A 114,703-nucleotide genomic window follows, 5' to 3' on the forward strand; every position below is an offset into this window, starting at 1 on the left:
ATCGCCCAGAGGCCCGAGCGCGGGTTCGGCTACAAGAACCAGTCGATCATGGCCCTGGCCAACCGCCTGCTCCGGCCGGTCCCGGCCGACGGCGAGGCCAAGGACGGCTGGAAGGTGAACGTCGCCGACCTGGACTTCGCCACCATCAACCGGATCATCCTCATGGCGGCAGCGACTTTGGGCGGCCTCTACGTCGCCGTCATGCCCTGGAAACGCAGGGAATCCGGCCCGACGGCGTCGATCGAGTGGGCGATGCTGATCCTCCTGATCCTGCTGTTCTCGCCCCTGTCGTTCAATTACTTCTACGTCTGGTTGCTGTATCCGCTGACGATGGCCCTCCACCTCGGCCTGGACGCCCCGCGGCGGTCCAGGGAGCGGGCCGTCATGGTGGGGTCCGTGGCGCTGTCTTTGAGCGTGCTGGCCCTGTCGATCCCGTTCCGGCGCGAGGCGGCGGCCTACGGCAACTCGCTCGCCTCGGCCCTGATCCTGCTGCTGGCCCTGGCCTGGCGGATGGCCATCGAGCCGGGCACCGACGCGCCGATCCGGGCGATCCCGCGATGGATCGCCGGCCGCCTGCGCGGGCCGGCCCCGGCGCCCGCCCCGGTCGCGCTGGCCGGCCCGAAGCGGAAGCGGCCGTCGCTCACTCGTCGGGGTCTTCGGGGTCGACCGGGTCGGGGGTGAAGGTGGCCGCGTGTTCGAGGAAGCGCGGAAGGAAGCGGGCGACGAAGACCGCCGCGGCGATCTGGGTGGAGGGATTGTCCATCCCCCAGATGCTGACCCGGGGCTCGTCGAGGTCCGGGTCCATCTGGATGCAATACTGCTCGTCCACGGCCAGCGAGAACGGGACCTCCTCGAACCATCGGTGGGCCAGGGCGTTCACGCCCGGGCCGCCGACCGAGATCGTGGGCCAGACCTGGAGCGGCTTGTCGTTGAGCCAGCGGAAGTCGGCCACGACCAGCACCCGGAACTCGGCGCCGATCTTGTCCGCGGCGTGCTCGACCTGCTGCTTGAGATAGTAGGCCAGGGGCCGGTCCCGCTCCTCGGCCCGCAGCGTGCTGCCGGCGACGATCAAGAGCAGGCGGGACGGCGAATCGTCGGCCATGCGCGAACCTTTCCGGGGTGTCTCGTCTCGGTGGGATGTCGAAGGGTCGCGGCGCGACGGGGCCAGACGCCCAATCGTAGCGAGCGGGACAAGGCATCGCCAGGCCATCTGGCCGGCCCGTGCGCCGGCCCCGGCCTCACTTCGCCTCGGTGGCCCGCCACAGGGCGATCCGGCGGAGGGCGGCCTCGGCGGCCTGGTACTCGTCGTCCCCCTCGGCCTCGAACTGGTGCCCCACGGCGCGGAGGCCGTCGACCGGGATCACGCACGAGAATTTGGCCTGGCCCTCGACCTCGGACGTGATCTCGTAGCGGGCGATCCCGGCGGCCCGGAACCTCCGCCGCAACTCGGCCCAGTCGCGGGCCGGGCCGGTCGCGGGTGCCGATCCCGGTGCCGATGCGGCCGGGGCGTCATCGGACTGGGTCGAGGCCAGGCGGGCCACCGGGTCGGACTTGGGCGGCGCCGGGTCGGGGAGCGGGGCGGGGGCCGATTCCGGGGCCGGCCCGGTCTCGAACGCCGGGGGCGTGGCGAGCGTGGGCGGCACGGCCGCCGCGACGAGCGGGGCGGCGGCCGGCGGGGCCGCAGGCCGCGCGGGTGGCGGGGCCGGGGACTCGGCCAGCGAGTCGGGACCGTCGGACGCGGGGGCCGGGGGCAGGCCCAGGTCCAGGAGCGGAGCCTGGGCCGTGGGGAACGGGTTGGTCCGCTCCGCCGGGGCCGGCGGCGCCTGGGTCGGGCCTCGCGCCGGGCCGCCGTCGACCACGATCCGCGGCCCGCCCGAGGCCAGGGCCTTGAACCAGGCCAGGCCGGTCCCGTTCACGACGGCCCCGCCGGCGAACGCCGCCCCGATCAGGACGATGGCGAACACCCCGTGACGCAACATGCCGGCCTCCTTGCCCTGGTCCCGATCCGCGCGAGATTCGCGGACGCCCTCCAAGATGAGGCCGCCCGCGACGAATGCCCTTCCCGGGGCATCGGCCATTTGACCCGGCGTGGCCGCCCCTGGCAAGGGCAATCCCCGGGCGGACTGCCCCGAGATCCGCGACCGAAGTCCCGAGATCGGAGGGGATTCGGTCTCCCTTCCCGGTTCCCTCCCGGGCCCGTTTCGTGATAGGCTCGACCCCATGTTCTGCGTGATCTGGACCATCGTGACGCTGCCGATCCGCCTCCTGGCCTGGGCCGGCGACCTCGTCGGCCGGCTGGTCGGCCTGGCGATCGGGTTCGCGCTGATGGTCCTGGGCGTCTTCCTCGGCGCCGGGCCGTCGCTCGTCCTCGGGATCCCCGTGTTCGTCGTCGGCCTGATCCTGACGCTGCGAAGCCTGGGCTGAACGGGCCGCGGGCCGGCCGATCGCCCGTGTCGAGGCGAGACCTTGCGCAACGATTGCGCGAATTTGCAAGAATCTTGAAAAATCATCCAGGGGAGACGCCGGGCCGCCCGACGTCGAGCCGACGAACATCGCCGCCTGTCGGCGTCTTCGAGGCGTCCGATTCGCGGATCTGAGCGGGTCCCGATGACGTAACCCCAACGATCGCGACCCCGAGCGGCCCGCGCGGGATTAAATTAAATCCAATGGCATACCAGATGCGTTGCGAGCGGTCCGCTGATAGAATGCCACACGTCGCCAGATCGCGGGCGACCCATCTCGTTCCCATCTCTCCCGATCCGACGCGAAAGGACGAGTTCATGCTCCCCAACGTCGCGATTTCCGCCCGTCTGCCGGGCCAGCCCTCGCCGTACACCCGCTCCCAGATGGACTCCCTGAACGTCGCGCTGGGCGCGAGCGAACAGGAGGCCGAGCAACGCCGGGCCAGCCTCGCGGCGGAAGCCCGCCGGCTCGCCCGCCGACGCTCGGTCGCCGAGGCGGTCGCCGCCCGGAGCCGTCAGAACGACCGCAACCTGCCGGGGGATGCCCCGACCCACCTGTTCCAGAGGGCCAAGAGCAAGTCGACCCGCCTCAGCCTGGTCTTCCACCGCGCCATCGAATCCCTGTGGGAGGCCGGCGGCTTCGACGAGGCCCTCGCCATCTTCCGCGAGTCCAAGGGGGACGCCGGGGCCCGGTCCCGCACCATCCCCATCGGCCCGATGAGATCGAACTGACGGCCGGGCCGGCCGCCTCGAACGGCGGGGATCGCCTCTCCCGATCCCCTTCCCCCGTCATGCGAACCGATCAGCGGGCCAGCGACCGCTTCGTCCGGACCTTGGCCGTCGTGGCCCCCACGCGCGGCTCGTCGGCCCCCTCCAGCGGCTGGCCGGGCTCGGCGGCGTCGAGCCGGGCCTGCACCCGCGTGGCGTAATCGCCCGAAAGCTCGAACCCGACGTGGCGGCGGCCCAGCTTCTTCGCCACCGCCAGCGTGGTCCCGCTGCCGGCGAACGGGTCGAGCACGAGGTCGCCGGGATTCGACGACGCCCGGATGATCCGCCCGAGCAGTTGTTCGGGCATCTGGCACCCGTGCCACCCGGCGCGTTCCTTGAACGTCCCGCAGACGCGGGGGACGTACCAGGTATCGTCCTCCGGCGAGAATCCTCCCGGGACGTCCTGCGGACGCAGGATCCAGGTATCATCCGGCAGGCGTCCGGCCGGATTCGCCCGGGCGTCGGCGTAAATCAGCTGGCGGGCCGAGGGGACCCGGATCTCATCGACGTTGAACGTGAATTGCTCGGGATCCTTGACGAAATAGAGCAGGTGGGCGTGGCTCCGGCTGAACTTCCTCTTGCAGTTCACCCCGAACGTGTAATACCAGATCACCCAGCTCCGGGGGCTCATCCCCAGCTCGCGGTGGACCATGACCTTCAGCTCGGCAACGAACTCGTCGCCGATCGCCAGCCAGAACGACCCGGACGGCTTCAGCACCCGGTGGACCTCGCGGGTCCAGGCCCGGGTCCAGTCCAGGTACTTGTCGGCCTCCAGCCGGTCCTCGTAGACGTCGTAGCGATAGCCGATGTTGAAGGGCGGATCGGCGAACGCCAGGTCGACCGAACCATCCGGCAGGCCCCGCAGGCCCTCGACGCAATCCCCGATGTGCAGGCCTTCGAGGCCCGCCCCGCCCTGTTGTTTCATCGTCGGACTTCCATGGTGCAGGCGCAAGGGGACGGCCGGCAAGCCGGCCGCGATGCCCAACTATACACCGCGCGGCCACCTCGCGCCATTTTCCGATCCGGTTCTTGACGCCTCCTACAACGCGTCGTAGTATGACTCCGACATGTTGTAGGAGGCAATCGCATGGATTCTCAAGATGCCTCGATGCCGCCCCTGGGCGACGTCGAGCTGGACGCGCTGAAGGCGCTGTGGGACGCGGGGCCGAGCACGGTCCGGCAGGTGGCCGAGGCCCTGCGGGTGCGGGGCCGGACCATGAAGTACACCACGGCGCAGACGCACCTGAACCGCCTGAAGGCCAAGGGTTACGCCGAGGTCGTCCCCGGCGGCGACGGCCCGGCTCTGCTGTACCGGGCGGCGTCCAGCCGCGACGACCTCCTGCGGGGCCGGCTCCGCGACCTCGCCGACCAGTTGTGCGAGGGGACCCCCGCCCCCCTGGTCCTGTCCCTGGTCGAGGGGCACCGCTTCACCCCGGACGAGATCGCCCGGTTCCGGGCCCTGCTCGACCGCCACCGCCCGGACGCCGGGCCGTCCGCGTCGGATTGATTTCGCTTCCCCCCGTCCGCCGATCGATCGAGGAGGGCCCGGCCCATGCTCTGGTGGTTCGCCCAAACGACGATGGTCGCCGCCGCCCTGGCGGCCGTGGCCCTGCTGGCCGGCCGCTGGCGGCGGGTCGGCCCCGAGGCCCGCCACGCCCTCTGGCTGCTCGTCCTGATCAAGCTCATGATGCCCCCCTTCGTGGGCTGGTCATGGACTGTGCCGAAGTTCCCCGAAAGACCGCCCATCCTGGTCGCCGCCTCCCGGGAAGTGCGGCCCGCCCCCGAGGTTCTGCGATGGGATGACGCCGAGGTTCTGCGATGGGATGACGCCGAGGAGATCCCCATTGCGGATGATCCAGCCATCCCCGAGGAGCCGAGACCGCAGGCCAGGGACTTGCTGGCCGATCCTGCTCCGACCCCTGCCCCCGTTCTGGTGCCCGCCATCCACGAGACACCCCAGTCGCCGGTTTCGCTCAATAATCGCGGGCCGACGCCGATCCCTTGGGATTGGATCGCCCTCCGGGCGTGGTGGATCGGGACGCTGGTCGTGGTGGCGTGGGAACTGTCGCGGATCGCCCGGTTCGGTTGGAGGTTGCGGCGGGGCGTGCCGGCGCCCGCGTGGCTGGAGGCGGAGGTCGATGCCGTGGCCGGCCGATTCGGCGTCCGGCCGCCGCCGACGCGGGTCGTGGATGGGGTATCGACGCCGGTGCTCTGGTGCCCGGGCCGGCCCCGGCTGTACCTGCCCTCGGGGCTGGTGGCGAGCCTGACCGCCGACCGCTGGCGCGGGGTGCTGGGGCACGAGATGGCCCACCTGGCCCGCCGGGATCACTGGGTCTCCCGGCTCGAACTGGCGGCCGTGGCCCTGTGGTGGTGGAACCCCCTGTTCTGGCTGGCCCGCCGCCGGCTCCGCGACGAGGCCGAGCGCGCCTGCGACGCCCGGGTCGTCCGCGCCTGGCCGGACCACCGCCTGACGTATGCCGAGTCCCTGGTGGATGTGTGCGAACGGCTGTCCCGGCCCGCGATGCCCTCGCCCGCGTTGGGCGTGGGCGGCGGGTCGGGGGCCGCCCGATCCCTGGAAAGGAGGCTGTCGATGATCCTCCGCGACCCCATCGCCCCCCCCGCCCCGTTCCGGACCGCCCTGGCCGTCGGCCTGCTCGCCGCCCTGGCGCTGCCCGCCTGGACCTTCGGCCAGCAGCCGGATCCGCCGACCGAGGCGATCACGAAGCATCCTGCCGCCACGCCCTTGGCTGAAGCTCCGAAAGAGGCCGCCGCGTCTCCGACCGCGGCCCGGCAGGTCGACCCCGCGGGCCGACCGATCGGGATCAAGCCGGACGGATCGCAGGCTCCGGCCGCGGCCGAGCCGCCCGGCCCCGCCGAGGCCGCGAAACCGCCCGCCGTGGCGGCCGACCTCACCATCCCAGCGATCGCCGAGGCGGTGGCCCACGCACACAGCCGACGTCCCTCCCTGTCGTTCCGCTATGTCGTCAGCCAGTGGTCCAGCCAGGGAGGCACCTCGAGGAACGGCGTGCAGGTGGCCGATGTCCTCCTGGATGGGGCCTCGGACGATCACCTCCGGATCGATGCGATCGGACGGCCCCTCAGCGGCTCAGAGGGGGCGGGGGGCATCCGCCCCGCCCGGGCGCCGGGTTGGTACTTTCGGCGGTTCCTGGCCCGGAGCCCGATGGGCGAGATGACCCTGGCGCTGTCCTCGGACCAGGCTGGGCCCGTGCTCATGGACTGGAAGGCGATCCACGCGGGATTGGGTGGGATGCGGACCCTCGGTAGTTCCCCGCTTGCGATCGATCAGCACCCGGGTTCGCCGCTCGACCCGGGCCCCGAGTCCGTCCTGAATTATGATGGGCGGGTCGGGAAATTGCTCGGTGGCATCGCCCAGGCGGAGATCGCCGGGACCGAGGTCATCGATGGCGAGGAGGCGGTGCGGATCGCCTGGATCGCCAACCGGTTGCCCGGCTATCGGGGCCTGCTCTGGCTCGCCCCCCGCAAGGGTTTCGCCCTGCTCCGGTCCGAGGAGATCTATCGCATCGTCCCGACGGCCACGGCGGGGATGGGCTCGATCCAACACCATCAGGTCCGCCGCAAGCAGGCCGGCGACTTCGTGGCCGTGGGCGATGGCTGGATGCCCCGCACCGTCACCCTCATGGACGCTGGGTACGAGCCCCAGAGCGACCCATCGGCCCCGCCCCAACTCCGGTTCCGGCGCGAACTGAAGATTCAGGTCGAGGACTACCGGGGCGTGACGACCACGCCCGAGGACTTCCGACCCAAGCTGGCGATCCGCTCGATCGACGAGAAGACCGGCCAGTTCCTGGTCGACCCGCCCCCCCTGCCCGACGGCCTGCTCGCCCGCCTGGAGCGCGCCGCCCGCGAGGCGTCCGCCCTCCCGATCGATCCGCTGCCGGCGCCGGGTGACGCCGCGCCTGCGGCCGCGAGGCCGGCCCCCGGGTCGACCTCCGGATCCCGCCTCAAAACGTTGTCCCCCCGGGAGAACTTCCTCGCGGAAGGCCGGAAAGCCTCGATGCGCCTGGACGCATTGATGGCGAAGAAGGACCGGACCCCCGAGGAGGAGGCCGAGCTTCCCCTGTTGCAGGCCACGGTCAAATTCTTCGACGAAGCGGGCAAGGTGCAGCCCGCCGGGAGCACGAACCGCGATCGGACCGAGGACGCCGAGGCCCCGGCCCGCACCTCGCTGGCCGACCTGCGCGACTCCGTCGAATTGGCGGAATTGCAGGTCGCCAATCTGAGGAAGGAGTCCGACCGCATCCAACACGGTTTGAGTCGGGCGCGTGACCGCCGGGCAAACTTGACCGCGGATCGTCCCGTCGGGAGCGAGGCGAGGACGAATGCAGACCGGCTGGACGCCGAGATCGATGATCTCCGGGACCGGGCCGCACGGCTGGAATCCGAGCTGCCCGAGGCCGAACTCCGGCTCAAGCAGGCGAGGCGGAGGGTGGAGGCCGAGGAGGCCCGGATCAGGCGGGAGATCGAGCGGGCGAAGTCCCGGCTCGATTGGGCCGAGAAGATGTTCTCCAACAAGGTCATGTCGGAGGCCAACTTCAACGAGATCCGCGACCGGTACGACGACCTGATGATCCAGATCGATCCCGATCACAAGCCGACGCCGACGCCCAAAAAGCCCTGACCGGCGGGCCCGCCGATCCGCGTCACAGGAGGGCGCGGATCGGCTCGCCGTCGGCCAGGACGTGCGGGCGGCCCTGGGCGTCGCGGATCGGGGTGCGGGGGTCGACGCCGAGGAGGTGGTAGAGGGTGGCGAACACGTCGCCGGGGGAGACGGGATCGGAAGCGGGATAGGCCGCGATCCGGTCCGACGAGCCGTGGACCCGGCCCCCCTGGATCCCGCCGCCGGCCATGACCACGCTGAAGCAGTAGGGCCAGTGGTCGCGGCCGGCCGCGTCGTTGAACCGGGGGGTGCGGCCGAACTCGCCCATCATCACCACCAGGGTTTCATCGAGCAGGCCGCGGGCGTCCAGGTCCTCGATCAGGGACGAGAAGGCGGCGTCGGTGGGCGGGAGGAGGTTGTTCCTGGTGAGCGAAAGGTGGTCGCCGTGGGTGTCGTAGCCCGACCCGCCCTTGCCGTTGTCGTGGCGGACCCAGTTGACGTGGACCAGCCGGACGCCGGCCTCGACCATCCGCCGGGCCAGCAGGGTCGACTGGCCGAAGGCGTGGCGGCCGTAGCGGTCGCGGTCGGCCGGGGACTCCTTGGCGATGTCGAAGGCGTCGCGGGCGGCGGCGGAGCCCAGGAGATCGAAGGCGCGGGCCTGGAACGGGTCGAGGTCGTCGCCGAAGGCGGCATCGTCGTCGGGGCCGTCCAGGCCGTCCAGCAGGGCGCGACGGCGTCGGAGCCGGGCCGGCGAGAGTTCGGGCGGCGGGGCGACGACGCCGGGGGAGTAGTCGGGCAGGTTGGGGTCGCTGTTGATCCGGTAGGGATCGAACCCCGGGCCCAGGAACCCGGCGTGCTGCCCGGCGCGCTCGGGGCCGTTGGGGGCCATCGCCTCGGGCAGCATCACGAACGGGGGCATCGCCTGCGCGGCCGGGCCGATCATCCGGGCCAGGGCCGACCCGGCGTGCGGGCGGTCGAGCCGGCTCATGAACGAGGCGTCGGGGGCGGGCCGCTCGATCGGGGCGCCCGCCATCATCCAGTAGGCCGCCGCCGGGTGGCCCGACTCCCGGTGGTGCACGGCGCGGAGGATCGCGTACTTGTCGGCGATCCGGGCCATCCGGGGCAGGTGCTCGCAGATCTGGATGCCGGGCACGTTGGTATCGATCGGCCGGAACGTGCCCCGGATCGCCTCCGGGGCGTCGGGCTTCATGTCCCACGTGTCCTGGTGGGCCGGCCCGCCCGATAGGAACAGGACGATCACCGACTTGGCCTTCGGGGCGATCGCCGCGACGGAGGCCCCGGCGCGGAGCCGGAACAGGTCGGGCAGCGCCAGCCCCCCGCCCAGCCCGACGGCCCCGACCCGGAGCCAGTCGCGCCGGGTCAGCCGAGCCGCCATGCCGCCGCTCATACGCCTGGCCATAACGGGGTGCCCCCTCATCGGATGGCCGGAAGGATGGGAATCCGACCGATCCCCCGATGCTACGCGATCATCGGCCGCGACGCATCGGGGAATTCGCGGGGAATCGGCCAAGCGGGCGGGGCCCCGCTCACTTCGCGTCGCGGGTTTGCTCCAGGAGGAAGACGCCCTTCTTGTTGGCGGTGACGATGTCCAGCAGGCCGTCGCCGTTGAAGTCGACGATGGTGAACTGGGTGCCGATGCCGCTGGCGTCGTCGATGCTGTGGGGGGTGAAGGTGGTCATGCCGTCGGCGGCGCGGTTGGCTTCGAGCCAGTAGATGTGGGCCGGCTTGTCCGAGCCCGGCTCGGCGCGGCCGTGGGACCAGAACCGCTTGCCGGTGACCAGGTCCTTGAAGCCGTCGCCGTCGATGTCGGCGGCGATCAGGGCGTGGGTCTCGGAGACGAGGTCGGGGAACAGGTCGTGCTTGATGAAGGCCGGGTGGCCGTCCTTCGGCTCGCCCTGCTCGAACCACCAGATCCCCAGCTTGTGGGCCGAGCTGGCGACCACGTCCATGGCGCCGTTGCCGCTGACGTCGTAGGCGATCATGTCGGCCACGGCCTCGCCGAGCCTGGCGGGGTGGAAGGCCCACGGGGCCTTGGCCCGGGATTCGTCGGCGGGTTGTTCCCACCAGCCGGCGGTGCAGATCACGTCGTCGCGGCCGTCGCGGTTGAGGTCGCCCGTGCCGAGCCCGTGCGAGAACCGCTGGGTGCCGGGGGCCTTCGGCTCGCTGATGGCGTGCATCTCCCAGGGCTGGGCGGGGTCGGAGCCGGGGGCGAACCAGGCCATGGTCCCCTCGTCGTCCTTGCCCGGGGGCTGGGCGCCCATGACCAGCACGCGGCGGCCCTCGCCGAAGAGGTCGACGTAGAGCGGGGTCTCGTTGCAGGCGCTGGGGGCGATCTCGTGGGCCGGCCAGTAGCCCGGCTTGTCGCCCGGGTTCTCGTACCAGATGGCGGCCTTGCCCGGGAAGCCGACGACGACCTGGTCGATCCAGCCATCTTTATTGATGTCGTCGGCCCAGCAGGCCATGCAGTCGCTGTAGCTGCGGAGGCCGTCGCCGTAGTCGCCGGGCTTGCGGATGTCGTGCTTGGCCCAGGTCGGGGCCTCGTACCACGAGTCGCCGATCAGGATGTCGAGCTTGCCGTCCTTGTTGACGTCGGCCGCGGCCACGCCCTCGGAGCGGAACCGGCCCTCGATCACGGTCTTCTTCCACTTCACCGGGGTGGCCGGCTCATCGCCGAGGGCCGGGGCCGTCGCCAGGACGACGGCCGCCAGGCCGAGCACGGATTCGGACCAACGACGCAGGTTCATGGGTGGGGTTCCTCGGGGGATCGCGTTGCCTGGGGGCCGATGCCCCGACTCTACTCGGATGGTCCGGCCGGCACCACCGCCGGGCCGCCCGGCCCGGGCAGGGACTCGATCCATTCGCGGATCACGGCCAGGGCCTTCGCGTCCGGGACGTTCCGGGCCAGGGGCGGCATCTGGAGGCTGGGGTCGCGGCTCTCCATCCGGCGATGGAGGACGGAGCGGGCCGGGTCCCGGGCCATGACCACCCGGACGTCGCCGAGCCCGAAGGCGTGGGCGATCTCGCCGTCGACCAGACCCTGCTCGGCCATCGCGGTGTCGAACCGGGCGTCGAACCGGGCCCGCACGCCGTTGGGCCGGTGGCAGTGGGCGCAGTTGGCGTCCAGGTACGACCGGACGCGGTCCTCCAGCGGGGCGTCGGCACGCCCGATGGGGACCAGCCGGGGGAGCCGGGGGATGTCGGCCTCGGCGAGTTCCGGGTGGAACAGGCCGACCCGGTTCCAGGCCCGGATCTGGTTGTCCTCGCGGCCGGTCCCGGCGTAGGCCATCGGCCCGTTGAGCTGGCGGGTCTTCACGCCCAGGACGTAGCCGGCCTGGGGGTTGTGGCAGGTCATGCAGTCGCGGGGGTTGGGATAGTACCAGGACTGCTCCCGCGGGCCCTCGGCGGTCCGGATGGTGAACGTCTCGGTCCGGTCGTCGTCGAGCCGCTCGGCGTCGTCCTGGGCGTCGTTCCAGCGGTAGGTCGCGCCGTAGGCCATGCCCCCTTCGGCCAGGACCATCAGCCGGGTTTCCAGCCGGCGGGGCGGGCCGTCGGCGGTCTCGTCGGTGTCCAGCTCGAAGTGCTTGACGAACACGGTGCCGACCGGGAACGTCCACTCGCCGGACGCGGAGAAGCCGATCCGCTCCCCTTCGCCGTAGGGGGCCCCGGCGTTGGGCACGGCGATCCAGCGCTTCTTGGCGGCCCCGTCGGACCAGAGCGGGGCGTTGACGTCGTAGGGGATCAGACCCGGGGCCGGGTCCAGGGTGCGGAGGTCGCGGAAGGCGCCGGTGGCGGACAGCATCGCGGGCAGGGCCATGCCGGCCGGGTCGGCGCGGGCCAGCTTGAAGATCTGCCCGTGGTCGCCCATCTGGCAGAGCAGAAGCTCGCCGTCGGCGTCCTCGCCGAACGAGGACAGCCCGGTGCCGTAGGAGTTCGAGGGGATCGTGGGCAGGGTGCAGAGCAGGACCACCGACGGCCGGGCCCCCGGCTTCTCGGTCAGGGCCCAGACGCAGCCGTTGACGTCGCCGAAGATGTACTTGCCCCGGAGCGACCTGGAGTGCTCGCGGCCCCGGTAGGCATAGCCGCCGATCACGGCGTTGCCGTCGGCGTGGGAGTATTCGTGGATCGGCGGGATCTCCCGGCCGATGACCTCGGCGGGGCGGGCCGGGCGGCCGTCGACGGTCCCTTCCTTGAACCGCCACTGGTAGTTGCCGCCCCGTTCGATGAGGTTGATCTCCTCGCGGGCCCCCTCGCCGACGTCGCCCAGCCAGATCCGGCGGCCGACGGGGTCGTAGGTCATCCGGTGCGGGCTGCGGAGGCCGATGCACCAGAACTCCTCCAGCGCGTCGGGCACGCCGACCCACGGGTTGTCGTCGGGGATGAAGTAATGGGCCGTGGTGCCGGTCCGGGGCTGCTTCGGCGGGGGGTGGCTGATCCCTTCGCCCCGGCAATCGACGTCGATCCGGATCACGCCGGAGAACAGGTCGCGGTCGATCTTCTGGGTGTTGCCGGTGTCGTGCCCCTCGTCGCCGATGCTCAGGTAGAGGAAGCCGTCCTCGGGGTGGAAGAACAGGCCGCCGCCGTTGTGCCAGAGGGTGTCGTTGCGCTGGTCGATCAGGACCAACTCCGAATCCGGGTCGGCCGCCTCGGCGCCGTCGGGCACGGTGAACCGCGACAGCCGGTTGCAGGTGGGCGTCTCGGTGTCGGGCCGGTCGGGCCCCGGCGTCGGCCGGTCGGTGTAGTTGTAGGCGACGTAGAAATAGCCGCGATTCGGCGAGTCGGGCCGGCCGAATTCGGGGTGGAAGGCCAGCCCCAGCAGCCCGCTGTCGTCCCACCCCTGGCACCGCCCGCGGATGTCCAGGAAGGTCGCCTTGGTGGAGACCGTGGGCATATTCTCGAACGATTCGATGATCCCCTGGCGTCCGCAGACGTAGAGCCGGAACCCGCCCGGAGCCTGGGTGACGAACACCGGGTCCTGGAATGTCAGGTTCGGGAACGCAGGGACGGCCTCCCAGCCCCCGGCCGAGGCGGGCGGGGTCGTCGGCAGCCTCCGGTCGAGGTAGGCGCCGATCGCCTCTCGCCGCTCCAGGCCATAGGCCGGTTTGGTCGGGATGGCCGGTTCCGGCGGCGGTTCGGCGGTGCCGCAGAGCGCGGCGGCGACCAGGGCGATCGAGGCGGGCTTGATCCCGCGGGCGATCCGGGGGGATGGATTGGACGGGAGCGGCATCCGTGGCTCCGAAGGGGCGATGATCCCGGGTGCGGTCGCGAAGTGTGCGAGCCGATGCGGCGCGGGGTCGATCCGAGGGGGCCGGGATCCGTCCGGCAAGATCGCCCGCTTCCCCGGGCCGATCGGACCGGGGCCACCATTAGAATCCGGAGGGCCGTCCCCGATCCAGAGCGCTTGCCCCGCGATGCCCGAGATCATCGCCCGAAGCCATGTGGCAGCCGGATGAATGACACGGGATGAGGTGTTGAGACTGAGTCCGCGTCCGCATTTGGTGTTGACTCGACGAGTTTTCGAGGACTAACCTGGAACCTGATGGAATTTGGTCCTTCCGTCCCGTCGCCCCCCGCGGTTTGCATCACATCCCTTCGCACTGGTTGGTTTTTCCATCATGAAACGGGTCACCTCTGCCCGTCGCGGCTTCACGCTGATCGAGCTTTTGGTCGTCATCGCCATCATCGCCGTCCTGATCGCCCTGCTGTTGCCCGCCGTGCAGGCGGCGCGCGAGGCGGCCCGGCGGATGCAGTGCAGCAACAATCTCAAGCAGCTCTCGCTGGGGATCCACAACTTCCACACCGCCAACGATGCCCTGCCGACCTCGGAGTCGAAGCCGGCGACGCGGTACTGGGAGGCGCAGATCCTGCCGTATCTGGAGCAGCAGTCCCTGTTCAACGCCTACAACTCGTCGATCAATCATTCGGCGATCGGCAACAGCACGGCGGTGCAGACCTACATGAACGCGATGCTCTGCCCGAGCACGCCGGCCGGCCCCCGGCTGACCCCCCTGTTCCCGTCTTCGCCCGCCGGGGCCTGGGGCGCGGCGGTCGCCGACTACGCGGCCAGCACGGGTTTCTACTCGATGATGTGGACCAATGGCTTGATGCAAAGTGCCCAGCCGGCCGACGTCACCGGGGTCTTCTCGGGGTCGACGACGGGCGGGTCCTCGGCCGGCCTGCTGAACCTCCGCGACGTGACCGACGGGACCTCGAACACGATCATGCTGGTCGAGTGCGCCGGGCGTCCCCAGATCTGGCGGACCGGGCGGACCATGATCGCCGGCTCGGGCACCTCGTCCGCCAACGGCGTCTCGATTTCGGCCTGGGCCGAGAGCAACGTGCTCGCGCTCCGCGGGTTCGACCCGGGCAAGGAGTGGATCGGCGTGACCAAGAACATGGGCCGATGCGCGGTCAACTGCTCCAACTACCTCGGCGTCTACGGCTTCCACCCGGGCGGTGCGAACGTGGCGATGGCCGACGGATCCGTCCGGTTCCTCAAGGAATCGGTGACCGTGGAGATCCTCGCGGCGCTCAGCACCCGCCAGGGGGCCGAGATCGTCTCCTCCGACAGCTTCTAATTCAGCGAAAGCTTTTTAAATAGGATGGGTTGGGATTCGCATGATGTTTCGTGGGTATGAACGCTTGATGGCCGTGGCGCTCGCAGGCGGCCTGATCCTCACGTCGTCGGGGGCCGCGCCGGCCGACGACTTCTTCCCGGTCGGCCACCGGGCCGAAGGGCTGCCCGATCCCGCCCGGCCGGCCCGCGCCTACGCGGCCGACCCGGCCAGCCCCCTCAACGAACTGTTCGGGCTCCTGTTCGTCGCCGAGCGCGAGCCCAAGGAAGTCGGGGCCGCGCTGCCGGGCGAGCGCCAGGCGGCCGGCGAGGACGACGCGGCCTTCTACGTCAAGGGCTGGTACTTCCGCAAGCGTCCCGGCACCGAGTCCGACCGAGCCACCTTCGGCGGCGACGTGCGGATCTCGCCGGTCGAGTCCTGGACCGCCGAGCAATCCGCGCGGATGGTCGCCCTGCTGGCCCTCCTGGACGAGCCGGCCAAGGTCGACGCCTTCCCCGAGCTGCGCCCGCCGGTGGCGCGTCTCATGCTCCAGTGGGACCTCCTGAATGCCTGGGCGCGATTCGAGGCCTCCGGGAAAGCGGGACCGGATGTCCTCCGGGCCCTGGCGCGATCGGTGGCGGCGTGCGGCCAGCCGGCCGACGTCCTGAGGAACCTGCCCGACGGGCTGGCCGAACTCCACGCCCAGTTCCCCGCCGGCTCCAGGGCCGATCGCCGGGCCCCCTACCTGCCGGCGTCGCTGCTCGCCAACGACCCGGCGTCGCCCTGGGTCGAGGTCGATCGCCGATCCTCCACCCTGTTCCACGGCGCCACGACGTTCCGGACGGCGCGGGTGTTCCTCAACGCCGGGTCGGCCGAGGCCGGCCGTGCCCTGGTCGAGGCCGCGGCGAAGGCGGGCAAGGACTCCCCCCGGCCCGAAATCGAGGTCGGCACGGAGGCGGCGCTGGCCCTGACCCTGGTCGGCCTGACCCCCGACCTGACCCCGGTCGCCACGCCGGTCGTGGATGAGGTGCGGGTCCGGGCGCTGGCCGCCGAGCCGGGCCTCGACCCGGGCAAGGACACCAGCTCGGTCGACGGCATCAACCACTGGATCTACCTGCGTCGGCGCCCGGCGGCCGGCCCCGACCCGGCGGCCGCGGCATTCCGGTTCGTCCCCGACACGGCCCAGTCGCTCTTCCTCGAATACGGGACCGCCAAGCGGACCACCTACGCCGCCCAGTGCGTCCTGTGCCACCGCACGACCTTCGACGGCGGCCAGGCCCCCTCCGGCCTCCGCTCGCTCAGCTCCTACGCCCGGCCCCACGTCCCCGATCAGCCCGACGCGCGGGCCCGCCAGGCCGAGGCCGAGATCGTCCCGGCGATCGCCAAGCTCAAGGCCCGGCTGGCCCCGGACGCGCAATAACCCCCGTGCCGGCGAGCCGGGCGCGGGCCCGGCTCGCCCTCCGGTGGACCGATCACCGGAGGAACAGGCGGTAGACCGGGTTCTCGGTCTCGTCGACGCAGGGGTAGGCCAGGGTCCGGATGAAGTCCTGGAAGGCGGCGGACTCCCCCTCGGGGACCTGGATGCCGACCAGGATCCGCCCGTAGTCGGCCCCCTGGTTGCGATAGTGGAACAGGCTGATATTCCAGTCCGCGTGCATGCTGGAGAGGAACCGCATCAGAGCCCCGGGGCGCTCGGGGAACTGGAAGCGATAAAGTCTCTCGTCCTGGGCGAGCCGGGACCGGCCGCCGACCATGTAGCGGATGTGCTCCTTGGATAGATCATCGTCGACGAGGTCGATGGCGGCGAAGCCGTGGCCGGCGAAGGCGTCGAGGATCGCCGCGGATTCGCGGCGGTTGCTGGTGGCCAGGCCGACGAAGAGGTGGGCCTCGCTGGCGTCGGAGATCCGGTAGCTGAACTCGGTCACGTCGCGATGGCCGATGATCTCGCAGAGGTGCTTGAAGCTGCCGCGTTCCTCCGGGATCGTCACGGCGAATAACGCCTCTCGCTCTTCGCCCACCTCGGCGCGTTCGGCGACGAAGCGGAGCCGGCCGAAGTTCATGTTCGCCCCGCAGGTGATGGCCACCAGCGTCTGGTCGGACAGGCCATGGCTCGCGGCGTACTGCTTGATCGCGGCCACGCCCATCGCCCCGGCCGGCTCCAGGATACTCCGGGTGTCCTCGAACACGTCCTTGATGGCGGCGCAGACGGCGTCGGTGTCGACCACGACGAAGTCGTCGACCAGCGCCCGGGTGAGGCGGAAGGTCTCCTCGCCGACCATCTTGACGGCGGTGCCGTCGGAGAACAGGCCGACGTCCGCAAGCGGCACCCGCTCGCCGGCCCGGACCGAGCGGATCATGGCGTCGGAGTCGGCCATCTGGACCCCGATGACCTTGATCTCCGGCCGCACCGCCTTGATGTACGCGGCGACGCCCGAGATCAGCCCGCCGCCGCCGATGGCCACGAACACGGCGTGGATCGGGTGCTGGTGCTGGCGGAGGATCTCCATGCCGATGGTGCCCTGGCCGGCGATCACGTCCGGGTCGTCGAACGGGTGGACGAAAGTGAACCCCCCCTGCCCTTGCAGCTCGCGGGCGTGGAGGTAGGCGTCGGAGTAGCTGTCGCCGTGGAGGATGACCTCCCCGCCCAGGGCCCTCACGGCGTCGGATTTGAGCTTCGGGGTGGTCAGGGGCATGACCACCACGGCGCGGCAACCGAGGCGGCTGGCGCTCAGGGCGACCCCCTGGGCGTGGTTGCCCGCCGACGCGCAGATGACCCCGCGTTCCCGCTGCTCGGGCGAGAGCCGGGCCATCTTGTTGTAGGCCCCGCGCAGCTTGAAGCTGAAGACCGGCTGCGTGTCCTCGCGCTTGAGCCAGACCCGGTTGCCGGTCCGCTCGGAGAGCTTGCCGGCCAGCTCCAGGGGGGATTCGACCGCCACGTCGTAGACCCGCGCGGTCAAGATCCTCTGCAGGTACTCCATCAATCGCTGATCCATCCCCGGCCCTTCGCTTCGCGTGATCCGCCCGCCGGTCGCCGCCGGGCGCGAACCCAGAGCGTACCATCCTCGGGGCGGTCGCGCCCGCCCCCCATCACCCCAGGGCGAGGAACAGGGCGGCCACCACCAGGACGTTGACGGTCGGCAGCAGCCCCACCAGGATCGCGGCGCGGTCCGCGTGCCTCCGGTGGAAGATCCACGACGCGGGGATCGAGGCCAGGATCACCAGGGGGAACGTCAGGAAGGCCGAGGCGAACGCCACCCCGGGCAGGCTGATGCCCTGGTCGAAGGCCATCAGCGAGAACGGGGCGACCAGCCCGGCCGGGATCAGCACCAGGCCGAAGACCAGGCTCGTCAGGATCAGGACGACCCGGGCCAGGCGGCTCCATCTCTTGTCGGACATGGGCTCCTCGATTGCGCTATCCATCGGGGGAACTCGGTTTCTCCCTTTGAGTTTAGGTCGCGATCGCGGCGAATGGCCCGGGTCGGCCCGAACAAAACGGGGCCGGATCTCGTATGGGGAAGCTTGCGGTACGGTGCGGTGCCGGGCGGGCCCGGGTCGAAGTTCGGTCGGTGGGGGATGCCGGATGGTTCGTGCGATCATTGCCTGGAGCCTCCACAATCGCCTGATCGTGATCCTGGGGGCCCTGGCCCTCGTCGGCGGCGGATCTTACGCGGCCATGAACCTGAACGTGGAGGCCTACCCGGACCCCACGCCGCCGCTGGTCGAGGTGATCACCCAGAGCCCCGGCGCCAGCCCCGAGGAGATGGAGCGGCTGATCGGGGTGCCCATCGAGACCGCCCTGAACGGGATGCCGGGGCTGCAATACCTCCGTAGCACCTCGATCTCCGGCCTGAACGACGTGAAGTGCCAGTTCGCCTACGGCACCGACTACTGGGCGGCCCGCCAGGAGGTGCTGAACCGGCTGGCCAGCATCGACCTGCCCGAAGGGATCCGCCCCGGCCTCTCGCCCTGGAGCCCGACCGGCGAGATCATCCGCTATGTCCTGGAAGGCCCGGGCTACACCACCAACCAGCTCAAGGCGGTGCAGGACTGGGTCGTCACCCGGACCCTGAAGCAGGTGCCCGGCGTCATCGACGTGGCCGGGTTCGGCGGCACGGTGAAACAGTACCAGGTCCTCCTGGATACCCGCCTGATCAAGCAATTCGGCCTGACCATGAGGGACGTGGAGGAGGCCATCGCCGCGTCCAACGCCAACGTCGGCGGCGACATCATCACGCTGGGCACCCAGTCGCACAACGTCCGGGCCATCGGCCTGCTGGGGGGCGGGCAGGACCCGCTCGACCCGGCCAACATCGACCGGGCCGACGCGATCGAGGCCCGCAAGCTCGACGACATCCGCGACGTGGTGCTCACCTCGGCCCCCGACGGCACGCCGATCTACGTCCGCCAGGTCGCCCAGGTCGTCGTCGGCCATCAGCCGCGATTGGGGCTGGTCGGCCGGGGCGACGAGGACGACGTGGTCGAGGGGATCGTGATGATGCGCAAGGGGGAGAAATCCCTCCCCACCGCCGAGGCGGTGGAAGCGAAGATGCACGAGATGGAGCGCGAGAAGCTCCTTCCCAGGGGCATGAAGCTCACGGTCTTCAACCAGAGGACCGACCTCGTCCACGTCACGACCCACAACGTGATCCACAACCTGATGGTCGGCGTCGGGCTGGTGGTGGCCGTCCTGTTCATCTTCCTGGGCGACCTGGCCAGCGCGGCGATCGTGGCCATCGTGATCCCGATGGCGCTGATGTTCGCCATCTCGATCCTGTTCGCCCAGGGGAAGTCGGCCAACCTCCTGTCGATCGGGGCGGTCGACTTCGGGATCATCGTCGATAGCTCGGTGATCATCGTGGAGACGATCTACCGCCACATCACCGAGCCCGGCGCGGACCGGACCCGGCCGATCGTCGAACGGATCGCCGAGGCGTCGCACGAGGTCGAGCGGCCCCTGTTCTTCTCGACCATGATCATCGTCTGCGCCTTCTTCCCGCTGTTCGCCATGAGCGGGCCGGCCGGGGCCCTGTTCGGGCCGATGGCGTCGACCTATGCGTTCTCGATCCTCGGGGCCCTGCTGATCTCGGTGACGCTGGCCCCGGTCCTCTGCTCGTTCCTGTTCCGCAACAAGCACGAGGAGAAGGAGACGATCGTCGACCGGGTGCTGAAGGCCCTCTACTCCTTCGTGCTCCGCCTGGCCTTGGCGAATCGGGCCCTGTTCCTCATGGGCACGGCCGGGCTGCTGGCCCTCACGATCTGGCTGCTGCCCAGCCTCGGCGCCGAGTTCATGCCCGAGCTGGAGGAGGGGAACCTCTGGATCCGCGCCCTGATGCCCCGGACCGTCTCCCGCGAGGAGGCGGCGCGGATGGCGCCCCGGATCCGCGAGGTGATCGCCACGATCCCGGAGGTCCGGGGCGTGATGTCCCAGGTGGGCCGCCCCGACGACGGCACAGACATCACCAGCTACTTCAACCTCGAATTCAACGTCCCCCTGAGGCCCATGGAGGAGTGGCGCGAGGGGCTGACCCGCCAGGATATCGAGGCCGAGCTGACCAAGAAGTTCGAGGACTTCCCCGGCCTGAGCTTCAGCTTCTCCCAGCTGATCCGCGACAACATCGACGAGGCGCTCTCGGGCATCAAGGGGGCGAACTCGGTCAAGCTGTTCGGCGGCGACCTGGAGACGCTGGAGGAGGTCGGCCAGCGGGTGGTCAACGTGCTCCGGACCATCCCGGGCATCGAGAACGTGGGGCTGTTTCACATCCTGGGCCAGCCCAACCTGGAGATCCGCATCGACCGCCGGGCCTGCGCCCGCTACGGCGTGAACATCGAAGATGTTGAGCACGTGATCCAGGTGGCCATCGGCGGCCGAGCCTTCAGCGAGATGGTCGAGGGGGAGAAGCGGTACGAGATCGTCCTGAGGCTGCCCCAGGACCTCCGCGACGACCCCGAGGACATCGCCCGGATCCCGGTCGACGTGCCCGGCCGCGACGGCAAGCCCGCGGCGCGGATCCCGCTGTCGCACCTGGCCGAGATCGAGCCCCACAAGTCGGGGGCGTCGTACATCTACCGCGAGAACAACCGCCGCTACATCCCGATCCGGTTCAGCGTCCAGGGCCGCGACCTGGCCTCCACCATCGAGGAGGCCCGGCAGAAGGTCGAGGCGGCGGGCGGCGAGGCGGCCCTGCCCGAGGGCTACCGCGTCGAGTGGTCGGGCGAGTTCGCCCAGATGCAGGCGGCCAACCGGGGGCTCATGGTCACCGTCCCTCTGTCGATGGCGCTGGTCATGGTCCTGCTCTACAGCCTGTTCAACTCGTTCAAGGATGCCCTGCTCGTCATGGCCGGGGTCGTGCCGGCGGCGATGGGGGGGATCTGGGCCCTGATGCTGACGGGGACCACGTTCAGCATCTCGGCGGCCGTGGGGTTCATCTCGATCTTCGGCGTGGCGGTCCAGAACGGCGTGCTGCTGGTCTCCTACTTCAACGAGCTGAGGGCCGGCGGCGCCAGCCCCGTGGAGGCGGTCACGCGCGGGGGGATCCTCCGGGTCCGCCCGGTGGCCATGACCTCGCTGACGGCGATCCTCGGGCTCCTGCCCGCCGCCTTCGCCACCTCGATCGGCTCGCAGGCCCAGAAGCCATTGGCCATCGTCGTGGTGGGCGGGATGCTGGTGGCGATGCTGATGTCGCAGTTCCTGATCCCGGTCCTGTATACCTTCTTCCCGGCCCGCGGCGGGCGACCCGCCGGCGAACACTGAGGCCCCCATGACCGCAACCGCATCGGCCCCGGTCGACCGCCGGGCGAAACGCCCCGCGCGATGGCTCAAGCCCGCCCTGCTGCTCGCCGCGATCGCCGCGGTCGGGATCGCCCGCTGGCGCTATCCGGAGGAAACCGAGAAGCTCTGGCACGCGGTCGCCGGCGCCGCGAAGAAGCCGGCCCCCGCCCCCGCGCCCCCCGAGCCGAAGACGCCCTTTGATGGCACGATCCGGCTCACCGAGAAGGCGCGGGCCGCGATGGGCATCCGGTCCGCCGCGGCGAAGCCCCAGGAGCATCCGCTCCGCCTGGAATTGCTGGGGACTACCGAGTACATCTCCGACACCCTGACCAAGGTCCGGCCGATGTTCAAGGGCCGGGTCGACAAGGTCCATGTCACCGTCGGCCAGTCGGTGAAGCGGGGCGAGCCGCTGGTCGAGCTGTACAGCACCGAGCTGGCCGAGGCCAAGCGCGCCTGCGAGATCGAGCGGATCCAGTGGCAGTACGACAAGAACCTGCTGGCCATCCGCGAGGCCCTGCTCGCCTCCAAGACGATCTCCCAGCAGCTCTACGACGAGACCAAGAACAATGAGATGAAGAACCGCCACGAGTACGAGGTGGCCCGCGACAAGCTCCTGGTCTACGGCCTGACCGAGGAGGAGGTCGAGCGGGTGGAGCACGAACCGGGCGCCGAGAAGGCCCGGCTCACCCTCCGATCGCCGGCCGACGGCCTGGTCATCGCCCGGGACGTGGCGGTGGGCAACCTCTACGACGAGAACGACACCCTCCTGGTGATCGCCCCGCTGGACCGACTCTGGGTCTGGGGCAACGTGTTCGAGAGCGACCTGGACCTCGTCCAGCTCGGCCAGGACTGGGAGATCGGCTTCCCGTTCCTCAACCACAAGCTCCGGGGCAAGGTCGAATACATCTCCAACCGGGTCGACCCCGCGACCCACGCCGTCCGGGTGCGGACCTCGATCCCCAACGACGGCGGCCGGCTCAAGTCCGACATGCTGGTCCGGGGGGTGCTGGAGATCCCCCCGGTCGACGGCCGGGTCGTGATCCCCAGGCCCGCCCTGATCGTGGGCGACGGGCACTCGATGGCGTTCGTCGAATCCGCGTCCGAGCCCGGCCGCTACGAAAGGCGCCCGGTGGCGGTGGTCCAGGAGACCGACGACCGCGTCGTGATCAGCGAGGGGGTCCGGCCCGGCGAGAAGGTGGTGACCGTCGGGGGCCTGCTCCTGGCCCAGATGTTCGAGGACGCGCAGACCGTCGCCAGCGGGGAGGCGGCCACCGCGACCCCCGAGGTCCATTGAATCGGGCCGGCGGCCCGGTTTACTGAACGTCGCGGCCGCGGCGGCCCGATATTGCTGACATCGACCGGCGAGGCAAGACGCCCGCCCGCGCCCCCGCCGGGGCATTCGCCCGGCAACGGCGACACGAGAGGATCTCGGGGCATGAAACGTTCAGTCACGACGATGGGCGCCCGGCTCGCGGCCGCGGTCGCCCTGGCGGTGGGAGGCCCTTGCTTCGCGCAGGGGCCGGCCGAGGTCCAGGGGCCGCCGGGGCTGCCCGACGCCCCGGGGCGGCTTGGCGCCCCGATCGGCGCGTCCGGGACCACGTCGTTCGACGCGTCCCCGGGCTCCCAGGATCGCCCGATCGGCGGGCGCCCCGGCCCGTCGGTGAGCCGCGCCCCGGTCGGGGCCCTGACCCCCCGGGCGACGACGATCGACCGCGAGCCGGACGCCCGGTTCCGGCCCGAGGAACTGACCCCGGCCGACGTCCCCCGCTACGGCGAGCTGGACCTGCCCGCCGGGCCCGAGGACCCGGGGCCGGACGGCGGGCTGACCCTGGACGGGGCCATCGAGCACCTGATCCGGCAGAACCTGAACCTGCTGGCCCTCCGCCACGAGATCGACCAGGCCTCGGCCGACATCCTCACGGCGAGCCTGCGGGCGAACCCCGCCCTCTACATGGACACCCAGTTCGTCCCCTATGGCAAGTTCGGCCGGGACAATCCGGGCGGCCCGACCCAGTATGACGTCAACATCACCTATCCCGTCGACGTGAGCCGCAAGCGCCAGGCCCGCACCGACGCCGCCCGCAAGGCGAAGCGCGTGACCGAGGCCCAGTTCCAGGACGCCGTCCGGCTCCAGATCGACAACCTCTATACCGTCTATGTCGACGTGGTGTCGGCCCAGGAGACGCTCCGGTTCAGCCGGGCCTACGTGGACGGCATCGAGAAGCTGCTGAACCTGAACCTCGAATTGCTGAAGAAGGGCCAGATCACGGAGTCGACGACCGACGCCCTCCGAGCCCAGTACGAGCAGTCCCAGTTCCAGGTCCGCGAGGCGACCCAGGCCCAGGGGCGGACGACCCGGGCCCTGGCCGTCGTCCTGAACATCCCCCGCGCCGAGGCCGACTCGCTCCGGCTCCGCGCGACGTTGCGGGACGTTTCGGAGCTGCCGATGCCCCCGGACGCGCTGATCCAGTGCGCCCTGCAATCGCGGCCGGACCTGAACGCCTACCGGCTCGGCGTCGCCCGGGCCGACGCCGACGTCCGGGTGGCCCACGCCGAGCGGTTCTCCGACATCTACGTCCTGGCCCAGCCCTATACGTTCCAGGACAATCGCCCGTTCGGCGTCAAGAGCCCGACCTCGTGGGCCCTGGGTGTGACCGTCCCCCTGCCGATCCACAACCGGAACCAGGGGAACATCGCCCGGTCGAAATCCAACGCCTCGCAGACCCGCGTGGAACTCGCGGCCATCGAGCGGCAGGTCGCCTCCGAGGCCGAGGAGGCGGTGCACGAGTTCGAGCTCAGCCGCGAGGGGATCCTGGAGCTGGAGCGCGAGGTCATCCCGTCGTCCAGGCGGGTGCGGGACGCGGCCTATCGCCGGTTCCAGGGGGGCGAGGCCAACGCCCTCGAATACCTCGAAGCCCAGCGGTCCTACAACGAAGTCGTCCGCCAGTACCGGGATGCCCTGGTCCGCCACCGCCGGTCGATGCTCGACCTGAACACGGCGGTCGGGTCCCGCGTCCTCCCCTGAACGATCGAGGAAGGAGCCGCCCCCATGGGGATCGAACCCGACAGGATCAAGCCCCGCCGCGCCTCGCGCCCCCTCGTCGAGCGGCTGGAAGGCCGCGACCTGCCCACCGCCCCGACGCTCCTCACCGGGCCGATCCGGGCGCTCGACCTCGGCGCCCTGATGGGCCGCGCCGAGGCCGGGCAGGCCGACCCCCCCGACCGCCAGCCCACCCCGCGCGAGCTGGCCCGGCAGCGGTTCACCGCCCGGTTCGCCGGCTCGTTCGCCACCGGCCCCCCTCGGTTCACCGATCAGGCATCGCGGATCTTCATCAAGGGGAGCGGCACCTCCAGCGCCTTCCTCCACGGCGATTTCCAGATGGCCCTCTACCCGCCCGCCGACCGGGCCACGGGCGAGACGACCGGGCTGGCCGCCCTGCTCGACAAGAACGTCGCGAATTCGGGCAACCTCCTGCTCCTCGACCTCCAGGGAGATCCCTCCTCGCTCGACCGCGCCGGGAGGCCCACCCGCCTGACCTGGACCGTGGACGGGTCGAGCGGCGGCACGTTCAGCGGCGCGACCGGCGAGGGGACGCTGGAGATCCGCTATCGCACCGGCGTGAAGAACCTCGCCCGGTCGCGCAGCGGCGGCGTGAACGTCATCTTCCGGGGCCGGATCGAGACCAACGGCGGCGTGACCAACATCCTCCTGCCCATCTGAGGCGAGCGGCCCCCGATGGCGCAATCGGGGCCCCTCGGGGCGAGCCGGGCGGCGACCGGCCTCAAGTCGGCCTCGGGCGGGGCACGATAACCCATATAACCGGTCCAATCGGAACCGGGCCACCTTGGGCGTCGTGATGGGGCCATGCCATGAATGACCGAAGAAACCGACGCCGATTCCTGCCGACGGTCGGCCCGCTGGAGATGCGGGCGCTGCTCAGCACGATGAACGCAGGGGACTACGACGGCGACCGCAAGGCCGACGCCGCCATCTACGACGCCACCGACGCCAGCTTCTACATCCGCACCCGGACCGGCACCCCCATCGCCGACCAGCTCGGATTCATCGGCCACGACAACGTTCCGGTGGTGGCCGACTACGACGGCGACGGCCGGGCCGACGACGCCATCTTCGACGCCAATACCGCGACCTTCTACGTCCGCACCCGCGCCGGGGGCGGGATCGCCCGGCAGCTCGGCATCGTCGGCAATGACAACGTGCCGGTGGTGGCCGACTACGACGGCGACGGCAAGGCCGACTTCGGGATCTTCGACGCCACCACCGCCACGTTCTACGTCCACACCCAGGCCGGCGGGGCGTTTTCGGACCAGCTCGGCATCCTCGGCCACGACAACGTCCCGGTCATCGGCAACTACGACGGGGACAACAAGGCCGACCTCAGCATCTACGACGCGACCACCGCGACGTTCCACGTCCACCTCCGGGTCGGCGGGGGCTTCAGCGACCAGCTCGGCATCGTGGGCCATCGCAACATCCCGATGGTCGCCGACTTCGACGGCGACGGCCGGACCGACGACGGCATCTTCGACGCCACGACCTCCACCTTCCATGCCCGCACCCGGTCCGGCGGGGCGTTCAGCGACCAGCTCGGCGTGGTCGGCCGCCGCAACGTCCCGATCGTGGCCGACTACGACGGCGACGGCAAGGTCGACGTCAGCATCTTCGAGGGCAACACGGCGACCTTCTACGTCCACACCCGGGCCGGCGGCGCCTTCGCCAAGCAACTCGGCATCGTGGGCCACACCAACATCCCGCTGATCGCCGACTACGACGGGGACGGCCAGTCCGACTTCAGCATCTACGACCGGACCCTCGCCACGTTCTACGCCCACACCCGGGCCGGCGGGGCGTTTTCGGACCAGCTCGGCATCCTCGGCCACGACAACAGCCCCGAGGTGGGCAGCTCCTGAGGCCCGGCCGGGGCGTCAGGGCTTCGTGGCCAGCAGGTACTGGGACAACGTCTGGGCATTCCTGACGAAGGTCCGGCCCTCGATGACCCGCCGGGTCGGGTCGTCCTTGCCGTGGGTTCGGAGCCGGCCCTCCTCGACCCATCGGCCCTGGTCGTCGAGGGCGGCGATCACGGCGCGGACGCGATCCTCGGGGGGCCGGCCCGGCTTGCGGGCGACGCTCCCGGGCTTGACCGGCCCCTTGGCCAGGGCCCTTTCGTAGTCGCGGGCGATCGTCGCGGTCCCGTCGTTGACCTTGAAGGCGTAGTGCGTCGGCACGTCGGCGTCGTCGTAGGTCAGCTGGTAGTCCCGGGTGAAGAAGAGCGGGCGATTGGTCTTCAGCTCGTAGAACCGGGCGAGCTGGCCGTCCGGGAGCCGGGAGCCCCGGAGATAGTCGAGCGCGGGCGGGATCGGCTTCAGGTACTTCCCGTCGCCGGTCTCGTGATACAGGCCCAGCAGGGCCCGCATCGCCCCGATCGACTCCCCGCCGGTGATCGCGGGCGGCTCGAACTTCCGGGCCCACGTCGGCCGCATCTCCGCGTCGTACTGCTGGGCCCAGGCGGGCTGCGGCGCGGGCATCTGGGCCAGGAGGAAGAACTCCCCGCCCCGGAGCGCGGCGTCGAGGTCGCCCTTCGCCTGATACTGGCGCCAGGCGTCGAGCATCAGGGCGACCATGTCGGCCTGGGTGCCGTCGTTGAGCGTGTAAAAGTGGTCGTACTTCGCCTTGGTGTAGGTCCTCGGCCACGTCTCCGGATAGCCGGCCGGCTTGACCGGGAACCGGGCGGGGTCGGGCGGGGCGTCGAACCGCTGCGGCCAGGCACCGTTGGGATACTGGGCCGCGATCAGGTGATCCAGGGCGTATCGGGTCGCCTCGTGGATGGCCGCATCCTGGAATTCCAGGGCTTTGTCGGCCCGGAGGAGGAACCGCACGGCGGACTGGGTCTTGTCGTCGTCGAGCGTGGTGACGTTGCGGGCCCTGGGCCGCTCGGGATCGACCCGATAGGCGAACCGCTCGCGCTCGGCGGGCTCGAACTCGATCCGGTCATCCCAGCCGCCCGAGCGGAGTTGCCCCCGGACCAGCGCCCGGGCGGTCTCGGTCGCCGCGTCGCGGTAGTACGCGTCTCCGGTGGCGGCGAAGGCGTCCAGGTAGGCCATGCCCACGGCGGGCGTGCCGGGGGCCTGGAGCCAGGCGGCCTTCGCGCCCACGCGTTCCTCCCCCTCGCGGCGGGCCAGGTCCTCGCTGTAGCGGAAGACGTAGCCCCCCTCGACCGCGACCCGTTCCCGATAGAACCCGGCGGCCAGCCGCAGGGCCGCGGCGGCCTGCTCGCGCAGGGGCTCGTCGGCCGAGGCCCCGGGCGAAGGCCATCCCAGGGCGACGAGGGCGATCCCGATCATGGCAAGACGCATCATCTTCCTCCTCCCCAGGTGTCAAGCAAGGTCCGGATCTCGGGGTCGCGCCGGCCACCGGGCGGCCCGGGCCGCGAGGGCGACGAAGGCCGCGAGGCCGATGGCCGTCAGGATCTTCCCCAGGCGGAACGAACGGGGATCATAGCGGAAGACCAGTCGGTGGGTGCCCGCCGGCAGGGCGACCCCCCGCATGGCCCGGTTGGTCCGGTGGATCTCGGCGGGGCGGCCGTCGACGGCCAGGGTCCATCCCGGATCGAACCGATCCGCGACGACCACCAGGCCCGGCGAGAGGAGCGTGGCGGTCATCTCGACCCGCTGGGGCTCGTCGCGGTCCACGGCGACGACCTCGGCCGGGTCGGGCAGCGCCCGCGACAGCAGGGCATCCACCTCCGCCGGCCGATCGGTCTCGACCCAGGCCATCGTGCGGGGGTCCTGGACCGGGACGCCCGGCAGCCTCCAGAACTCGTCCCCCTGGTAGAGGATCTCCCGGGTCAGATCGGCCCGCTCGGCCACGCCCATCCCCCGGATCGGGGGGAGGATCGAGGCCCGATGGACGACCCAGGCCCGGGGGTAGGCATTCTCGTTCCGCAGGATCCGGAAGTCGTCGGTCTCGCCCCATTTCGCCCGGAGCGCGGGCCCGTCCGGGCCGTCGAAGGTCCCCGGTTTGGGATACAGGAAGGTCGATTTCGGGATGAACGACGCATAGCCCCGCGCCGGGCTCTCCCAGACCAGCTTGGCCGGGACGATGAAATAGCGGGTATTCCACAGGTCGAAGGCCCGCCGCGGGTAATACCAGACCGGCTGGTCCGGCCTCAGCTTGTGGGCGCGGAGGGTCTCCGGCGGCGGGGACAAGGACCACGGGAGGAACAGAGAACCGTAGTCCACCGGCTCCAGGGTGTCGAAGTAGAAGGTCGATTCGACGCCCAGGGGGAGGTTGTAGTTGGTGCGGAGCGATCGGTGTTCCCACCGGGTGATCGCGTCGAAATCCCTCGGCGATCCGTCCGGGTCGGCCCAGCGGGCCGGCCACCATCGCCCCACCCTCTGCACCCGGAACGGGCCCGGCGACGGGTCGGCCCGCTCCGCCTCGCGGATCAACTCCAGGGCCCGGGGCGTCCCCTCGAAGGCCGATTGCGGCACCGTGATGACGTGGTGGGCGTTGGCCATCACGAGGTCGCACCCGAGGCCCAGGACCGCGACCGCGCCGGCGAGCCTCGGCCGCCTCGCGGCCAGCGTTGCCACCCCCAGCGCGAACGCCGCGACGGCGACCCCATGCACCAGGGCCGACCGGATGTCGGCGATCGCCCGGGCGGCATCCAGCGGCTCGTCGGAGGCCCGGAGCCGCAGGGCCAGGGCGTCGAACCAGGACCGCAGCGTGCCGGCCCCGCTCCAGGAGGCCAGCAGCGTGGCGACGCCCAAACCGAGCAGGAGCGCCGCGATGCGGCGGGCCCTCCGGTCGTGGCCCGCCAGCAGGCGATCCCACCCGATCCCCGCCAAACCGGCGACGGCCAGCGACCAGACCACCAGCAGCTTGGCCGGGTAGCGGAACGAACCGAAGCCGGGGAACGCCGAGGCCAGCAGCCAGTAGGCCCCGCCGTCGCCGTCGCGGAGGTGGCCGTCGGTGCGTACCTGCCAGGAGAACGCCGGTTCGGGCGGCCCGAGCGTGGCCGCCCAGCCCGGGACGTACCGGGCCCACATCAGAGGGCCGCCGTAAGGCCCGAGCGCCGCCAGGGCGCCGGCGATCGCCACGACGCTCAGCCAGGCCCGCCACGGGGGCCCGCCGCGCATCCCCAGGGCGGACAGGGCCAGGACCAGGGCCAGGCCGCCGAGATAGACCGACGGCATCCAGAGCCGGCTCTCCGGCTTGGGCGGCAGCGCGTTCAGCCACGAGCGGTAGCCGCCTTCGAGCGTGCCGAAGACGCCGGGCCAGGTCGCATCCAGGAACTGCAAGGGATGGACGTTGTACGGGTAGATGTCGTGGAATCCCTGCGACTCGGCCGCCCGGAAGCTCTCCGCGCCCGCCTCGGCGACCGGCAGGGCCTGCGCCCCGGCAATCGCCAGCGCCAGGGCCGACGCGGCGAGGAGACCGAAGGCCGATGTGGCGAGGCCCCGCGCCCCCCCGTCGGGGTCCGCCCGGCGCCACGCCCGCCGGGCCAGCAGCCCGAGTCCGATCGCCCACGCCGCCGCGACGATCGCCTGCCTCGGCGGGCTCCACGGCGTCGTCGGCCCCGCCGCGCCGGAGGCCCCCCGGTGGATGGCGCGGGCCGTCCACCAGGACAGGCCGAGCAGGCCGAGATAGATCGGGATCAGCCCCAGGAACGCCCGGCGCAGCGTCGGGCCGACCCCCGCCGAGGACCGCGACACGGCGATCCCGGCGGCATAGCCACCGGCGCAGATCACGGTGAGGTAGGCCATCTCCGGGTCGCCGCCCAGGACCTCGAACGCCAGCACCAGGCCCAGGGCCGGCAGGGCCATCCGCCGGCGGCATCGGACCAGGCCATCGGCCGCGAGGAACCCGAGCGGACCCCAGGCCGCGCCGACCAGGAAGATCATGTTGCTCGTCTGGCTCAGGACCGGCACGCCGAAGCCGTAGGCCAACGCCCCGATCAGCGCACCCGTCGCCGAGACCCGCCACCCCCGGAGCAACGCCCACATCGCCCCGAAGGCCAGGGCGACGTGCCCGATCAGGTAGGCCCGCATGGCCCAGGGGAAGGGCATCAGCGCGAAGACGACCTTGCCCGGGTAGAGCACCGCGGCGGTCGGGTTGCCCAGCAACGGCGTCCCCGCGCTGGCCTCCGGCGCCCAGAGCGGCCACCGGCCGGCATCCCACTCCTGCTGGACCCGCTGCAGGAGGGGATAATAGTAATGACCCGCATCCTGGAACGCGAACTGGCGTCCCTGGAACAGTGCGGGTCGGAAGACGATGAGGAGAGGGATGGCGAGGCAGGCGAGCGCGAGGCCGAAGGTCGTCGAACGTCGCACTCGCGAACCTCCCCTCGGCCCGATCGGGGATCCCGAACCGGGCCGGGTTGCACGATCATTTGGCCTTGGCCTTGCTCCGGGGGTCGTTCGGCCCGTATTCCTGGTCCAGCGGGACGGCCCCGGGGGCGGGATTCGGGCCGGGGACGATCTTGACCGAACCATCCGGGTTCAGCTCTTGCGACCCGCCGCCCCCACCCGACCCGCAGCCGGGGAGCGTGAGGGCCAGGGCGAAGGCCAGCGGCAGGAGGCCACAAGCCCCCATCATCTTTCGCAGCATCATGGGATTTTACCTGAGAGTGGCCAGGAACCCTCGGTCGCCACCCTTCGGATCAGGGCAGCCCCGAGGGTGCGGGTCCGTTATCGAGGGAAGATCGTCGCGGAGTTCGTGCCGGCACGTCGCACCGGCCCGATCATCATGAGTGCCGGGCGGGCCTGCTTGGCGAGGGTTCGCCTCGCAGGCTCCCCCGTCGAGGCTCAATAGGCGTCGGCCGAGAGCACCTCGTTGCCGGCCTTGGTCCCCAACGCCCACCAGGCCGTCTGGTTGACGGTGTTCTTGATGAACTTGACGCTGCCATCGGCCATCAGGGCGTTGACTCCGCCCGGGTGACGGCTCCTCATCGCATGAGTGCCGTTCTCGTTGGTGTTCTGGCAATCCGGGGTCGTGGAGTTGGGTGTCAGCAGGTTGGAAACGATGATCCCCTGGCCGAACCGGCCCGAGGCCCAGTACTGGCGGGCCGCGTTCTGCTCGCCGGCGGCGGAGGCGGCGGCCGCGACGCACTGGGTGGCGTAGCTCTGGAGATTGGTGATCGCGGCCGGATTGGGCGGCACCATCCCGGCACCCGAGCCGTTGGCGGAGCCGGGCCAGGCGACGCAATTGTAGAATTCGGCCCCGTTGCGGCCGCCGGGCGAGTTGTCGCCGATCGTCGCCTCGCCGAAGGCGACCGTGTTGGTGGTGCCGTCGGTCACATCGCGAATGCCGTAAGACACCCGGGCGGCCCAGAGACCGACGCCCACCCCGCTTGTGGACGTGACGACCGAGTGCTCATTGAACTGGGGGCCGACGGTCGCGACGTAGTTGCCGCCCATCTTGAAGACGGAGCCGCCCGGGTCGGACGGGCAGAGGAACGAGCTGACCGAGGAGTTCCTCACGGTCGTGTTCACGTTCGGGTTGGCGTCGCAACAGGTCACGTGACCCCAGGTGAAATTGAAGGCGTTGGACAGTGCGTTCTGCTCCATGTAGCCGAGCAGGTAGACCAATACGCTCGGGCCATGGCCGAGGCTGTTGTTGGTCGTGCTAGGACCGTTGCCCAGCATCGGGAACGCACCATTGGTGCTCTCGTAGTTATGCATCGCCAACCCGAGTTGCTTCAGGTTGTTGGTGCACTGCGAGCGGCGGGCGGCCTCGCGGGCGGCCTGCACGGCGGGCAGCAGCAGGGCGATCAAGACGGCGATGATGGCGATGACGACCAGCAGCTCGATCAGCGTGAACCCGCGATAAGTGCGCATACGGGCCCTGAGGGCGGATTTGGCCATGCCAGATCTCCTGGGTAGAAATGTATACAGAAAGAGTTGTGAGGAGAATGGTCAGGCTACTGGCCACCCCGGCTACCGTCAAGCGGAATGTATAATGGCTGTTGATTTGACATGATCCGAACAAATGGCGGTCAAAACGCGTCAGGTCTGTTCCGGCGACGGATCGGACACCGGCCTCGTCCATGACAATTTGCGTAATCCGGGGCAGATGGCCCCGACCCGACCGCAGCATCGGCGGCCGACCGCGCCGCTCGGGCCGCTCCCGTGGGCGGCCCGAGCGGGTCCGGGCTCACTTGGCCTTCTTCTGGGGTTTGGATTCATCCTCGATCGAATAGGCATTGCCCTGCGCGTCCACGGGCGGGACGACCTGGACCTCGGCATTCGGCCCCGTCGTCCCGCCCGACCCGCCGGCCCCGCACCCGGGCAGGAGGACCGCCAGGCCGAGCCCTCCCATCAGGAGGCTCGCGGGACCGATCCTTCGCCATGCCGTTCTCATCATTCGTCCTCCATTCCCATCCCGCCGGCCATCCCGGCGTCACGCCGCGTCGAAGCGAGGGACCCCCGGTACGCGAGGCGGGGTGCCGGGTCGGCCGCCCCGGCGCCCCGGCGCCCCGGCGCCGGGAGAGCCTGCGATCGATGTCAGTAGGCGTCGGCCGAGATCACCTCGCCGCCGGCCTTGGAGCCCAGGGCCCACCAGGTCGTCTGGTTGATGGTGTTCTTGACGAACTTCACGCTGCCGTCGCCCATCAGGATGTTGACCCCGCCCGGGTGGCGGCTCCGGGCCGTCTTCAGGCCGGTGTACTGGGCGTAGTTGTAGCAGTCCTGGTTGGGCGAGTTCGGCGTCAGGAGCTGGTTCGTCAGCGGGCCCTGGACCATCCGCCCCGCCGCCCAGTACGACCCGACGTCATTCACCTGGTTGGCCGTCCCCGCCCGCATGGCGTTGCACGCGGTGATGTAGCTATTCAGGTTCGCGATTGCGCCGGGCATGACCTGGTCCGCACCAGACCCCGCGGCGCTGGCCGGCCAGGGCACGCAGTTGTACGACTCGGCGCCGTTGTTCGAGGCCGGCGAGTTGTCGCCGATCAGCGATTCGGCGAAGGCGATCGTGTTGCTCGACCCGTCGGTGCAATCGCGGATGCCGAAGGCGACGCGGGACGCGAACATCCCCACCCCGACCCCCGTCGTGCCGGCGTCGCTGCGGTACTGCGGGCCGACGCTGCCGCCGTAATTCGAGCCGTACTTGAACACGCTGCTGCCCGGGTCGGACGGGCAGAGGAACGACGCCACGGAGGACAGGTACGTCGTGGAATTCATCACCCGGAAGGCCGCCGGGCCGCCCGGCGCGGTCGCCTGGAGGCTGAGGTTGAACGCGTTGTAGAGCCCCGTCTGCTCCATGCTCCCCAGCAGGAAGACCAGCACGCTCGCGCCGTGGCCGGTCCCATTGGTCTGGGACCCGTCGATCGTGGCCACCGAACTCGGGATGCTCATCGCCATCGGGAAACTATCATTGACGGAGTGATAGTTGTGCAACGCGAGGCCGATCTGCTTCAGGTTGTTCACGCACTGGGAGCGGCGGGCCGCCTCGCGCGCCGCCTGGACGGCCGGCAGGAGCAGGGCGATCAACACGGCGATGATCGCGATCACCACCAGCAGTTCGATCAGCGTGAAGCCGCGACGGATGCGCGCGTGCGCCTTCGGGGATGACTTGGCCATGCCAGATCTCCGAATGGAGTACGGACTCGACAGAGAAAGATGTGAGGTGAGTTCGTCAACCTAATGGCGTCTCCGATCCCCGTCAAGCAAAAAGCCTCTCTGAACTCGTTTAATAATGCGCGCCGAGATGGCGACCCGCGTGGATCCGTCCCAATCCGTGCGATCTTGCCCGGGGCTCTCGTGATGGGCTCGTCCCGGCGGGCGGGCGCCCGGGGCCGCCGGGGACGGCCTGCGGTATACTGCCGCTCGGCCCCCGAGGTCGGGGGATGGGGTTGGGCCGCTCCGCGGGGTGGGGGATGCGCGATCATGGGGACGACGGGATGGAGGGCGGCCGTCGCACGCCGGGCGGATGCGATCGCGGCCGGGCTGATCGTCGCGGGCGCGTTGGCCCTGCTCGTCGCGACGCTGGGCGACTGCGGGATGGCCTGGGATGAGGGGTACGTCGTCGAGCGGGTGGATCGGCTCCGCGAATGGTTCGCCCGTGTCGCCGGGGACGACTCCGCCGCCGGCCGGGCCTGGACGCCGTTCCTCTCCTGGCTGGAGGGCCGCACCGCCTATCTCCAGAAGGCGGGATCGACGGCCGGGTCGCCGTGGAGCCGGGAATCGCTCCGCTATTACTGGCAATTCTCGCGCGAGGAGCCGAACGGCCACCCGCCCGGCTATGCCCTGCTGTCGCTGGCCGGTTGGATCGCCACCCATCGGTTTCTGCCCCCGCTCCAGGCGTACCGGTCCGGGCCGTCGGCGCTGTTCGCGCTGACGCTCGGGGCGGTCTACCTGACGATGGCCCGGCTCTACGGGCGGGCCGCCGCCGCGATGGCCGCGCTCGGCCTCCTGTCGATGCCGCACGTCTTCGGGCATGCCCACCTGGCGACGACCGACACGCCCACGCTCTGCTTCTGGATCCTGGGCGTGATGGCCTTCCTGGGGGCCGTCGAGGCCAAATCGGGCGATGACGGCCGATCCCGGGGCCGGGCGTGGACGCTCGCCTTCGGCCTGGCCTGGGGCTGTGCGATGGCCACCAAGTTCACGGGCTGGTTCCTGCCGGCCCCCCTGATCGCCTGGGCGATCTTCTATCGGGACGCCCGGGCCGCCCGGGTGCTGGCGATCGGCGGGGCGGTGGCGGCGACCGTCGTCTATGCCTGCAACCCGACGTGGTGGCTGGAGCCGGTCGAGGGGGGGCGGGCGTTCCTCCGATCGAACCTGACACGGCGGCAACTCCTGCCCATCCCGACGCTGTTCTTCGGCCGCGTCTACCTGTTCTCGCTACCGTGGTACAACACGCTGGCCTGGACGGCGATTGGCGTCCCCCCGGCGACCCTGGCCCTGTCGCTGGTCGGGATCGGGCGGGTGGCGGTGGGCCGGTTCCGGGATCGGGCGGGGACCCTGCTGCTGGGCTGCTGGGCCTTCTTCATGGTGCTGCGGGCCCTGCCCAACGCGCCGGGGCACGACGCCGAGCGGCTGTTCCTGCCGGCGTTCGCGTTCCTGGCCTGCCTGTCCGGCATCGGCGTGGCCGCGATCGGGGCGGGGTTCGGCCGGCATGCCGGGGGCCGACTGGCGCGGATCTCCGGCGTCCTGGCCCTGTCGGTCGCGCTGATCGGCGGGTCGTGGAGCACCTGGCGATACCACCCGCTCCAACTCTCCTATTACAACGCCCTGATCGGCGGCCTGTCGGGGGCGGCGCGGGCGGGGCTGGAACCGACCTATTACTGGGACGCCCTGACCCCCGACGTGCGCGATTGGATCAACGCCCATACCGAGCCCGACCGGGCGGTGGCGTTCGCCCTGCCGACCGTGTCCTTCGAGTACCTGCACCGCTGGGGCCTGCTCCGCCCGTCGCCGCTGGCCACCCCGCGCACCAACCCCCGCTGGTTCGTCGTGATGAACCGGCCCGGCCACCTGCGGTATCCGGCGCACACCGTCGGGCAATACCTGCTCGACCATGCGAAGCCGGCCTTCGTCAAGACGCTGGACGTGGCGCCGGATGTCCCGCTGATCGCCATCTTTTCCGGGGTGGATGCCCTGGAGGCCGACCGGATCGTAACCCGCCTGCGTTCCCAGCAAGCATCCCCGGAGACGCCCGGCCGCTGATCGCCGCGGTCGGTGCCGGGCGATGCGGCCGAGTCATCGTTTCTTTCGTTATGGATTTTGATCTGCAAGATTGTTCATTGGGTGGGCGGCAACCCGGGGGCGTGGCCGTCGAGCGGGACGTCCAGGGGGGGCGGGGCGCCCAGGGAGACGAACAGGGCGAACTGGGCCCGGTCGGTCGCGATAATCGCCCGGACGAGGGCGACGCGCGCGTCGGCGAGGAGGCGGAGGCTGTCGAGCGCCTCGATCGGCCGGCCGACCGTCTCGCGGAGCCGGTCCCGGTCCTGGCGATAGCCGTCCTCGGCGGTCCGGAGGCCGATCCGGGCGACCTCGACCCGGGACCGGGCGGCCAGCGACTCGGCGCGGGCGGTCGCGACCTCGTCGCGGATCTGGTTGAGGACGCGCGTCCGTTCGGCGAGCGCCTGGTTGAACCGGGCGTTGCGCTGCTTGATCAGGGCGGAGTTGCCCACGCCGAAGTTCAGCAGGGTCCAGTAGGCCCGGACGTCGAAGTCGGTCCGGCCGTCGTAGCGGCCGAGATCGGGCGTGACCAGGTCGCTCCCGCCGCCGAACGACCCGGCGCTGAAGCCGAGCCAGATCGTCGGCAGGAACGGGCGGGCCTTCTCCCGGTGGGCCAGGTACTGGGCCTCCATGGCCAGGGCGTCGCGGGCGGACAGGTCGGGCCGGCGCGCCATGGCGGAGCGGATCAGCAACTCGACGGGCGCGTTGGCATCGATCAACTCGACCGGCTCGATGGGCCCCGCCACGGGCCGGAGCCGCGAGGAGGGGTCCAGGGTGAGCCGCTCGGCGAGCTGGGCCGAGCTGACGAAGGCGTCCTCCTCGGCCCTCTGGATGGCGGCCTGGAAGAGGCGTCGGTCGGCGTCGGCCCGCTCGGCGTCGGAATGCCGGCCCTGCCCGGTCTCGGCGTAGGCGGCCACCTCGGAGGCGATCCGATCGGCCTCGACGGCCAGCTCGCGCCGGATGGCCAGGACGGCCTCGTTGCCGACGAGGTCGAGATACAGCCGGGCCACGTCCAGGAGGGTGGAGTTGGCGGTGGCCGCCGCGTTGAATCGCGTCCCGACGACCCTCTGCTGCGCCGCGAGCGGCTCGAAGATCGCGTCGGTCAGGGGGCTGGCGATGTTGACGGCCGGGATGGCGATCGTGTTGGCCCCCAGGGTGTTGGTCCCGCCCCCGTAGTAGAACGACTGCTCGGTGAGCGGCAGGATCGTGCCGACCGAGCGCTGCTGCGGGCCGACGTGGTCGTGGTAGTTGAGGCCGGCGTTCAGGGACGGCAGGAGTAGGGAGCGAGCGGCGGTCCGCTGCGCCAGGGCGGCGAGGATCAGGACCCGGGCCTCGCCGATCACCGGGTTCTGGCCGTCGGCCAGCCGGAGGGCGGACGACAGGTCGATGAGCCGGGGCGGCGTGGCCTCGGGGATCGGCGGGGGCGTCGCGGCGGCCGGGGCGAGTGCGATGGAAGCGTCGGCGGCCGCCTCGTCGGACGCCGGCCGGATCGCGGGGTCCCCCGGCGCGGCGGCCGCGAAGGACGATTCGACCTCGACGAGTTCGGGCGGGATCGCGGCCGAGGCGGGCGTCGGGCGAATCTCGGCCGACCGCGTCGCGCATCCGGCCGCCGCGGCGACCCCGAGGGCCGCCGCGATCGGGGCGATCCAGTAGCGTGGCATCATGTCCTCATTCCTTGAAGACCGGATCAGCCGGGGTTCGGCATCGCGGCGGGTGCGGGGGCGGCGGGCGCGCCGGCCGCGGGGCCGCCGATCGTGCCGGGGATGTCCGACGGGGCGATGCCGTCGATCGGGGCGGGGCGGGCCAGCGAGTCGGCCGGCGGCTGCCCCAGGGCGACGTAGAGTTCGAACTGGGCCCGGTTGTAGTCCACGATCGCGTCGAGGTATTCCCGACGCGACTCGTTGAGCAGCCGGAAGTTGTTGAGCAGCTCGATCGGCAGGACGCTCCGGGTGCCTCGCGAGCGGATCAGGTCGTAGTCCTCGCGGAACCCCGCCTGGCTGGAGCGGGTCGCGGCCTCGGTGGTGGCGATCCGGGCGAATCGGGCGTGGGTCCGGGCGTAGGCCGTGGCGACCTCGGCCCGGACCTGGTTGAGCACGGCGATCTCCTGGAACTTCGTCGCCTTGAGCCGGGCGTCCGCCGTGCGGATCAGGGCGACGTTGCCGACCCCCAGGTTCTGGATCGTCCAGTAGGCCACCACGTCGAAGTCCGACCGGCCGGCCAGGCTGCCGAAGACCGGCCGGACCAGGTTGCTCCCGCCGCCGAAGCCGCCGGCGCTGAAGCCGACCAGCACCGTGGGCGAGAACGGGAGGACCTTGGACCCCTGGAGCGACAGCAGGGCCTCGCGGATCACGGCCCGGCGCTCGGCCAGCTCGGGCCGTCGGAGCAGCCCCAGCGCGATCAGCTCGCAGAGCGGCTGCGGGTCGGGGACGATCGGCATCGGCACGACGAAGGCGTCGGTCGGGTGGAGCCGGATCGACGGGTCGAGGTTGATCGCCCGGCAGAGGGCGGCCGACGCGGCCAGGATGTCCCCCTCGGCGGTCAGGACGTCCCCCTCGCGGCGGGCCAGCTCGGTGGCGGCGCGGTCGGCGTCGGCCTTTCGGCCCTCTCCGGTCGCGGCGTACTCGGCGGTCAGGCGGGCGACCTCGCGGGCCTCATCGCGGGCCTGGAGGGCGATGGCCCGCCGCCCCTCGGCCCGGGTCAGCTCGGAATAGGCCAGGGTGACCCGGAGGAAGACCTGGTTGCGCGTGGCCAGCGTGGCGGCCTCGCGCTGGATCACCACCTGCCGGCTGGTCAGGTAGGCGAAGATCCCCTGGCCGATGTTGCCGGACAGGACCACGCCCGGGATGTTCACCGTGCCCGCGCCGACGGCGTTGGACCCGGCCCCGACGTACACGGCGCTCCGGCTGACCGACAGCATGTTGCCGTTGGACTGCTGGAGGTTGCCGTTGTGAGCGTCGTAGTTCACGCCGGCGTTGATCGTGGGGAGGATCTGGGCGGCGGCGTACATCCGGAGGGCCGCGGCCTCGACGACGCGCTGGCGGGCCAGGTTCAGCTCGGGGTTCTCGGCCCCGGCCAGCCGGAGCGCGGTCCCCAGGTCGATCGGCCGGAATTCGCCGGGGAGGACCGAGGGGGGGGGCGAGAGCAGGGCCGCGTCGGCCGAGGCGGATGGCGGGGCGAGTTCCGGCGCCCGGCCTTCGTCGGCCGACGCCAATGGCCAGGCGGCGAGCCAGGCGGCGATGAACGATGGCGTGATCCTACGCCTCACGATGACCTCCTGTGTCAGGGACGGCCGCCCGGCCCATCTCGGCGAACGGATACCCGTCTGTTCGTCAAACGATCTCTCCGGGCTTGATGCCCGCGTGGCCGCCCGATGCGTTTCGGCCGGCAATGCCGTCATCATCGGGCCGACCGGACTGCCGCGGGCCGGGGGCTTCACCCCCCGCGTCGGCGGCCGCCTCGGGAAGTCGGAGCACAAACCGGCTGCCGCCCCCCGGGTCGCTCCGCAGTTCGAGCGAGCCGCCCAGGCTGGCGGCGATGCGATGGGCCACGGCGAGCCCCAGGCCCACGCCCCCCTGCCCCTCGCGCCGCGCCCGCTCGGTGCGGAAGAAGGGCTCGAAGACGCGGGGCTGATCCTCGGCCGAGATCCCCGGCCCGCGATCCTCGACCCCCAGCGCCACGGCGCCGGGCTCGCGCCAGGCCCGGACCGCGACCGGCGAGCCGGGCGGGCTGTATTTGAAGGCGTTCTCCAGGAGGTTATCCAGCACCTGCCCGACCAGGGTCGGCGAGGCCCGGACCATCAGCGGGGCGTCGGCCACGTCGATCGCCAGGTCGGCGGACCGATGGTGGGACGACCAGCGCATCGCGTGGTCGCGGGCCCAGGCCCCGAGGTCGAAGGTCGCGGCATCCTCGTGCGAGGTCCCCGGCTGGACCATCGCCAGCAGCGATTCGACGATCTGGCGGAGCCGGGCGCCCTCGGACCCGACGAGGTCGAGGACCCGGCGATACTCCTCGGGCGATCGGTCGTGCCGGCGGGCCACCTGGACCTGTCCGAGCAGGGCCGCCAGCGGCGTGCGGAGCTGGTGCGAGGCGTCGAGCGCGAACCGTCGCTGGCGGTCGTAGGCCTCGTTCAGCCGGGAGAACGCCTCGGTCAGGCGGTCGAGCAGGCCGTTGAAGGCCCGGCCCAACTCCTCCAGCTCGTCCCCGGTGGACGGGACGGGCAGCTGGCCGAGGTCGGCGGCGGTCATGGCGGTGGCGGCGTGGGCCATGCGGCTGACCGGCATGAGGGCCCGGCGGCAGAACCATCGGCCCGCCGCGGCCGCCGAGGCCCAGATGCCGGCCGAGAGCCCCGCCAGGGCCAGGCCCAGCCGCCCCAGCGTCGCCTCGGCCTGGGCCGGCTCCAGGCCGACCACCAGGATCAGGGTCGGGTACTGGACCTCGAAGCCGGGCTCGTCGTCCGGGTGGCCCCGCCCCTGTCGGAGGAGTTCGTCGATCCGGAGCCGCCGGCTCGCCATCCGCCACCCGGAGGCGGCGCCGAAGGCCGAGCCATCGGGCGGGTCGGCGGGCCAGCCCCGGGGCGCCCAGGCGATGGGGAAGCCGCCCGCCCGCGAGTTCGCCGAGCGGTCGATCAGGGCCCCCTGCCCGTCGCGCACCGCCCAGCGGACCGCGTGGATGCCCGGGTCCACGCCCAGGGTGATCTGCCGGTCGGTGGGCTCCCATTCGAGCCCGCCCGGCTCGATGTCCACGGAGGCTTCGAGGATGTCCAGGGCCCCCTCCAACTGGGCGTCGAGCTGGCGGGCCATGTCCGAGCGGGCCAGCAGGTAGAGGGTGCCCGAGAAGCCGGCGAGCACCAGCGCCAGGGCGGCCAGGAAGAAGACGGAGATCCGCGACGCCAGGCTCATCCGTCCCCCTCGGCCGCCGCCCCGGGCGGGTCGCCGAACCACAGGCCGCGGCCCCGCAGGGTGTGGATGACGCGCGGGCCGAGCGCCTCCAGCTTGCGGCGGAGGTCCATCAGGTGGACGCCCAGCGTGTTGGACTGCGAGTCGTACCGATCATCCCAGACCTGTTCATAGATCTGGGTGCGGCTCAGGACGCGGCCGGGGTGGCGGATCAGGTAGGTCAGCAACACCAGCTCCTTGGCCGTCAGGTCCAGGGGGCGGCCGGCCCGCTCGGCCCGGCGGGTGGCCAGGTCCACGACGATGTCGCCGTGGCCGACGCGGGTGTCGGCGCGGTCGGCGACGCGGCGGATCAGGGCCCGCATCCGGGCCAGCAACTCGTCGAAGTCGAAGGGCTTGCACAGGTAGTCGTCGGCCCCGCCGTCCAGGCCGAGGATCCGGTCGTGGACCTGATCGCGGGCCGTGAGGAAGAGCACCGGGGTACGCCGGTCCTGCTCCCGGAAGCGGCGCAGGAGCTCCATCCCGTCCTGCCCGGGCAGCCACCAGTCGAGCAGGACGATGTCCCACCCGCCGCGGGCCAGGGCCTGCCAGGCCGAGTCGCCGTCGCCGGCGAGCTCGACCTCGAAGCCCTCCTCGCGGAGGCCCCGCACCAGGTAATCGGCGATATTCGCCTCGTCCTCCACGACCAGGACCCGGATGCCCATCCCACGCCCCATCCCGTCCGGCGGTCCGGACGACAAATCCCGGGCGAAATGCCGCGTCGGGGGCCCGATCCCCCTCGTCTATAAGCACGATTTTACGCTCGTTTCGCTCGCCGCCCGGGCCGGCTCCTGTATGATAACTCGTGTGATCCCGCCGGTCGCGGGGCGTCCCCGTTCGCCCCATGAGATCCGCTCGCCCACGCCCCGCCCATCCCCCTGAGGCGGGAGTTTTCGACCGCGTCGAACCCCAGGCGACGCGGCGAGCATCCATCGCGTCCGGGCCATGCCCTCGCCCCGAGGCGCAGCGATCCCCCGTTCCCTCTGATTGGAGGCCGATCCCTTGACATCGACACCGGACACGATCGCCCCTCGGGGCGGGCGGGCGGCGAAGCCGGCCCCCTGGCCGAACTGGGCCCGCCTGATGGTCGCGTCCCTCGTCCTGGCCGGCCTGGCCGGCGGGGCCTGGGCCATGCACCTGGCATCCGTCGGCGTCGGGAGGGCCGAATCGCGCCCCGGGCCGGCGGACGTCGAGGCCGCGACCCCGCTGGTGGACGTGATCCGCCCCGCGAAAGGCGGGGTCGAGCGGGTGACGGTGCAGCCGGGGTCGGTCCACTCGTTCGAGTCGGTCGACCTCTTCTCGATGGTCTCCGGCTACATGAAGACGCAGGCCGTGGACATCGGGTCGCGGGTCACGAAGGGGCAGGTCCTCGCCGAGATCGACGTCCCCCGCGAGGAAAGGGCCGTGGAGGAGGCCGCCGCCCTGCTGGAGCAGGCCAAGGCCCAGGCCCTCCAGATGGAGGCCAAGGTCAAGGCGGCCGAGGCCGATCGGGACATCGCCATCGCCACGGCCGACCAGGCCGAATCCGACGTCGACCGCCTGGTCGCGATCCGGACGATGTCGGAGAGCCAGTTCGCCCGGATGAAGTCCCTGAACGAGCGGAACGCCGTGGACATGCGGGTCGTCGATGAGCACCATCGCGACCTGGAGGCGGCCACCGCCGCCGAGAAGACCGGGCGGCTAGGGATCCTCTCGGCCAAGGCCCGGATCGCCGGCGCGGTCGCCAAGGTGGCCCAGGCCCAGGCGGACGTGGTCGAGGCCCGCGCCGCGGTGGCCGTCGCCGCCGCGAAGCTGGAGACGGCCCGCGTGGACGTGGGCTATGCGAAGATCGTGGCCCCGTTCGACGGCGTGGTCACGCTCCGCAGCTTCCACCCGGGCGAGTTCATCCGGGCCGCGTCCGGAGGCGGCCAGCCCCCCCTGTTCATGGTCAGCCGCACCGACCTGATGCGGGTGGTGGTGCGGGTGCCCGATCGCGACGTCGTGCTGACCGACCCGGGCGACCCGGTGGTCGTCACCATCGACGGCCTGGGCGGGCGGGAATTCCGCGGCCAGGTCTCGCGGATCGGCGAGTCCGAAGACCCCACCACGCGGACGATGCGGGCCGAGATCGACCTGCCCAACCCCGACGACCAGCTCCGCGAGGGGATGTACGGCCGGGCCACCATCTCCCTGGAACCCCCTTCGGAGCGGCTGACGCTGCCGGCCGCCTGCATCGTCGAGCGTTCCGGCAAAGGACAGGGCGTCGTCCAGGTGGTCCGCGACGGCAAGGTCGAGATGGTCGCCGTCACGCTCGGCGGCGACAACGGGTCGCTGGTCGAGGTCGATTCCGGGATCGGGCCCGATGACGACGTGATCCTCCGCACCGCCTCCCCGCTCGAAAAGGGGATGGCCGTCGTCCCCCGGCCCGCGAAGCCGGCGAGCCCGGCCCACTGATTCGCCCGCCCGCGAACGACCGATCCCGATTTCTCCGAGGTAGAGGCTTCATGAACGGCCTGATCCTGCTGTCGCTGAGAAACCCGATCGCGGTGACCGTCATGTCGCTGGCGGCCGCCCTGCTCGGCGGCCTGGCGGCGATGGCCATCCCGATCGACATCCTCCCGGTCTTCAACAGCCCGGCGGTCCAGGTCCTGACCTTCTACGGCGGGATGCCCGCCGCGAGCATCGAGAAGAACATCACCGCCCGCATGGAGCGCGGGGTGGTCCAGGCCTCCGGCGGGCGGAAGCTGGAGTCGCGCTCGATCGTCGGCGCCAGCATCGTCCGGGACTACTTCCGCAGCTCGGTCGACCGGAGCGGGGCGCTGACCGAGACCAACTCGCTGGCCGGATGGGAATACCCCACGATGCCGCCCGGCACCCTGCCCCCGGTCGTCCTGCCGTATGACCCGACCAGCACGACGCCGGTCTGCCTGCTCGCGCTGGACAGCACCAAGCACGGGGAATCGGCCCTGTTCGACACCGGCCGGTACGAGGTCCGCCCGCAGATCATGTCGCAGCCCGGGGCGATCGCGCCTTTGGTCTACGGCGGCAAGATCCGCGCGGTGATGCTCTACCTGGACCGGATGAAGCTCCAGGCGCGCGGGCTGGCCCCGCTGGACGTCCTGAAGTCGGTCGACGAGTACAACGTCTTCCTGCCCACCGGCAGCGCCAAATTCGGCAAGACGGACTACGCCATCGACTCCAACTCGATGTTCGACCTCGTCGGCAACATGGCCAACATCCCGCTCCGCAACGAGCACGGCAACGCGGCCTACCTCGCCGACGTGGCGACCCCCAAGGACGCCAACTACATCCAGACCAACGTCGTCCGGGTCAACGGCCGCCGCCAGGTGTATGTGCCGGTGTTCCGCCAGGGCGGTGCCAGCACGCTCCAGGTGGTGGACAACCTCCGGGCCTCGCTGGAGACCATGAAGGCCCGCCTGACCCGCGACGGGATCGACCTGAAGCTGGTGATGGACCAGTCGGTGTATGTGCGCCAGTCGATCGAAAGCCTGGTGGAGGAGGGCGTCCTGGGGGCGATCCTCTGCTCCCTGGTGATCTTCCTGTTCCTGGGCGAGTGGCGGATGATGGTGATCGCCGTCCTGACGATCCCGATCGCGGTCCTGGCGGCGATGATCGGCCTGTATGCGACCAAGAACACGATCAACGTGATGACCCTGGCCGGGCTGTCGCTGGCCATCGGGCCCCTGGTGGATAGCGCGATCATCTGCCTGGAGAACACCCACCGCCACCTCGGCCTCGGGGCGTCGGCCGAGGACGCCGCCTATCTCGGGGCCAGCGAGGTGGCCCTGCCCGAGCTGGTGGCCAGCCTCTGCACCCTGCTGGTGCTCGCCCCGCTGGCGCTCATGCCGGGGCTGGGGGAGTTCCTGTATCGGCCGATGGCGGCGGCCGTGACCTTCGCCATGGTCTCCGCGTTCCTGCTGTCGCGGACCTTCGTCCCGTCGCGGGCCGCGCGATGGCTCAAGCCGCACGCCGCCCACGGACACGACGCCCATGCACCTCGTCCCGGCCTCTTCGCCCGGGCCTTCGCCCGCTGGGAGGCGCTGATCGAGGTCGGCATCCGCTGGTACGTGCGGCGGCTGGAGTGGGTGATGGGGCGTCGTTTGATCACGGTGCTCGGGGCGGTGGGCCTGCTGGTGGCCGTGCTGACGATCCTGGGCAGCCAGCTCCGCCGCGAGTTCTTCCCCGAGGTCGACTCCGGCGCCTTCGAGATCTACGCCCGGCTGGCCAGCGGGACGCGGATCGAGGAGACCGAGAAGCGGATCGTGAAGGTCGAGGATTACGTCCGCGAGAAGATCGGCCACGACCTCGAACTGGTCATCTCCGAGCTGGGCGTGGTGGCCGACCTGTCGGCGGCCTACACGGCCAACGCCGGGCCGATGGATGCCGTGCTCAAGGTCCAGCTCGCCGAGCACCGCCACCGATCGGCCCAGGAGTATGTGCACATGCTCCGCACCGGGTTCGCCTCCGACGCGGCGTTCTCCGACCTGGAGTTCGCCTTCGACGCCGGCGGGATGATCCGGTCGGCGATGAACGAGGGGAAGTCGTCGCCGATCAACGTCCGGATCACCGGCAAGGACACCGCCTCCGGGCGGAAGCTCGCCGAGGCGATCCTCCGCAAGATCACCAAGGTCGACGGCGTCGTGGACGCCCGGATCATCCAGCGGCTGGATTATCCCCAGTACATCATCGACGTCGACCGGGCCAAGGCGGCCGACCTCGGCCTGAACCAGGTCGACGTGATGAAGAACGTGGTGGCCGCGCTCAACTCCAGCATCCAGTTCCACAAGAAGAACTTCTGGATCGACCCGGTCAGCAAGAACCAGTACTTCGTCGGCGTCCAGTACCACGAGGAGGACATCGACTCGGTCGAGACCCTCATGGACGTGCCGATCACCGGGCCCAAGCAGGCCCAGCCGATCCCCCTGCGGAACATCGCCACCCTGCGGCGCGGGTCGGTGCCGACCGAGATCACCCACACCAACCTCCAGACCACCATCGACCTGACCATGGGCGTCCACGGCCGCGACCTCGGCCACGTCGCTGACGACGTGACGAAGCTGGTCGGCGAGTTCGGCGTGGCCCAACCCGACGGGACCTGGGTCCCCTATGATCCGGCCGACACCTCGGCCCAACGCAAGACGATCAAGGGGTCGACCATCGAGCTGAGCGGCGAGTATTCCCGGATGCAGGAGACGTTCCGGAGCCTCGGCTTCGGCCTGGTCCTGGCATCGATGCTGATCTACTTCCTGATGGCCTCGCTGTTCAAGTCGTACCTGACCCCGCTGGTGATCCTGTTCGCCGTCCCGCTGGGGCTGATCGGCGTGGTGATCATGCTGTACGTGACGGGTTCTGCGATCAACGTCCAGTCCCTGCTGGGGGTGATCTTCATGGTCGGCATCGTCGTGTCGAACACGGTGCTGCTGGTCGACTTCGCCCAGAACCTCCGCACCCAGGAGGGGCTTTCGCCCGACGCGGCGATGCGGAAGGCGGCGTCGATCCGGGTCCGGCCGGTCCTCATGACCGCCCTGGCCGCCCTGTTCGCCCTGATCCCGATGGCCCTGGCCCTGGGCCGGGGCAGCGAGGCCAACGGGCCGCTGGGCCGGGCGGTGATCGGCGGCATCCTGGCCGGCCTGCTCACCACCCTGTTCGTCGTCCCCGCGCTCTATTCCCTGGTCGTCCACGACGCCCCGAAGCCCGACGAGCCGGGATCCCCGCTCGCCGCTTGATCCACAGGGGCCGGGCCGGCGTCGCGACGCCGGCCCGGCCGCCGATCAGGTCAGGGCTTCCTTGCAATACCGGACGCACTTGGCCACCTCGGCCACGGCGCTCGACCCTTCGGGGATCTTGTATTCGACCTCGATGTCGGCGGGGAACGTCCACTTCTCCTGCTTCATGAGCTGGAGGACCTCCTTGATCGGGGTCTGGCCGGTGCCCCAGGGGACGTTGCCGCCGTCGGCGGTGCGGTCCTTCAGGTGCAGGCTGACGATCCGGTCGTGGTACTTCTCCAGGACCGGGATCGGCGACTTCCCCTTGGACCCGGCGAAGTAGTGGCCGATGTCGAGGTTGAACCCGATGTACTCGCCGTAGGCCAGGATCGGGTCGACCTTGTCCATCGCCGGGATGTTCTCGGTGTGGTTGTGGAATCCGATCCAGATCTTGTGCTTGTCGGCGAACGGGGCGAGCCGCTTGGCCATCGCCTCGGAGCGTTCCAGGGTGATCGCCGAGGCGCCGAGGGCCTTGGCCATCAGGAAGTTGAACTCGATCGCCTCGTCGGACTGGCCGAACGGGGTCTTGTGGATGTGGATGTTCACGCCCGCGTCGTTGTACATCCGGCGCAGCTCGGCGCACTTGGCCAGCATGGCCTGCCGCTGCTCTTCGGTCGGCGGGGCGGCCGGCTTCTCGCCCTTGCGGGCGACGGGGGCGGGGATGCCGGCGTAATCGCGGATCGGCCCGTCCATCAGCTCGACCTCGCTGAGCCCGTCCTCGACGAGGGCCTTGAGCGTGTCCTGGGCCGTGGTGATGGCGCCGCGATAGCTGTAGGAGATGCAGCCGATCCGCACTCCGTTGAAGACCGAGTTGGGCTTCTCGGCGACGGCGCCGAGGCCCCGCCTCGGCAGGAGGGCGCAGGCCGCCAGGGACGCGGCCCCGCCGAGGAACGCCCGGCGGGTGGCCGGCTGGTCGATCAGGTTCGGTCTGCTCATGGCTGTCCCCTTCGGCCGGCGCCCGGCGCCGCCGTGATGGCCCATCGATGTACGAATGCCCCACGCCGGGGCGGACCGGCGGCGAGGGCACGACCCGACTCGCCCGGCCCGAGACAAGTTACCCCGCGTGCCGGGCCGCGGGAAGGGGATGGGAGTTGCAGGGAACCGATCCCGGGCCCACGGCGTATAATCCCTGGTGCGGGGCCGTGTCCCCGCCGGAGCGCGGCCCCGGTCAAGGCCCGCGGAAGGTCGCGCGAGGTCGGTGCATCGCGGCCGGGTCTCCTGATGTCCCTGGATGGCGCCCGCCCCGCGCCGGCCCGGATCCTCCCCGATGATGAGCCGTTTCCTGGATGTTGCGCACGAGCCGGCCGCCTACCTGGCGACCGGGTTCTATGTCCTGATCAGCCTGGTGGCGTCCGGGCATGTCGTCCTGACTAAGCGCGAGACGCGGGCGGCGATCGGGTGGATCGGGCTGATCTGGCTGTCCCCCCTGGTGGGGACCACGCTCTACATCCTGCTGGGGATCAATCGGATCGAGCGGAAGGCCCGATCGCTCCGGGCCAACAAGCCCCGCGCCGGCGGCCGGCACGCGCGCCGGGGCCCGGCCTCGGCCGCCGCGGAGGGGCCGGGCGTCGGGCACCTGGACGACCTGGCCCGGCTGATCGGCGACGTGACCGGCCGGCCGCTGCTGGGGGGCAACGAGGTCACCCCGCTGGTGGACGGCGATCAGGCGTATCCGGCCATGATCCGGGCGATCGACGAGGCGACGAGGTCGGTGGGCCTGTGCTCCTACATCTTCAATGCCGACCGCGCCGGGACGCCCTTCGTGGAGGCTTTGAGCCGGGCGGTGGGCCGGGGCATCGAGGTCCGGGTCCTGGTCGATGACCTCGGGGCCCGCTACGACTGGCCGTCGGTCCTGGTCGCGCTGCGGCGCGCCGGGGTGCCCTGCGCCGCGTTCCTGCCGACCCTGGCGCCGGGCTGGGTCCCGTACCTGAACCTGCGCAACCACCGCAAGATCCTGGTGGTGGACGGCAAGGTCGGGTTCACCGGCGGGATCAACATCGACGAGTGCCATGCCGTCGCGCTCGGGCCGCCGCACCCGGCCCACGACTTGCATTTCCGGATCCGCGGGCCGGTGGTCGCCGACCTCCAGGGCGTCTTCGCCGACGACTGGGACTTCGCCACCGGCGAGGTCCTGGAGGGGCCCGCCTGGTTCCCCGCGATCGACCCGGCCGGCGCGATCCTCGCCCGGGGGGTCGCCGACGGGCCCGACGAGAACCGCGACAAGCTGCTCAGCGCGATCCTCGGGGCCCTGGCCTGCGCCCGGTCCTCGGTGGCGATCGTCACCCCGTACTTCCTGCCCGAGTCGGTGCTGATCTCCGCCCTGGGGATCGCCGCGATGCGGGGCGTGCAGGTCGACATCGTCCTGCCCGGCCGGAACAACCTGGCCCTGGTGAAGTGGGCCTCGTCGGCCCTGCTCGCGCAGATCATCGAGAGCGGCTGCCGGGTCTGGTATTCGCCCCCGCCGTTCGACCACACCAAGCTCATGGTCGTCGACGGGATGTGGACGTTCTTCGGCTCGGGGAACTGGGACCCGCGCAGCCTCCGCCTCAACTTCGAGTTCAACCTGGAGTGCTACGACCGGCCCCTGGCGACCGCAATCGACCGGATCATCCGCGAGAAGATCCGCCGGGCCAGTCCGATCACCCTGGAAGAGATCCGTCGTCGCAGCCTGCCGATCCGGCTCCGCGACGGCCTCGCACGCCTGCTCACCCCCTACCTGTGAGCGGGCCACCGGAGGAACGAAAAGTGAATCATTTCCCGATGACCTGCGACGCCACCCCCGGCCACCCCGACCCGGCGGCGACCGATGCCGCCCCGGATGCCGAGATGGATATCTACCTGCGCGTCCTGCCAGACGGCCACCTCGTCTTCTTCGCAGAGCCTTCGCGGCATGGGGACGAACAGGTTCCGTCGGCGGCGCCGGGCCGCGGACTCCGGGCCTGGCTGAACCGGACCTATCATCGGTTCAAGGATGCGGCGGAACGCTCGGAGAGCGGGGTCGGCCTCCAGGCCCGGCGCCTCTTCGAGTGGCTCCGGCACTTCGTCTCCCCCGACGAGTCGATGCTCCGCCGCCTGCGCCGGGCGGAGGAGATCCGAATTCACCACCCGCCGGCGATGGGGCCCGACGAGGCCCGATCGGCGTGGGAGGCTTATCTCGCCGGCCGCCGATACCCGCACCTTTTCTGGCTCATGGTCGACCTGGTCGTCTCCGCGCTGACCATCCCCCTGGCGGTCATCCCGGGCCCGAATGTCCTCGGCTACTGGTTCGTCTACCGCGCCGCCTGCCACACGCTCGCGCTGCTCGGCATCCGCCGGGCGCGGCGGCAGGCCGCATCGACGAGCTTCCAGGCGAAGTGACGAATCAGCCGATCCATCTCCGTGGCGGTGCCTACCCTGCCGTGTCCAGGCGGTGGCCATCCCAGGATGGCCCACTTCGAAGCACGGCACGACGGTTGCTTGATCCCCGCCCATTCACACGGCCCGCCGTCCGCCCGGCGGGCCGTGGCGAGGGGTCTTCGCCATGCCTTCCGAAAACTGGGGCAAGTGCCGCGGCTGCAAGATGTGGCAGATCGAGCCGGAGGCGGCCACCGCCGAGAGGACGATGGGGATCTGCCTCGCCGAGGGCCTGGAGCCCTTCCGGCTCCGCGTCTCGGGCAATAGCGGCTGCAAGCTCTTCGTGCACGGCAAGGTCCAGCGGGCCGAGGGCTCAAGCCTGGCGCCTCCGCTTCACGCCGAAACGAATTGAGACGTCTGGGTGCGGCGGGCACCGCTCACCACGACCAATCAAGTTCGTTGGGAGTTGCCCAATCTACGGGGCGATCTCCATTCGCGAGGCCAGTCACCGTCCGAGCGGATCCACCATTGCCCCGCCGAGAACGAATATGGGGCGACCGGTTTGACTCTGCACTCAGGGATCACGCCTTCGGCGTCGATCTTGAACCATAGGTGAAGTTGTGTCGGCTTGACCACGTCGGTTGCCGGGATCGCCAGGCACTCGGCCACTGAATCCTCGATGGATAGGAGTGCCGCCAGGGCCAGTTCCTCGCTTCGCCCTTCGACCGACGACTCGGGCACGCCCCACAACCGCAAGTAGAAGCACCAGCCTCCGTCCGCCACGCGACGCTCCAAATAGCCGATGAGCAGGCCCACCGAACTCGGTCCGCTGCCCGTGCCGGCGAAATCCACGCGTCGCACGTCGGCGTCGAGCCCCCGCAGCAGGTCGCGGACCTGACGCCGAGATGGCAGATAAACCCAATGCGGCGGGAGCTTCTTCCCCGGAAACCGAGACATCCGAAATCGCTCCCCGTCGTCCTGCTTGATGGATGGCGTGCCTCGGCCTGCGAGTCGAAGTTGGTGAGTCTCGACCCAGCGAACGGCCTCCTACCGGGTCTCGACCAGGCCCGCTTTCACTTGGATTTCCGGCCTGCGTCGGCGCTCAAGGCTCCGGGCCAGGCCCGCGGCGAACGAGTTCCCGCCAGGCCCGCTTCTCGATCCGACGCACGTCTTCCGCCTCGCGTAGCCGGTCCAGGAACGGTAGCACGTCCCGCAGTTCCGTGTCGCCGGGTTGCCCTTCGAACGGGTCCACAGGCAGGTGGTTGCCGTAGTTCCGCTCCAACTTTGAAGGCGTGTCGTCGACCATCAGGACGCGTCCGAGGTCGTATCCCAATCGCTTGACCTTCTTCAAATCCTTGACACAGTAGCAGGTCTGCAACTCCGCGTGATACCGAAGCGTGCAGCGATCGCTCGACCAGGCGAACGCCAGGGCCTCGGGGGCCGGGAAGATCTTCGCGACCATCGAGCGGACATAAGGGGTGGAGGCCGAGGACCAAACGGCCAACTCGAACCAGAGGCCGGTCGTTTCAAGGAATTCGGTGAGGTAGGGACGTCGGAGGACCCGATGGCCGGGGATGTGGAAGTCGACCGGCCGGTCGTCGGACGGATTCCCCGGCTCGGCGTAGATCAAGGTCTCGTCCAGGTCGAGGATCAGCAGCGGCTTGTCCAATTCGCCCTCAACTCGCATAGGTTGTGCAAGCTCGCACTGCGATACCCCGATCGCGGCTTCCACTTGATGTTGGCCGTGAAGCAATCGCCAGTATTCCAACGGTTTCGGAACCCGATCCGCCCGGTACAATGGCAACGTCCATCGGAACATGCAGTGGAGTGGGGCCGCGATCCCTCGTCAACCGGCGGCATCAGCGTACAAAGGCCAATCCGATCCGAGGGCATACCCTCTGGAGGGCCGGGACGAATTTTGGTTCGAACCGAGGGGCCTGGTCGGGCGATCCGCCGCAGGCACGGCGTTGCAGGAAAGGGGTCGGGGCGAGGATGCGATTGCTCAGCTACAACATCCACAAGGGGATCGGCGGGCGCGATCGCCGGTATCGCCTGGAGCGGATCGTCCGGGTGATCCGCGACGAAAACCCGGACCTGATCTGCTTGCAGGAGGTCGATCGGGGCGTCCGCCGGTCGCGGTTCGACGACCAGCCGAGGTTGCTGGCCGAGGCGTTCGAGGCCGCGGGCGACCTGTTCCAGCTCAACGTCCGCCTGAAGGCGGGGGGATACGGGAACCTGCTGCTGTCGCGGTGGCCGCTGCGGGCGCACCATGAGGTCTCGTTGCGGCTGGGACGGAGGAAGCCGCGGGGGGCCCAGATGGCCGTGGTGGAGACGCCCGAGGGGCCGCTGCACCTGGTGCACTGGCACCTGGGATTGGCCGAGGGGGAAAGGCGCTGGCAGGTCGCCCACCTGCTGGCGAACCCGCTGTTCCAGGAGTCGGCCCACCTGCCGACCCTGATCGTGGGCGACTACAACGACTGGCGCGACAGCCTGGGCCGCGCCGTGTTCCACGGTCATGGGTTCTCGCAGGTGACGGCCCCCCGGGCGCGGTTCCGGTCGTTCCCGGCGTTCTTCCCAATGGGGTCGCTCGACAAGGCCTATGCCCGGGGGCCGATCGTCGTCGATCACGCCCGGATCGTGCATACGGCGGCGGCCCGGCATGCCTCGGACCACCTGCCGCTGGTGGCCGACTTCCACCTCGGGTCCTGAGGCGGGAGTCGGCCCGGTCGTCGGGTCAGGCGGTGGGCCGGGGGATCCACTTCCAGTCGCGGATCTCGGGCATGTCCTCGCCGTAGGTGGTGATGTACTCGCGGTGGTCGATCAGCTTGTCGCGGATCGCCTGCTTGGCATACGCGGCGACGGCCCCGAGCTGGGGGAGGCGGTCGACCACGTCGGCGACGAGGTGGAAGCGGTCGAGGTCATTCATCACGGTCATGTCGAACGCCGTGCTGATGGTCCCCTCCTCCTTGTACCCCCGCACGTGCAGGTTCTTGTGGTTGGCCCGGCGGTAGGTCAGGCGGTGGATCAGCCACGGGTAGCCGTGGTAGGCGAAGATGATCGGCTTGTCCCGGGTGAACAGGGCGTCGAAGTCGTGGTCGGACAGCCCGTGCGGGTGCTCGGTGTCGGACTGGAGCCGCATCAGGTCGACCACGTTGATCACGCGGACCTTGATGTCCGGGGCGTGTTCGCGGAGCAGCTGGACCGCGGCGATCGTCTCCAGGGTCGGCACGTCCCCGGCGCAGGCCATGACCACGTCGGGCTCGCTCCCCTTGTCGTTGCTGGCCCACTCCCAGATGCCGATGCCCGCCGTGCAGTGCTTGACCGCCTGGTCCATGTCCAGCCACTGGGGCGACGGGTGCTTGCTGGCGACCACCACGTTGACGTACTTGCGGCTCCGCAGGCAGTGGTCCATCACCGAGAGGAGGCAGTTGGTGTCCGGCGGGAGGTAGACCCGGACGACCTCGGCCTTCTTGTTGACGACGTGGTCGATGAAGCCGGGGTCCTGGTGGCTGAACCCGTTGTGGTCCTGCCGCCAGACGTGCGAGGCCAGGAGGATGTTCAGCGAGGCGATCGGCCGCCGCCAGGGGATGTGGTTGCAGACCTTCAGCCACTTGGCGTGCTGGTTGAACATCGAGTCGATGATGTGGATGAACGCCTCGTAGCAGTTGAACAGGCCGTGCCGGCCGGTCAGCAGGTAGCCTTCCAGCCAGCCCTCGCACTGGTGCTCGCTGAGCATCTCGACCACGCGGCCGTCGTGGGCCAGGTGGTCGTCGGTCGGCACGACCTCCGCGACCCACTGCTTGTCGGTCGCGCCGTAGACCTCGGCCAGCCGGTTGGACGCGGTCTCGTCGGGGCCGAAGAGCCGGAAGTTGCGGGAGTCGTGGTTGAGCTTGATGACGTCGCGGAGGAACTTCCCCAGGGTCCGGGTGTCCTCGCCCGTCGTGTTCCCCGGGAGGGGGACGTCGATGGCGTAGTCGCGGAAGTCGGGCATCCGCAGGTCGCGGAGCAGGGCGCCGCCGTTGGCGTGGGGGTTGGCCCCCATCCGCCGTGCCCCGGCCGGGGCGAGTTCGCGAAGCTCGGGCTTGAACCGGCCCATCTCGTCGAACAGCTCCTCGGGCCGATACGACCGCATCCACTCTTCGAGGAGGCGGAGGTGGTCGGGGTGGCCCTTGGGGTCGGACAGCGGGACCTGGTGGGCCCGATAGGTCCCCTCGATCGGCAGGCCGTCGACCACCTTGGGGCCGGTCCAGCCCTTGGGGGTCTCCAGCACGATCATCGGCCAGGTCGGCAGCTCATCGGCCCCATGCTCGCGGGCGTCGGCCTGGATCTTCCGGATGGCGGCGATGGCGGCGTCGAGGGCCTCGGCCATCAACTGGTGCATCCGCGTCGGGTCGTCGCCCGACACGAAGATCGGCTCGTAGCCGTAGCCCCGCATCAGCATCGCCAGGCGGTCGTGGCCGATCCGCGCCAGGACGGTCGGGTTGGCGATCTTGTAGCCGTTCAGGTGGAGGATCGGCAGCACGGCGCCGTCGGTGGCCGGGTTGAGGAACTTGTTGCTGTGCCAGCTGGTGGCCAGCGGCCCGGTCTCGGCCTCGCCGTCGCCGACCACGCAGGCGACGATCAGGTTGGGATTGTCGAAGACCGCGCCGAAGGAATGGCTCAGGGCATAGCCGAGCTCGCCCCCCTCGTGGATGCTTCCGGGCGTCTCGGGGGCGACGTGGCTGGGGATGCCGCCGGGGAAGCTGAACTGCTTGAACAGCTTCTTGATCCCCGACTCGTCCTCGGAGATGTTGGGGTAGTACTCGCTGTACGTCCCCTCCAGGTAGGTCTGCGCCACCATCGCCGGGCCGCCGTGCCCGGGGCCCGAGACGTAGATCATGTCCAGGTCGTATTGCTTGATGGCCCGGTTCAGGTGGGTGTAGACGAAGTTCTGCCCCGGGGTGGTCCCCCAGTGCCCCAGGAGCCGGGGCTTGACGTGCTCCAGCTTCAGCGGCTCGCGGAGCAGCGGGTTGTCGTACAGGTAGATCTGGCCGACCGAGAGGTAGTTGGCCGCCCGCCAGTAGGCGTCGATCCGGCGGATCGCGTCGGGCGAGAGGGTCGACTTCGGCTCGGTCGGGTTGGTTTGCGTCAGCGCCATCGTGCGGTCACTCCGAAGGTAGGGCACGCCCGCCGCCGAGCATCGGCCGGGGACGAGGGGGGGCTACCCGATCACGGCGTCCGTGGCCCGGGCGATCATCATTTCCTCATCCGTGGGGATCACGTGGACCGCGACGGGGCCATCGTCGCGAGAGATCAGAGGGGCGTCCGCCAGGTTGCGGCCTTCGTCGAGCGTGATCCCCAGGAACTCCAGGCCGGATAGCGCCCGGCGGCGGACCTCGTGGGAATGCTCGCCGATGCCGCCGGCGAAGACCAATGCGTCGAGCCCGCCGAGGGCGGCGGCCAGGGCGCCGACCTGGGTGCGGACGCGGTAGCAGAACAGGTCGACCGCCTCGGCCGCGCGGACGTCGGTCGCCTCGCGGGCCAGGAGGTCGCGGATGTCGGAGCTGGTCTCGGAGACGCCCAGCAGGCCCGACTCGCGGTTGACCATGTGGTGGAACGCCGCGGCCGTCATCCCCTCGGACCGGGCCAGGAAGCCGGGCAGGCCGGGGTCGAGGTCGCCGGGGCGCGTGCCCATGACCAGGCCCGAGGTCGGCGTGAAACCCATCGTGGTGTCGATGCACCGGCCGTCGCGGACCGCCGCCAGGCTCGCCCCCGAGCCCAGGTGGGCCAGGATCGCCCGCCCCGGCGGGTTGCCCCCGGAGCGCCGGGCCAGCTCCTCGTTCAAATAGGCATACGACAGCCCGTGGAATCCGAAGCGGCGGACCCCCCGGGCCTCGTAGCGGCGGGGGATCGGCACGATCCGGGCGACCCGGGGCAGGTCGTGGTGAAACGCCGTGTCGAAGCAGGCCACCTGGGGCACGCCGGGGGCGTGGGCCGCGATCGCGTCGATCAGGGCCAGCTCGCCCGGGACGTGGTCCGGGTCGAGCGGGGCGACCTCGCGGAGGGCGTCGAGCAGGCCCGGCGTGATCCGCTCCGGCCGGTGCAACGCCCCGCCGTGGACGATCCGGTGCCCGATGGCCGCGACCTCGTCCAGACCGACCAGCCCTCGCAACCAATCGATCATCGGTCCGACGGCTTCTCCCAGGTCGGCGGCGCGGACCGGGCGCTCTTCCCGGCGGCCGCCCGCCGCGCCGGAGGCGATCAGCCGCGTCTCTGGCAGCCCGATCCGTTCGATCTTCCCGGAGGCCACCCGGGTCGGGGCGCCGCCCCGGGCGAACAGGGCGAATTTGAGGCTCGACGACCCGCCGTTGACCGTCAGCAGGTGGGATGCCCCCGCTTCGGTGCGGCTTGCGTTGTCTCGGACGACCATGGCCGACGCCCCCCTTCGCCGGTCTCTCGTCCGATGGCGTGCGGGCCGCTGATCGGGGTCGGAGGACGCGATGACCGGAAGGGTGACGATAACCGGACTCGCCAGAGATAGCCATGCCCGACGCGATTACCCCTCCTCGGCTCGATCGTGCCGAGGAGGGGCGATGGCCCATCCGGGCCGTGGTCCCCGGGCCGCCGGCGATCCCGCCGGGGTGCGGTTACAGGGCGTCCGAGCTGATGATCTCGCCCCCCTGGGTCGAGGAGAAGGCCCGCCAGGTCTGGAGGTTGATCGTGTTCTTGATGAACTTGACGCTCCCGTCGCCGCCGGTGACGTTGACCCCGCCCGGGTGGCGGCTCCGCGAGCCGAACCGCGTCGGGTTGGTCCCGGTCGGCAAGATGCCCGTGCCGATGATGCAGGGGGGATTCAGCGGGTTGCCGGGGGCGGGCAGGTTGCAATTCTGGGGCATGACGTCGGGGAGGGTGCTGTTGGGCGTGATCCAGGCGGTGACCGACCCGGCATCGCCCCAGGAGGTATAGCCGCGCAGGTCCATCCCCTGCCCCTGGACCACCTCGGCCATCAGGAAGGTGTTGGACAGGCCGTCGGAGAACGACGAGAAGTTGAAGGTCCCCAGGAACGTCCGTCCGTTGTCGGCCTCGACGTTGCTGAACGGGGCGCCCAGGAACGGGACGGACTGGAACAGCGCCTGGGCCAGCGTGGTGTTGCCGAAATTGGCCGCGTAGTTGTTGTTGGGGATCAGTGCGGCCAGCGGGGCGTTGGGGATGTCGCTGGGGCACATCAGCCCGGCCACCCGCATCCGCGCCACGGTCAGGTTCTGGGCCGTATTGTAGGCGATGCCCCGCAGGGTCGCCGCGTTGCCCGCGAAGTTGAAGCCGTTGAACCGGTTCTGCTCCTCCATGTAGGGGAGGATGAAGTGCTGCCACGTCCCCCAGCAGCACGACCGGCAGCCCGGAGGCAGCGAGAGATGAACATCATGATAATTGTGCAGCGCCAGCCCCAACTGCTTCATGTTGTTGGTGCACTGGGCGCGGCGGGCGGCCTCGCGCGCCGCCTGGACGGCGGGCAGGAGCAATGCGATCAGAACGGCGATGATGGCGATGACGACGAGCAGCTCGATCAGCGTGAATCCGCGACGTGCAGCCTTCATTGGGGCCCCCTTGCCTGCATCAAGAAATGATGGGATGGATCGACTCGGATGGATCCCCGGGGATCGGGGAGGTTCGGCGCCGAGGACGAGGCGGGGTCGGGCAAGCCCGGTTTGATGCGTCGGGGAGGACGACCGTCGGGCGAGCGGGGCGGGACAGGGGCCGGGCGGCCGGGCGGGGGATTGGGATGGCCCCCGCCCGGGGCCGCGATCATTTGGACTCCAGGGCGAACGGGAAGCGGTTCGGGCCGCCCGCCTTGACCTCGGCGGCCAGCTTGGTCCTGATGTTGTACCGCTCCGGGATCGGGTCGCGCAGCTTCGAGCGGGGCCCCCCCACGGCGGGCGGTCCCGCATCCTTGGCGGATGCGGCCAGTCCCGGGTCGGGCGAGCCCGCGAAGATGCTGACCGAGTAGGCCCCCGGGACCGGCCCCTGATCCTGGGGCACCGAGAACTCCCCGGCGGAGATCATCCCCCCGGCCTGGGTGGGCTGGCCCGCCGTCGGCTCGAAGGTGATGAGCCCCGAGGCGAGGGGCTGGCCGTCCAGGGTGACCGTCCCCGAGATGGGCTCGCGCGGGTACTCATCGGCGGGGCCGCCGCACCCCAGGGCCGCCAGGAGGGCCACCCCCTTCGCCAGCCGGCGCCGCCCCGGGTTCGGATTGCGAGTGATCATGGTTCTGGCCATCCACGCATCGGGGCATGTCGAAAAGATGGGATCGGCTAGGGAAAGGGATCGGGCGGGGCGGAGTGGGCGTGGGGGGCGTGCGTCGGGCCCGGGATCCGGCCGCGGTGATCGTCGGGAAGACTAAGCGAAGCGGCGGCTCCGATCAATGGAATAACCGACCGCTTCCCTAAGGTTTTCGGTCGCCCCGGCGGCCGGAGGTGGGACCCTACCGGGGCGAGGCGTAGCGGCGGCGGTAGGCGGCGAGCGTGAAGCCGGTCGCCTTGCGGAAGACGGCGCTGAGATATTCGGGGTGGGAGAAGCCGGCCCGGTCGGCCACCAGGTTCAGGGGGAGGTCGGTCTCCACCAGCAATTCCTTGACCCGGCGGAGCCGCTCGGCCGCGATCGCGTCGTGGATCGTCCGGCCCAGGACCGCCCGGAACCGGCGCTGGAGGATGCTCCGCGAGACCGCGACCCGTTCCAGCACGTCCTCGACCCGGATGCCGTCGCGGGCATGCTCGCGGATGAACCGCATCGCCAGGGCGACCGCCGGGTCGGCGATGGCGGTCGCGTCGGACGACTGCCGCGTGACGATCCCCACGGGGGGGATCAGGCGGGTCTCCGCCGGTGCCTCCTCCCCGTTCATGAGGCCGTCGAGCACCCGGGCCGCCTCGTGGCCGATCCGCCGGCAGTCGGGGATCACGCTGGACAGGGGCGGCGAGGCCAGCTCGCAGGCGAGGACCTCGTTGTCCACCCCGATGACGGCCACCTCCTCCGGGACGGCGACGCCCGCACGACGGCAGGCGTCCAGGGCCTGCACGCCCCGGAAGTCATTGCAGGCCATCAGCCCCAGCGGCTTCGCCTGGCCGGCGATCCAGCGCGACACGCCGTCCAGTTCGAGGTCCCACGACGGCAGGTGGTGCCCCCACGACACCGGCTGCGACCCGCCGTACTGGTCGCACGCGTAGCCCTGCGAGCGGACCTTCGCGGAGAACCCCTCGTAACACCGCCGCGACCAGTCGAGGTTGGGATAGCCGAAGAAGGCGAACCGGGTGTAGCCGCGGTCCAGGAAGTGTTCCGCCCCCAGCGAGCCGATCGCCTCGTGGTCGCTGCGGATCAGGGCGCTCTTGGGGCCGGTCCTCTGGTCGTCCAGGCTCACGGTCGGGATGCCCGACGCGTGGGCGAGCCGCGACCCCCGGAACGAGCTCCCGTAGATGATCCCGTCCCCTTCCCAGTCGCGGAACCACGAGGGGGCCGGGTCGAGCAGCGACCGCTGCTCGAAGTAGACCGTCCACGGGCCATGCCCCCGGATGTATTGCGCCACCCCGTGGAGGATCTCTCGCCCGTAGGCCATCGACGTCTCGACGATCAGGGCCACGTGGGGCGGGCCGGAGCGTTCCCGTCGTTTCATGGGTCGTCAGGAGCCGGGGCGGTGGGCTTGCGTGCGGCGACCGAGAATTCGGTTCGGCGACCCGATCAGGATAGGAAGCCGGGGCGTGGGCGTCCACGGGAAGCGGCCGGCGCGACCGAAAATCTCAGGACGACGCGCCGATATTCCCTTGAGGGCCGCGCGGGACGTTGGCTAACTTGTTCGAGACTGCACATCACGCATGCCCAGCGGCGAGCCCGCCCGGCCCGTCCCGCCTCCCCGGACGATCCTCGACGACTTCCCCAGAGCCCGCCCACCCGGAGGGAGATCCCCATGCCAACGCTGCGTTCCGTCGCCCTGATCGTGCTGCTAGCCTCGCGGGCCGGACTGGCCTCGGACGGCCCGGCCGCCCCCGAGGAGGGGTTCATCCCCCTGTTCGACGGCACCTCGATGGCCGGCTGGCGGCCCCACAACGGGGTTCCGCAGGCCCACGTCGGCGGCAAGTGGGCCGTCCGCGACGGCCTGCTCATCGGCGACCAGAGCGAGGGGCACCGGGGGGGCTTCCTGATCACCGAGGGGAAATACCGCGACTTCGACCTCCGGCTGGAGGTCAAGATGGACTATCCCACCGACAGCGGGATCTTCCTCCGCATGGGCGAGGACGGCAAGAGCCACCAGCTCACGCTCGACCACCGGCCCCTCGGCGAGATCGGCTCGATCTACCTCCCCTGGACCCAGTCCCGCGTCCTCAGGAATCCCAAGGGGATCGAGGCGTTCAAGCCCGACGATTGGAACGTCCTGGAAGTCCGCATGGAAGGCGAGCCGGCCCGGATCCGCTTCTGGGTCAACGGGACGCTGGTGACCGACTTCCAGCACACGGCCGAGACGACCAAAAACGTCCCCGTCGAAGGGTACATCGGCCTCCAGGTCCACCCCAACGTCCCCAACCTGACGGTCTGGAAGGATGGCAACCTGATCCGCTATCGAAACATCCGGATCAAGCCGCTCGCCCCCGCCGGCAAGGCGTCCTGAGCCCCCACCCGAGACGGGAGATCGTCGATGCGAATGACCTGGATCGCAGCCCTCGCCGCCCTCGCCGCGATGATGGCCGCCGCCCGCCCGGCCTTCGCCGGGGGGCCGAAGCCGCCCAACATCGTGTTCGTGCTGGTCGACGACCTGCGGTGGGACGAACTCGGCTGCACCGGACACCCGTTCGCGAAGACGCCGCACATCGACCGGATCGCGGCGGAAGGGGCGACCTTCCGCAACGCGTTCGCGACCACGCCGCTCTGCTCCCCCAGCCGGGCCAGCTACCTGACCGGGCGCTATCCCCACGCCCACGGGATCACCGACAACACGGCCCGGGATGCCCAGAGCCACGCGCTGGTCACCTTCCCCCTGCTCCTGCACCGGGCCGGCTACCGGACCGGGTTCGTCGGCAAGTGGCACATGGGCAACGACGACTCGCCCCGCCCCGGCTTCGACGCCTGGGCCTGCCTGAAGGGCCAGGGGACGTCGTTCGACGCCCCGCTCAACGTCGACGGGGCGACGGTCCCGACCTCGGGCTACGTCACCGACGTGCTGGTCGATCGGTCCTTGGCCTTCCTTGAGAAGCCGGGCGACGCCCGCCCGTTCCTGCTCTACCTGTCGCACAAGGGGCTGCACCCCGAGACGGCGCAGGCCGCCGACGGGACCCTGTCCGACCCGAACGCCGCCCGCTTCATCCCCGCCGACCGCCACAAGGGGCTGTACGCCGATGCCCCGGTGCCGCGCCGGCCGAACGCGGCCGACACGCTGGAGGGGAAGCCGGCCCTCCGGCGGCCGATCGCCGGCCTGCCGCCGCTGGGGCCCGGGACCGGGACCGGCGACGAGTCGATCCGCGAGCGGCAGCGGATGCTGGCGTCGATCGACGAGGGGGTCGGCCGGCTCCGCGAGGCGCTGGAGCGGTCCGGGCGGCTCGACGAGACCGTCTTCGTCGTCACCAGCGACCACGGCTACTTCTACGGCGAGCACGGCCTGGGCCCCGAGCGCCGGCTCGCCTACGAGGAGGCGATCCGGGTCCCCCTGCTCGTCCGCTATCCCCCCCTGCTCCGCCCCGGGACCGCCGTCGAGCCGATGGTGATCGGCCTGGACCTGGCGCCGACCTTCCTCGACCTCGCCGGCGCCCCCACCCCGGCCGACATCCACGGCCGGTCGCTGCTCCCCCTGCTGCGGGGCGAGGCCCCGTCGGTCCGCGAGGCGTTCCTGATCGAGCACTCGTCCGACAAGGTCTTCCCCCGCGTCGAGGGGATGGGCTACCGGGCGGTGCGGACCGGGCGCTGGAAGTACATCCGCTATCGCGACCTCCGGGGCATGGACGAACTCTACGACCTCGCCGCCGACCCCTACGAGATGACGAATCTGATCGCCGATCCCGCCCACCAGGGCACCCGGGCCGAGTTGGAGCGGGAGATGGGACGCCTCGTCGACGCGTCGCGATGAGGGCGGCGCGGCGACCTTTCCCGGGACGTTGGGAGCAAACCATGAGACAGAATCGATCCGTCCGCCTGCCCGATGCGATGGCGTGCCTCGTCGCCCTGGCGGGGATGGCCGTCGCTGCGGCCGACGCGCGGGGCCAGGCCCCGGCCCCGACCCCGGGGCTGCGGGCGGGGGCGGCCACCGCCAACATCACGCCGCCGCTGGGCGAGCCGATCGTCGGCAATTTCGCGACCCCGCCGGCGACCCACGTCCACGACGAGTTGCACGCGCGCTGCCTGGTCCTGGACGACGGCGCCACGCGGCTGGCCTTCGTCGTGTGCGACAGCGTGGGCGTGGGCCGCGAGGTCTTCGACGAGGCGAGGAAGCTCGCCGCCCCGGCCTCGGGGCTCCCCGAGGGGAACATCCTGGCGGCGGCCACGCACACGCATTCGGCCACCAGCGGCCGATCGAAGAACATGCTCAAGCCCGATCCGCTCGGCGAATACCCCCGGTTCCTGGCCCGGCGGATCGCCGACGTGATCCGCGTGGCGGTCAACAACCTGGAGCCGGCGCGGATCGGCTGGGGGGCGGTCGACGTGCCCGGCCCGGTCGTCAACCGCCGCTGGCATCTCAAGCCCGGCCGGGAGATCCGGAACCCGTTCGGCGGCATCGACAAGGTCCTGACCAACCCCGGCCGGCTCAACCCGTTCCTGCTGGAGCCCGCCGGCCCGACCGATCCCCAGGTCTCCTTCGTCTCGGTCCAGTCCCGCCAGGGGAAGCCGATCGCCCTGCTGGCCAACTACTCCCTGCACTACGTCGGCGGCGTCCCGAACGGCCACATCTCGGCCGACTACTTCGCCGTGTTCGGCAAGAAGATCGGGGAATTGCTCGGGGCCCGCGATCAGGATCCCCCGTTCGTCGGGATCATGAGCAACGGCACCAGCGGGGATGCCAACAACATCAACCCGCGCGAGGCCGCCAAGGCGAGCCCCCCCTACCGGCAGATGGCCGAGGTCGCCGATGAGGTCGCGAAGGCCATCGCGGAGGCCCACCGCCGGGTCGAGTTCCGCGACGCGGTCCCGCTGGCCGCCGCCCATCGGGAACTGGCCCTGGCGACCCGCAAGCCCACGCCCGAGCAGCTCGACTACGCCCGCAAGATCCTGGCGAAGCCCGTAGACGCCCCGAAGTATCACCCCCTGGAGCGCGTCTACGCCGAGCGGGCCATCGCCCAGCACGAGTCGCCCGACGAGATCTCGGTGATGCTCCAGGCGTTCCGGATCGGCGACCTGGGGATCGCGGCGATCCCGTTCGAGGTCTTCGCCGAGACGGGGCTGGAGATCAAGCGCGATAGCCCGTTCCGGCCCACCTTCACGATGGAGCTGGCCAACGGCACCTATGCCTACCTGCCCACGCCCCGCCACCACGCGCTGGGCGGCTACGAGACCTGGCTGGGCACCAGCAAGGTCGAGGTCGATGCGGCCCCCAAGATCGTGGCCGCGCTGATGGACCTGTTCCGGCAGCTGCGATCGGAGACGCCGTCCCCGGCCAAGCCGTGATCCGGGCCTCCGCCCGGCCGGACCCTCGTCGCCGGCATCCCCGGGGGCAGCACGCCTCCGGGGATGCCGGCGATCGGCGTTCCGGGGTTCAGAAGGCGTCGGAGCTGAGGATTTCGCCCCCGCTGATGCTGCCCAGGCCCCGCCAGATCGGCAGGCTGATCGAGTCCTTCATGTACTGGACGTGGCCGTCGACGAACAGCGTGTTGACCCCGCCGGGGTGTCGGCTGCGCGATCCCATGAGGTGGTTGGCCGCCGAGGCCTGGAGCAGGCACGGGGGGTTCCCATTCACCCCGGGCTGGCAGTACGGCGCGGACGGGGTCCACGAGACGTCGGGCAACTTGCTGTTGGGGGCCAGATAGGTCTGGAACCCGGCCCCGTAGGACCAGAGGGCGTACCCGCGGAGGTCGCTGCCGGGCATGGCGGCGCTGGTGTCCCCCTTGATGACCTCGGAGATCGCGATGGTGTTGCTCGTGCCGTCGGTGATCTCCGAGAATCCGACGGTGCCGAATTGCGACACCGTGTACCCGTCCGGCCCGCCGTTGACCGGCGTGGTGGGCCACATGTCCGTGAACGGGGCCTTCAGGAAGCTCACGGCCGCGGCGCCCGTGCCATAGGTCGCGATCTGATAGAGCGTGGTGTTGCCGAAGTTCGCGGCATAGTTGTAGGCGGGGAGATTGGCGAGCGGCTTGGTCTCCTTGTCGCTCGGGCAGAGGTAGACCGTGAACAGGGTCCGGGAGATGGTCGTGTTCGCGACGCCGCTGTACCGCAGCGCGGTGGCGTTGGCAGCCGCGCCCGCGGCCGTGCCGTTGCTGCCGTCGAAGTTCCATCCATTGAAGGACGCCGACTGCTCCATGTAGGGGAGGACGAAGACGACCCAGGTCCCCCAGCAGCATCCCTTGATGCCGGCGGGGAGGCTCCCCGAGGTGCTCTCGTAGTTGGCCATCCCCAGGCCGATCTGCTTCAGGTTGTTGGTGCATTGGGCGCGGCGGGCGGCCTCGCGCGCGGCCTGCACGGCGGGGAGGAGGAGCGCGATCAGCACGGCGATGATGGCGATGACGACCAGCAATTCGATCAGGGTGAAGGCCCGGCGGCGGGGCTTCGGCATGGGGGCTTCCTTCTCGGGATGGGGATGGGGATGGGGTGGGATGGGATGAGAGACTCAGGGACGCCCGGTGCGGCGTCCTGGCTTGGTGGTCAGTCCGAAGTCGAAGCTCTGGGCCTGGCCCGCGGCGACCTTCGCTTCCAGGGGGGCGGTCGGGATGTATTCGATGGCGGGACCGGCCGCCTCGGCGGGCGGCTCGCCCGGCGCCTCGTCGGGCGAGTTGCCCCCGCCGGACGGGGCCTCGGACACCGCATTCGGCGTGATCGAGATGAGGTGCTCGCCCGGTGCCGGGCCGTTCGCGGCCGAGATGGAGTACTCGCCCGCGGCGATGCTGCCCCTGGCCGCGCCCCGCGAGTCTCCGTCCTTGGGGATGAACTGGATGTCGCCCCGCTCCAGCGGCTTGCCGTCGAGCGTCACCTTGCCGGAGACGGCGGCCCGTTCCAGGCCATCGGCGTCCCCGCATCCGCACGCCAGCACCGAGGCGGCCATCAGCAAGGCGGCCCGCCCCGCCCCATGAATCAGGGATCTCGTCACCGCAACCTCCTGCCCGCCGCCCCCGCCGAGGCGCGTCCCATCGAGATCCGACGCCTCGCGACTCGGACGGCGAGCTGTATTCCTACACGCCGACTGTAAAGGTCACCACGCCCGTCCGGTGAAGTTTCGGTGAATGGCGGTCGCCCCGCCGGCCCGGGCTCGATCGCGATCGGTTCGGGATCCGCAACATCGGGCGGCCATCGGCCCGTCGTTCGCGAGCATCCCCCGATCGCCATCGATCATCTCTTAACGGATGCGGCAAGTGGAGTCAACGTTCAATCACCGTGATGGAACGTACATGATATCATGAATTTAGATCGGCGGTCCGATGGGGCCCGGCCGTCTCGCCCGGGCCGGGCCGGGGTCACCGGGACGGGGATTCCCGCAGCCGGTCGAGGACCTCGTTGAGGTTGAAGCTCGCGGCCTTCTGGCGCTGCGGGTAATCCTTGAAGGTCATGAGGAACTGGCCGACGTAGTCCTGCGCCGGGACGAGCAGGAAGATGTGGTCGAGCAGCCAGTCGTAGTAGGTGTTCGACGTGACGTCGGCCCTTTCGTAGGGGTCGGTCCGGAGGTTGAAGATCTTGGGGACGCGCAGGTCCACGAACGGCTCGGACCAGATGCGGAGCGTCCCCTGGGCCCGCTGCTCCATGAAGACCAGCTTCCAGTTGTCGTAGCGGAGTCCGGTGACCTGCTGGTCGTCGTTGCAGTAGATGAACGAGTCGCGCGGGCTTTTCTCGGCCTCGCCGGTGAGGTAGGGGACGAGATTCTCGCCGTCGAGGTGGACCTTGTAGGTCATGTCGCCGACAGCGTGGCCCTTCAGGAGTTCCTGCTTCGCGCCCGGGTCCCCGGCCATGGCCAGGAAGGTGGGGAGCCAGTCGTGGTGGCCGACGATCTCGTTGGAGACCGTGCCCGGCTCGATCCGGCCCGGCCACTTGACCATGCAGGGGGCGCGGTAGGCCCCCTCCCAGTTGGAGTTCTTCTCGTTGCGGAACGGGGTCATGCCCGCGTCGGGCCACGAGTTGATGTGCGGGCCGTTGTCGGTGCTGTACATGACGAAGGTGTTGTCGTCGAGCTTGAGCCGATCGATGGCGTCCAGCACCGTGCCCACGTTCTTGTCGTGGTCGATCATCGCGTCGTGGTAGGGGCTCTGCGCCCGCCCGGACTGGCCCATGCTCTCCGGCTTCACGTGGGTGCGGAAGTGCATGTGGGTGAAGTTCACCCAGAGGAAGAACGGCTTCTCGGCCTTCGCCTGCCGCTCCATGAAGTCCACGGCGCGGGCGGCGGTCTCGTCGTCGATCGTCTCCATCCGCTTCTTCGTGAGCGGGCCGGTGTCCTTGATGACCTGCTTGCCGACCTTGCCGAACCGGGGGTCGACGGTCGGGTCGTCCACGTCGGTGGCCTTGGTGTCCAGCACCCCGCGCGGGCCGTACCGCTGGCGGAAGGCCGGATCTTTGGGATAGTCGGGGAGTTCGGGCTCCTCCTCGGCGTTCAGGTGGTAGAGGTTGCCGTAGAACTCGTCGAAGCCGTGGACCGTCGGGAGGAACTCGTTGCGGTCGCCCAGGTGATTCTTGCCGAACTGGCCGGTGGCGTAGCCGTGGGGCTTGAGCAATTCGGCGATCGTCGGGTCCTGCTTCTGGAGCCCCAGGGGCGACCCCGGGAGCCCGACCTTGGTGAGACCGGTGCGGAGCCCGTGCTGGCCGGTGATGAACGAGGCCCGGCCGGCCGTGCAACTCTGCTCGGCGTAGTAGTCGGTGAACAGCATCCCCTGCTTCGCGATGCGGTCGATGTTGGGCGTGCGATAGCCCATCAGCCCCATCGAATAGGCGCTGATGTTCGACTGGCCGATGTCGTCGCCCCAGATCACGACGATGTTGGGCCGCTTCTTCGCCCGGTCGGGCGGGGCCTGCACGGCGGTCGCGGCCGCGGCGAGGAGGGCCCCGCGGTTGAGCCCGTCCGAGCACGAGGCCATCCCCTCCCGGCAGGTCGATCCGCCGGGAGGCTGGGTTTCCGCCCCGGTCGCCGCCGGCGCGGGCTCCCCCGGGGCGAACCGCCCGGTCGCGGCGGCGAGGCCGAGCCCCGATCCCAGGACCAGCGCGAACGCGGTTTGCAGGGTCGTCTTTTGCATCACGATTCTGGCCCTTGAGGGGAGGATGCCGATCGCACCGGGGATGGCGGCCCATCGTACGCGTGAAATGAGGGGGATGCCACCGGGCTGTCCGCGTCGCGCGGCCGCCCGAGGAGATCCTGGATTGAGAATGGTCCCGGTGCATCGCCTCGTGCCGATCGCGGATCCTTGCGACCGCGCGGCGGATCTGGTGGGATCGGGGCGGCGGCTGGTCACGATCGGGGGTGCGGAGCGTCGGACGATGGGGGATGAGGTGGCGATGAGGCCGGAAGGCTCGCCGAAGTTGGGCGGGATCGCTCGCCTGCTGGCCCTGGCCGGGCTCGCCTTCCTGGCGTCCTACGGGCTGGCCCGGCTCCGGACGGCCCGGCCGGGGGAGGCCGCCCCGTCCGGGATGCGGTGGGTGCCGGCGGGCGCGTTCCGCATGGGGACCGACTCCCCCCTGGGCTGGCCCGACGAGCGGCCGGCCCGACGGGTCCGGGTCGACGGCTTCTGGATCGACGAACGCGAGGTGACCAACGCCGAGTTCCGCCGGTTCGTCGAGGCGACGGGCTACGCGACCACCGCCGAGCGCCCCCCGGACCTCCGCGAGATCCTGGCCCAGTCGCCGCCGGGCACGCCCCCGCCCCCGGCCGAGAGGCTGGTCCCCGGCTCGTTGGTCTTCCGGCCGGCCGACGGCTCGGTGCCGCTCGACGACCTCTCGGCCTGGTGGGCGTGGACGCCCGGGGCGAGTTGGCGGCACCCCGAGGGGCCCGGCAGCGACCTCCGGGGCCGGGGCGACCATCCGGTCGTCCACGTCTCCTGGGACGATGCCTCGGCCTATGCGAAGTGGGCCGGCAAGCGACTGCCGACCGAGGCCGAATGGGAGCGCGCGGCCCGCGGCGGTCTGGATGGCAAGCACTACACCTGGGGCGATGACCGGCCCGGCGCCGGGGGGCGCTGGCGGGCCAACATCTGGCAGGGGGAATTCCCCCACCGCGACGACGGGTCCGACGGCCATCGCGGCACGGCCCCGGCCGGGTCCTTCCCGCCCAACGGCTACGGCCTGCACGACATGGCCGGCAACGTCTGGGAGTGGTGCGCCGACCCGTATCGCCGCGACGGGGGGCCGGCCCCGCCGATGCGCGTGCAGAAGGGCGGGTCGTTCCTCTGCAACGACGGGTATTGCTCCCGCTACCGCCCCTCCGCCCGCCACGGGTGCAGCCCCGACACCGGGATGTCCCACGTCGGCTTCCGCTGCGCGAAGACGCCCGGGGCGTGAGGGCTACCCCAGCTCGATCCAGGTCGGGGCGTGGTCGCTGGTCTTCTCCAGGGCCCGGACGTCCCGGTCCACGCCGGCGGCCTTCAGGCGCGGCGCGAGGTCGGGGCTCAGCAGCAGGTGGTCGATGCGGAGCCCCGCGTTGCGGGAGAAGGCCCCCCGCATGTAATCCCAGAAGGTGTAGATGATCTCATCCGGGTGGAGGGTGCGCAGGGCGTCGGTCCAGCCCTGGTCGAGCAACCGGCGGTAGGCCGCGCGGGTCTCGGGCCGAAACAGGGCGTCGTCGACCCAGCGCTCGGGCTTGTAGGCGTCGCGCTCGGTGGGGATCACGTTGTAGTCCCCCGCCAGGACGGCCGGGCCCCCCCGCTCGATCAGGCCCCTGGCGTGGGCGTGGAAGCGGTCGAACCAGGCCAGCTTGTAGTCGAACTTCGGCCCCGGGGCCGGGTTGCCGTTGGGCAGGTAGAGGCAGCCGACGGTGATGCCGCCGACCTCGGCCTCGATGTAGCGGCTCTGGGCGTCGTCCGGGTTGCCGGGCAGGCCCCGGACCGTCTCGCGCGGGGCCGCGCCCCGGGCGAGGATGGCCACGCCGTTCCAGGCCTTCTGGCCGTGCCAGACGGCCTCGTAGCCCGCCTCGCGGATGGCGTCGATCGGGAACTTCTCGTCGGTCGCCTTGAGTTCCTGCAGGCAGGCCACGTCGGGCTGCGAGGACGCGAGCCAATGGAGCAGGACCGGCAGCCGGGCCCCGATGCTGTTGACGTTGTAGGTGGCGATCTTCATGCTGGCATCCCGATCCATCCCGCATCAGCCCAGGCCGTTCGCCCAACCCCGCACGACGCGGGCCATCTCGGCGAAGACATCCTCGTCGGTCGGGCGTGATTTCTTGAGGATCTTGTAGCCGTGGTCGGCCGTCTCCAGGACGTGGAGCGTCGCCCGATCGCCGAGCGCACGGCAGGCCGGCCGCAGCAGGTCCAAAGCCGCCAGGTCGTCCCGCGACCCGCTCAGGAACAGCATCGGGAGGGCGACCGACGCCAGGTGATCGGCCCGATCCGTCCCCGGCTTCCCCGCCGGGTGGAGCGGGAACGAGAAGAAGACCAGGCCGGCCAACCCCTCGATCGGCGATTCCGAGGCCGCGATGGAGGTCATCCGCCCGCCGAACGAGTGGCCCCCGGCGAGCACGGGCAGGCCGGGCGCCTGCTCGCGGGCCGCCGCGGCCGCCGCCCGGACGGTCGCGGTGCAGGCGGCCTGCCCGTCGCGGCCCCGGCCGTTCTCCGCATACGGGAAGTTGTACCTGAACGTGGCGATGCCGGCCTCGGCCAGCCCCTCGGCGATCGCCTGCAAGGTGGCATGCCGCATGGTCGTGCTCGCCCCGTGGCCGAGGACGAGCAGGTGCGTCGCGCCCGCCGGCCGGATCAGCAGCGCGGAGACCTCGCCCTTCTCCGGCGTGGCGAGGAACTTCATCTCGCGGGCGTCGTGCGGCATGGCGGCTCCCCGATGGCCTGGACAGGCGTGCGGATGATACCCGCGCATCCCGCCCCGGGCAAGGGAAGCCCCCCGCGGGCCAACTCCCGAAATGGCGGAGATCCGGCCGACTTGACATGCAACCGTTCGGTTGCATAATGGGGCGATGGAATCAGGGATCGACGAGGTCTTCAAGGCGCTGGCCGACCCCGGCCGGCGGCTGCTGCTGGACCGCCTGCACGCCGAGAACGGGCAGACGCTCGGGCAGCTGTGCGAGCACCTGGACATGACCCGCCAGGCCGTGACCAAGCACCTGAAGGTGCTGGAGGCGGCGTCGCTGGTCGTGCCGATCCGCCGGGGGCGCGAGAAGCTCCACTACCTCAACCCGGTGCCGATCCAGGAGATCGCCGACCGCTGGATCGGCAAGTTCGAGCGCGGGCGGCTCCGCGCGCTGGCCGACCTCAAGAAGAAGCTGGAGGAAGGAACCGATGGCTGATCGAACCGGAAGGGATGGATCCATGTCCGAGAGCCGATTTGCGTACGTCACCTACATCCGCACGACGCCCGAGAAGCTCTGGCGGGCCCTGCTCGAACCGGAGTTCACCCGCCAATTCTGGTGCGAGACCTGGCAGGACAGCGAATGGAAGCCCGGCGCTTCCTGGCGGCTGATGGCCCCCGACGGCCGCATGGCCGACGAGGGGGAGATCCTGGAGATCGAGCCGGGCCGGCGGCTCGTCCTGACCTGGCGGCACCAGCTGTCGGACGAGATGCGCGAGGAAGGTCATTCCCGGATGACCTGCGAGCTGGAGCCGGTGGGGGAGTCGGTCAAGCTCTCCATCCTGCACGAGATCGACCGGCCGGGATCGAAGCTCATCGAGAGCGTGTCGGAGGGGTGGCCGCACCTCCTGGCGAGCCTCAAGAGCCTCCTGGAGACGGGGGAACCGCTCGCCGAGACCCGCCTTTGGCCGGAAGGGCTCTGAATCCGCCCCGGGGGCGAGTTGCCGGGCGTCCTAGAATGCCCGCGATTCGCCCCCGGCCGATTCGTCCCCTTTCAGGATCCGCGCCCATGCCCAAAGCCATCCGCATCCACGAGGTCGGCGGCCCCGAGGTCCTCCGGTGGGAGGACATCGAGGTCGGGGAGCCCGGCGAGGGGCAGGCCCGCATCCGGCACACCGCCGTGGGGGTCAACTTCATCGACACCTACCACCGCTCCGGCCTCTACCCCCTGCCCTTGCCGACCGGACTCGGCAGCGAGGGGGCCGGGGTCGTCGAGGCGGTCGGGCCGGGTGTCACCGTCGTCAAGCCCGGCGACCGGGTGGCCTACGCGGGCGGGCCGCCGGGGTCGTATGCCGAGTCGCGGCTGATCCCGGCGCAGATCCTGGTCCCGATCCCGGACGGGGTCCCGGATCAGATCGCGGCGGCCGTGATGCTCAAGGGGATGACCGCTCAGTACCTGATCCGCCGCACCTACCCGGTCCAGGCGGGCGAGACCGTGCTGTTCCACGCCGCCGCCGGCGGGGTGGGGCTGTTCGCCTGCCAGTGGCTCAAGGCGCTGGGCGCCACGGTCATCGGCACGGTCGGCACCGACGCCAAGGCGGCCATCGCCAAGGCCCACGGCTGCGAGCACGTGATCATCTCGACCCGCGAGGACATCGCCAAGAGGGTGCGCGAGATCACCGGCGGGGCGGGCGTCCCGGTGGTGTACGACTCGGTCGGCAAGGACACGTTCCTCGCCTCGCTCGACTGCCTCAGGCCGCGCGGGCTGATGGTCAGCTTCGGCAACGCGTCCGGCAAGGTCGACCCGGTCGACATCGGCATCCTGTCCCAGAAGGGCTCGCTCTACCTGACCCGGCCGACCCTGGCCAGCTACACGGCGACCCGCCCGGACCTGGAGGCGACGGCCCGCGAGGTCTTCGAGGTCATCCGCGACGGCAAGGTCAAGGTCGAGATCCGCCACACCTACCCGCTCGCCGACGCGGCGCAGGTCCACCGCGACCTGGAAGGCCGCCGCACCGTGGGCTCGATCGTCATGGTGCCCTGATCGGGCCCACCCGGGAGGGGACTTCGGGTGGTGGGTCGACCGGCCGCGGCCCACCGGCTAGTCTGGGGCGGGCGGCCCGATCCGCGGGGCGTCCTTCACTCCTCCCACAACCAGTCCCCAGGCCCGAAGTGAGCAGGGATATGAGACCGATCCCACGCCGGAATTTCCTGACGGGTTCGATGGCCGCCGGCCTGTCGATGGGGATGCCGCGGCTGTTGCTCGGCGCCGGGGCGCAGGCGGGAAGCCCGAACGAGGCGGTGAACGTCGCGGTCATCGGCATGGGGTCCACCACCGCCGTCGGCGGCGTGGGGGGCCGCGGCCACCAGCTGATCGGCCGGCTCCGCGAGATCACCGGTGCCCGGATCGTGGCCCTGTGCGACGCCGACCAGGCCCACCTCGACCGCGAGATGGCCGCGGCCCACAAGGCCGGCGAGAAGCCCAGGGCCTACCACGACCCCCGCCAGGTCTTCGACGACAAGGGCGTCGACGCGGTGATCATCGCCCTGCCCAACCACTGGCATGCCCTGGCGACCGTCTGGGCCTGCCAGGCGGGCAAGGACGTGTACGTCGAGAAGCCGTTCTCGCACGACCTGTGGGAAGGCCGGCAGATGGTGGCGGCGGCCCGCAAGTACGACCGCATGGTCCAGGTCGGCACCCAGAACCGCACCGGGCCGTTCCTCCCGGGCGTGTTCGAACGCCTGCGGGGCGGGGAACTCGGTGCGATCCGGTTCGCCCACGCGCTGGTGTACCGGGCCCGCGAGGGGATCGGCACGGTCGACGGCCCGACCGCCCCGCCGGCCACCGCCGACTACGACCTGTGGTGCGGCCCGGTCGCCCCGAAGCCGATCATGCGCAAGCAGATGCACTACGAGTGGCACTGGTTCTGGGACACCGGCAACGGCGAGATGGGCAACAACGGCATCCACGTGATCGACCTGTGCCGCTTCGCCCTGGGCCAGGACCGGACCCCGCCCCGGGCCATGAGCATCGCCGGCCGGTTCGGCCCCCGCGACTGCGCCGAGACGGCCAACACCCACATCACCCTGCTGGATTACCAGCCCGCCCCGATCATCTGCGAGGTCCGCAACGTCGCCACCAAGAAGGAGGCGATCGGGAAATATCGCGGCCAGAACAAGGGGATCCTGATCGACTGCGAGGGGGGTTACTTCGCCGGCGACGCCACGGGCGGGGCCCTCTACGACCGCCAGGGCAAGAAGATGAAGGATCTCGGGGCGGGGGACTCCGCGAAGACGCTGGAGCAGATCCACCTGTCCAAGTTCCTCAAGGGCGTCCGGAGCCGGAAGCACGCCGACCTCGGGGCCGAGGCGCTCGACGGCCACCGCTCGACGGCCGGCTGCCACATGGCCAACGTCTCCTACCGGATCGGCCAGCAGATGGCCCCGGACGCCATCCGGGACGCCGTCTCGGGCAACGCCGAGATGGCCGACGCCTTCGAACGCTGCCGCGCCTACCTCGGCGAGAACGGCGTGGACCTGGCCGCCACCCCGGCCGCCCTCGGGCCCTGGGTCACCTACGACGAGGAGAAGGGCCGGTTCGTCGGCGACCACGCCGAGGCCGCCAACAAGCTCTCCCGCCGCGAGTACCGCAAGCCGTTCGAGGTCCCCGAGATCGCCCCGGCCTGAGCCGGCCCCTCACGCTGGCCCGTCGGAATCATCGTCACGAATCGCGCCGGGTGCCTGTGGTTGGCTTGCCAACCACGGCGCCGGCGCCTCGATCGCGGGGCGATGGCCATCATGGCACCGGATCACTTCCGTGGACTCCGGCGTGCAGTCGCTCGCGGCGTGCTCGCCGGCGCCGTGGTTGGCAAGCCAACCACAGCCACCCGGAAGCCACCCGGAGGCGGAGATCGTGACCGCCTGGGCCGATCGCCCGCCGGCCCCGCCCGATCGGGCGGGACGATCGTCACGACCCGCGCCATCGCCGCCGCCCGGCGGCGATGGCCGGCTTGCGCCTCCGGTTCATGGGACGACGGGCCGATTGCCCATGAGGGGACTCGCGCATTTCGATCGGACCAGGAACAGGAGATCAGGATGATCCGCCTTCTCATCGCCGGGCTCGCCCTCCTCATGCTGCCCGGGTGCAGCATCCTCCGGCGCGTCGATGCGACCATCGAGCGCCTGGATGCCACGAATGCCCAACTGGGCGAGGCCAACCGCCAGATCGCCGAGGCGAACCGGCAGGTGGCCGAGTCGCGGTCCCTGATGGTCGAATCGAACCGCGAGATCGCCGAATCCCGGGCCCTGATGGTCGAGTCGAACCGCAACGTGGTCGAGTCGAATCGGCTGATCGTCGAGTCCAGCCGCCAGGTGGGGCGGAGCATCGAGGTCGTCGAGAAGTCGATCGAGCGGGTCGATGCCTCCAGCGCCAAGATCGATGCGTCCAACGCCAAGATCGACGTCTCCAACGGCAACATGGCGAAGACGATCGAGAACATGGAGAAGACGCTGGGCCAGATGGAGGAGACCAACCGGAACATGCGGCAGAGCAACGCCCAGCTGGCCGAGATGAACGGCAAGATGGGCGTGATGACCGGGGTGATGGAGAAGATCCCCGGCCTGAAGCCCTGATCCCCGGCCCGGTCAACGCTCCCGGTCGTCGCCCCGGGAGCTTTCCACCCGCCGCAGGTCCTTGCTGGTGTCCTGGGCCAGGTCGGCCTGGTCGGCGCCGGGGGTGCCGTCCAGCTTCACCATCCATTCCTGGCACACGTCGTAACGCACCCGGACCGCCCCGGCGCGGCAGTCGAGCACGTGCCCGCCGACCTTGCGGTCGTCCGACAGGAAGTGCCAGTGATAGCCGGGGACGTTGATCCCCCCGACCCAGGCCGGGCTGCGGATCCCCACCAGCGTCCCGGCCAGATCCTCGCGGGTCCACATCGACTGGGTTTTGGCGACCTCGCCCAGCGGCCGATACGGCGGCTCCTGGCGGTGGACGCTCCGCAGGGTGATCGAGGAGAACCGGCCATCGACCCGGATGGCGACGAAGCTGTTCTTCTGGGGCAGCGCCGCGCCCAGGCGGGCGTCGAGGTCTTCCAGGCTGCCGACGGCCGAGAGCGGGAACTCGCCGTCGCTGTCGAACGGGGTGATGCTGGCGAAGGGGACCGAGCGGTCGTCGCCGACCGGGTGGACCGAGCCGTCCCCCCGGACCTGGAAGGCCAGCCCGTCCAGGACCGTCAGCTCGCCGTCGAGGTGGTCGAGCGTGCCGACGCCGAAGTCGCCGAGCCGGAGGAACTCGGACATCGGCATCACCCCATCATAGCGGCCCACCATCAGGGCGTTGATGACCGAGACCTGGGTGATCCGGTCGGGGGCCCTGGCGGGCATCGGGGCATCGGGCGTGCAGCCGACCACCGCCAACAGGCCGAGGGCGATCGGGGTGATCCGGGGGATCGTCATCCTGGGGCATTCCGGTGGGGGGCGTCGGGGGCGGTCGGCCGGGGACGGCCTCGCGACCCGCCCCCCGATGAACGCCATTCTACGACGCCCCGTCCAGCCGGGCCCCGATCAGCCCGGCGACGGGTACACGACGGCCCGCCGGCCCCCGAAGTCGTGGCGGAGGGCGATCTCGACGAGGTGGCGGGCGATCTTGTCGCCGCCGGCCGACGACGGCTCGATCGGGTTGGCGAAGTCGGCGTCCCCCGAGCAGACCGCGCGCAGGTCCAGCACCGGCACGCCCGCGCGCCGGGCCGATCGCACGATCACGTCGTCGAACAGGCCCACCGCCGTCGCGGTCGCTCGTCGCTGGATCGCATCGGGCGGCCGGGGCTCGTAGACGGTGCAGACGACCAGGGGCAGGCCGGTCGCCATCACGCGTTGCAGGAGCCCGGCGTAGGCCGCCTCGAACCGATCCCGGACCTCGGCCAGCAGGAGCAGCCCCGCCCCGACCGACCCCGCCGGCTTCTCCAGGACGCCCGACTCGGCGAGCAGGTCGTTGCCGCCGATGCTCAGGGCCAGGTGGCTGGCATCCTCGGGGAGCCGGTCGAGTTGCCGGGGCACGCCATCGATCCGGGCCCCGTCCACGGCGAGCAGGGACGCGGTCCAGCCCCCCGGCAGGTGGTCGCGAACCTGTTCGATGACGGCCGGGCCGCCCCGGACGTAGGCCAGGTTGTCGAGCGTCGAGTCTCCCAGCAGCACGAGGTGCCCCATGATCCACCCTCCGAAGGAACGCTTCCGCCGGGCCTACTTCGCGCCGGGCAGGAGGGCCTTGGCCTCATCGACGCTGGGGGCGGTATCCCAGTAGTCGTCCATCTGCATCATCTCGATGTATTCGACGACGGCCCGGGCCGGCTTCGCCAGGACGATCTGCCCGCCCGCCTGGCGGATCTGGCGGGTGATCGTCACCATCAGGCCCAGCGCGGAGTCGCCCATCTCGCGGATGTTGGCCATCTCCAGGACGAACTTGCGGATGCCCTGATCGAGCAACCCGCGGACCTCCCGCCCGGCGTCGAAGTGCCTGGGGTCGTTCATCAGCCCGCCGAAGTTGCTCAGGATCGCCACGCCATCATCGATCCGGCCATTCACCACCATCGCGACCTCCCGCCAACCTCGCACGACGGACCGCCCAATCACCCGCAGAGCTTCTCCGATTCTACCGGATCCGCCCGGGCGCATCACCGGACGACCCGCCCTCACCCGCCGGGATCGGCCAGAGCAGGATCGCCGGCGGGCTCGACAGTGCGGTCGAGGGCCTCCTTGAGCCCGATGGCGAACGTCAGCCCCGCGGATTCCGCCCACCGCCGCATCACGCCCAGGGTCTTCTCGTTGGGCGGGGCGTTGGCCCGGCGCCTGGCCTGGACGATCGTCCGGGTGGCCGGGTCGACCTGGATCGTCATCACCCGATATTTTCGCCCTCGGTGCTCGAATCGCATCGACCAGATCGAGGTGTCCCGGCGTCGGCAGGCGTGGGCATAGCTCCCCACGCAATGCTGCATCGCCTGCCCTTCCCGGCGGAGGGCTTCGCCGCAGGTCAGTTCCTGGATCGTCCAGCAACGCGTGCCATCGGGGTCGTGCCCCTCGACGTCGCGATACGCGGCGATGGCCGCGGGTTCCCACCGGATCGGGGCGAGTTTCGCCGGGGTTCTCGGCCGCCGATGCCACTCGCGGGACTGCCTGATCAGCGACCGCGGCGTGCGGCCCTTCATGGTCAGGTCGGGCTGCGGGGGGCCCAGGTCGAACCACTCCCCGCCGCCGGCGAACGCCTCCTGGAAGACGAATCGCTGGTGGTGGAGGTACTCCACGACCGGGCCGACCTGATCGAGGTCGAAGTCCGGGTGATGGGCGAAGAACCGGACGACCGTCGTCCAGAACTCCTCGGACTCGAACGACCCGCCCAAACGGGTGGCGACGACCGCCCGGGCCAGCGCCTTCGACCCGCCCATCCCCCTGACCTGGCCCCAGCGCAGCGCCTCGTCGATCGAGAGGTGGTCGGGGGCCTGGAGGAAGTGGTGGGCCATCTTCCTGGTGTACGGCAGCGGCAGGTCGGCGTGGCGGATGTTCCGCCCGGACCCGATTAGCGCGTACCAACGCTGCCGCCGCCGGGCCTCGCCGGCCATGCCGCCAAGCCACGCGGAGGCCATGAAGGCGGGGACCGGGTAGGCCGCCAGCAGGTGCCCGGCCAGCGACGCGAACCGGGGCAGCGGGCCGGATCCGGCCGGCTCCCAGTCCTCGGCCGGGCGGATCCAGTCGAAATCGGCCAGCGAGCGGAGGCCAGCGACGAACGCGCCGCGGCCCTCCTCCCCGGGCCGCCCGCCGCCCGGACCGGCGCGGAGGAGGTCGGAACGGCGGGCTTGCTGGAGCAGCCGCCGGAAGGCGGTCGACGTGGCGGAATCGTGGGCGGGTATCGTGGCGAACGCGTCCCGGATCGCCCGGTCGATGGCGGCGTTCGCGGAGTTCCTGCGCGAAGGTGTGGTCGGCATGGGATCGGCCTCGTGGGACGTGCGGGGGCAACCGGAGGGGAGATGCGGTGGCGTCCCCTCACGGCGGCGAGGTCCGTCCCGGGCCGAAGCCGGCCCTTCAGGTGGCGGATCTCGCCCGGATCGCGAGCGTCTTCGAGTCCGTTCCGAATCGGCGGGTCATCATCGATAGATCTCCTGGGCGTGGGGGCCACCCGGCCCCGCGATCCTGACAGGCCGATCGGCCGACGGGTTCGCCGGGGTCGCGAACCAGGACGCCCCCGGCCCTGTCTCCCCGACCATGGGCCGAAGCTGGTCCCGTCCCGGGGCCCCGGGCCCACGCCCCATCGATCCGAGGAGGTGTGCCATGCGACGCGAATTCCGCGACGATCCGCCCTGCTTTCGAGGTCATGAGCAAGCGTCGCCGGGGGTATCCCCAGCGAAACCCACGTGAAACGCGGCCTGCGCATCGTCCACGGCGACAAGGAACTCCGCGAGAAGCTCGGGCGCAACGACCCGTGCCCGTGCGGCAGCGGCCTCCTGTTCAAGAAGTGCTGCCGCAACTCGGGCTGCTTTCGACGGGGTGGAGCGTGACCACTACGAACGATGAGGGGGTACACCCGGGGGGCGATCGTCCCTGAAACCAAGGTTGGAAGCTCGTCGGTGCGTCCGCCGGGCTTCCGGCCTTGGGTTTGGCGTTGCCCTTACGTTGCCCGAGGGGCGTCGGGCGGGGCGGTCCTCGCGAGGCCGTCGCCCCGGTTCGCCCGGATCGCGGCCCAGCCGGCCAGGATCAGGGCGACGCCGGAGCCGAGGAACGCCAGGTCCCAGAGCCGGTGATTCCCGGACTCGACGACGTGGTGGATGCCCAGGAATTGGTGGTCGATCAGCCCCTCGACCAGGTTGAACAGGCCCCAGCCCAGCGGGAGCGACCCGGCGAGCGTCCCGGTCGAATGGGGGACGTCCGGCCGTCCGGCGGCGCGCCACAGCAGGGCGATCCCCAGGGCGGTCATCGCCCAGGTGCCGGCGTGGAACAGGCCGTCCCAGAACATGTTGATCTCGACGTTGGCCAGCGCGGTCGCCGGGTCGACGCCCGCCTTCGGGTACTTCGCCGAGAGCATGTTGTGGAGCTGGAGGATCTGGTGGAACAGGATGCCATCCACGAATCCGCCCATGCCGATGCCGATCAGCGTCCCGGCGGCGATCAAAGGCCTGCGGTTCATCGCGCGTTCCATGAGGGGTCCTCCCGAGGGTGGGCCGCATCGGCCGGCGGATTCGCCCACGGCGGGCCGAAGTGGATCAGCGCGACGATCGCCAGGAACACGGCGAAGGGCAGGAACGTCGCCGCGAGGTGATACCCGAAGTCGGCGTCGAAGATGCCCGCCCGCACCCGCCGGCCCGTCTCGGACACGCACAGGGGGCAGGCCCGCGCGGGCGTGGTCGCCGAGAGGGACGCGGCCCACACGCCCGCGGTCCGCAAGGTCGCTCGCCGCATGGTCGCTCCCCCCTTCCCCGTCGGTTCGCCGCGACTCGCCGATGCAGCAAATCGAAGGCCGGTGCGATCGGAAAAGGAAGATGGCCGGGCCGGCCCGCGAAGTTCGCCCGCGTCACGTCGGGTTTCAGGCGTATTTCCGGAGCCTCGTCGCCACGATCAGGCATGCCGTCGCCAGCGACGCCGCCAGCGCCTCGCCCGGGCCGTGAACCCGGAACTTGTACAACACCAGGGCGACCAGCGGGTGGCTCCAGAAGATCGCCCGCGACAGCGCCGCCAGCGTCGCGCCGCCCGGCAGCATGACGGACCGGCCGGCCACCAGCAACACCAGCGCGATCGAATAGCCGGAGGCCCCCGGGACCGCCAGCAACGACATCGCCAGGGCCAGCATCGCCGGGCCTCGCCCGTGCAGGGACGTCCGGCAGAGCACGGCCAGGCCGATGCACGGGACCACCTGCCACCAGCGGCTCGCCATGCCGGCGGGGATCGGGCAGGGGATCGCGATCAGGGCCGTCGTGGCGACCGCGGCGCCGGCCGCGGCGGAGCCGCCCATCGCCTTGCGCACGATGAAGCCGGAGGCCAGCGCGAAGGGGACGTACCACAACTGCGAGCAGATCACCGACTCGAACACCGCGGCGAGGACCGCCCGCTGATGACGCGCCGCGATGACCCCGTTGGCCAGAGCCTGGAGGCCGGCCCAGATCGCGAAGTTCCGCAGTAAGACGCGGGGGTTGCCTCGCGACTCGGCGGCGAACCAGCAGCCGATCAGGGCCATCGTGGGCATCCGCCAGGAGCCCAGGTGGCCGTGCGAACCCCGGGCGTGGAAATCGACGACCGCGAGCGCGGTGATCAGGCGGATGGCGTCGATGCCACCTCGCCTGGGGGCGAAGCGGGCGGATCGGGCGCTGGGGGCCTTCGCCGGGGCGGCGCGGCGGGAGCTGGCGAGCGGAACCGGCCAGACGTGGGCGGTCCGCTGCGTGAGCGTGGCGTGGGGCATGGGTGGGGATTTAGGCGGGGCTTTCGTGCGGGGCCTCCGGGCGTCCCTGCGACGGTCCTGAATCCTTTCGCCGCATTCGTCATAGCATGCGCCCAATCTGTGATGATAGGCCACCGGGCAGAGTATCACCTCGCCGTTGTCTCGGATGCTCAAAATGTCGTCCCGGTGCCTCGGAGGTTTGCATCTGTTCGTTTTTCATCGGTTCCGTTTGCAAAAAGGCCCGTCCCCCGCGTTCGTGCCTGACGTGAACGCCTCGTCGGCGAAGGGTTCGCCGGGGATAGGCGAGGCGTCCGTCGGGATCCCGGGCCGGGCCCTGCCATGTTGGAATACCCGCCGCCCTCGGTGAATCGCCGCGATCCGGGCACCCCCGGCTTGATCCGCCGCGGCGGCGCGCGATCATCGCCCTCGTGGCCCTCGCCCCGAGTCCGACCCCATCGAGGATGATCGCATGACCCAGCCCACCCGACTCCAGGCCGCGGCCCTTGCGCTGGCGGCCACCCTGGCCGTCCCTTTGCTGGCCCAGGAGAAGCCGCCGCAGCCGGATCAGGCCCCCCGGACGGCCGGCCCGGTCGCGGGGGGATACCTTTTGCCCAACGGCTGGACCATCACCCCGGCCGGCGACCAGGTCCCCCTGCCCGACCTCACGCTCAACGTCCTGCCTTTGGCCGACGGCAAGCACGCCCTGGTCACCTCCAACGGCTACAACGACCACGACCTCAGCCTGGTCGACCTGGCCGAGAAGAAGGTCGTGGCCCGCCAGAACGTCCGCGAAAGCTGGTTCGGCCTGGCCCACGACCCCGAGACCAACCGACTGTGGTGGGCCGGCGGCGGGAGCGGCATCCGCCACGCCTACGAGTTGAAGGGGCAGACGCTCACCCGGGTCGGCCCCGCCGAGCCCGACAAGGGCGACCTGACCAAGAAGGAGAAGGCCGCCCGGGCCAGGAGCTTCCAGGGCGGCGTGACCTTCGACCCGGCCACCAGGATCCTGTATTCCCTGGACGTCGACGCGGGCACCCTGGCCGCCATCGACACCACCGGCAAGGCCCCGACGCGGACGGCCGCCATCGGCGGCAAGCCGTATGACCTGGCGATCGCCCGCAACGGCTCGCGGCTGTATGTCTCGGACTGGGCGGGCCGCGCCGTTCTGGCGATCGACCCGGCCGACCTCCGCGTGGTGGCCAAGATCGGCGTGGGCGAGCACCCCAACCAGATCGCCCGCCACCCGGAGGACGATCGCCTGTTCGTGGCCTGCGCCTCCAGCAACAACGTGTCGGTGATCGACACGAAGCGGGGCACGGTCATCGAGACGATCTCGACCGCCCTGTTCCCCCGGTCGCCCGAGGGGAGCACGCCCGACGCCCTGGCCGTGAGCCCCGACGGCGAGACGCTCTACGTCGCCAACGCCGACAACAACTGCGTGGCCGTGGTCGACGTCGAGGAGCCCGGCAAGAGCGGCATCCTCGGGTTCATCCCGACCGGATGGTACCCGACCGCCGTGGCCGTCTCGCCCGACGGCAAGAACCTCCTCGTCGGCGTCGGCAAGGGGAACCAGACCCACGCCAACCCCTTCTTCGCCGAACCGCCCAGGCCCAAGGGCAAGTCCAAGAAGGCGGCCCGGCCGTTCCCCCACATCGGCACCACGATGTCCGGCGCCCTGTCGATCGTGCCGATCCCCGACGAGAAGGCCCTGGCCGCCTACACCGCCACCGTCTACCGCAACTGCCCCTATTCCGACGAGCTTCTGACCAACGCCCCCTACGCCGGCAAGACGGCGATCCCCACGAAGGTCGGCGACCCGTCGCCGATCAAGCACGTCATCTACATCATCAAGGAGAACCGGACCTACGACCAGGTCTTCGGCGACATCGAGAAGGGCAACGGCGACCCCTCGCTGGTCATGTTCGGCCGCGAGGTGACGCCCAACCACCACAAGCTGGCCGAGGAGTTCGTCCTGCTGGATAACCTGTACTGCAACGGCCAGGTCTCGCGCGACGGCCACCCCTGGTCGACCATGGCCTATAACACCGACTACATCGCCCGCGACTGGATGCTGACCTACTCGCGCCGCGAGGGGATCGACGACGACGACGAGGGGAACCTGACCAAGGCCCCCTCCGGCTACATCTGGGACGCCTGCGCCCGCGCCGGTCTGACCTATCGCAGCTATCGCGAGGCCGGCCGGCGCGTGAGCGAGCCCGACGGCTCGGTGAAGTTCGAGGCCGCCGTGCCCGGGCTGGTCGGCCACATGGCCCCCGACTTCGGCATCACCAGGGTCGCCGGCCAGCGCGACCGCGACACCGACAACGTCGAGGCCTTCCTCAAGGAGTTCCGCCAGTTCGAGAAGGACGGCAACCTGCCCCGGTTCATCGTCATGAGCCTGGGCGAGGACCACACCTCGGGCACCACCCCCGGCGCCTTCACCCCGCAGGCGTGCGTGGCCAGCAACGACCTGGCCCTCGGCCGCCTGGTGGACGCCGTCAGCAAGTCGTCCTACTGGAAGGAGACGGCCATCTTCGTGATCGAGGACGACGCCCAGAACGGCCCCGACCACGTCGACGCCCACCGCACCGTCGGGCTGGTCATCAGCCCCTACACCAAGCGCAAGGCGGTGGACAGCACCCAGTACCAGACCGTCAGCATGATCCGCACGATGGAGCTGATCCTGGGCCTCCCCCCGCTCAGCCAGTTCGACGCCGCCGCCCGGCCGATGTTCGAGTCGTTCACCGACGTGGCCGACCTCACCCCCTACGACCACCTGCCCGCCCGCATCGACCTGGAGGCCAAAAACACCGCCCTGGCCTACGGCGCCGACCGGTCGTCGAAGATGGACTTCAGCGAGTACGACCGGATCGACGACTTCGAGCTGAACGAGATCCTCTGGCACGCCGTCAAGGGCCCCGACGCCCCGCAACCCCCCGCCGTCCGCCGCGCCATCGCCTACCGCCCGCTCCGCAAGGACGCCCGCTGAGGCGGGGTTTGGCAGTCCGGCGGTTGGCCGTCCGGGCCACTCGCCGGACATCGTTGGGTGGCAGGGACACCAGAAGTTGAGCCAAACTTTTGCTTTTCTTCCCACTGGGATCGGCGCCACGTCAGGCCCCTTCACCTTTCAACTACCTCGTGCATCGATCGCAGTTCCAAGGTGTCCGGGGCCGGTCGTTCATCATCTCCACGATGAGGCTGATCTAGGCCCACCTGCTCCAAGGCATCGTCAGGGGCAAGACCTCACGGCGGTGCCGGTGCTTACCCTTGCACCTGGGGCACTATCGGTAGCTTGTCCTCCAGGTCACGATTATTGACCTCCGCCAAGAATGGTGGGAGCATGCTATAGATAGTGGATGGGTTGGATCAGTCGAAGGGAGGAGCGTCCAGTGACAGCCGCAAGACCGAGCGGAAGTTTCAAGTTTCGGAAAAGCTCCAACGTAGGGGCGGCTGCCGCTGAGGATGATCGTCACTTCCTCGAGACGTGTTACATCGACACCGGGGATTTGAACGTCCTGACCGAACCCACCAACCCTCAACGCATCATCGTGGGCCGCACGGGATCGGGTAAGACGGCTTTGCTCGGCAAGCTGCGGGAGACCCAGCCCAATGTGATCGAAATATCACCATTTAACCTTGCGGTGGAGTTTATCAGTAATTCGCCTCTGTTCGTCATGGTGGCCGAGGCCGGTGTAAACCTTGACCCGTTCTTCAAGCTGCTATGGCGTCACATCTTTACCGTGGAATTGATCAAGAAGATACATGGCATCACCGACAGCAAGAGTCAATCGGTGTTCTTTACGATCATGAAAAGCAATTGGACTGACGAAAAGAAGGCCCAGTATCAATTCCTTCTAGGGCGTGTCTGGCAATAGTGCCTTCAGCAACCGTTCAAGCATCGCCAGCTTGACCATCGCCTCGAAGTTCTCCGCCAGCTTCTCGAACCGCGTCGCAACCCGCCGCCGATCCTTCAGCCACCCGATGCAACGCTCCACCACGTTGCGACGGCGATACGACGCCTTGTCGAACCCCCGGACCCGCCTCTCATTGGACTTGGTCGGGATCACCGAGGCGATCCCCCGGCGACGGTTGGATCGGCGGATCTTCCGCGAGCTATAGCCCTTGTCGCCGGCCAACTTCCTGGGCCGGCTCCGGGGTCGGCCCCTCCGGCCGGGCACGCGTACCCGGCCCATTACCGCCTCGAACTGGGTCGCCTCGTGCCGCTGGCCGGCGGTCACCGTCACCGCCATCGGGAGGCCCTTGCCGTCGCAGATCAGGTGGATCTTCGAACCGAAGCCGCCGCGAGAGCGGCCCAACGCGTGGTCGGCCGGCTCGGCGGCCGTCCCGTGGGTCGGCGAGGCACCGGCGGCGTCGCGGCTCGCCCGGATCGAGGAGCCGTCGATGCAGAACAGGTCCCAGTCGATCTTGCCGGCGGCGTCGAGCCGCACATGCAGGGCCTCGAGCAGCCGGGCCCAGGTCCCGTCCTTGGCCCAGCGGTTGAACCGCTCGTAGACGGTCTGCCATGGGCCGTAGGTTGGCCTGGGCAGGTCACGCCAGGGGGAGCCGGTGTGGAGGATCCAGAGGATGCCGTCGATCACCCGGCGGTGCCCCTTCCAGGGGTGGCCGGGCCGGGCGTTGGTGGGCAGGAGCGGCTCGATGGCGGCGTAATGCTCGTCGGAGAGGGCGTGTCGGAGTTGAGCCAAGGTCGTGAGGGTGCTGGTGGGGTGATCCGTCCACTCCAATCGTATGGGCCGAGGCTATTGCCAGACACGCCCTAGACCATGGGGACTCGTTCTGGAAAGACCCGGATGAACGGGTTAAAGAGACGACCAAGAAAACAGAGACTCAACTGAAGGGCGGGTTGAAGAAAATCCCGGGACTTGATCTAGACCTAGAAGCGTCGAAGAAGTGGACGTCCGAACAAAAGGCTGAGGTGAGGGCAGTCGGCCAGGAGATAGTGAGCAGTGTAAAACTCAAAGATCTTAATAAGATGTTTGATTTGCTCGTCAAGGAACTAAATGATGACACTGGGTATGCGTATTTCATTGTTATAGACGACTTGGATCAGGGCTGGGCAGAGGATGCCATTCGATACAAACTGATTTACGCCTTGATCGAAACTATCAGAGAGTTCCAGAGGATAGACAATGTCAAGATTGTCATTTGCCTGCGGACGGATCTGGTTGAGCGTGTGCTCAAGCAGATAAAAGGCCCGGGGTACCAGGAAGAGAAAATTAAGTCACTCTTTCTAGACCTGACGTGGACGCCTGAGCAGCTTGCGGAATTGGTTGACGCCAGGATCAACCAGTTGGTTCGTGACAGTTTCACAGTTGCCACCATTACCCACAAGGACATATTGCCCAGCATGGGCAAAAAGTCGCAGCAAGATGCTGCCTTGCAATATATGATCGACAGGACGCTGAAACGCCCCAGAGACCTGATCAGCTTTTTCAACTTCTGCATCAAGAAATCCTACGACAAACCGCAGATCACCAAAAGCACGTTGCTTGCTGCAGAAATCGATTACTCGAATGATAGACGAAGGTCTTTGGAACAGGAGTGGCAAGCAGACTATCCTGACCTTTCTGACTACATCGACATGTTTAAAAAGATGCCAGCTCATTTCAGACTCGGGACAATGAATAGCGACAAACTCCTCAACTTTGCCGTCAAGCATTCTGGTAAGTATCCTCAACCAGAAGGCAAGCTAGGGATACTCGCCCAGAAGTACATCAATGCCGACATTCAGGAGGATTCATTCAGGCAATCAATGGCCTGGATCTTGTACGGCATCGGATTCCTGGGGATCAAGGCGGACACATACACGAGCATGAAGTATGTCGGAAACGATGATAGTTCGATAAATAAGGATGATATAACGGACGAGAGCCTGTGCATGGTCCATAGGATGTACTGGATGGCCCTGGGAATACACGATCAAAAACATTGAGGCGTTATTCCCAGATCCCCGTTCAGTACGTGATGGAATAATAACCGTCGTCCAATGCACGCTCCCTGAGGGCCGGCAAGGCGTCCTAGGGCAACCCCTGGGCGGCCGGGTGGCAGGGTTTCCGCGAAGCGGACCCCGATCGGTGGGTCGTCAGGAGGCGCGATCGGTGGTGGGACGCCGGGGTCGGTCGACGCCGAAACGCCGGCCGCCCGGACGACGGCTCGGCCATTTTCGCAAATACTGTGCTAACGGTCCCGCGATTTCACGATAGTGTCGGGTAAAAACCTCGCACCCTGTCGCGCCGCGTGGAACCGACCCATGGCCGAATCCCGACCCGACCTCGCCCCGCCCGCCGGCTGCAAGTATCCCGACTCCAACGTCCTGATCCACGGCTACGCCACGCCGATCCAACGCGTCCCGGAGAACATCCAGAACGTCGCGGAGCGCGAGGGGATGTTCTTCCACACCCTGAACCCGCGCAACTACTGGCAGGCCTGGCTCGCCGACGACGCCGCCCGCACCACCATCCGCCTCGATCGCCTGGCCCGGATCGAGCGTCGCGAGCGCGACCGGATCGCCCTGCGGGCCGAGACCTTCTGGGACGACGACCGCCGCGCCGAGGCCGAAGTTGCCGCCTCTCGTTTGCCCTTCGAGCCGGCCCAGGCCGTCGAGCGGCTGCGGCGCACGCCCCAGGGCTGCGACTGGATGATCGGCCGCTGGGAGCTGCTGGCCCGCGAGGTTGAGCAGGATCGGCCCTGGACCGAGGCCCACGTCGCGCTGGCCCACGACCTGCTGGGCACCCCTGCCGACTTCCGCGCCGAGCCCCCGGGCCGGGGCCTTCCCCATGCCGACCTCGCCGCCCGCGAGATCGCCGACCTCCGCGCCCGCCGCGTCGAGGTGGCCGAGGCCGACCAACTGGATCGGGCGTTGGCGATGGCCGACATGGCCGAGCCATCGACGCCCGAGTTGCGCCAGTTGCGGCGCCAAGAGTCGGCCCTGCACAAGCGGCTGCGCTGGACCCTGCACCAGCTCCACGTCGAGCCCAGGCACCACCTGCCCAACCCCAACCTGGCCCACCTCTACCAGCCCGAGCCCGAGCCGGCCCCGGCGCCGCCGCCGGAGGCGGTCCCCCAGCCCGAGCCCTCGCCCCCCGAGCCGGAAGCCGATCCCTTGCCCGAGCCGGTCGCCGTGGAGCCCGCCCCGGCCCGCCGTCCCGACCCGGTCCTGCTCAAGGCCCAGGCCCGCCGCCAGGCGAAACAGCGCCGCGCCGACCGCCTCGACAACTGACGATCGCCCTGCCGACAGCCCGAATCGAGGACCGATCCGCCGTCCCCCGGCCCGGAGCCGCCCCGGCACGCCCATCGTCCCCGATCAACCCCCGTTCTTTGAGAATCCGGTGCAAAAGTGCCGCCCGAGCCGCCCCGAAAGCGGTTGCCGGACGGCCCGCGACGCCCCGATGGCCCGCCGAGACGCCATCCTCGACCCCGACGAGCCAGGGCCATTTCAATCGGGGACGGAACGAAGCCATTTGCGGCGTCGTCCCGACGGAACGAAGCCATTTGCGTCGCCTCTGGGTGGCTGTGGTTGGCTTGCCAACCACGGCGCCGGTGAGTCGGTGTTGGTGTGCTGATCCCCGAGTGGCAACATCCGGATGCCGGATCGATGGCCGATCTTTGGCATCGCATGCTCTCCGGCGCCGTGGTTGGCAAGCCAACCACAGCCACCCAGCCGGATCGTGGGGCGAAACTCAATGGTGATATAAGAGGAAGAGTGTGGCGAATGGAAGCAAGATGATCGCCAAGAAGAAAAGCCATATGGTTAGATGCAAAACTTTGGCGTTCCCCAAGCAACCAGAGCAACTTGTGAGGGAAACGATGACGGAATGGACGCAAATCGATGGCGAAAATACGATGGCTAACCTCATCAAATCGAAATTTTCGCTCTTTGGGCCCATGAGAGCTTTTGCTGAAAAGTATGCAATCAGGCAAGCGTTGAGCAGCAGCAGGAAACAGTAGAACTTGGCCATCGCGGCGATTTTGTGTCCCGACGCATGTTCTGTCATCCCAAACCTCATTGTTGCAGCCGGGTGGCAGGAGTTGACCGTACTCGGCAACCCCGGTTCATCGATCTGGCCATGGCCGCCGGGTTATAGCGGCCGCGCCCCGGGGTTGCCGAGTACAACCAACCCCGGTTGCTGAGGCGTTGTCTCTCCTTCACACCTCGGGGGGCAGCTCGACCGAGTAGAGCGACTTCCCCCCGGCGTCGTGGAGCGAGACGGTCAGGGCCCGGGTCCGGGCGTCGATCCGGGCCATGCCGAAGAACTGGAGCCCCGACGACGGGGGCTGGTTGGCGCGGGTGCCCGGCGGGAGGCTGCAGAATTGGACCTTCGGGCCGAACGTCGCGTCGAGCTGGTTGGGGCCGAAGTTCCCGGCGTGGAGCGGGCCGGCCACGAACTCCCAGAACGGGGCGAAGTCGGTGAACTTCGCCCGCTCCGGGGCGTAGTGGTGCGCGGCCGCGTAGTGGACGTCGGCCGTGAGCCAGGCGACGTTGCGGACCGACTGGGCCTTGAGGAAGCGGAGCAGGTCGGCCAGCTCCAGCTCCCGGCCCGAGGGGGGCCCGCCGTCGCCGTTGGCGATGGCCTCGCACGTGCCCGGGCCGTCCCGCAAGATCAGGCCGATCGGCATGTCGCTGGCGATGATCTTCCAGGTCGCGGTGCTGGCCTTCAGGCTCCGCTTGAGCCAGCGCAGTTGCTCCGCCCCCAGGAAGGCGGTCGCGTCGCCGGCCTCGGGCTGGCGGTTGGCCGAGTTCGGGCCCCGGTAGGACCGCTGGTCCAGCAGGAAGACCTCCAGCAAGGGCCCGTAGCGGACCGTGCGGTAGACACGGTCCCGGTCGGCGGAATTGATGCGGGTGGGGGTGTACTCGAAGAAGGCCCGCCGCGCCCGGGCGGAGAGCAGGTCCACGCTCTTCACGGCGTAGCGGGGGTCGTCCAGGATCTCGCCGGGATACCAGTTGTTCAGGGTTTCGTGGTCGTCCCACTGGTCCAGGGTCGGGACCTCGGCGAGGAAGCGGCGGAGGTTCTCATCCTGGAGGTTGTAGCGGTAGCGGCCCCGGAACTCGGCCAGGGTCTCGGCGACCTTGCTGGTCTCCTCGGTCACGAGGTTCTTCCAGACGGACCCGTCGCCGAGCGGGACCTCGGCCAGGATCGGATTGTCGGCGTAGATGTGGTCGCCGCTGTGGAGGAAGACGTCGGGCGCCTCGCGGCGGATCGACTCGAAGATCCGCATCCCGCCCCGCGCCGGGTCGATCCCCCACCCCTGCCCGGCCACGTCGCCCCCCCAGGCCAGCTTGACGTCGGCCGGGCCGTCCGACGGGGTGCGGAACGAGCCCGATGCGGGATGGCTGACGATCCTGGGCGAGTCGAGGTCGCGGAAGGTGACGCGATACGAGATGGTCTGGCCCGGCGGCAGCCCGGGCAGGACGACCTGCGCCGTGAAGTCGTCCTCCGGCAGCGCGGCGGGGCCGACCACGCGGCGGGCGTCCTGGAAGGAGCCGGTCGTGGACCACTCGACGACCATCCGGGCCGGGCGGTCGGTGCGGGCCCAGACCACGCCCGAGCGGGCGGACACGTCGCCGCCGGCCGTGCCGCACGGGATCGCCGGGCGGGCGCGGTCGGGCACGATGATGGCGGGCGCGTCGTCGCGGGCCCACGCCCGGCCCGCCGCGGCGAGCGCCGCGGCCCCCACGGTCGTCCCGAACATCCGGCGGCTGACCTCGGACGGGCGATGATCCGGCGGCATCTCTCGGCTCCTCAAAGGGGCGGGCGGCGACGGCCCGAAGCGCAGGAGTCGCCATGATACCCGCGCCGCCCTCCTTCCGCGCGGCGGGTCCGATCGATGATGGCCCCCCCGGACGCCTCCGCGATCGGATGGGTGTGCCGACAGCAGTGGGAACGGCCTCGGGGCGCGATCGGGCCGGGAAAATTCCAGTCGATACCGATCCATGAATGGGTGATCCCCACCAATCGGGGTGTTAGGATGGGTCGGTCGTGACCATGGCGCAATGCCCTGGGAGGAGGAATCAGGATGGAATCCCGGCCGGATCGGGCCTCCGAGGCGGAGGCGATCATCGCGACCCTGCGCGAGGAGCGGGATCGGCTCCGGGCCCTGATCGAATGCATCCCCGCGGCGATCTCGATGAAGGACCTCGACGGCCGCTACCTCTGGATCAACCGCCGCTTCGCCGACGCGCATGGGCTCGATCCCGGCGGGATCCTCGGCCGGACCGATGACGACCTCTTCCCCCCGGATGTCGCCGCCCGCCGCCGGGCCGACGACCGCGAGGCGCTGGAAGCCGGGCAGGCCATCGACCACGAGGAGATGTCGCCCTGGGCCGTCGGCCCGCCCGCGCCGACCGTCCGGACGTGCCCGCTCCGGGATGCCGACGGGGCGGCCTTCGCGACCTGCGGCGTCGCCTTCGAAGCCGGCGGCGGCCGGGCCGAGCTGGCCCTGCGCGAGTCGGAGCGTCGGGTGGGCACGATCCTGGAGAGCATCGCCGACGGCTTCTATGCCCTGGACTCGGGGTGGCGGTTCGTCTACGTCAACGCCCAGGCCGAGGCGATGCTGGGCCGGCCCCGGGATGAGCTGCTCGGCCGGGTTGTCTGGCGGGAGTTCCCCGAGGCCGTCGACACCGAGGTCTTCACCATCTACCGCCGGGCGGTGGCCGAGGGGGTGCCGGTGGCCTTCGAGGTGGACTATCCCCCGCTGGGCCGGCGGTTCAGCGTGCACGCCTACCCGCTGGAGGGCGGGCTATCGGTCTACTTCACCGACGCGACCGAGCGATACCGGGCCGAGCTGGCCCTGCGCGAGTCGGAGCGGCGGGTGGTCACGATCCTGGAGAGCATCGCCGACGGCTTCATCGCCATGGACTCGGGCTGGCGGTTCGTCTACATCAACGCCCAGGCCGAGGCGATGCTGGGCCGGCCCCGGGGCGAGCTGCTCGGCCGGGTCGCCTGGGAGGAGTTCCCCGCAGGGGTCGGGTCCGTCTACGACCTGCACTACCGCCGGGCGGTGGCCGAGGGGGTGCCGGTGGCCTTCGAGGTCGATTATGCCCCGCTGGGCCGGCGGTTCAGCGTGCACGCCTACCCGCTGGAGGGCGGGCTGTCGGTCTACTTCACCGACGCGACCGAGCGATACCGGGCCGAGCTGGCCCTGCGCGAGTCGGAGCGGCGGATGGTCACGATCCTGGAGAGCATCGCCGACGGCTTCATCGCCATGGACGCGAGCTGGCGGTTCGTCTACATCAACGCCCAGGCCGAGGCGATGCTGGGCCGGCCCCGGGGCGAGCTGCTCGGCCGGGTCGCCTGGGAGGAGTTCCCCGAGGCCGTCGGCACCGAGTTGCATGCCAACTACCTCCGGGCGGTGGCCGAGGGGGTGCCGGTGTCCTTCGAGATCGACTACGCCCCGCTGGGCCGGCGGTTCGACGTGCACGCCTATCCGATCGAAGGCGGGCTGTCGGTCTATCACACCGACATCACGGATCGCTACCAATCCGAGATCGCGCGCCAGGGCAGCGAGCGCCGGTTCCGGCTGGTCATGGAGAATTCGCGCGACGTGATCTACCAGCTCAACCTCGACACCGGCACCTACGACTATGCGAGCCCGTCCTCGCTCAACGTCCTGGGCTACACGCCCGAGGAACTCGCCGCCGGCGGGATGAGCCGGACGGCGTCCTCGCTCCACCCGGCCGATCATGCGCGGCTCCAGGGGCACCTGGACCGCCTCCTCCGGTCCGATCCCGAGGAGGAGATCGAGCCGGTGCTCGAATACCGGGTCCGGGTCCCGGGCAAGGGATGGCGATGGATGAGCGACAGCCGGGCCCTGGTGAGGGACGCCGGCGGGAGGCCGACCTCGATCGTGGGGACGGTCCGCGACGTGACCGACCGGAGGGAGGCCGAGAATCGCCTGCGCGACCTGACGCTCCGCCTGGCGCGGGCGCAGGAGGAGGAGCGGGGGCGGATCGCCCGCGAGCTGCACGACGAGATCGGCTCGGCGCTCACGGCCATCAAGCTGAACCTGCGGGGCATGCAGAAGGCCACCGACCCCTCGGCCAACCCCCGCCGGCTGGCCGAGGCCGTCGCCCTGGTCGAGCGGACGATCGGGCAGGTCCGGGACATCTCGCTGGACCTCCGGCCGCCGATCCTCGACGACATCGGCCTGGTCGAGGCCCTCCGCTCCCTGGTCGCCGGCTTCGGGCGGCGCACGGGCATCCCGGTGCAGTTCGCCGCGCAGGGCGGCCGCCCGCCGACCGAGCCGGACGTCGAGACGGCCTGCTACCGGATCGCCCAGGAGGCCCTGACCAACGTGGTCCGGCACGCCGGGGCCCGCCGCGTCCGCGTGGAGCTGACGGCCACCCCCGCCGGCCTCGGCCTGGAGGTCGGCGACGACGGGGCCGGCTTCGACGTCGAGGCGATGACGGCGCGGGCCGCGGGCGGGTTCAGCCTGGGCGTGCTGAGCATGAGCGAGCGGGCCGCCCTGGTCGGCGGCCGCGTCGAGATCCGATCCGAGGCGGGCCGCGGGACCGTGGTCCGGGCCCACCTCCCGATGGGGGGAGGCCGGGTCGCGGGCGACCTGGAGGACTGAAATCATGGGCCCGATCCGCATCATCATCGCCGACGATCACCGGCTCCTCAGGGCCGGCCTGCGCGCCCTGCTGGAGGATCTCCCCGGGGTGGAGGTCGTGGCCGAGGCCGGCGACGGGCTCGAAGCCCTCGCCTTCGCCCTGGAACTGCGCCCCGACGTGATGCTGACCGACATCTCCATGCCCCGGCTGGGCGGCCTGGAGGTGGTGGCCCGGCTCGCGCGGGAGCGGCCCGAGGTCCGGGTCCTGATCCTCTCCATGCACCGGGAGGAGGAATACGTCCGACGGGCGGTGCTCGCCGGGGCGGCCGGCTATCTCATCAAGGATTCGAGCGAGGAGGAGCTGGCGGCGGCCCTGGCCGCGGTGGCCCGGGGGGAGACCTACCTGAGCCCGGCCGCCTCGACCCACCTCGTCTCCGACTACCGGAGGCGGGCCGCGGGGGATTGCGACCCGACGGCCGGCCTGACACCCAGGCAGGTGGAGGTGCTCCGGATGATCGCCGAGGGGGCGACCACCAAGGCGATCGCCCGGCGCATGGGCATCAGCGCCAAGACCGTGGAGTCGCACCGGGAGCAATTGATGGGGCGGCTGGGCATCCGCGACGTCCCCGGGCTGGTGAAGCTGGCGATCCGGGCCGGGCTGGTCGCGTCGGATTAGATCCGGGGCGGCCCGCCCCCGCTCGCCCGCCCGCGGGCTCAGGAGGGGCGCGACCCGTCGGATCGGCCCGGCGCCGGCCCGTTGCGGGGGCCGTCGCCCTCGCCGGGGGGCGGGACGGAGTTGAGCACCCGCCCCTGGCCCGGCAGGTGGTCGATGATGACCCAGGTCCGGCAGCCGGCACAGGTCCCCAGCAGTCGGGTGGGCCAGTTCGGGTCCGGTTGGTGGAGCGCGAGGCGCAGGCGGCAGGCCGGGCATCGGATCGGGCCGCGGGGGGCGTCGCGTCGGCCGCCATCCCCCGGCCGAGATGCCCGATCCGCCCCGCCATCGCCCATCCCCTCGGGCCGATCGGGTTGCGGCGTGGCCGCGGAGGTCCGAGTCATTGTCATCGGATTCCTGGGCAATTTTCATCGAAATGACGAGTTGACACGGTTGAATGATAAGCTTACACCGGGGCATGCCTGTCGGGGAATCCCCCAGGGAGGACTAGGGGTTTTTCCCGTCACCCGCCGCCTGCACGCGACATAGACTCTGGTTATGCCCCGCGCGCGATCGGCGAGGCCCCATCGCCGGGCGGCCATCCGGGGCGATTCGATCGGGGGGAAGTCCGATCTCACGGCTGGGCGCAGGCGTCCCTTGATGTATTACAGCCACGCTTCCACCGCCGATCGGGTCGAGCCCGGCACCCTGCGCGGGCCGATCGAGGTCACGCCCTCCCCGGCCTCGACGCGGCCGGTCGGGGCGGCGTCCGAGCGGGAGCCGCTGGGGCCCTGGATCGACGACGTCGACATCGGGACGGTCGAGGCCACCTGGGAGCTGGCGATCGGGGGCGTGCCGATCCCGGGCCGGTTCCTCCTGCGGCGGGGCCTCTTCATCCGCCTGGATGTCGAGCCCACCGATCCGCCCGCCCCGGGCGATCCCGCGGGATCGCCCTGAGGCGGCCCGGAATCGCCCGGCCCGGGATGCGGCGCTCAGGCCGGCCGCGCCCGGCCCGCGATCAGGCTCCGGGCGTCGTCGCCCCGGGACGTGCGGGCCTTCGGGCGGGTCGAAACCGCCCCCTCCCCGGCGGCGGGGGCGAGCCGATCGGCGACCAGCCGGCCCATGGCGGCGGCGGTCGCCTCCCAGCCCCGCTCGGCCGCCCTCCGGCGCCCGGCCTCGGCCCGCGCGGGATCGGGCCGGCCCGCGACCTCGACGGCCAGCCTCGCGAAGCCGTCGGCGTCGCCGGCCACGTGGACGAGGTCGCCGTGGTCGCGGACCACGTCGCGCACCGGGGTCGAGAGGATCGGCCTGCCGGCGGCCATGTATTCGAGCGTCTTGGTCGGGCTGATGCTCCGGGTCGCCTCGTTCAACGCCCAGGGCATGATGCAGGCGTCGAACCCCTTGAGGTACGAGGGCAACGCCTCGTAGGGCCGCTGCCCGAGGAAGTGGAGATTCGGCCGGCGCGGGAGCGAGGCGGGGTCCACCTTGATCGTCGGGCCGACCAGGACGACCGACCCCACGCCCGGCGCGTCGGCCAGCCGCGCGATCAGGCCGTAGTCCAGCCGCTCGTCGACGACGCCGCAATAGCCGAAGACCGGCCCGGGCAGGCCGGCGATGTCGCCGGGGATCGCCAGGTCGGGGTCCAGGGCCCGGGCGAAGTGGTCGGGGTCGACCGCCGAGGGGAAGCACTGGACGTTCGGGTTCCGGCCCTGCTTCGCCTCGTGGATCGACCGGCCCCCGGTGAACACCACGTCCGCCCGCGCCAGGAGGCGGGATTCGGCCTCGCGGAGCCCGGCCGGGGCCCCGGCGAAGCTCGCCAGCTCGTCCATGCAGTCGAAGACCACCACCTGATCCGGGCCGAGGCGGTCGCCGTAGGTCGCGAACATCGGCGAATAGAACCACCGGATCATCGGCCGGCCGGCCCGGACCGCCGCGGCGTACTCCTCGACGAGCCGCCCGAGGTCCACCCCCGACCCGGGCGGGCAATGCGGCCGGATCACCGTCACGCCATCGGCCACCGAAAGGATGTCCAACCCCGGAGGCCGCTCGTCGAACAGGGGCTCCTCCTCGACGATGACCGGCCAGGTCCGCGCCAGCCGCGAGAGGACATGCTGCGGGCGTTGGTACACCCAGTCCCACCTCAGGTGGCTGTGGCACAGGATGACGGGGCCGGTGGCATTGCGCGGGTCGGTTTCGGGCACGGCCTTGCTCTTTCTCGTGATGACGGAGTCCAGTGGGGCGGCGGTGCGGGCGTGGTCGGGCCCGGCCTGTTCTTCCCTCGCCCGGGCGAAAAGGCGGGGATCCTGCCGATGCCGGCCCGTCGATCGGCGAGGGAATCGACGACGCGATCGGCCGATCGTCCCGGGTGAGGGGGCCGACCCTGCTTAGCAAAAGATATGCCGAGATTCTCCGGCGAAAACGCGGCCAGGAAGGGCCGGATTCGCCGGGGGCGCCCGGGATCAGGCCGCGGGGAGCGTCGGCCGCGATGGGGCGTGGACCTCGCCGACCGAGCCGGCGGGATCATCGACGTGGCGGCGGAATCGCTCGACGAGCGGGGTCGGATCGCGATCCAGCCGGCCCTGGCGGGGCGCCAGATCCCACAGTCCCAGGTGCAGCAGGTGGTCCTCGGCCCGCTTGCGGGACCGCCGGTATTTCCAGTCGACCATGCTGAACAGCGGGAACCAGGTGTAGCCGAGCACCGGGATCCCCCCGGCCCGGCACTGGCGGACGGCCGAGATGGTGTCGTCCATCCAGCGGGCCCGCCGGCGATGGTCCCCGGCCGAACTCGTCTCGGTCACCATCAGGGGGAGCCCGTAGCGGTCGTGGGCCATCCGCAGGAGCGGCCCGAGCGCGGTCCCGGAGCGCCCGGGGTCGCGGCCCATCCGCACCACGCCCCGGCGGTCGCGGGCTAACCGGCGGTTCGACCACGGATAAAAATTCACCCCGAGCACGTCCCAGTCGGGGACGCTCGATGCCAGCTCGCGCAGGCCGGATTCGGTCGCCCCGTGGGCGACGAGCCAGCCGTGAAGCGGGTGCGCCGGGCCCACGCGCCCGCAGGCCAGGTCGAGCGGGAGCCATCGCCGGGCCTGGGCCTCCGCCGCCAGTTCGAGGAGGTCGGGCGAGGCGGCGAACTCGATCCCCGCGTCCTCGACGTGGACCAGCACGGCGCCGGGGTCGGCCGCGCGGAGGGCCTGGGCCGTCGTCGTGATCCCCCGGATCAGTGCGAGCAGGACCCGGACGTACCCGGCATCCCCCCGGAGGTACGGCGGCCACCGCCCGAGCCGGCCGCAGTAGGCGGCCGTCACCCCCGGCTCGTTCAAAGGCGTGTAGCGGTGGACCAGCGACCGATACCGCGAGGCGAACGCGTGGGCATACTCGGCCACCCGGCCGGGATACGAGGCGTCGGCGAAGTGGCCGGCCAGCCACGAGGGCGTCCCGTAGTGCATCAGGTCGATGATCGGCGACAGCCCCCGGGTCGCCGCCATGTGCTCCAGGACCGGGTCGGTCCACGACCAGTCGAACACGCCGGGGGCCGGGTTGACGCGATACCAGGGGATCCCATACCGGATCGTGCCGATCCCGAGGCCGGCGGCGCGGTCCAGGTCCTCGCGCCAGTGCTCGTAATGGCCCGTCAACTCGTACTCGTCGAGGCTGCGGTGCCCCGGGCGGACTTGCGGGACGAACGTGTTCTCGATGCCCACGGCCCACGCGAAGTCGCTGGCCGCCGGGCCGAAGGAGCGGCGATGCATGCGTAGCCCTGGATCCCCGGGCCGATCTCGCGCGAGGCGGACGGCCTCGAAACGTCCCGGCATCCACCTCTGTCTTTCGAATTCGGGGGGCCATCGGCGACAGCAAGTCTCGCGGGACGGAGATGGCTTGAGCATCGGAGAGGGTTGGCCAGTATCCGGGATTAATGTCCCGGTTTAGGGATTATGTGGGCAAGCGAGGGATGGCGTATGGTACATTTTCATGCGGATCCCGAAGGCCGGCGACCTCCGTCCCCGGACCGCCCACGCGCCACCACCCCCGGACGAGGACGACCGCGATGCCCGCCTCCCCCGCCCAGATCGAGGCCAACCGGCGGAACAGCCTGAAGAGCACGGGGCCGACCAGCGAGGACGGCAAATCCCGCTCGCGGGCGAACTCGCTCAAGCACGGGATGACCGGCTCCGGGATCGTCCTGCCCAGGGAAGACGCCGCCGAGGTCGATCGCTTGACCGAGGCGTTCCGCGCCGAGCTGAAGCCGGCGGGCGAGGCCGGCGCCGTCCTCGTGCGGCGGATGGCGGTGCACGCCGTCCGCATGGAGAGGGCCGTGGTGCAGGAGACCGCCGCGCTGTCAGGCCGGGTCCGCGAGGCGACCGATGCCTTCATGGCGTCGTCGGACCGCTACGCCGGCAATGCCCGGGCGCTGCGGGCCGACGCGGCCAACCGGGCGTTGTTCGACGACTCGAAGGGTGCGATCCTGGCGCGGAAGTACGAGGCCGCCTCGGAACGCGGCTTCCACCAGGCCCTCAAGGAGGTGCGGCGGATGCGGGCCGAGGCCGACACGGCCGCCGTCGAGGAGGCGGCGATCGCGGCGGCCGTGGCGAGGGCGGTCGAGGAGGCGTCGGAGCCGACCGGCCAATTGGCTTCGTTTTTCCAGGCGCCCCCGGCCCCGATCCCGGCCCCGCCGACCCCCTCACGCGTGGCCTGGGGACCCGCCCCGGAGGGCCACTGCGACATCCCGATGGCGATCGGCCGGGCCCGCTGACCGGCGGCGGCGGGGGGTGAGATCGGCTTTCGAGGCGGCGCCGGATCGGCGTCCGGGGCCCGCTACGCGCCCGTGGCCGCCCCCTGGGCGTGGGGCGCATGGGGGCGGAGCAGGCGCATCTGCCGGACCAGCTCGGTGGCGAGGGGTTCGTGGATCGGGCGATGGCCGTGCTCGTCGGGCTGCTCCCAGAGGCCGTTCCGGCAGTCGCGTCCGTTGTCCCACCCCGGGAAGCTCACGATCGGGTACAGGCAAAGCCCGTGGATGTCGGCCCCGTCCCGGATCGCGGTGCGGACCTCCTCGCCGACGTGGGCGAGCCAGCCGGCCCGCGCGTCCCCCTCGGTCCCGGTCTCGGCGACGAACAGGGGCCGGCCGTAGCGCCCGAAGTGCTCCAGGAGCATCTCCCGGAACGGGCGATACCCCGGGTGGTCGGGCCCGATCCCCGTCCCCTCGGCCTCCTCCCCCTCGAAGATCCACTGGTTCCAGGGGTAGTAATTCACCCCAATTACATCGAGATATTCGGGACTGCCGCCCAGTTCGGGGCTCAGGCGGCCGGACAGCTTGTCCCAGACCTCGTACTGGGCCAGGCGGTACGATTCGGCGGCGCCCGCCTCCTCGGGCCTGTCGGGGTGGGGGATCACGTGGAAGATCGGCTCGACCTGCGCGAACCGGGCCGAGGGGAGCACCTCCCGGATCTCGCGGGTGGCCGCGATGGTCGCGCGGACGAGCCGGTCCTTCAGCTCGTCCCCCCGTCCGCGGGCGAACGGGTTGATCCGGGCCACCTGCCCCCCCATCCAGGACAGGTACGAGACCTCGTTGACCGGCGCGAACCAGGCCACGCCGGGCCACTCGTCGGCCAGGACCCCGGCGAACCCGCGGGCCAGCCGGGCGAAGCGATCGACGAACTCCGGGCCCCAGATGTCGAGGTCGTCGGGCCATCCGTAGTGGAGCAGGTCCCAGATCACCTGGATCCCCGCCTCCCGGGCGGCGCGGAGGATCATCAGGGCGGAGCGGAAGTCGAACCGGCCGGGCGTCGGCTCGATCAGGTGCCAGCGGATCCCCTCGCGGGCGGTGCGGATCCCGTGCGCGAGCAGCCGCCGGTAATCGGCCTCGACGAGCCGGTCGTGCCCGGTCGCGGCGACCATGTCCAGGCGACGGCCGCAGGCGAGCCGGTGGGTCGAGCACTCGAATCCGCCGATGAAGAAGCCGGGGAACAGGGGGTCGGTTCGCAAAAGGTTCATCCTCCCGGGGTCGATTCAGAAGGTGCCCGAGTAGATGGCGCACGACCGGCAGACGTCCGGCGGCGTTTCCGACGACAGGGCGTCGCGGAAGGCGCGATAGCCCTCGCCCTCCCAGATCGGCCCGGCCCCCCGTTCGATCATGCTGCCGAAGTTGATCCGGTCGGGCGTGGCGACCATGCAGCAGGGCATGGCCAGGCCGTCGTAGCTGATGTAGGGCCCCTTCCAGGGCCAGTCGCACCGCTCAGGCCCGGGGGTGCCGGGGGGATGGGGCCGGGGCCGGGTCAGGGGCAGGCGGAGCTTCACGCCGAGGTCGTCGGCCACGGCGCGGGCCTCGCCGAAGTAGCGGCGGATCCGCTCGTGGTCCTCGTCGGCCAGCGTCTGGCCCGAGACGAACTCGCGCATCGGGCGGTATTTCTCGGGCAGGCTCCCCTCGCCGAAGTCGTGGCAGAGGTGCTGGACGAAGATCGAGTCGATCCGGAGCCGGTGGGCCAGCCGGACGAGGTCGGGGAACTCGTGGAGGTTCTGCCGCATGGCCACCACCACCATCCGGATCCGGGGGGTGGCCGAGCCCAGCCGGTCCCGGGTCTCGACCAGCCGGTCCAGGTTGGCGACCACCCGGTCGAAGTGGGCCCGTGCCCGGATCCGCTCGTAGGTCTCGGCCGTGGCCCCGTCGATCGAGGCGTGCAGCTCGGCCAGCCCGCTGGAGACGCACCGCTCGGCCCGACTCGCGTTCAGGAGGGTCAGGTTCGTGTTCGTGCTGACCTTCACCCCCCGGGCGACGGCCAGCTCGACCATGTCGAAGAACCTTGGGTGCATCATCGGCTCGCCCAGCCCCTGCAATTGCAGGTCGGCCAAGTCGGGGAACTGGTCGAGCAGGCGGGCGAAGGCGTCGAAGTCCATGAACGCGGGCGGCCCGTGGGGCGGGCCGTCCTCGCGGTACAGGATCGGGCACATCTGGCAGCGCAGGTTGCACTGGCCCACGGGCTCGACCTGGAGGAAGGTCGGGGATTTCATCGGGTTCGTCGGCCTCTCGGGGACATCCTTGGATCAGAAGAAACGCGCCCGGAACTTCCAGGCTCCGTACAGCCGCCAGAACACCGACAGGAACGGGATTGCCGCCGAGGTCGCCACCATCTCCGCGACGTGCCCCGGCCTCCGCGTCGTCCACCTCAACCGGGCCAGGCAGAACCGCGCGGTGAGCCCGGCCCACAGGCCGGCCGCCGCCAGGGCGAGCGCCCGCGAGCCGAGTGCCAGCCCCAGCAGGGCCAGCCCCGCCGAGGCGACCGTGGCATAGTAGTCCCAGGGCGGGCCCGGCCGGATCTTGAGGCGATACAGCGCGGGGTGCTTGCGGAACAGGAGGGCATCGAACAGGCTCTTGCGCTGCTGGCCCAGGCTGACGCCCCAGCGGGCCGGCCGGACCGGGTGGACGACCACGGCGAGCGGCGCCCGGGCGATCCGCCCGCCCCGCCCGATCAGGGCGAAGTGGAGGTCGCTGTCCTCGCGCCAGGCGACCGCGAACCGCTCGTCGAACCCGCCCACGGCCTCCAACGCCCCCCGGCGGCAGAACAGGTTGGCGGTGACGAACTCGGCCCCGGCGAGGCCGGCGGCGTCGCGCTCGTAGTCGGTCGGGGCCTCCGGGATCGGCACGACCACCCGGCCGGTCGCCGCGACCTCATCGTGCCCCAGCGCGGCTAGCCCCTCGGCCAGCCAGGCGGGGTCGGGCAGGCAGTCGTCGTCGGTGAAGGCGATCATCGGGGCGGAGGCATGCCGCCACCCCAGGTTCCGCGCCGACGCCGGCCCGAGCGGGCCGCCGGGCGTCGCCAGGTAGAGGGCCCCCTGCCCTTCGACCAGCCGGCGCGTCGGCTCCTCGCCCGCGTCGTCGACCACGATGACCTCGAAGTCCGACCGGTCGAGGGACTGGGCGGCGAGCGCATCGAGGCAACGCGCCATGAGGTCGGGGCGGCGGCAGGTGGGCACGACCACGGAGATCCTGGGCATGGCTCAGGCCCCCGGCTTTTCCAGGAGGAACGACCCGATCACCAGCGCGTCCAGGGGCGAGGTCCAGAACGACTCGACCGCGTCCCGGGGCGTGCAGACCACCGGCTCGCCCCGGGTGTTGAACGACGTGTTGACCAGCACCGGCACGCCGGTCCGGTCGCGGAAGGCGCGGATCAGGTCGTAGTAGGCCGGGTTCTGGTCGCGGCGGATCGTCTGGATCCGCGCCGTGCCGTCGACGTGGCGGACGGCCGGGATCCGCTCGGCCTTCTCGGGCCGGACGTCGTGGACGAACAGCATGAACGGGGAGACCCCGGCCCCCACGAACCAGTCGGCGGCGTCCTCCTCCAGCACGACCGGCGCCACGGGTCGGAAGTCCTCGCGATCCTTGATCTCGTTGAGCTTGGCCTGCATCCCCGGGTGGATCGGCGAGGCCAGGATCGACCGGGCGCCGAGCGCCCGGGGGCCGAACTCCATCCGGCCCTGGAACCAGCCGATCACGCGGTTTTGGGCCAGGATGTCCGCGACCTCCTCGGCCACGTTCCCCAGCCGGCGATACGGCAGCTTCGACCAGCGGAGGAAGCCCTCGATCTCGTCGTCCTCGAAGCTCGGGCCCAGGAAGGCGTGCTCCATGACGTAGTCGGCCCGGTCCGCGCCCCGCTCGCGGGCGTCGACCCAGAGCGCGGCGCCGGGCGCGGTGCCGGCGTCGCCGGCGGCGGGCTGGACCCAGATCCGCCGGAACGGGCCGCGGTCCCGGATCCGGGCGTTCATCACGCAGTTCAGGGCCACGCCGCCGGCCAGGCACAGGTCGTCCGAGCCCGACGCCCCGCGGAGCCAGCGCGCCAGCTCGATCACCGTGTCTTCCAGGACCACCTGGAGCGAGTGGGCGATGTCGAAGTGCCGCTGGTCCAACGGCCCGCCCCGGAGCCGGGCCGGGCCGAAACGATCCTCGAACCGAGTCTCGCCGATCGTGTATTGCCCGGCCTCGCCGAGCCGGATCAGGTCGCGGAAGGCGTCGACGTGGCGCGGCTTGCCGTAGGAGGCCAGGGCCATCACCTTGTATTCGTCCGACGAGCGGAGGAAGCCGAGGTACTCGGTCACCTCCTCATAAAGCAGCCCCAGCGAGTGCGGCATGTGGACCTGGCCGAGCCATTCCAGGTCCGTCCCCCGGCCCACCGCATAGCCGGTCGTCGCCCGCTCCCCCCGGCCGTCCAGGGTCATCACGGCGGCGTGGTCGAACGGGGACGGGAGGAAGGCGCTGGCGGCGTGCGCCAGGTGGTGCGGCACGAAGTGCCAGCGGTAATGATGCCCCGCCTTCGCCCCCCGGAACCGCCCCTGGAGGTGATGCGGGGCCCCGTCGAGCAACTGGCCGGGGGCGTTGACGATCGAGGCCAGGAACAGCGGATCCCAGGGGGATTCCCACTCGCCGCTATCCCCCTGCCGGCCCGGCTCCAGCGGCAGCGGGATCGTGGCGGCGTCTCGGTGCCGGCCGAGGAGCAGGGTGGGATCATACGAGTAGGCGACGTGGTCGACGTCGGCGAGGGCGATCCCCGCCTCCTTCAGGCAGTAGTCGATGGCGTGGAAGGGGAGTTCCCAGGTCGAGAACGGCACGGGGCGCTTGCCGTGCTTGATGTGGGTGAACCGCTCCTCCTCGGCCGCGGCGACGAGCCGGCCGTCGCGGACGAGGCAGGCGGCCGGGTCGTGGTAGGCGGCGTTGATGCCGAGGGTATCCATCGATCTCTCCTGGGGAAGTCAGCGGGACGGCATCGCGGCCGGGGAGGATGCGAGGCGGGACGGCCGCCCCTCGGCGACCAGTTCCAGGGCCGCCCGGACGACCTCGGCCGGGTCCACCCGGCGCAGGCAGTCGTGGTGCCCTTCGGGGCAGACGCTCTTGTAGCAGGGGGCGCAGGGGACCGGGTGGTTGAGGACCCGGCTGGGCACGGCCCAGGGGGTGTGCTGCGGGTTGGTCAGAGCGTAGAGGTCGACCACCGGCGTGCCCACCGCCGCCGCGACGTGGGCCGGCCCGGTGTTGTTGGAGATCAGCACCGGGGCCCGCTCGATCAGGGCCGCCAGTTCGGCCAGGCGCAACTTGCCCGCCAGCGAGTGCGACGGGGCGCCCATCCCCTCGCGGATCCAGGCCACCAGGGGGATTTCGGCCCGATCGCCGGTGAAGACGATCCGGAACCCGTGGTCCCGCGCCAGCGCCCCGGCCGCCGCGGCGAACCCCTCCGGGGCATAGCGGCGGGACGACGCCGTGGCGCCGGGATGGACGACCGCCCAGGGGCGGCCGTCGTCGAGGCCGAGCCGATCGATGAGCGCGGCGACCCGGGATCGGGCCTCGTCGGGCACGCGGAGCGAGAGCCGTTCGTCGGCCGCCCTCGCCCCCACGGCGGCCACGAGGTCGAGCTGCCGCCGGGCCTCGTGGCGGGTGAACTCGGCCGGCTCGGGCTCGGCGATCCGGTCGGTCAAAAGCTGATACGCGTTCTCGCGGCAGTGGGCCAGGCGGAGCGGGATCCCGGCCAGGTAGCAGGCCATCGCCGCCGGGAGCGGGTTCTGGCTGTAGACCGTGAAGATCACCGCGGCGTCGAAGCCCCCGTCGCGGAGCCGGGCGATCATCGCGAGGTCGGCGGCGGGATCGGACCGTCCGGCCGTGGCCTTCATCCACGGGGCCTGATAGGTCCAGCAGTCGTCGACCTCCGGGACCATCGCGGCCACGGCCGCGCCCGACGGGGACGTGAGCAGGGTGAGCCGGCGGCCGGGCCGCGACTCCTTGAGGGCGCGGAGGGCCGGCGTCGTCATCAGCACGTCGCCGAGGGCGTCGAGCCGGACGCAGAGGATGTGTTTGGCCTGATCCCAGGCGTTCGGGCCGATCACGAGGCCACCTCATGACGCCCGACCCCGGGGGCGGCCACGCCCGCCTCGGCCCATCCGTCCACGGCCCGGATCCGCTCGATCAGGTGGGTCGTCGAGCGGTCCGCGACGAACGGGAGGATGCGGACCTCGCCGCCGTAGGCGCGGACCACGGCCGCCTCGGGGAGCCGGTCGATCGTGTAGTCCCCCCCCTTCACGAAGACGTCGGGGCGGACGGCCCGGACGAGTTCGCAGGGGGTATCCTCATCGAAGGCGACGACGTGATCCACGCAGCCCAGGGCCGCCAGGACCTCGATCCGGTCGTCCAGGGCGTTGATCGGCCGTTCCGGCCCCTTGAGCCGGCGGATCCCGGCGTCGGAGTTCACCCCGACCACCAGCGCATCGCCCAGCGCCTTGGCCTGGCTCAGGTAGGTGATGTGGCCCCGGTGGAGGATGTCGAAGCAGCCGTTGGTGAGGACGATCCGCTCGCCGGCCTCGCGACGGGCCCGGAGCCGGCGCACCAGGTCGGCCACGTCCCCCGACGGCTTGCGGTCGCCCGCGACCCGGTCCAGGAGCGAGCGGGCCGAGCACGCGGCGGTCCCCTCGCGGGCCACCACGATCGCGCACGCCGCCGAGGCCAGGTCGGCCGCGGCCGGGGTCTCGGCGCCGGCGGCCAGGCCCAGCGCCAGGGTGGCCAGGAAGGTGTCCCCCGCCCCGGCGGCCCGGGAGTGGGGCATCGGCCGGGCGTAGGTCCGGTAGGAGGGCCGGCCCCGCTCCAGCATCAGGGCGCCGTCGGCGTCCAGCGTCACGGCCGCCAGCCTCGCCCCGGTCCGTTCGAGCAGCCGCTCGCCCCAGCCGACGACCGCCTCGGCGCGTCCCGACGGCGGGGATGGATTGGCGCCGACCAGGCGAACGGCCTCGTCGTAGTTCGGCTTCACGGCCGACAGACTCACATCCCGATAGGCCGCCAGATCCTTGGAATCCGCGACCATCACCAGGCCGGGCCGCTCCCGGCGGAACCCGGCCAGGCGGGCGATCAAGCGAGGCGTGAGGATCCCGTAACCGTAATCGGAGATGACCACGGCGTCGGCGCGGGGCACCAGGGCTTCGAGGCGGCGGATCAACTCGGCCTCGGCCGCCGGGGAGACCGGCCCGGTGTCCCCCTGGTCGAGCCGGGCGATGAGCTGGGAGGCGGCGACGATCCGGCTCTTGCTCAGGGTCCGCCGCGTTGGGTCGGCCAGGACGTGATCCGTGCCGACCCCGAGCGCCCCGAGGCCCTGGCGGAGCAGGCCCGCCTCGGCGTCGTCGCCCACGACCGAGAGGAAGTCGACCCGGGCCCCGAGGGCGGCGAGGTTCACCGCCGTGTTGGCCCCTCCGCCGGGGGCGTCGCGCCGGCCGGTCAGCCGGACGATCGGCACCGGCGCCTCGCGGCACAGGCGGTCGGTGGACCCGTCGATGTAGCTATCCAGCATCGCCTCGCCGATCACAACGACGCGGAGGCCGGAGAAGGATGCGACGATCCGGGACAGGAGCTGGCTCATCGGGGGTCCTCCGCCGCGACGATGATCCGGGCGGCCTCGGCCATGTCGGCCGCGCGGTGGTGCGGCGTCCGCGCCGGGGTGAGCGACCATTCGGTCTCATTGCCGTTGTCGATCAGGACCGTCCGGCACCCGGCCCGGCGGCCCGCCTCGATGTCGTCGAGGATGTCGCCGACCATCCACGACCGGCCCGGGGCCAGCCCGAGCCGCCGGGTCGCGCGGGAGATCATCCCGGGCTCCGGCTTGCGGCAGTCGCACGCGATGGCATGGCGGGCGACGGTCCCTTCCGGGTGGTGCGGGCAATACGAGAACCCGGCCAGGGGCACGCCGATCCGCCCCAGGAGGTCGCGGATCCGAGCCTCCACGGCGATCAGGGCCGATTCCGGGAACAGCCCCCGCGCCACGCCCGACTGGTTGGAGACCACGACCAGGCGGAAGCCGGCCTCGTGGAGCATGGGCAGGCCCTCCTCGACCCCGGGCGCCAGGCGAATCAGCGCGGGGTCGACGTTGTAGGGGACGTCGTCGATCAGGGTGCCGTCCTTGTCGAGGAACACGGCGGCGGGCTTCCTCATCGGGGTTCGACCTCCGCCGTCATCGGGGCGTCCAGCGGGGCCCGGCGGCCGGGCCGGTCGCCGAGCACGTCGGCATAGACGCGGTCGATCGCCCCGGAGATCCCCTCCCAGGTGTAGAGCTCCGAGGCCCGCCGCGCGGCGGCCCGGCCCAGGCTGCGGGCGAGGTCGGGATGGCGGAACAGCCGGGCGAGCCGGTCGGCCAGCGCATCGGGGTCGCGGGGCGGGACCAGGTAGCCGGTCTCGCCGTCCACGACCGTGGTCCGGATCCCCCCCACGTCGGCGCCGACCACGGGCGTGCCGCAGGCGGCGGCCTCGACCGGCGTGATCCCGAACGGCTCGTACCAGGGGGTGGTGACGAAGACGTCGGCGGCCCCGTAGTAGGCCCGGAGCGCGTCGCGGGGCCGGCTGCCGACGAAGGTGACGGCGTCGGCCACCCCCTCGGCCTCGGCGATGGCGCGGAGGCGGCCGATCTCGGGGGTGACGGCCGGGTCGGGCCCTGCCGACTCGCCGCCGACGACCAGCAGCCGGGCGGCGATCCCGCGGCCGGAGCGGAGCCGGGCCAGGCCCCGGATCACGTTGTCGATCCCCTTGCGCGGGACGAGCCGGCCGAGCTGGAGGATGATCCGCTCGTCGGGCCCGATCCCCAGAGAGCGGCGGGCCCGGGCCTTGTCCACCGGCCAGAACTCGGCCGGGTCGAAGCCGCAGGGGATGGTCGCCATCCGGCCGGGGTCGGCGTCGTAGAGCCGGGCCAGGTCGTCGGCGTCCTGCGGGCACTCGGCGATGATCCGGTCGGCCTCGCGGACGGCGCGGTCCTCGATCCCCAGTCGTTCCTCGGGGAAGCCGTCGGCCTCGCCCTGGTGCAACCGTCGGACCCGCCCCAGGGCGTGGAACGTCACCACGAAGGGGATGCCCTCGGAACGCTTGACCTCGGCCGCGACCAGGGCGGACATGAAGAAGTTGGCATGGATCAGGTCGTACGGCCCCCGGCGCCGGCAGCGGCGGGCGACGAAGTCGGCGAACTCGTCCATGTACGGCAGCAGGTCCTCCTTGCGGACGGCCTTCGCCGGCCCGGCCGGGACGTGGACGACGCGGGCCCCCTCGGCCCAGGGGACGACGGCGGGCAGTCCGGCCCGGTCGCGGCGGGTGAGCACGTCGACCTCGTGGCCGAGCCTCGCGAGGTGGGTCGCCACCTGGCCGACGTAGACGTTCTGGCCGCCGCCGTCGGCGCCTCCGAGAGTCGCCAGGGGCGAGGCATGCTCGCTGATCAGCGCGATCCGCCGTCGTCGCCTCATCGGGCACCCCCCGCCGCCAGGGAAAGTCCGGGGGCGACCCGGGCCGTGCCCGGCATCGATCGGCCGGAGACCTCCGCGAACGTCGCTTCCCAGTCGCGGGCAAATCGCTCGATCCCGTACCGTTCCAGGGCGTGCCGCCGGCCCCCTTCCCCGATTCGCCGGGCCTCGTCCGGGTCGCGCAGGAGCCGGCGCATGGCGTCGATCAATCGGGCGGGGTCGGTGTCGATGATCCCCGAGACGCCGTTATCGACCGCCGAGGCCAGCTCGGTCGTCGCCAGGCCGACCACGGGCATCCCCAGCGTCATCGCCTCCAGCGCGGCCAGCCCCAGGCTGGTCCAGCGGATCGGGTGGAAGAAGAACCGATAGCGGGCCTCGAACGCCGCCAGCTCCATCGGGTGGACCTCGCCCAGCCCGCCCAGCGACTCCGCGTCCATCCCCACCAGGTCGATCGGGACCTCGGCCCGCGCCCGCTCGAAGATGTCCGCCCCGAGCAGGCGTCCGCGCGACCGGAGGTGGTTGATCGCCGTGATCCCCCGGGCCAATTCGCCCGAGTACCGGACCCCCTCGGGCACGGCCACCCCGTGCTCGATCACGCGGGTCGGCGTCCGGCCGCTGTCCCACATCAACGCATTGAAGTGGGTGACGTGGACGAGCAGGCCGTCGGGGTCGTCGAACCAATGCCGGGTGTCGGTCGGGTGCGGCCGGGGGGTGTCGTGTTCCAGGTAGATCCGGGGGAGCCGGCGCTGGGCATCGCTCAGGATCGCGGGCCCGTCGACTTCGTAGTTCGCCCGGGTCTGATAGAGGATGCAGTCGAATTCCCGGTCCCGCACCTCCTCGGCCGGCACGTCGATCACGCGGTCGGGGAACGGGAAGGTGTCGCCCCGGCCTCCGGAGCCCCCCGGCCCGACCGCGAGGTGGAACTCGACCCGGGCCCGCGAAAGATACAGCAGGTAGTTGCCGTGGACGTGCCAGGTCAGGACGCGGATTGGACGCATCGGTCGGCCTCCCTGTGGGACCAATGGGACTTCGACCGGAGCAGGTGGTCGATCTGATCGATCGCCTCGCCCGGCCCCACGCCCGGGTCGCGGCAGAGGACCCGGTGGAGCGAGGCGTCGACCGGGGCCCAGCGGGCGGGGTTGTCGCCGGTCGAGATCACCACGCTGGGCACGCGGAGGGCGGCGGCCACGTGCGACACCCCGGTGTCGTTGCACACCAGGAGGCGGGAGCGCCGGAGCAGGACGCCGACCGCGCCGAGGTCGGTCCGGCCCGTCAGGTCGACGCACGGGACCCCGGCCCGATCGGCCACCTCGCGGGCGAGTCCCCCCTCGGCGGCCGTGCCCGTGAGGACGACCCGCAACCCCCGGGCATCGAGATGCTTCGCCGCCGCGGCGAAGTGCGCGGCCGGCCATCGCCGCTCCGGGACGCTCGCGCCGGCGTGGAGGCAGGCGAACGACCCGGGGGCCAGGCCGCGGACCTCGTCGATCTCGTCGGCGGCCCGCAGGTCGTCCGCCGTCAGCGGGAATTCCAGATCCTCGCCCGCCGAGGGGGCACCGAGGTGCTCGGCCAGGCGCATCAGCCGGCGCAGTTCCAGGCCGGAGTCGGGCCAGGTGATGAACCCCTCGGGGTCGGGCCGATACCCGCCGGGCAGGCAGAAGCCGGCGGAGCGCCGGGCGGCGAAGAGGGCCGTCAGCTCGTTCACGAAAGGCCCGCTGCCGTGCATCTGGATCGCCAGGTCGAACCGCTCGGATTGGATCTCGGCCAGGAATCCCGGGATCCGCCGCACGTCCGGTGTGATCTCCGGGAGGCCCGGATAGCCGGGGAATTCGCGGAAGCCGTCGACGAGGTGGCCGAACCGGGCGGCGAAGGACCGCGCCCAGGGCAGGCCCGCCAGCACGATCTCGGCGTGGGGCCAGGCCCTCCGCAACGCCCGGAGCGCGGGGACGGCGCAGAGCATGTCCCCCAACTGAAGGGCGCGGAAGACCAGGACCCGACGAGGCGCGGCCTCGCCGGGCGATGGATTGTCTGACCAACGGCTCATCGATCACGGTCCCTCGAAGCGGGTCGCCCGGTCGTGCCGGCCGCCCTGGCCGATCGATCCTCGCGAGGCGTGCCCGGGCTCGTCCCCTTCCCCGGGCGAAATCCTCCCCGTTGCCGGGGGGGGTGGCCCGGGGCGGCCGTGTCAGGCCAGCAATTCTAATACCAATATGAGTGAGAAGACAAAACCGAGGGGATCTCCTCGCCGCCCCGGGTGCGGAGGCCGGCGGTCGGGGGATAAGCCGGGGATCGTGACGACGCGATGTCACACGGGGCCGGCCCCCGCGAAGGCCCATCCGCCTCGGGGGGCGGTGGTGACAGGGCCATGTCATGGGGGCCGGAGGCCGTCCCGATAAAATCGACAAATCTGTCCGTCAGTGTCCACTGGCGGACAGAGGCCCGCCCGGGATTCGTCTACACTCGCCCCATCATGCCCGTCCAGTCCGCCACGGTCCGGGCCGAAAGCTCGCCGGCGATCCCGCCGACGCTTCCGGGCGGATCGCCCTCGAACGGCCTGCTCGGCGACCGCACCCCGCGTGGGGGCGGGACCGGCCGATGTTCAAGCCTATCCGAAGACTGACATCTGGAATTGCGTTCGGCGGGAGCCGGCAGGGCCCGCGCGGCCCGGCCTCACGGCCTCCGATGCAGATGGCTTCCACCCCGGATCTCCCCGCGCCTGGCAGGACGCGGGTCGACCTCGATCACGCCCGGTGATGGCGCGGACCCGTTCAGCGGCCGGCACGGACGCCGGCATCCCAGGGGAAGGATCCCGGCCAGGAATGAGGGTGATGGGGATGCCGACAGCGAGGGAATTGCAGGAAACTATCGAGCGTTGCATCGCGATCGTCGTCTACTACCAGTCGTGCGACCGGACCGGGGAGATGGATGATCGCAGGACTTCCGAGGTCCGGTCCCTGGCCCTGAGCCTCGGCGCGTTGGGCCTCTCGGCGGCCGAGGCGCGGGAGATGGTCGTGGAGCCGGTCCGGCGCGAGCTGCTCGAGAGGTTCGGCCCGTTCGATGGCCCGGCGGTCGCGCAGATCTTCGCCGATGCCTTCGACGGGGACGATCCCTTCGATGAGGAGTGGCCCGGCGACATGCGCCTCAGGAGGGTCCGCGGCCAGATGAACGGGGCCCGATGAGGGGGCGTCGGGCCGGGGGCCGACCGGGTCGAATCCGGACTTGCCGGCCCGCGGGGTTGCTGATATGGTGCCGCCGCACGGCATAATTGCAATCTCTTATCGGTCGATGAATCCGCCCGATCGCCGTGGGCCACCCACTCGGGAGCGAGCATGGAAGCGATTCTCTCGATGAACCATTCCAACATCCACCCGGCGATCCTCGAATACGAGGAGACCTACGAGCGGAGCCTGGGGGGATGGAGGGAGGATGGGGCCATCTCCTATGCCAGCGTCGAGCTGGAGGTGGGCCGCCTGTGGCATGCCCTGGTCCTGCTCCTGCGCCCGCGGATGGTCCTGGAGACGGGGACCTTCAAGGGGTATTCGACCGCCTGCATCGCGTCGGCCCTGGATTCCCTGGGCGGCGGTCGGAGGGTGATCACCATCGACCCGGCCCCGCAGGAGGGCCAGGTCTGGGCCGGTACCGAGCTGGAGCGGGTCGTCACGCTGCGCCGGCAGCTGTCCCAGGACGCCTACCCCGACCTGTTCCTGAGCGGGACGCGGTTCGACATGCTGGTCCTCGACTCGGACCACCACTACGACACGATCATGACGGAGCTGATGCTCTACGAGCCGCTCCTGAACGTGGGCGGGGCGATCCTGCTCCATGACTCGCTGTTCTTCGACGGGGTCGGCGTCGCGGTCCGACAAGTGCTAGCGAATCCGCGGTTCCAGGGACTGACCCTCGATTCGCCCCGACAGGCGGATCCCGGGCAACGCTGTCCCGGAGTCACGATCATCCGCAAGGAACGCGACGGCACGCCGGAGCTCCAGCTCGACTCGCGCTATCTCGGGTGGGAAGTCGGCGACCCATACAAGCCGGCCCTGCTGCGCACCCCCTGAGGTGCCCGCCGGGGCCGCCTGCCGCCGACGCGAGACCCGCCCGGGCCGAGGGGCCCGCGCGTCCATGGCGAACGAACCACCCACGGGGCACGGAAACCATGAATCTCACCGACTATGACCTCGTGGTCGTCGGCGCCGGCTTCTACGGCCTGACGATCGCGGAGAGGGCGGCCAACGTCCTGGGCCGGAAGGTCTGCATCCTGGATCGCCGGCCCCACATCGGCGGCAATTCCTACTCCGAGACGGACCCGGAGACGGGGATCGAATATCACAAGTACGGCTCCCACCTCTTCCACACCAACAGCGAGGAGATCTGGGAATACCTGCACCGGTTCACGACCTTCACCAACTACCGGCACCGGGTCTTCACCATCCATCGGGGCCAGGTCTACCCGATGCCGATCGGCCTGGGGACGATCTGCCAGTTCTTCGGGCGGGCGATGTCCCCCGCCGAGGCCCGCGAGCTGATCGCCGGGCAGGTGGCCGCGGAGGGGCTGGACCGGCCCGCAAGCCTGGAGGAGAAGGCGATCTCGCTGATCGGCCGCCCGCTGTACGACGCCTTCATCAAAGGATACACGAAGAAGCAGTGGCAGACGGACCCGAAGGAACTGCCGGCCGGCATCATCACCCGGCTCCCGGTCCGCTACACCTTCGAGGACGGCTACTTCGCCGACCGCTTCGAGGGGCTGCCGACCGACGGCTACACCGCGATCTTCCGCAAGATGACCGAATCCCCGCTGATCGACGTCCACCTCGGCGTCGACTTCTTCGAGGTGCGCGGCTCGCTCTCGCCGTCGCAGCTGGTCGTCTACACCGGGCCGGTGGACCGCTACTTCGACTACCGGGCCGGCGAGCTGGGCTGGCGGACCATCGACTTCGAGAAGGAGGTCGTCCCGGTCGACGACTTCCAGGGGACCTCGGTCGTCAACTACGCCGACGAGGAGGTGCCCTACACCCGGATCCACGAATTCAAGCATCTGCATCCCGAGCGGAAGTACCGGCCGGGCAGCTCGGTCATCTACCGCGAATACTCGCGGTTCGCCTCCCGATCCGACGAGCCGTATTACCCGATCGGGACGGACCGGGACCGGCGGGCCTACGAGGCCTACAAGGCGATGGCCGCGCGGGAACCGAACTTCATCCTGGGCGGGCGGCTCGGTTCCTATAAGTACCTGGACATGCACCAGGCCATCGGCGCGGCGTTGAAGACGTTCGGGGGGCAGGTCGTCCCCTTCTTCGGCGGCGGCCGGGAAGAGGCGTCGCAGAGGGAAAGCTTCGCATGCCCGACGTGATCATCCAGCGGTGCGTGTTCCCGGCCGAGCGCCGCCTCCGCCCGCTCTACTACCGGATGGACCGCCCCCAGGAAGGCCGATCGATCGACCCGGCCCCGCCCGACCGCCGATCGATCTGGATCGGCCGGGGCGCCAAGCTGATCACCGACACCTATTTCAACAGCGTCTTCGAGAGTTACTGGCGGCGCCACACCCGCGTCGAGAAGCTCCGACTCCGCCTGGAACTGTCCGGGCGGGGGACCGTCCTGCTGCTCCGCCGCTCGCTGGCGGCGGGCCTCGAAGTGCTCGACGAGGTCGACTTCGACTTCGATGCCGACGGCTCGGAACTCGCGCTGGACGTCCCGGTGCCGCATCTCCACCACCGCGAGTCCGGGGCGCTGCACTTCGACATCATCGCCCGATCCCCGAGCGTCCGGCTCGCCCGGGCCGAGTGGGTGGCCCGCGACGTCGAGCCCGACCCGATCAACCTCGTCGCCGGCTACTGCACGTTCAACCGGGAGAGGTTCCTGCTCGACAACGTCCGGTCGCTGCTGGCGGACCCGGACGTCGCCGGCCGCCTGGGCCGGATCGTCGTGGTCGACCAGGGGACCTCGAAGATCAAGGATCATCCGGGGTTCGCCTTCCTGGAGGCGGCCGCGGGCGACAAGCTCCACCTCATCGAGCAGGAGAATTTCGGGGGGGCGGGCGGCTTCACCCGATCGATCCTGGAAGCCCGCGCGATGCCCGGCGCGACGCACATGCTCCTGATGGACGACGATGCCATCACCGAGCCCGAGAGCGTCTTCCGGGTCGCCGCCTTCCAGGCCCTGGCCCGCGAGCCGATGGGCGTGGGCGGGCAGATGCTCGACATGCTCCGGCCCATGGAGATCTACGAGTCCGGGGCCTTCATCGACCCGGCCACGCTCGGCGTCAAGACGCCGGTGCACCGGCTCCGCGCGGAGTCCTCGGACTCCCTGGCCCCGTTCCTCGAAGTCGAGCACGTCCACTACAACGCCTGGTGGTTCTTCGCCTTCCCGCTGGATCTGGTCGACCGGATCGGCCTGCCCCTGCCGGTGTTCATCCGGGGAGACGACGCCGAATACGGCTACCGGATGCACCGGGCCGGCATCCCGACCGTGACCGTCCCCGGCATGGGGATCTGGCACGAGCCGTTCTACCTGAAGCGGGGCGGCTGGCAGGCGTATTACGACCTGCGGAACATGCTCGTGCTGACATCAATCCACTTCCCGATGGATCGCCGCCACGTCCTCAAGGTCTTCCTGAAGCGCTTCCTCACGCAACTGCTGTCGCACAACTATTTTGAGGCGGCGCTCCTGGTCGAGGCGGCGGTCGACTTCTGCGCCGGGCCGGAGATCCTCGACGCCGCCCCCGGCGCGGTCCATCGCAAGCTGCTCGCGTTGAAGCGGGAGCTGGCGATGGGGTCGGTCTGCCGCTCGCGATGCCTCCCGCTCGCCACGCCGGCCG

General features: G+C 70.6%; 95 protein-coding genes (2 of these 95 cut by a window edge). 42 read left to right on the forward strand and 53 right to left on the reverse strand.

Features of this window, described 5'->3' with window-relative positions:
* Nucleotides 1-681, forward strand: the end of a protein-coding gene (locus TA3x_RS00485; RefSeq protein ID WP_435018151.1) for a glycosyltransferase family 87 protein. Its footprint begins 741 nt before the window's first position; the window shows 681 of its 1,422 coding nt (coding positions 742-1,422); the start codon falls outside the window, past its left edge; its stop codon occupies nt 679-681.
* Here the strand turns inward: TA3x_RS00485 and TA3x_RS00490 are convergent.
* Nucleotides 641-1,102, reverse strand: coding sequence for a hypothetical protein (locus TA3x_RS00490; RefSeq protein ID WP_435018152.1), 462 nt, complete (start codon nt 1,100-1,102; stop codon nt 641-643). The two genes, TA3x_RS00485 and TA3x_RS00490, sit on opposite strands and share 41 nt — an antisense overlap.
* 136 nt (nt 1,103-1,238) lie before the next feature.
* On the reverse strand, nt 1,239-1,979 hold the full coding sequence (locus tag TA3x_RS00495) for a hypothetical protein (protein ID WP_435018153.1): 741 nt from the start codon (nt 1,977-1,979) through the stop codon (nt 1,239-1,241).
* A 241-nt stretch (nt 1,980-2,220) separates the two neighbouring features.
* On the opposite strand from TA3x_RS00495, the gene TA3x_RS00500 reads away from it, so the two are divergent.
* Both TA3x_RS00500 and TA3x_RS00505 read left to right on the forward strand, forming a co-directional pair.
* Nucleotides 2,221-2,424 carry a hypothetical protein gene (locus TA3x_RS00500; protein ID WP_435018154.1) on the forward strand — a complete coding sequence of 68 codons (204 nt, stop codon included), beginning with the start codon at nt 2,221-2,223 and terminating at the stop codon, nt 2,422-2,424.
* A gap of 356 nt (nt 2,425-2,780) precedes the next feature.
* On the forward strand, nt 2,781-3,194 hold the full coding sequence (locus TA3x_RS00505; protein ID WP_435018155.1) for a hypothetical protein: 414 nt from the start codon (nt 2,781-2,783) through the stop codon (nt 3,192-3,194).
* Between the two features lie 70 nt (nt 3,195-3,264).
* Here the strand turns inward: TA3x_RS00505 and TA3x_RS00510 are convergent, their stop codons facing one another.
* Entirely contained in the window at nt 3,265-4,155 is an 891-nt protein-coding gene (locus TA3x_RS00510; RefSeq protein WP_435018156.1) for a DNA-methyltransferase, read from the reverse strand.
* Nucleotides 4,156-4,317: 162 nt separating this feature from the next.
* Between TA3x_RS00510 and TA3x_RS00515 the strand changes: the two genes are divergently transcribed.
* The gene (locus TA3x_RS00515) at nt 4,318-4,737 is read left to right on the forward strand and encodes a BlaI/MecI/CopY family transcriptional regulator (protein WP_435018157.1); all 420 of its coding nucleotides are present in this window, start codon (nt 4,318-4,320) and stop codon (nt 4,735-4,737) included.
* A 45-nt stretch (nt 4,738-4,782) separates the two neighbouring features.
* Nucleotides 4,783-7,890: a M56 family metallopeptidase gene (locus TA3x_RS00520; RefSeq protein ID WP_435018158.1), complete on the forward strand. Its 3,108-nt coding sequence runs from the start codon at nt 4,783-4,785 to the stop codon at nt 7,888-7,890.
* Between the two features lie 22 nt (nt 7,891-7,912).
* Here TA3x_RS00520 and TA3x_RS00525 read toward each other — a convergent pair whose 3' ends face one another.
* The 3 genes from TA3x_RS00525 to TA3x_RS00535 form a co-directional block, all read right to left on the reverse strand.
* On the reverse strand, nt 7,913-9,265 hold the full coding sequence (locus tag TA3x_RS00525) for a DUF1501 domain-containing protein (protein WP_435018159.1): 1,353 nt from the start codon (nt 9,263-9,265) through the stop codon (nt 7,913-7,915).
* Between the two features lie 151 nt (nt 9,266-9,416).
* On the reverse strand, nt 9,417-10,634 hold the full coding sequence (locus TA3x_RS00530) for an FG-GAP repeat domain-containing protein (protein WP_435018160.1): 1,218 nt from the start codon (nt 10,632-10,634) through the stop codon (nt 9,417-9,419).
* A 50-nt stretch (nt 10,635-10,684) separates the two neighbouring features.
* Nucleotides 10,685-13,114, reverse strand: coding sequence for a PQQ-dependent sugar dehydrogenase (locus tag TA3x_RS00535; RefSeq protein WP_435018161.1), 2,430 nt, complete (start codon nt 13,112-13,114; stop codon nt 10,685-10,687).
* A gap of 388 nt (nt 13,115-13,502) precedes the next feature.
* Between TA3x_RS00535 and TA3x_RS00540 the strand changes: the two genes are divergently transcribed.
* Both TA3x_RS00540 and TA3x_RS00545 read left to right on the forward strand, forming a co-directional pair.
* Complete coding sequence (locus TA3x_RS00540; RefSeq protein ID WP_435018162.1) at nt 13,503-14,465, forward strand: DUF1559 domain-containing protein; 963 nt, start codon at nt 13,503-13,505, stop codon at nt 14,463-14,465.
* Nucleotides 14,466-14,505: 40 nt separating this feature from the next.
* A complete protein-coding gene (locus TA3x_RS00545) occupies nt 14,506-15,861 on the forward strand; it encodes a hypothetical protein (RefSeq protein ID WP_435018163.1) in 1,356 nt (451 codons plus the stop codon).
* A gap of 52 nt (nt 15,862-15,913) precedes the next feature.
* On the opposite strand, the gene ilvA is transcribed toward TA3x_RS00545, so the two are convergent.
* Nucleotides 15,914-17,434, reverse strand: coding sequence for a threonine ammonia-lyase, biosynthetic (gene ilvA, locus TA3x_RS00550; RefSeq protein WP_435018164.1), 1,521 nt, complete (start codon nt 17,432-17,434; stop codon nt 15,914-15,916).
* Between the two features lie 94 nt (nt 17,435-17,528).
* The gene (locus TA3x_RS00555) at nt 17,529-17,837 is read right to left on the reverse strand and encodes a hypothetical protein (RefSeq protein WP_435018165.1); all 309 of its coding nucleotides are present in this window, start codon (nt 17,835-17,837) and stop codon (nt 17,529-17,531) included.
* A gap of 184 nt (nt 17,838-18,021) precedes the next feature.
* Between TA3x_RS00555 and TA3x_RS00560 the strand changes: the two genes are divergently transcribed.
* The 5 genes from TA3x_RS00560 to TA3x_RS00580 all read left to right on the forward strand — a co-directional run bounded on the left by TA3x_RS00560 (nt 18,022) and on the right by TA3x_RS00580 (nt 26,142).
* Complete coding sequence (locus tag TA3x_RS00560; RefSeq protein WP_435018166.1) at nt 18,022-21,192, forward strand: efflux RND transporter permease subunit; 3,171 nt, start codon at nt 18,022-18,024, stop codon at nt 21,190-21,192.
* 7 nt (nt 21,193-21,199) lie between these two features.
* Entirely contained in the window at nt 21,200-22,504 is a 1,305-nt protein-coding gene (locus tag TA3x_RS00565; RefSeq protein ID WP_435018167.1) for an efflux RND transporter periplasmic adaptor subunit, read from the forward strand.
* Nucleotides 22,505-22,645: 141 nt separating this feature from the next.
* A complete protein-coding gene (locus TA3x_RS00570) occupies nt 22,646-24,235 on the forward strand; it encodes a TolC family protein (RefSeq protein WP_435018168.1) in 1,590 nt (529 codons plus the stop codon).
* A 24-nt stretch (nt 24,236-24,259) separates the two neighbouring features.
* Complete coding sequence (locus TA3x_RS00575) at nt 24,260-24,931, forward strand: hypothetical protein (protein WP_435018169.1); 672 nt, start codon at nt 24,260-24,262, stop codon at nt 24,929-24,931.
* Nucleotides 24,932-25,080: 149 nt separating this feature from the next.
* Entirely contained in the window at nt 25,081-26,142 is a 1,062-nt protein-coding gene (locus tag TA3x_RS00580) for an FG-GAP repeat domain-containing protein (RefSeq protein WP_435018170.1), read from the forward strand.
* 15 nt (nt 26,143-26,157) lie between these two features.
* On the opposite strand, the gene TA3x_RS00585 is transcribed toward TA3x_RS00580, so the two are convergent.
* From TA3x_RS00585 to TA3x_RS00610, 6 genes are all read right to left on the reverse strand, one after another.
* A complete protein-coding gene (locus TA3x_RS00585; protein WP_435018171.1) occupies nt 26,158-27,588 on the reverse strand; it encodes a pectate lyase in 1,431 nt (476 codons plus the stop codon).
* Nucleotides 27,589-27,606: 18 nt separating this feature from the next.
* On the reverse strand, nt 27,607-30,564 hold the full coding sequence (locus TA3x_RS00590; RefSeq protein WP_435018172.1) for a hypothetical protein: 2,958 nt from the start codon (nt 30,562-30,564) through the stop codon (nt 27,607-27,609).
* Between the two features lie 55 nt (nt 30,565-30,619).
* Nucleotides 30,620-30,844 (reverse strand): hypothetical protein, encoded by a 225-nt coding sequence (locus TA3x_RS00595; protein ID WP_435018173.1) that lies wholly within the window; start codon nt 30,842-30,844, stop codon nt 30,620-30,622.
* A 194-nt stretch (nt 30,845-31,038) separates the two neighbouring features.
* On the reverse strand, nt 31,039-32,097 hold the full coding sequence (locus tag TA3x_RS00600; protein WP_435018174.1) for a DUF1559 domain-containing protein: 1,059 nt from the start codon (nt 32,095-32,097) through the stop codon (nt 31,039-31,041).
* 289 nt (nt 32,098-32,386) lie between these two features.
* Nucleotides 32,387-32,551: a hypothetical protein gene (locus tag TA3x_RS00605; RefSeq protein ID WP_435018175.1), complete on the reverse strand. Its 165-nt coding sequence runs from the start codon at nt 32,549-32,551 to the stop codon at nt 32,387-32,389.
* A gap of 185 nt (nt 32,552-32,736) precedes the next feature.
* Complete coding sequence (locus tag TA3x_RS00610) at nt 32,737-33,810, reverse strand: DUF1559 domain-containing protein (protein WP_435018176.1); 1,074 nt, start codon at nt 33,808-33,810, stop codon at nt 32,737-32,739.
* A 306-nt stretch (nt 33,811-34,116) separates the two neighbouring features.
* On the opposite strand from TA3x_RS00610, the gene TA3x_RS00615 reads away from it, so the two are divergent.
* On the forward strand, nt 34,117-35,898 hold the full coding sequence (locus TA3x_RS00615; protein WP_435018177.1) for an ArnT family glycosyltransferase: 1,782 nt from the start codon (nt 34,117-34,119) through the stop codon (nt 35,896-35,898).
* Nucleotides 35,899-35,972: 74 nt separating this feature from the next.
* On the opposite strand, the gene TA3x_RS00620 is transcribed toward TA3x_RS00615, so the two are convergent.
* The 4 genes from TA3x_RS00620 to TA3x_RS00635 all read right to left on the reverse strand — a co-directional run bounded on the left by TA3x_RS00620 (nt 35,973) and on the right by TA3x_RS00635 (nt 41,509).
* On the reverse strand, nt 35,973-37,577 hold the full coding sequence (locus TA3x_RS00620; protein WP_435018178.1) for a TolC family protein: 1,605 nt from the start codon (nt 37,575-37,577) through the stop codon (nt 35,973-35,975).
* A 23-nt stretch (nt 37,578-37,600) separates the two neighbouring features.
* Entirely contained in the window at nt 37,601-39,178 is a 1,578-nt protein-coding gene (locus TA3x_RS00625; RefSeq protein WP_435018179.1) for a TolC family protein, read from the reverse strand.
* Nucleotides 39,179-39,242: 64 nt separating this feature from the next.
* Nucleotides 39,243-40,811, reverse strand: coding sequence for a sensor histidine kinase (locus tag TA3x_RS00630; RefSeq protein WP_435018180.1), 1,569 nt, complete (start codon nt 40,809-40,811; stop codon nt 39,243-39,245).
* Nucleotides 40,808-41,509, reverse strand: coding sequence for a response regulator transcription factor (locus TA3x_RS00635; protein WP_435018181.1), 702 nt, complete (start codon nt 41,507-41,509; stop codon nt 40,808-40,810). Before TA3x_RS00635 ends, TA3x_RS00630 begins: the two co-directional genes overlap by 4 nt.
* Before the next feature lie 337 nt (nt 41,510-41,846).
* On the opposite strand from TA3x_RS00635, the gene TA3x_RS00640 reads away from it, so the two are divergent.
* Both TA3x_RS00640 and TA3x_RS00645 read left to right on the forward strand, forming a co-directional pair.
* On the forward strand, nt 41,847-43,277 hold the full coding sequence (locus TA3x_RS00640; protein WP_435018182.1) for an efflux RND transporter periplasmic adaptor subunit: 1,431 nt from the start codon (nt 41,847-41,849) through the stop codon (nt 43,275-43,277).
* A 50-nt stretch (nt 43,278-43,327) separates the two neighbouring features.
* Nucleotides 43,328-46,570, forward strand: coding sequence for an efflux RND transporter permease subunit (locus tag TA3x_RS00645; protein ID WP_435018183.1), 3,243 nt, complete (start codon nt 43,328-43,330; stop codon nt 46,568-46,570).
* Nucleotides 46,571-46,615: 45 nt separating this feature from the next.
* Here TA3x_RS00645 and TA3x_RS00650 read toward each other — a convergent pair whose 3' ends face one another.
* Entirely contained in the window at nt 46,616-47,545 is a 930-nt protein-coding gene (locus tag TA3x_RS00650) for a sugar phosphate isomerase/epimerase family protein (RefSeq protein ID WP_435018184.1), read from the reverse strand.
* Between the two features lie 331 nt (nt 47,546-47,876).
* Here TA3x_RS00650 and TA3x_RS00655 point away from each other — a divergent pair, with 331 nt between their 5' ends.
* The 3 genes from TA3x_RS00655 to TA3x_RS00665 all read left to right on the forward strand — a co-directional run bounded on the left by TA3x_RS00655 (nt 47,877) and on the right by TA3x_RS00665 (nt 50,354).
* Nucleotides 47,877-49,331 carry a phospholipase D-like domain-containing protein gene (locus TA3x_RS00655; RefSeq protein ID WP_435018185.1) on the forward strand — a complete coding sequence of 485 codons (1,455 nt, stop codon included), beginning with the start codon at nt 47,877-47,879 and terminating at the stop codon, nt 49,329-49,331.
* Nucleotides 49,332-49,354: 23 nt separating this feature from the next.
* Nucleotides 49,355-49,966, forward strand: a complete 612-nt coding sequence (locus TA3x_RS00660; protein ID WP_435018186.1) for a hypothetical protein — start codon at nt 49,355-49,357, stop codon at nt 49,964-49,966.
* Between the two features lie 163 nt (nt 49,967-50,129).
* On the forward strand, nt 50,130-50,354 hold the full coding sequence (locus tag TA3x_RS00665) for a hypothetical protein (protein ID WP_435018187.1): 225 nt from the start codon (nt 50,130-50,132) through the stop codon (nt 50,352-50,354).
* 38 nt (nt 50,355-50,392) lie between these two features.
* Here the strand turns inward: TA3x_RS00665 and TA3x_RS00670 are convergent, their stop codons facing one another.
* Together TA3x_RS00670 and TA3x_RS00675 are read right to left on the reverse strand one after the other, a co-directional pair.
* Entirely contained in the window at nt 50,393-50,899 is a 507-nt protein-coding gene (locus TA3x_RS00670; RefSeq protein WP_435018188.1) for a hypothetical protein, read from the reverse strand.
* A 145-nt stretch (nt 50,900-51,044) separates the two neighbouring features.
* Nucleotides 51,045-51,611, reverse strand: coding sequence for an NIF family HAD-type phosphatase (locus tag TA3x_RS00675; protein WP_435018189.1), 567 nt, complete (start codon nt 51,609-51,611; stop codon nt 51,045-51,047).
* Between the two features lie 323 nt (nt 51,612-51,934).
* On the opposite strand from TA3x_RS00675, the gene TA3x_RS00680 reads away from it, so the two are divergent.
* Nucleotides 51,935-52,651 (forward strand): endonuclease/exonuclease/phosphatase family protein, encoded by a 717-nt coding sequence (locus TA3x_RS00680; protein WP_435018190.1) that lies wholly within the window; start codon nt 51,935-51,937, stop codon nt 52,649-52,651.
* Between the two features lie 25 nt (nt 52,652-52,676).
* Here TA3x_RS00680 and TA3x_RS00685 read toward each other — a convergent pair whose 3' ends face one another.
* The 5 genes from TA3x_RS00685 to TA3x_RS00705 form a co-directional block, all read right to left on the reverse strand.
* On the reverse strand, nt 52,677-55,079 hold the full coding sequence (locus tag TA3x_RS00685) for a phosphoketolase family protein (protein WP_435018191.1): 2,403 nt from the start codon (nt 55,077-55,079) through the stop codon (nt 52,677-52,679).
* Between the two features lie 63 nt (nt 55,080-55,142).
* Nucleotides 55,143-56,351 carry an acetate/propionate family kinase gene (locus TA3x_RS00690; RefSeq protein ID WP_435018192.1) on the reverse strand — a complete coding sequence of 403 codons (1,209 nt, stop codon included), beginning with the start codon at nt 56,349-56,351 and terminating at the stop codon, nt 55,143-55,145.
* A 217-nt stretch (nt 56,352-56,568) separates the two neighbouring features.
* Complete coding sequence (locus TA3x_RS00695) at nt 56,569-57,516, reverse strand: DUF1559 domain-containing protein (protein WP_435018193.1); 948 nt, start codon at nt 57,514-57,516, stop codon at nt 56,569-56,571.
* A gap of 208 nt (nt 57,517-57,724) precedes the next feature.
* A complete protein-coding gene (locus tag TA3x_RS00700) occupies nt 57,725-58,183 on the reverse strand; it encodes a hypothetical protein (protein ID WP_435018194.1) in 459 nt (152 codons plus the stop codon).
* A gap of 217 nt (nt 58,184-58,400) precedes the next feature.
* A complete protein-coding gene (locus TA3x_RS00705; protein ID WP_435018195.1) occupies nt 58,401-59,582 on the reverse strand; it encodes a substrate-binding domain-containing protein in 1,182 nt (393 codons plus the stop codon).
* A gap of 291 nt (nt 59,583-59,873) precedes the next feature.
* Here TA3x_RS00705 and TA3x_RS00710 point away from each other — a divergent pair, with 291 nt between their 5' ends.
* From TA3x_RS00710 to TA3x_RS00720, 3 genes are read left to right on the forward strand one after another with little or no spacing between them, the layout of a single operon-like run.
* Complete coding sequence (locus TA3x_RS00710; RefSeq protein ID WP_435018196.1) at nt 59,874-60,572, forward strand: 3-keto-disaccharide hydrolase; 699 nt, start codon at nt 59,874-59,876, stop codon at nt 60,570-60,572.
* 27 nt (nt 60,573-60,599) lie between these two features.
* Nucleotides 60,600-62,021: a sulfatase family protein gene (locus TA3x_RS00715; RefSeq protein ID WP_435018197.1), complete on the forward strand. Its 1,422-nt coding sequence runs from the start codon at nt 60,600-60,602 to the stop codon at nt 62,019-62,021.
* A 41-nt stretch (nt 62,022-62,062) separates the two neighbouring features.
* Complete coding sequence (locus TA3x_RS00720) at nt 62,063-63,553, forward strand: hypothetical protein (RefSeq protein ID WP_435018198.1); 1,491 nt, start codon at nt 62,063-62,065, stop codon at nt 63,551-63,553.
* An 88-nt stretch (nt 63,554-63,641) separates the two neighbouring features.
* Here the strand turns inward: TA3x_RS00720 and TA3x_RS00725 are convergent, their stop codons facing one another.
* From TA3x_RS00725 to TA3x_RS00735, 3 genes are all read right to left on the reverse strand, one after another.
* Nucleotides 63,642-64,658, reverse strand: coding sequence for a DUF1559 domain-containing protein (locus TA3x_RS00725; protein ID WP_435018199.1), 1,017 nt, complete (start codon nt 64,656-64,658; stop codon nt 63,642-63,644).
* A gap of 54 nt (nt 64,659-64,712) precedes the next feature.
* Nucleotides 64,713-65,189, reverse strand: coding sequence for a hypothetical protein (locus tag TA3x_RS00730; RefSeq protein ID WP_435018200.1), 477 nt, complete (start codon nt 65,187-65,189; stop codon nt 64,713-64,715).
* 364 nt (nt 65,190-65,553) lie between these two features.
* Nucleotides 65,554-67,158, reverse strand: coding sequence for an arylsulfatase (locus TA3x_RS00735; protein ID WP_435022460.1), 1,605 nt, complete (start codon nt 67,156-67,158; stop codon nt 65,554-65,556).
* A 415-nt stretch (nt 67,159-67,573) separates the two neighbouring features.
* Between TA3x_RS00735 and TA3x_RS00740 the strand changes: the two genes are divergently transcribed.
* Complete coding sequence (locus TA3x_RS00740) at nt 67,574-68,572, forward strand: formylglycine-generating enzyme family protein (RefSeq protein WP_435022462.1); 999 nt, start codon at nt 67,574-67,576, stop codon at nt 68,570-68,572.
* 3 nt (nt 68,573-68,575) lie between these two features.
* Here TA3x_RS00740 and xth read toward each other — a convergent pair whose 3' ends face one another.
* Both xth and TA3x_RS00750 read right to left on the reverse strand, forming a co-directional pair.
* Complete coding sequence (xth, locus tag TA3x_RS00745) at nt 68,576-69,346, reverse strand: exodeoxyribonuclease III (protein ID WP_435018201.1); 771 nt, start codon at nt 69,344-69,346, stop codon at nt 68,576-68,578.
* 24 nt (nt 69,347-69,370) lie between these two features.
* The gene (locus TA3x_RS00750; protein WP_435018202.1) at nt 69,371-70,048 is read right to left on the reverse strand and encodes an alpha/beta hydrolase family protein; all 678 of its coding nucleotides are present in this window, start codon (nt 70,046-70,048) and stop codon (nt 69,371-69,373) included.
* 157 nt (nt 70,049-70,205) lie between these two features.
* Between TA3x_RS00750 and TA3x_RS00755 the strand changes: the two genes are divergently transcribed.
* From TA3x_RS00755 to TA3x_RS00775, 5 genes are all read left to right on the forward strand, one after another.
* The gene (locus TA3x_RS00755) at nt 70,206-70,523 is read left to right on the forward strand and encodes an ArsR/SmtB family transcription factor (RefSeq protein ID WP_435022464.1); all 318 of its coding nucleotides are present in this window, start codon (nt 70,206-70,208) and stop codon (nt 70,521-70,523) included.
* Between the two features lie 22 nt (nt 70,524-70,545).
* Nucleotides 70,546-71,007 carry an SRPBCC family protein gene (locus TA3x_RS00760; RefSeq protein ID WP_435018203.1) on the forward strand — a complete coding sequence of 154 codons (462 nt, stop codon included), beginning with the start codon at nt 70,546-70,548 and terminating at the stop codon, nt 71,005-71,007.
* A gap of 86 nt (nt 71,008-71,093) precedes the next feature.
* Complete coding sequence (locus TA3x_RS00765; protein WP_435018204.1) at nt 71,094-72,068, forward strand: quinone oxidoreductase family protein; 975 nt, start codon at nt 71,094-71,096, stop codon at nt 72,066-72,068.
* A 140-nt stretch (nt 72,069-72,208) separates the two neighbouring features.
* Nucleotides 72,209-73,711 carry a Gfo/Idh/MocA family protein gene (locus TA3x_RS00770; RefSeq protein WP_435018205.1) on the forward strand — a complete coding sequence of 501 codons (1,503 nt, stop codon included), beginning with the start codon at nt 72,209-72,211 and terminating at the stop codon, nt 73,709-73,711.
* A 408-nt stretch (nt 73,712-74,119) separates the two neighbouring features.
* A complete protein-coding gene (locus tag TA3x_RS00775) occupies nt 74,120-74,656 on the forward strand; it encodes a hypothetical protein (RefSeq protein ID WP_435018206.1) in 537 nt (178 codons plus the stop codon).
* Between the two features lie 12 nt (nt 74,657-74,668).
* On the opposite strand, the gene budA is transcribed toward TA3x_RS00775, so the two are convergent.
* From budA to TA3x_RS00795, 4 genes are all read right to left on the reverse strand, one after another.
* Nucleotides 74,669-75,481: an acetolactate decarboxylase gene (gene budA, locus TA3x_RS00780; protein WP_435018207.1), complete on the reverse strand. Its 813-nt coding sequence runs from the start codon at nt 75,479-75,481 to the stop codon at nt 74,669-74,671.
* Between the two features lie 108 nt (nt 75,482-75,589).
* Nucleotides 75,590-76,231 (reverse strand): SGNH/GDSL hydrolase family protein, encoded by a 642-nt coding sequence (locus TA3x_RS00785; RefSeq protein WP_435018208.1) that lies wholly within the window; start codon nt 76,229-76,231, stop codon nt 75,590-75,592.
* A 33-nt stretch (nt 76,232-76,264) separates the two neighbouring features.
* Nucleotides 76,265-76,612, reverse strand: a complete 348-nt coding sequence (locus TA3x_RS00790) for an STAS domain-containing protein (RefSeq protein WP_435018209.1) — start codon at nt 76,610-76,612, stop codon at nt 76,265-76,267.
* A 101-nt stretch (nt 76,613-76,713) separates the two neighbouring features.
* Entirely contained in the window at nt 76,714-78,000 is a 1,287-nt protein-coding gene (locus TA3x_RS00795) for a PcfJ domain-containing protein (protein WP_435018210.1), read from the reverse strand.
* Between the two features lie 426 nt (nt 78,001-78,426).
* On the opposite strand from TA3x_RS00795, the gene TA3x_RS00800 reads away from it, so the two are divergent.
* Nucleotides 78,427-78,570 (forward strand): SEC-C metal-binding domain-containing protein, encoded by a 144-nt coding sequence (locus tag TA3x_RS00800; protein ID WP_435018211.1) that lies wholly within the window; start codon nt 78,427-78,429, stop codon nt 78,568-78,570.
* A 110-nt stretch (nt 78,571-78,680) separates the two neighbouring features.
* Here TA3x_RS00800 and TA3x_RS00805 read toward each other — a convergent pair whose 3' ends face one another.
* The 3 genes from TA3x_RS00805 to TA3x_RS00815 form a co-directional block, all read right to left on the reverse strand.
* Nucleotides 78,681-79,208, reverse strand: coding sequence for a DUF2243 domain-containing protein (locus TA3x_RS00805; RefSeq protein WP_435018212.1), 528 nt, complete (start codon nt 79,206-79,208; stop codon nt 78,681-78,683).
* Nucleotides 79,193-79,468, reverse strand: a complete 276-nt coding sequence (locus TA3x_RS00810; protein WP_435018213.1) for a hypothetical protein — start codon at nt 79,466-79,468, stop codon at nt 79,193-79,195. Before TA3x_RS00810 ends, TA3x_RS00805 begins: the two co-directional genes overlap by 16 nt.
* A gap of 124 nt (nt 79,469-79,592) precedes the next feature.
* Entirely contained in the window at nt 79,593-80,462 is an 870-nt protein-coding gene (locus TA3x_RS00815) for a hypothetical protein (RefSeq protein ID WP_435018214.1), read from the reverse strand.
* Between the two features lie 448 nt (nt 80,463-80,910).
* On the opposite strand from TA3x_RS00815, the gene TA3x_RS00820 reads away from it, so the two are divergent.
* Together TA3x_RS00820 and TA3x_RS00825 are read left to right on the forward strand one after the other, a co-directional pair.
* Entirely contained in the window at nt 80,911-83,430 is a 2,520-nt protein-coding gene (locus TA3x_RS00820) for an alkaline phosphatase family protein (RefSeq protein ID WP_435018215.1), read from the forward strand.
* Nucleotides 83,431-83,830: 400 nt separating this feature from the next.
* Nucleotides 83,831-84,316 (forward strand): hypothetical protein, encoded by a 486-nt coding sequence (locus tag TA3x_RS00825; RefSeq protein WP_435018216.1) that lies wholly within the window; start codon nt 83,831-83,833, stop codon nt 84,314-84,316.
* Here the strand turns inward: TA3x_RS00825 and TA3x_RS00830 are convergent.
* A complete protein-coding gene (locus TA3x_RS00830; RefSeq protein WP_435022289.1) occupies nt 84,296-85,144 on the reverse strand; it encodes an IS5 family transposase in 849 nt (282 codons plus the stop codon). The two genes, TA3x_RS00825 and TA3x_RS00830, sit on opposite strands and share 21 nt — an antisense overlap.
* A 56-nt stretch (nt 85,145-85,200) precedes the next feature.
* Between TA3x_RS00830 and TA3x_RS00835 the strand changes: the two genes are divergently transcribed.
* From TA3x_RS00835 to TA3x_RS00845, 3 genes are all read left to right on the forward strand, one after another.
* On the forward strand, nt 85,201-86,391 hold the full coding sequence (locus TA3x_RS00835) for a P-loop ATPase, Sll1717 family (protein WP_435022467.1): 1,191 nt from the start codon (nt 85,201-85,203) through the stop codon (nt 86,389-86,391).
* Between the two features lie 318 nt (nt 86,392-86,709).
* Nucleotides 86,710-87,678, forward strand: a complete 969-nt coding sequence (locus TA3x_RS00840) for a hypothetical protein (protein ID WP_435018217.1) — start codon at nt 86,710-86,712, stop codon at nt 87,676-87,678.
* A 503-nt stretch (nt 87,679-88,181) separates the two neighbouring features.
* Nucleotides 88,182-88,406, forward strand: coding sequence for a hypothetical protein (locus tag TA3x_RS00845; protein WP_435018218.1), 225 nt, complete (start codon nt 88,182-88,184; stop codon nt 88,404-88,406).
* 198 nt (nt 88,407-88,604) lie between these two features.
* Here the strand turns inward: TA3x_RS00845 and TA3x_RS00850 are convergent, their stop codons facing one another.
* Nucleotides 88,605-90,188, reverse strand: a complete 1,584-nt coding sequence (locus tag TA3x_RS00850) for an alkaline phosphatase D family protein (protein ID WP_435018219.1) — start codon at nt 90,186-90,188, stop codon at nt 88,605-88,607.
* A gap of 285 nt (nt 90,189-90,473) precedes the next feature.
* Here TA3x_RS00850 and TA3x_RS00855 point away from each other — a divergent pair, with 285 nt between their 5' ends.
* Nucleotides 90,474-93,029, forward strand: coding sequence for a PAS domain-containing protein (locus TA3x_RS00855; RefSeq protein ID WP_435018220.1), 2,556 nt, complete (start codon nt 90,474-90,476; stop codon nt 93,027-93,029).
* 4 nt (nt 93,030-93,033) lie between these two features.
* Nucleotides 93,034-93,684 carry a response regulator gene (locus TA3x_RS00860; RefSeq protein WP_435018221.1) on the forward strand — a complete coding sequence of 217 codons (651 nt, stop codon included), beginning with the start codon at nt 93,034-93,036 and terminating at the stop codon, nt 93,682-93,684.
* Between the two features lie 38 nt (nt 93,685-93,722).
* Here TA3x_RS00860 and TA3x_RS00865 read toward each other — a convergent pair whose 3' ends face one another.
* Nucleotides 93,723-94,064, reverse strand: a complete 342-nt coding sequence (locus TA3x_RS00865; protein WP_435018222.1) for a hypothetical protein — start codon at nt 94,062-94,064, stop codon at nt 93,723-93,725.
* 256 nt (nt 94,065-94,320) lie between these two features.
* Between TA3x_RS00865 and TA3x_RS00870 the strand changes: the two genes are divergently transcribed.
* On the forward strand, nt 94,321-94,617 hold the full coding sequence (locus TA3x_RS00870; protein WP_435018223.1) for a hypothetical protein: 297 nt from the start codon (nt 94,321-94,323) through the stop codon (nt 94,615-94,617).
* 35 nt (nt 94,618-94,652) lie between these two features.
* Here the strand turns inward: TA3x_RS00870 and TA3x_RS00875 are convergent, their stop codons facing one another.
* Nucleotides 94,653-95,861, reverse strand: coding sequence for a glycosyltransferase (locus tag TA3x_RS00875; RefSeq protein ID WP_435018224.1), 1,209 nt, complete (start codon nt 95,859-95,861; stop codon nt 94,653-94,655).
* A 258-nt stretch (nt 95,862-96,119) separates the two neighbouring features.
* Nucleotides 96,120-97,409, reverse strand: coding sequence for a family 1 glycosylhydrolase (locus tag TA3x_RS00880; RefSeq protein WP_435018225.1), 1,290 nt, complete (start codon nt 97,407-97,409; stop codon nt 96,120-96,122).
* Between the two features lie 296 nt (nt 97,410-97,705).
* Here TA3x_RS00880 and TA3x_RS00885 point away from each other — a divergent pair, with 296 nt between their 5' ends.
* Nucleotides 97,706-98,410, forward strand: a complete 705-nt coding sequence (locus TA3x_RS00885) for a hypothetical protein (protein WP_435018226.1) — start codon at nt 97,706-97,708, stop codon at nt 98,408-98,410.
* A gap of 62 nt (nt 98,411-98,472) precedes the next feature.
* Here TA3x_RS00885 and TA3x_RS00890 read toward each other — a convergent pair whose 3' ends face one another.
* From TA3x_RS00890 to TA3x_RS00935, 10 genes are all read right to left on the reverse strand, one after another.
* Nucleotides 98,473-99,639, reverse strand: coding sequence for a beta-glucosidase (locus TA3x_RS00890; protein ID WP_435022469.1), 1,167 nt, complete (start codon nt 99,637-99,639; stop codon nt 98,473-98,475).
* Between the two features lie 24 nt (nt 99,640-99,663).
* Nucleotides 99,664-100,662 (reverse strand): radical SAM protein, encoded by a 999-nt coding sequence (locus tag TA3x_RS00895; RefSeq protein ID WP_435018227.1) that lies wholly within the window; start codon nt 100,660-100,662, stop codon nt 99,664-99,666.
* A gap of 33 nt (nt 100,663-100,695) precedes the next feature.
* Nucleotides 100,696-101,646, reverse strand: a complete 951-nt coding sequence (locus TA3x_RS00900; protein WP_435018228.1) for a glycosyltransferase family 2 protein — start codon at nt 101,644-101,646, stop codon at nt 100,696-100,698.
* Nucleotides 101,647-101,649: 3 nt separating this feature from the next.
* On the reverse strand, nt 101,650-103,377 hold the full coding sequence (locus TA3x_RS00905; RefSeq protein WP_435018229.1) for a carbamoyltransferase family protein: 1,728 nt from the start codon (nt 103,375-103,377) through the stop codon (nt 101,650-101,652).
* An 18-nt stretch (nt 103,378-103,395) separates the two neighbouring features.
* A complete protein-coding gene (locus TA3x_RS00910) occupies nt 103,396-104,442 on the reverse strand; it encodes a glycosyltransferase family 9 protein (protein WP_435022471.1) in 1,047 nt (348 codons plus the stop codon).
* A gap of 71 nt (nt 104,443-104,513) precedes the next feature.
* Nucleotides 104,514-106,034 carry a D-glycero-beta-D-manno-heptose 1-phosphate adenylyltransferase gene (gene rfaE2 / locus TA3x_RS00915; protein WP_435018230.1) on the reverse strand — a complete coding sequence of 507 codons (1,521 nt, stop codon included), beginning with the start codon at nt 106,032-106,034 and terminating at the stop codon, nt 104,514-104,516.
* Nucleotides 106,031-106,603: a D-glycero-alpha-D-manno-heptose-1,7-bisphosphate 7-phosphatase gene (locus TA3x_RS00920; protein WP_435018231.1), complete on the reverse strand. Its 573-nt coding sequence runs from the start codon at nt 106,601-106,603 to the stop codon at nt 106,031-106,033. The genes rfaE2 and TA3x_RS00920 overlap by 4 nt, the downstream gene beginning before the upstream one ends.
* Nucleotides 106,600-107,895, reverse strand: a complete 1,296-nt coding sequence (locus tag TA3x_RS00925) for a glycosyltransferase family 4 protein (RefSeq protein ID WP_435018232.1) — start codon at nt 107,893-107,895, stop codon at nt 106,600-106,602. Before TA3x_RS00925 ends, TA3x_RS00920 begins: the two co-directional genes overlap by 4 nt.
* Nucleotides 107,892-108,890, reverse strand: a complete 999-nt coding sequence (locus TA3x_RS00930; protein WP_435018233.1) for a glycosyltransferase — start codon at nt 108,888-108,890, stop codon at nt 107,892-107,894. Before TA3x_RS00930 ends, TA3x_RS00925 begins: the two co-directional genes overlap by 4 nt.
* Nucleotides 108,869-109,933: a glycosyltransferase family 9 protein gene (locus tag TA3x_RS00935; RefSeq protein ID WP_435018234.1), complete on the reverse strand. Its 1,065-nt coding sequence runs from the start codon at nt 109,931-109,933 to the stop codon at nt 108,869-108,871. The genes TA3x_RS00930 and TA3x_RS00935 overlap by 22 nt, the downstream gene beginning before the upstream one ends.
* 790 nt (nt 109,934-110,723) lie before the next feature.
* Between TA3x_RS00935 and TA3x_RS00940 the strand changes: the two genes are divergently transcribed.
* The 4 genes from TA3x_RS00940 to TA3x_RS00955 all read left to right on the forward strand — a co-directional run.
* Entirely contained in the window at nt 110,724-111,068 is a 345-nt protein-coding gene (locus TA3x_RS00940; protein ID WP_435018235.1) for a hypothetical protein, read from the forward strand.
* 168 nt (nt 111,069-111,236) lie between these two features.
* Nucleotides 111,237-111,947: a class I SAM-dependent methyltransferase gene (locus TA3x_RS00945; protein WP_435018236.1), complete on the forward strand. Its 711-nt coding sequence runs from the start codon at nt 111,237-111,239 to the stop codon at nt 111,945-111,947.
* A 98-nt stretch (nt 111,948-112,045) separates the two neighbouring features.
* Entirely contained in the window at nt 112,046-113,239 is a 1,194-nt protein-coding gene (gene glf, locus TA3x_RS00950) for a UDP-galactopyranose mutase (protein WP_435018237.1), read from the forward strand.
* Nucleotides 113,227-114,703, forward strand: partial view of a glycosyltransferase gene (locus TA3x_RS00955; RefSeq protein ID WP_435018238.1) — the 5' portion only. The gene runs 404 nt beyond the window's last position; the window shows 1,477 of its 1,881 coding nt (coding positions 1-1,477); the start codon lies at nt 113,227-113,229; its stop codon lies off the right edge, out of view. Before glf ends, TA3x_RS00955 begins: the two co-directional genes overlap by 13 nt.

It is taken from the genome of Tundrisphaera macrotermitis (genome assembly GCF_051175315.1).
Taxonomy (GTDB): Bacteria; Planctomycetota; Planctomycetia; order Isosphaerales; family Isosphaeraceae; genus Tundrisphaera.

Bases quoted from the DNA above. Each gene is read 5' to 3' on its own strand.
- TA3x_RS00490 (WP_435018152.1), bottom strand. From the start codon at position 1,102: ATGGCCGACGATTCGCCGTCCCGCCTGCTCTTGATCGTCGCCGGCAGC.
- TA3x_RS00495 (WP_435018153.1), bottom strand. From the start codon at position 1,979: ATGTTGCGTCACGGGGTGTTCGCCATCGTCCTGATCGGGGCGGCGTTC.
- TA3x_RS00500 (WP_435018154.1), top strand. From the start codon at position 2,221: ATGTTCTGCGTGATCTGGACCATCGTGACGCTGCCGATCCGCCTCCTG.
- TA3x_RS00505 (WP_435018155.1), top strand. From the start codon at position 2,781: ATGCTCCCCAACGTCGCGATTTCCGCCCGTCTGCCGGGCCAGCCCTCG.
- TA3x_RS00510 (WP_435018156.1), bottom strand. From the start codon at position 4,155: ATGAAACAACAGGGCGGGGCGGGCCTCGAAGGCCTGCACATCGGGGAT.
- TA3x_RS00515 (WP_435018157.1), top strand. From the start codon at position 4,318: ATGGATTCTCAAGATGCCTCGATGCCGCCCCTGGGCGACGTCGAGCTG.
- TA3x_RS00520 (WP_435018158.1), top strand. From the start codon at position 4,783: ATGCTCTGGTGGTTCGCCCAAACGACGATGGTCGCCGCCGCCCTGGCG.
- TA3x_RS00525 (WP_435018159.1), bottom strand. From the start codon at position 9,265: ATGGCGGCTCGGCTGACCCGGCGCGACTGGCTCCGGGTCGGGGCCGTC.
- TA3x_RS00530 (WP_435018160.1), bottom strand. From the start codon at position 10,634: ATGAACCTGCGTCGTTGGTCCGAATCCGTGCTCGGCCTGGCGGCCGTC.
- TA3x_RS00535 (WP_435018161.1), bottom strand. From the start codon at position 13,114: ATGCCGCTCCCGTCCAATCCATCCCCCCGGATCGCCCGCGGGATCAAG.
- TA3x_RS00540 (WP_435018162.1), top strand. From the start codon at position 13,503: ATGAAACGGGTCACCTCTGCCCGTCGCGGCTTCACGCTGATCGAGCTT.
- TA3x_RS00545 (WP_435018163.1), top strand. From the start codon at position 14,506: ATGATGTTTCGTGGGTATGAACGCTTGATGGCCGTGGCGCTCGCAGGC.
- ilvA (WP_435018164.1), bottom strand. From the start codon at position 17,434: ATGGATCAGCGATTGATGGAGTACCTGCAGAGGATCTTGACCGCGCGG.
- TA3x_RS00555 (WP_435018165.1), bottom strand. From the start codon at position 17,837: ATGTCCGACAAGAGATGGAGCCGCCTGGCCCGGGTCGTCCTGATCCTG.
- TA3x_RS00560 (WP_435018166.1), top strand. From the start codon at position 18,022: ATGGTTCGTGCGATCATTGCCTGGAGCCTCCACAATCGCCTGATCGTG.
- TA3x_RS00565 (WP_435018167.1), top strand. From the start codon at position 21,200: ATGACCGCAACCGCATCGGCCCCGGTCGACCGCCGGGCGAAACGCCCC.
- TA3x_RS00570 (WP_435018168.1), top strand. From the start codon at position 22,646: ATGAAACGTTCAGTCACGACGATGGGCGCCCGGCTCGCGGCCGCGGTC.
- TA3x_RS00575 (WP_435018169.1), top strand. From the start codon at position 24,260: ATGGGGATCGAACCCGACAGGATCAAGCCCCGCCGCGCCTCGCGCCCC.
- TA3x_RS00580 (WP_435018170.1), top strand. From the start codon at position 25,081: ATGAATGACCGAAGAAACCGACGCCGATTCCTGCCGACGGTCGGCCCG.
- TA3x_RS00585 (WP_435018171.1), bottom strand. From the start codon at position 27,588: ATGATGCGTCTTGCCATGATCGGGATCGCCCTCGTCGCCCTGGGATGG.
- TA3x_RS00595 (WP_435018173.1), bottom strand. From the start codon at position 30,844: ATGATGCTGCGAAAGATGATGGGGGCTTGTGGCCTCCTGCCGCTGGCC.
- TA3x_RS00600 (WP_435018174.1), bottom strand. From the start codon at position 32,097: ATGGCCAAATCCGCCCTCAGGGCCCGTATGCGCACTTATCGCGGGTTC.
- TA3x_RS00605 (WP_435018175.1), bottom strand. From the start codon at position 32,551: ATGGGAGGGCTCGGCCTGGCGGTCCTCCTGCCCGGGTGCGGGGCCGGC.
- TA3x_RS00610 (WP_435018176.1), bottom strand. From the start codon at position 33,810: ATGGCCAAGTCATCCCCGAAGGCGCACGCGCGCATCCGTCGCGGCTTC.
- TA3x_RS00615 (WP_435018177.1), top strand. From the start codon at position 34,117: ATGGGGACGACGGGATGGAGGGCGGCCGTCGCACGCCGGGCGGATGCG.
- TA3x_RS00620 (WP_435018178.1), bottom strand. From the start codon at position 37,577: ATGATGCCACGCTACTGGATCGCCCCGATCGCGGCGGCCCTCGGGGTC.
- TA3x_RS00630 (WP_435018180.1), bottom strand. From the start codon at position 40,811: ATGAGCCTGGCGTCGCGGATCTCCGTCTTCTTCCTGGCCGCCCTGGCG.
- TA3x_RS00635 (WP_435018181.1), bottom strand. From the start codon at position 41,509: ATGGGCATCCGGGTCCTGGTCGTGGAGGACGAGGCGAATATCGCCGAT.
- TA3x_RS00645 (WP_435018183.1), top strand. From the start codon at position 43,328: ATGAACGGCCTGATCCTGCTGTCGCTGAGAAACCCGATCGCGGTGACC.
- TA3x_RS00650 (WP_435018184.1), bottom strand. From the start codon at position 47,545: ATGAGCAGACCGAACCTGATCGACCAGCCGGCCACCCGCCGGGCGTTC.
- TA3x_RS00655 (WP_435018185.1), top strand. From the start codon at position 47,877: ATGATGAGCCGTTTCCTGGATGTTGCGCACGAGCCGGCCGCCTACCTG.
- TA3x_RS00665 (WP_435018187.1), top strand. From the start codon at position 50,130: ATGCCTTCCGAAAACTGGGGCAAGTGCCGCGGCTGCAAGATGTGGCAG.
- TA3x_RS00670 (WP_435018188.1), bottom strand. From the start codon at position 50,899: ATGTCTCGGTTTCCGGGGAAGAAGCTCCCGCCGCATTGGGTTTATCTG.
- TA3x_RS00680 (WP_435018190.1), top strand. From the start codon at position 51,935: ATGCGATTGCTCAGCTACAACATCCACAAGGGGATCGGCGGGCGCGAT.
- TA3x_RS00685 (WP_435018191.1), bottom strand. From the start codon at position 55,079: ATGGCGCTGACGCAAACCAACCCGACCGAGCCGAAGTCGACCCTCTCG.
- TA3x_RS00690 (WP_435018192.1), bottom strand. From the start codon at position 56,351: ATGGTCGTCCGAGACAACGCAAGCCGCACCGAAGCGGGGGCATCCCAC.
- TA3x_RS00695 (WP_435018193.1), bottom strand. From the start codon at position 57,516: ATGAAGGCTGCACGTCGCGGATTCACGCTGATCGAGCTGCTCGTCGTC.
- TA3x_RS00700 (WP_435018194.1), bottom strand. From the start codon at position 58,183: ATGATCACTCGCAATCCGAACCCGGGGCGGCGCCGGCTGGCGAAGGGG.
- TA3x_RS00705 (WP_435018195.1), bottom strand. From the start codon at position 59,582: ATGAAACGACGGGAACGCTCCGGCCCGCCCCACGTGGCCCTGATCGTC.
- TA3x_RS00710 (WP_435018196.1), top strand. From the start codon at position 59,874: ATGCCAACGCTGCGTTCCGTCGCCCTGATCGTGCTGCTAGCCTCGCGG.
- TA3x_RS00715 (WP_435018197.1), top strand. From the start codon at position 60,600: ATGCGAATGACCTGGATCGCAGCCCTCGCCGCCCTCGCCGCGATGATG.
- TA3x_RS00720 (WP_435018198.1), top strand. From the start codon at position 62,063: ATGAGACAGAATCGATCCGTCCGCCTGCCCGATGCGATGGCGTGCCTC.
- TA3x_RS00725 (WP_435018199.1), bottom strand. From the start codon at position 64,658: ATGCCGAAGCCCCGCCGCCGGGCCTTCACCCTGATCGAATTGCTGGTC.
- TA3x_RS00735 (WP_435022460.1), bottom strand. From the start codon at position 67,158: ATGGCCTCGTGCTCGGACGGGCTCAACCGCGGGGCCCTCCTCGCCGCG.
- TA3x_RS00740 (WP_435022462.1), top strand. From the start codon at position 67,574: ATGAGGCCGGAAGGCTCGCCGAAGTTGGGCGGGATCGCTCGCCTGCTG.
- xth (WP_435018201.1), bottom strand. From the start codon at position 69,346: ATGAAGATCGCCACCTACAACGTCAACAGCATCGGGGCCCGGCTGCCG.
- TA3x_RS00750 (WP_435018202.1), bottom strand. From the start codon at position 70,048: ATGCCGCACGACGCCCGCGAGATGAAGTTCCTCGCCACGCCGGAGAAG.
- TA3x_RS00760 (WP_435018203.1), top strand. From the start codon at position 70,546: ATGTCCGAGAGCCGATTTGCGTACGTCACCTACATCCGCACGACGCCC.
- TA3x_RS00765 (WP_435018204.1), top strand. From the start codon at position 71,094: ATGCCCAAAGCCATCCGCATCCACGAGGTCGGCGGCCCCGAGGTCCTC.
- TA3x_RS00770 (WP_435018205.1), top strand. From the start codon at position 72,209: ATGAGACCGATCCCACGCCGGAATTTCCTGACGGGTTCGATGGCCGCC.
- TA3x_RS00775 (WP_435018206.1), top strand. From the start codon at position 74,120: ATGATCCGCCTTCTCATCGCCGGGCTCGCCCTCCTCATGCTGCCCGGG.
- budA (WP_435018207.1), bottom strand. From the start codon at position 75,481: ATGACGATCCCCCGGATCACCCCGATCGCCCTCGGCCTGTTGGCGGTG.
- TA3x_RS00785 (WP_435018208.1), bottom strand. From the start codon at position 76,231: ATGGGGCACCTCGTGCTGCTGGGAGACTCGACGCTCGACAACCTGGCC.
- TA3x_RS00790 (WP_435018209.1), bottom strand. From the start codon at position 76,612: ATGGTGGTGAATGGCCGGATCGATGATGGCGTGGCGATCCTGAGCAAC.
- TA3x_RS00795 (WP_435018210.1), bottom strand. From the start codon at position 78,000: ATGCCGACCACACCTTCGCGCAGGAACTCCGCGAACGCCGCCATCGAC.
- TA3x_RS00805 (WP_435018212.1), bottom strand. From the start codon at position 79,208: ATGGAACGCGCGATGAACCGCAGGCCTTTGATCGCCGCCGGGACGCTG.
- TA3x_RS00810 (WP_435018213.1), bottom strand. From the start codon at position 79,468: ATGCGGCGAGCGACCTTGCGGACCGCGGGCGTGTGGGCCGCGTCCCTC.
- TA3x_RS00815 (WP_435018214.1), bottom strand. From the start codon at position 80,462: ATGCCCCACGCCACGCTCACGCAGCGGACCGCCCACGTCTGGCCGGTT.
- TA3x_RS00820 (WP_435018215.1), top strand. From the start codon at position 80,911: ATGACCCAGCCCACCCGACTCCAGGCCGCGGCCCTTGCGCTGGCGGCC.
- TA3x_RS00840 (WP_435018217.1), top strand. From the start codon at position 86,710: ATGGCCGAATCCCGACCCGACCTCGCCCCGCCCGCCGGCTGCAAGTAT.
- TA3x_RS00845 (WP_435018218.1), top strand. From the start codon at position 88,182: ATGATCGCCAAGAAGAAAAGCCATATGGTTAGATGCAAAACTTTGGCG.
- TA3x_RS00850 (WP_435018219.1), bottom strand. From the start codon at position 90,188: ATGCCGCCGGATCATCGCCCGTCCGAGGTCAGCCGCCGGATGTTCGGG.
- TA3x_RS00855 (WP_435018220.1), top strand. From the start codon at position 90,474: ATGGAATCCCGGCCGGATCGGGCCTCCGAGGCGGAGGCGATCATCGCG.
- TA3x_RS00860 (WP_435018221.1), top strand. From the start codon at position 93,034: ATGGGCCCGATCCGCATCATCATCGCCGACGATCACCGGCTCCTCAGG.
- TA3x_RS00865 (WP_435018222.1), bottom strand. From the start codon at position 94,064: ATGACTCGGACCTCCGCGGCCACGCCGCAACCCGATCGGCCCGAGGGG.
- TA3x_RS00870 (WP_435018223.1), top strand. From the start codon at position 94,321: ATGTATTACAGCCACGCTTCCACCGCCGATCGGGTCGAGCCCGGCACC.
- TA3x_RS00880 (WP_435018225.1), bottom strand. From the start codon at position 97,409: ATGCATCGCCGCTCCTTCGGCCCGGCGGCCAGCGACTTCGCGTGGGCC.
- TA3x_RS00885 (WP_435018226.1), top strand. From the start codon at position 97,706: ATGCCCGCCTCCCCCGCCCAGATCGAGGCCAACCGGCGGAACAGCCTG.
- TA3x_RS00895 (WP_435018227.1), bottom strand. From the start codon at position 100,662: ATGAAATCCCCGACCTTCCTCCAGGTCGAGCCCGTGGGCCAGTGCAAC.
- TA3x_RS00900 (WP_435018228.1), bottom strand. From the start codon at position 101,646: ATGCCCAGGATCTCCGTGGTCGTGCCCACCTGCCGCCGCCCCGACCTC.
- TA3x_RS00905 (WP_435018229.1), bottom strand. From the start codon at position 103,377: ATGGATACCCTCGGCATCAACGCCGCCTACCACGACCCGGCCGCCTGC.
- TA3x_RS00910 (WP_435022471.1), bottom strand. From the start codon at position 104,442: ATGACGACGCCGGCCCTCCGCGCCCTCAAGGAGTCGCGGCCCGGCCGC.
- rfaE2 (WP_435018230.1), bottom strand. From the start codon at position 106,034: ATGAGCCAGCTCCTGTCCCGGATCGTCGCATCCTTCTCCGGCCTCCGC.
- TA3x_RS00920 (WP_435018231.1), bottom strand. From the start codon at position 106,603: ATGAGGAAGCCCGCCGCCGTGTTCCTCGACAAGGACGGCACCCTGATC.
- TA3x_RS00925 (WP_435018232.1), bottom strand. From the start codon at position 107,895: ATGAGGCGACGACGGCGGATCGCGCTGATCAGCGAGCATGCCTCGCCC.
- TA3x_RS00930 (WP_435018233.1), bottom strand. From the start codon at position 108,890: ATGCGTCCAATCCGCGTCCTGACCTGGCACGTCCACGGCAACTACCTG.
- TA3x_RS00935 (WP_435018234.1), bottom strand. From the start codon at position 109,933: ATGAGCCGTTGGTCAGACAATCCATCGCCCGGCGAGGCCGCGCCTCGT.
- TA3x_RS00940 (WP_435018235.1), top strand. From the start codon at position 110,724: ATGCCGACAGCGAGGGAATTGCAGGAAACTATCGAGCGTTGCATCGCG.
- TA3x_RS00945 (WP_435018236.1), top strand. From the start codon at position 111,237: ATGAACCATTCCAACATCCACCCGGCGATCCTCGAATACGAGGAGACC.
- glf (WP_435018237.1), top strand. From the start codon at position 112,046: ATGAATCTCACCGACTATGACCTCGTGGTCGTCGGCGCCGGCTTCTAC.